This window comes from Streptomyces sp. NPDC031100 (genome assembly GCF_055570785.1).
The window spans coordinates 612,987-726,083 of the sequence record NZ_JBVIGN010000004.1 but is presented as its reverse complement, the minus strand read 5'-3'; the positions used below and the strand labels follow the sequence as shown (position 1 = coordinate 726,083).

The window sequence follows — 113,097 nt, the reverse complement described above, 5'->3', positions numbered from 1 at the left end:
CTGCTGCGCCTCAGGCGCATCGTACGCGGGACCCGCCGGGGCAGCCCCCTGGACAGGCCCACCCTCGGTGGGCCCCCAGTACCCGGCCTGCCCCGCCTGTGGCGGCGCCCCCCAGGAAGAGTCGCTCATCAGACTTCGAGCAGCTCCGCTTCCTTGTGCTTCAGGAGCTCGTCCACCTGGGCCACGTACTTGTGGGTGGTGTCGTCCAGCTCCTTCTCCGCACGGCGGCCCTCGTCCTCGCCGATGTCGCCGTCCTTGATCGCCTTGTCGAGGGCGTCCTTGGCCTTGCGGCGCACGGAGCGGATGGAAACCCGGGAGTCCTCGGCCTTGGCCTTGGCGACCTTGATGTAGTCGCGGCGACGCTCCTCGGTGAGCTCCGGGAACACCACACGGATGATGTTGCCGTCGTTGCTGGGGTTGACGCCCAGGTCGGAGTCGCGGATCGCCTGCTCGATGTTGCGCAGGGCGCTCTTGTCGAACGGGGTCACGACCGCCATGCGCGGCTCCGGCACGGAGAACGAGGCCAGCTGGTTGATCGGCGTCAGCGCGCCGTAGTAGTCGGCCACGATCTTGTTGAACATCGCCGGGTGCGCACGGCCGGTGCGGATCGCGGCGAAGTCCTCCTTGGCGACCACGACGGCCTTCTCCATCTTCTCCTCGGCCTCGAGGAGGGTCTCTTCGATCACCACTTGCTCCTGCGTGTCTTGAGTAAGGCCCGGCTGCGGTTCCTCGTCGGGGCGGCGGCCGGCTGCGTCGCGTCTTCTTCCTGCACGGTTCCCGACCGGCAGGACATTGTCCATCCCCCGGCCAGGGTGCGTCCCGTCCGTCCCCCGGACAGGTGTCGTACCCCGGGTGACGGGGGGTGTGCCGGTCAGTCCCGGCTGCCCTGGTCACCCACCAGCGTGCCGATCTTCTCACCCTTGACGGCCCGCGCGATATTGCCCTCGGCCAGCAGCTCGAACACGAGGATCGGCAGCTTGTTGTCGCGGCACAGCGTGATCGCGGTGGCGTCGGCGACCTTCAGGTCGCGGGTGATGACCTCGCCGTAGCCGAGGGCGTCGAACTTGACGGCGTCGGGGTTGGTCTTGGGGTCGGAGTCGTAGACCCCGTCCACGCCGTTCTTGCCCATGAGCAGCGCCTCGGCGTCGATCTCCAGGGCGCGCTGGGCGGCGGTGGTGTCGGTGGAGAAGTACGGCATGCCCATACCGGCGCCGAAGATGACCACGCGGCCCTTCTCCAGGTGGCGCACGGCGCGCAGCGGAATGTACGGCTCGGCGACCTGGCCCATGGTGATGGCGGTCTGGACCCGGCTGTCGATGCCCTCCTTCTCCAGGAAGTCCTGGAGGGCGAGGCAGTTCATCACGGTGCCGAGCATGCCCATGTAGTCGGAGCGGGCCCGGTCCATGCCGCGCTGCTGGAGCTCGGCGCCCCGGAAGAAGTTGCCGCCGCCGATGACGACCGCGATCTCGGCGCCGTCCCGGACGACGGCGGCGATCTCGCGGGCGATCTTGTGCACCACGTCCGGGTCGACGCCCAGGCCCCCGCCGCCGGAGAATGCCTCTCCGGACAGCTTCAGCAGAAACCGGCCGCGTACTTTGCCGTCGTCGCTCTTCTGGGCCTTGGTGGTCATGGAGATCCCGCCTCTTTCACGTGTTGCACATACGAAGAAGGCCACTGCCGATGGGGTCGCTTTTCGCTCCCATGCGCGGCAATGGCCTCCTCGTCAGATCTGCTGCCGTCCGCCACGTGCCTGGGTGTGGCGGTGTGCGCGGACGACTGCTGTCGACCCTATCGAGAATTCTCCTCGGGTCGTGCGTCGATCGCGGTACGGACTCAGATGCCGACCTTGATGCGCGCGAAGCGCTTCAGGGTGACACCGGCCTCGTCCAGCACCTTCTGGACCGACTTCTTGTTGTCGAGCGCGTACGGCTGGCCGAGCAGCGTGGCGTCCTTGAAGAAGCCGTTGAGACGACCCTCGACGATCTTGGCGATCGCGGCCTCGGGCTTGCCCTCGGCGCGGGTGGTCTCCTCGGCGATGCGGCGCTCGGACTCGACGACCTCGGCCGGGACGTCCTCCTGGGAGAGGTACTTCGGCGCGAACGCGGCGATGTGCTGCGCGATGCCCTTGGCGACCTCGGCGTTCGGCTTGTCGAGCTCGACGAGGACACCGATCTGCGGGGGCAGGTCGGGCATGGTGCGGTGCATGTAGGCGAGCACGAAGCCGTCGGCGAACTGCGCGAAGCGGTCCAGGACGATCTTCTCGCCGAGGTTGGCGTTGGCCTCGTCCACGAACGCCTGGACGGTCTTGCCGGCCTCGATCTCGGAGGCGAGCAGGGCCTCGAGGTCGGCCGGGGAGGTCTTGGCGACGTGCTCGGCGATCGCGGTGGCGACGGCCTGGAACTTCTCGCCCTTGGCGACGAAGTCCGTCTCGCACTTCAGCTCGACGAGGACGCCGGAGGAGTTGTCGTCGGCGATGATGGAGACCACGGCGCCGTTCTCGGCGGAGCGGCCCTCGCGCTTGGCGACGCCCTTCTGGCCCTTGATGCGGAGCGCCTCGACGGCCTTCTCGACGTTGCCCTCGGCCTCGTCCAGCGCCTTCTTGCAGTCCATCATGCCGGCGCCGGTGAGCTCACGGAGCTTCTTGACGTCGGCGGCGGTGTAGTTCGCCATGAGTCTGTGAGTCTTTCTCGAAGTCTTGGAAGATCGGAGATCTGCACGGTCTGTGATCCACATGTAGCCGCGGATCCCCAACACCGTGCCGACCTACGGGTGAACAGCGGGGGCGGACTTCACCGCGCCGGAGGCGCTGTGGGATGCAGTACCGCCCCCGCCGTCAACACTGACGTCAGGCCTGCTCGCCCTCGGCGGCCTTCTCGCCCTCGGCCGGAGCGGCCTCGGCGGCGGGCGCCTCGGCAGCGGGGGCCTCGGCAGCGGGGGCCTCGTCCTTCTTCTCACCCTCGAGCAGGTCGCGCTCCCACTCGGCGAGCGGCTCGCCCGCGGCCTTCTCACCCTTGCCCTCGGCGGCGACGCCGGAGCGGGCGATGAGGCCCTCGGCGACGGCGTCGGCGATCACACGGGTGAGCAGGGTGACGGAGCGGATCGCGTCGTCGTTGCCCGGGATCTTGTAGTCGACCTCGTCGGGGTCGCAGTTGGTGTCGAGGATCGCGACGACCGGAATGTTGAGCTTCCGGGCCTCACCAACGGCGATGTGCTCCTTCTTGGTGTCCACGATCCAGACGGCGCTGGGCACCTTCTGCATCTCGCGGATACCGCCGAGGGTCTTCTCCAGCTTGGCCTTCTCGCGGGAGAGGACCAGCAGCTCCTTCTTGGTCAGACCGGAGGACGCGACGTCCTCGAAGTCGATCTGCTCCAGCTCCTTCAGGCGCTGCAGACGCTTGTAGACGGTCGAGAAGTTGGTGAGCATGCCGCCCAGCCAGCGCTGGTTGACGTAGGGCATGCCGACGCGGGTGGCCTGCTCGGCGATGGCCTCCTGCGCCTGCTTCTTCGTGCCGACGAACATGACCGTGCCGCCGTGGGCAACGGTCTCCTTGACGAACTCGTAGGCGCGGTCGATGTACGACAGCGACTGGAGCAGGTCGATGATGTAGATGCCGTTGCGCTCGGTGAAGATGAAGCGCTTCATCTTCGGGTTCCAGCGACGGGTCTGGTGACCGAAGTGGACGCCGCTTTCCAGCAGCTCCCGCATCGTGACGACGGCCATGGCCGTTTCTCCTTGAAATTCTCGGTTGTGCCGCGCCCGCCGGATGGCGGCCGCGCCTGACGCCCGCGATGCGCCGTGCCGCGAAGGACCGAGGGGCGCTGGTACGAACCGTTTCCGGCTGCCGTACCGGGGCGTGCGAAGTCGACCCGGTGACCCGGATCGCCAGAAGAAGTGTACGGGACCGTCAGGGCACCGGGTGACGCCGCTGTCCACAACCGGTGAGTTGTCCACAGCTCCCGGCCATGATCGGCGGGGTCGGGGAGGGTTTTCGCATGCGACGTGCGATCCGATGTGTCTCGATGTGTCTGGGCCTGTTGACGGGCCTGGCTGCCGCCCTGCTCGCCCCGCTGGCCTGGGCGGACCCGCCGGCTTTGCCGCCCCCGCCCCCTGGGGCTCCGGTCCCGCCCCTGGCCCGCGCCTGGCCGGTGGGCGCTCGGCCGGTGGTGTTACGGGGCTGGGAGCCGCCGGCGACGGTGTACGGCCCAGGGCACCGCGGCGTGGACCTGGCCGCACCAGCCGGTGCTCCGGTACGAGCAGTGGCGCCCGGCCGGGTGACCTTCGCGGGCCGGGTGGCGGGGCGGGGCGTGGTGTCCGTGCAACTGACAGGGACGGACCTGCGGATCACGTACGAGCCGGTTAGGCCGTTGGTGACGAAGGGGGACGGGGTGGGGACAGGTGATGCGGTGGGGGTGGTGGAGGCAACGGGTTCACACTGCGGCGCCAGGACATGCGTGCACTGGGGCCTGCTCAGAGGCGAGACCTACCTGGACCCGTTGTCCTTGCTGCCACCGTGGCTACTGCACAGGGGGCCGTCGAGACTGCTACCGGTGCCAGGAGTGCCTGGGTAGCTGCGGGCAGTCGTGCCTCCCCCAGTGCCTAACCCACCCCGCCCAGCAGCAGCCGACCTCAGCCCTTCACACCCCGCAGGGCCATGGCCACAGCAGCATCCGTGATCGCCGCGGGATCCTCCGCCGCACCCAGCTCGATCCGCCGCACGGCCGCATCCACGACCCCCTGCAGCAGCATCGCCGCCAGCCGAGGCTCCCCGTGCCCCATCTCCCCCAACGCCTCGACGACCATCGCGACCAGCCCCCCGTGCGCGGCCCGGATCTTCTCCCGCGCCCCCGCATCCAGCTCACTCGCCGAGATCGCCACCACAGCCCGGTGCCGCCGGTCCCCGACCAGCGCCAGCTGCTGTCGCACATACGCCTCGACCTTGTCCTCGGCCGAGGACGCCCGCTCCATCGCCGCCGCGACCTCCGCCGCCCACACGGGGAAGTCGACCTCGCACAGCTCTTCGACCACGGCGGCCCGCGAGCGGAAGTACTCGTACACGGACGACCGCGCCAGCCCCGTGCGCTCGGCGAGAGCCGGGAAGGTCAGCGCCTCCGTCCCACCCTCGGACAGCAGAGAACGAGCCGCGTCCAGCAGGGCGGCTCGCTGCATCGACCGGTGCTCGGCCACGGAGGCCGCTCGAATCCTTGGCACGTCAACCACTTTACGGACACGCCGTCCCGGAAGGGAGGACTCAGCGTCCGAAGCTCGCCAGCTTGGCCCTCAGCTGCAGCACGGACTTGGTGTGGATCTGGCTGACCCGGCTCTCGGTGACCCCGAGCACATTGCCGATCTCGGCGAGGGTGAGCCCCTCGTAGTAGTAGAGCGTGACGACGGTCTTCTCCCGCTCGGGCAGCGTGTTGATCGCCCGCGCCAGGAACCGCCGCAGCTCCCGGTCCTCGGCCACCTCGACCGGATTGTCGGCGGCGGTGTCCTCCAGCGTGTCCATGAGGCTGAGCCGGTCGCCGCCCTCGCCGCCGACGTGCAGCAGCTCCTCCAGGGCGACCACGTTGGCCAGCGACAACTGGCTGAACACGGCATGGAGTTCGTCGACCTCCATGCCCAGCTCGGCGGCGACCTCCCCTTCCGTCGGGGTGCGCCGCAGCCGCGCCTCCAGGGTGGCGTAGGCCCGCTCGACGTTCCGCGCCTTCTGCCGGACCGACCGGGGGATCCAGTCCAGCGCCCGCAGCTCGTCGATCATCGCGCCCCGGATCCGGGTGATCGCGTACGTCTCGAACTTGATCTCCCGGTCGATGTCGAACTTCTCGATCGCGTCGATCAGCCCGAACACCCCCGAGGAGACGAAGTCGGCCTGCTCCACATTGGGCGGCAGGCCCACGCTCACCCGGCCCGCCACGTATTTGACGAGCGGCGAGTAGTGCAGGATCAGCTGCTCCCGCAGCCGGTCGTCCCCCGTCGCCTTGTACGACCGCCACAGCTCGTCGAGCGTCGAGGGAGCGGGCGGCCGCACGCTGCCACCGTCGCGGGCGGCTGGGGGGATGGCCGCCCGGTCGGACCCGGAGGTGTGCTGGGGCATTCGTCGCCTTGTGCCGTTCTGCCGTGAAGTGCCGAGAAGTGCCGTGTTGCGCTAGGAAGTGGGGGGAGTGAGCGGGGTGGGGCGGGCTGGGTGGTCGTGGGGTGAACTGGGCTACCTGGGTGAGCTGTCTGTCTGATGTCGAGTTGGCGCGGTCTGCGCCCGGACTTTCGTGAGCGTAGCGTGACTGAGGAGTCGCGGTGTGCGAACAGCGAGGCTCCACCCGTGCGCGGACCCCTTCCGCCGTCTGCACGACCGCGCGGCGCAGCTCGCTCTGTGTGATCGGGCCGAGGCGTCAACTCCGGGAAATCCCAAGGGCGTAGGGGATTCCCCCGGACGGCCGAACACGCTCGGTCAGGATGGCCCGAGGCCGCCCCGGGCCGCGATCATCGCCTGGCGTGTCAACTTCCAGCCATCGCCGTGTCGTTCGACGTAACCAAGTGCTCGGAGTTCGTACAGTCTCGCGATCGCGTCGTCCGGCGTGGTGCGCGCGCCGCACGCGATCTCCTCGGCGCGGGCCGTACGGTTTCCGGGCAGGGCGGCGAGGACGGCCCGGGCGGCCGGTTCCAGCAGGTCGCGCGGGAGCACGGGACCCCGGCGGGGCGGGGCGAGCTCGCCCATGTCGCCCACGAGTTCGACGACCTCCGCGGCGTCGGTGACCAGGACGGCGTCGCCGCGCAGCAGCTCGTGCACACCGGCCGAGAGACCGCTGGTGACGGGCCCGGGCACCCCCATGATGAACCTCCCGAGGCGCCCTGCGGCCCGCGCGGTGACCAGCGAGCCGCTGCGGCAGGCGGCCTCCACGACGACGGTGCCCCTGGTCAGCGCCGCGATCACTCTGTTCCGCAGGATGAACCGGCTCGGCGTCGGATGGTCACCGGGCGGCAGCTCCCCGACCACCAGGCCCTGTTCCGCGATCCTGTTGATCAGTGCGGTGTGGCCGCGGGGGTAGGGCCGGTCGACGCCGCAGGCCAGGACGGCGATCGTGGCTCCGCCGGCGGCGAGGGCGCCGCGGTGGGCGGCCCCGTCGATCCCGTAGGCCCCGCCCGACACGACGATCCAGCCCCGCTCGGCGAGTCCCGAGGCGAGGGTGGCCGCGACATGGGCGCCGTACTCGGTGCAGGCTCTCGCCCCCACGACGGCAACGGACCTGAGCGCCCACATCCGCAGGCTGGGCCGCCCCCGCACCCACAGCCCCGTGGGCCGGCCGTCCCCGAGATCATCGAGCTGGCCCGGCCACTCGGCATCGCCCGGACACACGAACCGCATCCCGGCGGCGCGCGCCACCTCGAGATCCCGCTCCGGGTCCGCCTGCCGGGCGCGCCCCACGAGGCCGCCCCACCTCGTCCCGCTCACCCCCGGCAACGGCTCCCCGCCGTCCCGCAACCGCCGCACCACCTCCCCCACCCCGAACTCCCGCACCCAGCGCCCACCGACCTCGTCCCCGGGCTCGATGACCCGGGCGAGGAACACACGGCCCAGGAGTTCCTCGTCCGGGCCACCTCGGGTGGTCATGTCAGACTCCCGATGGCCATGGGCACACCCCGCGGCACTCCGGTGCGCAGTTGCAGGGCGAGACAGACGTCGGTGGCGTCCGGGCGGTCGTGGCCGACGAGGTCCGCCACCGTCCAGGCGACGCGCAGGACGCGGTCGATCCCGCGGGCCGTGAGCACCCCCCGCTCCAGGTTGCGTTCGGCCTCGTCCATCGCACCGGCGACGGCGTGGAAGCGGCTGCGCAGCTCACGCCCGGGCACCTCGCTGTTGCTGCGCCAGGGCGTTCCGGCGAGACGGGCGGCCGCCCGCTCCCTGGCTGCGCGGACCCGGTCGGCGACGGTCGCGGTGGACTCGCCGCGGGCTCCGGGTGCGGTGAGCTGGGTGCGGGTCACCGGGTCGACCTCCACCCGCAGGTCGACCCGGTCCAGCAGCGGGCCCGACAGCCGGGCCTGGTAGCGGCGGATCGCCGAGGGCGGGCAGTCGCAGAGGGAGTCCCGCTGCGAGAAGCGTCCGCAGGGGCAGGGGTTGGCCGCCAGGACCATGAGGAACCGCGCGGGGAACCGGACCACGCCCGCGCTGCGCGCGATCACCACGTGTCCGGACTCCAGGGGCTGTCGCAGGGCGTCCAGGGTCTGGCTGTGGAATTCGGGCGCCTCGTCGAGGAACAGCACGCCCCGGTGGGCGAGGGACACGGCACCGGGCCGCGCGACGCCGGGGCCGCCGCCGACGAGGGACTGCATCGTGGCCGAGTGGTGCGGGGCGCAGTAGGGCGCGACATCGATGAGCGGCTTGCCCGGAGGCAGCAGGCCGGCCACCGAGTGGACCGCGGTGACCTCCAGCGACTCCTCCCGGGTGAGCCGGGGCAGCACGGCGGGCAGGCGCTCGGCGAGCATGGTCTTGCCCGCGCCCGGCGGGCCTTCGAGGAACAGATGGTGGCCGCCGGCCGCGGCCACCTCCACGGCTGTGCGCGCCGAGGTCTGGCCCACGACGTCGGCCAGGTCGTGGTCCTGATCGTGCTGTGCGGCACCGATGCTGTGCATGCCGGTGGCCGCGCCTGTGCCCGGCACCCGGAGACCGGCCAGGAGGGGATCCGGGCGTCCCTGATCGCCCGGATCCTCGTCGGGTACGGGTTCGTCGGTGAGCACGGCGATCAGCTGCCGCAGGCTGCGGATGCCGAGCACCGACACGCCGGGGACGAGCGAGGCCTCGGCGGCGGCGCACTCCGGGACGACCACCTGTTCGTAGCCGGCGTCGGCGGCCGCGAGGACTGCGGGCAGGATGCCCCGCACCGGCCGCACCCGGCCGTCCAGTCCCAGTTCCCCGATCATGACGATGTCGGCGAGGACCCGGGGGTCGATCCGCTCGGCGGCACCGAGCACCGCGCAGGCGACGGCCAGGTCGAAGCCTGAACCCGCCTTGGGCACCGAGGCCGGGCTGAGGCCCACCGTGAGCTTCTTCTGCGGCCACTCGGCACCCGAGTTCACGACGGCCGCCCGCACCCGGTCCCGGCTTTCCGTCAGGCTCTTGTCCGGCAGCCCGACCAGTGTGAAAGCCGCCACCCCGGGTTCCAGGTCCGCCTGGACCTCCACCAGCACACCCTCGACGCCCACCAGCGCCACCGAGCACGTACGGGCGAATCCCATCTCAGGCCACCCCCCGCGCGTGTTCGACGGACGGGGCGCCCCGGCGGGGCAGGAGGACGCCGACCAAGTCGATGCGGACGCCTCCGGGCGGCGCTCCTCCGTGGGTCTGGATCCAGCGTTCGGCCAGGGTCAGCAGCCGCCCGGCCTTCTCGGGTGTGACGGCGGCCATCGGGTGCTGGAAAGCGCCGCCCCTGCGCGTCTTCACCTCGCAGACGACCAGCGTGCTCCCGTCCCGGGCCACGATGTCGATCTCACCGGACCGCCCACAGCGCCAGTTGCGCTCCAGGATCGTCATACCGGCCTGGGCCAGCCGCCGCGCGGCCAGATCCTCGCCGTACCTGCCGAGTCCACTGCGTGCCTTGCTCATGTCGGCACCACCTCCGGCGCCAACCGTCACGCATCCCGCCCAGAGAAGTGGATCTTGGTGGATTACTCAGCGGTTGTGGAAAACTCCGTCACCCGCCCGGGAGCTCCAGGTCGGTCTTGTTCAGCTCTTCGATGTTCACATCCTTGAATGTGAGGACGCGGACCTGCTTCACGAAACGAGCCGGCCGATACATGTCCCAGACCCAGGCGTCCGCCATCGACACCTCGAAGAACACCTCACCCTGGACCGAGTGCACCTGCATCTCGTAGTCGTTGGTCAGGTAGAAGCGCCGCTCGGTCTCGATCACGTATTTGAACAGACCGACGACGTCTCGATACTCCCGGTAGAGCTTCAGCTCCATCTCGGTCTCGTACTTCTCGAGGTCCTCGGCGCTCATGGCATGTTCCCCTTCAGCCGTGCGATCCCACCATTGTGCGCCAGTCCGACGAGCCCTCAGACGATTTCCGTGTCCAGGGTCACGGGCCTGGCGGGGGGACCTTCGTCGAGCAGCGTGCGCAGCAGCTCGGCGAGTCTGGTCGGATACACCGTCTCATGCGCCCGGGTCAGTTCCTGGCACGTCCACCAGCGTGCTCCGGCGACACTGCGCCGCTCAAGATCCGTCAGGCCCTGAGCTTCGGTCGCCGTCTGGGTCGTACGGGCCAGGTAGTACCACTCGTCCTGGTCCCAGCGGCGGCCTGCGAACGGGAAGGAGCACCGCCGGCGCCACAGCACCGGACCGAGTTCGACCTCGGTGATGCCGGTCTCCTCGGCGAGTTCCCTGAGCGCGGCCTCCTCGCGCGTCTCGCTGGCCTCCAGACCGCCGCCCGGGGTGAACCACCAGTCGTCGGCCGGGTCGCCCGGCTCGTGTCCGTGCAGCAGCAGGATGCGGTCCTCGGGGTCGAGCAGGACCACCCGGGCCACCTTGCGCAGGCCGCCCTCGTAGGTGTCCTCGCCCGTCGGCGCGGTCTCAGCGGACACCGGCGGGCTCCGGGCCGGTACGGACGCGGGAGCGGCCGAGCCGCTTGGCGACGGGGCCGTACGCACCACCGCCGAGGACCAGGACGGCGCCGGCGACGATCATCAGCTCGATGGTCCTGAGCGGGCCGGGCTGGGAGAGGGCGCCGAGGGTCTCGAAGCCGGTGGGGCGCTTGAGCATGCCCTTCATGGGCCAGACGACGGCGTCGACGCGGGCGGAGACGGCATCGCTGGACACCGTGCCCCTGGCGGCGTCGGTGAGGTGGGCGGTGGAGTCCAGCGAGCCCAGGCGTTCGTCGCCGAGCAGGAAGAGCCGGCCCTTGGGGACGGTCACGGTCGGGAAGTCCTGGATCTCGGCCAGGCTGCCCGGGGGCAGGTACGGCTCGTCGATCTGTTTGCCGTTGACCGTGAGCTTGCCGTTGGTGCAGCAGGAGACGGTGTCGCCGCCGACCGCGACGACCCGCTTGACCACGTTGGCGTTGGTGACCCAGCTCTTGTCACGGAAGACGACCACGTCACCGCGCCGGACCTCGCTGCCGTCGACGCGCTGGGCCACCACCCGGTCGCCGACGCCGATCGTCGGGCTCATCGAGCTGGTGGGCACGGTGTACGGCCGGTAGATCAGCGCTGCCCACGCGAAACCGCCGAGGAACAGCACCAGGCCCAGCGCCATGGCCACCCCGGACAGCCGGTGTCCGATCCGGCTGCCGCCGGCCTGTGTCGTGCCTGTGCCCGCGCTGCGCGGGGCCGTACGCGTCGTGCTCTCGCCACCCATGGACCCGCACCCTACCCGGCGGTACCGAGCAGGGGCAGCCCCTCTTTCGCGGCCTGAGCCACTGCTTACCGCTTCTTGGACTCCGCGCGGTCCGCCCGCCTGCGCCGCCACAGCGCCACCGGCAGGACCATCGCCACCGCGACGCCCTCCGGCGCCACCGTCAGGGACGCCGCGGCGGAGGGCTTCTGGTCGAGGCCCTGGTCGAAGGTGTCCGGGACCGGCAGGGTGCCCCAGCGGTTGATCGGCCAGGCCTTGACGATGGCGCGCCCGACGACGTCGCGGACCGGCACCATGCCGTGGAACTTCTCGTCCTGGTTGTAGCGCGAGTCCCGCGAGTTCTGTCGGTGGTCGCCCATGACCCAGATGAAGCCCTGCGGAACCTTGACCTTGAACTGACCGCCCTGGTCGTCCTGGCTGCACGGCGTGTTGCCGGGGTACACGTACGGCTCGTTCAGCGCGTTGCCGTTGACCTTCAGCGGGCCGGTCCCGTGGCACTCGACCGTGTCTCCGCCGACCCCGATCACGCGCTTGATCAGGTCCTTCTCCTCCGCCGACGGCATCAGGCCGATGAAGCTGAGGACCTTCTGCACGGCGTTCGGTTCGGGCGTCGGCTCGCCCCTCAGCCAGTTGCCCGGGTCGTGGAAGACGACGACCTCACCGCGCTCGGGCTCGGAGCCGAACCACGGGGTGAGCTTGTCGACCAGGACGCGGTCACCCTGCTGGAGGGTGTTCTGCATCGAGTCGGACGGGATCGAGAACGCCTGCACCAGGAACGTCTTGATCAGCAGTGCCAGGACCAGCGCGATGACGACCAGGATCGGCAGCTCCTTCCAGAAGGAGCGCGGCTTCTTCGGCCGCGGTGCCGCCTCGTCCGTGCCCTCGCTCGCGTTCCGGGGCTGCTGACCCTCCGGCGTGCCGTCGCCGGCCGCCGGGAAGTCGGAGTTCCCAGGGGGCACGGCGCCGTCCGGATCCGGGACGTTCCCTTCCACGGGGTGCCCGCGGTGCTCCTCGCCGTCGTGTCCCGACCGTGCGCCAACCGCTACATCCCCCACGCCAACTCCTTACTCTGTGCCGCCGCCTGCCCCATCCACGGTGCAGGCCCACCACTCCCATAACGAGCGGGAGTTCCGCAGGGGTCGGGAGTCGGGTCATTGCGTTCGGATCGTCGGAGGCAACCCTATGCGACAGCGGAGGGGCCGCGGACGACCCCGACACGGAGTTCGCCACGCTTGCGAAGGTTTTAGGTTCGTCCAGGCTGGTCCAGTGGCCGATCGGCCAGCCGATGACCATGGCGCGGCCGACCACCGAGTCCTCGGAGACCGTGCCGCCGTAGGGCGTGTTCTGGTGGACGCGGGAGTCCGCGGAGTCGTCCCGGTGGTCGCCCATCACCCACAGACGGCCCTTGGGCACGGTGATGTCGAAGGGCATGGAGGAGGGCGAGTTGCCGGGGTAGAGGTAGTCGGCTTCGGTCAGCGGCACGCCGTTGACGGTGACCCGGCCCTGCGCGTCACAGCACTTGACATGGTCGCCGCCGACCCCGATCACCCGCTTGATCAGGTCCTTCTCGTTGTCGGACGGCAGCAGGCCGATGAAGGTGAGGCCTTCCTTGAACTGCTTGACGACGACGGGGTCGTGCTTCTTGGTCGTCTGCTCGTCCTTGAGCCAGCCGCCCGGGTCGTGGAAGACGACGACGTCCCCGCGCTGCGGCTTGGAGCCGAACCACGGGGTGAACTTGTCGACCAGGACGCGGTCGCCGATCCGGATCGTCTGCTCCATCGAGCCCGAGGGGATCACGAACGCCTGGACGAGGAATGTCTTCAGGACCAGCGCTATCAGGACGGCGACGCCCACCAGAAGGGGGATCTCCCGAACGGCCGAGCGCCTGCGCTTGCGCTTCACCTTGCGCTGGAGCTTGCGCCGCTCCGCGCGCGTGCGGCCACCGCCCGGCGCGGAGGTGCGGCGGGAGCCGGTGGGCAGCAGGTTGTCGGCGGGCGAGCTGGGCACGCCGCGCGGTTTGCCGCGGTTACCCATGTGCACCCTCCGGAGCAGGCACACGCGCGTACGCGGCCGGACGGTGCAGGTGCTCCACATGGGCGTACGGCCAGACGATCCAGTCGGCGCGGCCGATGACCTCGCCGACGGGGATCATGCCGCCGCCCGGCGAGCCGAGGTGGTCCCGGGAGTCGCTGGAGTCGCTGCGGTGGTCCCCGAGGACGAACAGGCGGCCCGCGGGCACGACGACGTCGAAGGGAACGCTGGACGGGGTGTCCCCCGGATAGAGGAACGCCGTCTCGTCGACCGGCCGGCCGTTCACCTCGAGCCTCCCCTCCTTGTCGCAGCAGACCACATGGTCTCCCCCCGCCCCTACAACGCGTTTGATGTAGTCGGCGTCCCCGAAATACCCGGTGCCGTCGAAGACAACCACGTCGCCGCGGCGCGGCTGGGCACCGAAACGGTACGCCAACTTATTTACGAGAACGCGGTCCCCGATCCTCAATCCCTGTTCCATGGATCCGCTCGGAATCTGGAACGGCTGCATCACGAAAGCGTTGAGGAGCAGCAAGAACACCAGGCAGGCGAAGAGGGTGAGGGTGATCCGGCCACCGGGCAGCCACCCGGTGATCCGCGACACCAACGCGAAACGCGACCGGCCCTCCGTCCCCGGAGTACCGGGGTGGGAGGAGCGGTCGCGTTCCGTCGGCTGTGCTTCGGTGTCCATCGGAGCCAGATGCTATCCGGCCCCGCCATGAACGCCCGCGCGAGATCAGCTCTCGCGCTTCTCCTTGATCTTGGCGGCCTTGCCGCGCAGGTCACGGAGGTAGTACAGCTTGGCGCGGCGCACGTCACCCTTGGTGACCAGCTCGATCTTCTCGACGATCGGGGTGTGCACCGGGAAGGTGCGCTCGACGCCGACGGAGAACGAGACCTTGCGGACCGTGAAGGTCTCGCGGACACCGGCGCCCTGGCGGCGGATCACAACGCCCTTGAACTGCTGCACACGGGAGCGGTTGCCCTCGATGACGCGCACGTGGACGTTGACGGTGTCACCCGGGCGGAAGGCCGGGATGTCGCTGCGCAGCGACGCGGCGTCGACAGAGTCGAGCAGGTGAGACATTTCGTCTGCTTTCTTCGCTGATGCCACAGGTCATCAACGGCAACTAGGTGAACAAGAGGTCTGCCGTGCGGGTCGGGGCGGGCGTCGTGTCCCCCTGTGGCAGGGGCGCACGCCGGACGGGCGCACAACAGCGGTCTATTCTTCCACGGCCTCGGTCCTGCGCCAAAATCGGCCGTACGACTCGCCCTGCGGGTCCGGGGCCCAGCCCAGGATGGAGAGCATCTCGCGGTCCTTCTTGTCGAACGCCTTGGGGTCGCAGCGCTCGATCAGGTCGGGGCGATTCACGGTCGTACGCTTCAGGGCCTCGTCGCGGCGCCAGCGGGCGATCTTGCCGTGGTGGCCGCTGAGCAGCACCTCCGGGATGTCCCGGTCGCGCCAGACGGGCGGCTTGGTGTAGACGGGGCCTTCCAGGAGGCTGGCCATCGCGCCGGGCGCGAAGGAGTCGTCCCGGTGGGACTCGGCGTTGCCGAGGACGCCGGGCAGCAGGCGCGCGACGGCCTCCGTGATCACCAGTACGGCCGCTTCGCCGCCCGCGAGGACGTAGTCGCCGATGGACACCTCGTACACCGGCATACGGGTGGCGTACTCGTCCATGACGCGCCGGTCGATGCCCTCGTAGCGGGCCGGCGTGAAGATCAGCCAGGGGCGCTCGGAGAGTTCGACGGCCAGTTCCTGGGTGAAGGGGCGGCCGCTCGGGGTGGGCACGATCAGCGCGGGGGCCTGGGCGCCGGTCTCGTAGCCGTCGGCGAGGATCGTGTCCAGGGCGTCGCCCCAGGGGTCGGTCTTCATGACCATGCCGGGGCCACCGCCGTACGGCGTGTCGTCGACCGTGTGGTGCCGGTCGTACGTCCAGGAGCGCAGATCGTGCACGTGGACGTTCAGCTGCCCACGCGCGCGTGCCTTGCCGACGAGGGAGACGTTCAGGGGCTCCAGGTACTCGGGGAAGATCGTGACGACGTCGAGGCGCATCAGGACTCTTCCTGGGACGAGTCGATCACCGCGCGGTCGTCGATCAGGCCCGGCGGCGGGGCGATGACCGCCTTCTGCTCAGCCAGGTCGATCTCGGTGACGATCTCCTCCACGAAGGGGATCAGCACCTCGCTGCCGTCCGGGCGCTCCACGATGAAGAGGTCCTGGGAGGGCAGGTGCGAGATCTCGGTGATCCGGCCGACCTCCGTGCCGTCCTCGGTCACCACGTCGAGGTCGATGAGCTGGTGGTCGTAGTACTCGTCCTCGCCCTCGGGGAGTTCCTCGGGGTCGATCTCGGCGATCAGCAGGGTGTTGCGCAGGGCCTCGGCGCCGTTGCGGTCGCTGACGCCCTCGAAGCGCAGGAGCAGGCGGCCGCTGTGGACGCGGCCGGTGGCGATGGTGAGCGGCCCGGCGGAGGCCGGGTCGGTGGCCAGGACGGCGCCCGGCGCGAGCCGCAGCTCGGGCTCGTCGGTACGTACCTCGACGGTGACCTCGCCCTTGATGCCATGGGCGCGGCCGATCCGTGCGACTACCAGCTGCACGTGTACAGATCTCCTGTCATACGACTGCGGGCCGGGGACGGCCCAGTGGCCCTCCCCGGCCCGAGCCGGTTGCGATGAAGCGTCAGCGGACGTGGTCCACGTCGACGAGGTCGACGCGGACACCGCGGCCGCCGATGGCGCCCACGACGGTACGCAGAGCGCGCGCGGTACGGCCGTTGCGGCCGATCACCTTGCCGAGGTCGTCGGGGTGGACCCGGACCTCCAGCACGCGCCCGCGGCGCAGGTTGCGCGAGGCGACCTGCACATCGTCAGGGTTGTCGACGATGCCCTTCACGAGGTGCTCAAGCGCCTCTTCGAGCATGCTGCTCAGGCCTCGGTCGACTCGGACTCAGCCGCGGCCTCGTCCTTCTTCTCAGCCTTCTTCTTCTGGGTGATCGCCTCACCCTTGCCCTCGTCGTCACCGCCGAGAGCCTCGAACGACGGACGCGCGGCCTTCGGCGCGGCGACGAGCAGCGGCGCGGGGGCCGGCTCGCCCTTGAACTTCTGCCAGTCGCCGGTCTTCTTCAGGATGGCGAGGACGGGCTCGGTCGGCTGCGCGCCGACACCCAGCCAGTACGCCACGCGGTCGGCGTCCACCTCGATGACCGACGGGTTGTAGGTCGGGTGGTACTTGCCGATCTCCTCGATGGCCCGGCCGTCACGGCGGGTACGGGAGTCGGCGACGACGATGCGGTAGTGAGGCGAACGGATCTTGCCCAGACGCTTCAGCTTGATCTTGACTGCCACGGGAGTGGATTCTCCTGGATTTGACGTGGTTGGGCACGGCGAGAAAGCCGCGTGGGGTTGCGGTACCCGAGTGCCCGATGGACGCGTCAGCCGGAGGAGAGAGGGGTCCTGTGCGGCTGTCGAGTACAGCTAGCCATTGTGCCACACCCTGCGGGTCGCTTCCGGCCGAGGGGGCCCGGGGCGCGTCCGGGCATGGGTCAGCGGCACCCGGCGTGGAGGTGAGATACGTCGGGTGCCCGCGGACTACGAGCGGACTGCGGCTGCCACGAGCAGTCGCAGTCTCAGCTCGCAGCCGCTCCCACGACCTCCGGGATGCGGAACGGCTTGCCGCAGCCACCGCACACGATGGGGGCCTGGGCCAGGACCGAGGGGACCACCCGGACGTTGCGTCCGCAGTCGCAGACCGCCTTCACACGGACGCCGCCGCCGGAGGAGCCGTGCCGGGCGGCCGGGCCGCGGAAGGTGCGGGAGGTGTCGGAGGAGGTGGCCGCCGTGTGCGCCTTCAGCGCGCGCTGGAGCCGCTCGATGGTCGGGCGGTAGCGCCGCTTGGCCTCGGGGTTGAGCGTGACCAGGGAGAAGCCGCTGCTGGGATGCGGTTCCTCGGGGTGGTCCAGACCCAACTCCTCGGCGATGGCGAGGAAACGGCGGTTGTGGTACCGGCCGGCGCGGGAGGTGTCGCGGACTCCGCGGGCGGCGGCGATGCCGTGGACTGCCTCATGGAGCAGTCGCTCGAAGGAGAGTTCGTGACCGCACGCGGACGACGACTCCCCGATCAGGGACTCTGGCGCGGCAAGGTCCGGCAGCTCGGGGTGGTACCGCTGAATGTCGGCCCACGCCTGCGCCAGCTCTGCGGCGAGAACAGGTGGTGTCTGTGTCGTGCTCACGTAATGACAACGAGCGGGGGTGCCGCTGTGTTCCTATTCCGGGCCATCCCAAATAATTTGCACGTACCCGTCAGTTGCCGCTGATGCGTCCGGACGAGGGCGGGTGCGCTGATCTGCGGAGAAGCCGCACAGCTCGTACCAAGCCGGTGCGTAGTCTGACGTACGGCCCGGCGGGTAGGTGCCGGGGCGGCTGAGGGCGGTGAATGCGCAAGAGGCGTTTCGGTCGCTCTCGCGTGAAGCCGTCACCTCTGTCAGCGCCGGCGATGCCGGTGACGTTACTGGGTGCGTCCGCGCCCATGGTCACCGCCCGTCCCCCGTGAGCGGCCACCGTACGGTCCCCCAGGTTGCCGGGATGTGAAATCTCGCCACAGTCGGTCCCAGGCCCCAAGCCGGGGCACACGACCCCTGGACGGCACCGCGAGCCGGGAGTTACCTGGCATACGTGGAGAGTGCGAGCGCACGGCACGGGGGCCACGCAATCGGGCACTGCGGCGAACTGTCGGCGGAATGGGGCACTCCTATGACACCTACGCTCGTGCGGGAACACCTGTCTCATCCGGGCTCCGTATCACCCCGGGTGAACCCGTGCGCACGCGCGCGTGACTGGTCCGAGATCCAGGAGCGGATGCTGGTGCCGCTCTACGAGACCGTTTACGAGCGACTTGAAGTGGGCCCTGCCAGCAGGCTGCTGGGCCTGCGCTGCGGCTCCGGGCTCGCCTTGCTGATGGCGGCCTCCAGAGGGGCGGCGGTCACCGGTGTCGACTCCTGTCCGCAGCGGCTCGCGCTCGCGCGCGAGCGCCTGCTGCCGGACCGTCCGCGCGGCACGCGCGCGCGTGGGGCCACGAAACTCGTGGAGGGCACGCCTGCGGACGCGGCCGACGCCGAGGCACCCGCGTACGCCCTGCTGACTGTCTTCGAGCCGATCGGCTGCCTGGCGGGCGACTCCGAGGGGCTCGGCGAGCTGCTGGCGGCCGCGCTCCCGCTGGCCGCGCACGGGGCGGCCGTGGTGCTGGCCGGCTGGGGTCCGCCGGAGCGCTGCGCGACCTCCTCGGTGCTGCGCGTGGCGACGAAGCTGGCCGATCCCCTGCGCACCGCGGGCAGTTGGCGTCCCGCCCGCCGCGACGACCTGGAGGAGGTCGCCCAGCGGGCCGGGCTGAAGCCGGACGGCTCGGGGCGGGTGGCCTGCCCGTTCGGGTACGCCGATCTCGACAGCGCGGTACGCGGCCTCAAGTCGACGGGCCTGTTCGACGCGGCGATCGCGGCGACCGACCGCAAGCAGGTGGACAAGGAGCTGACGGAGGCGCTGCATCCGTACCGCCGCCAGGACGGGACCGTGTGGATGCCGAACGTGTTCCGCTATCTGATCGCGCGCGTCCCCTGATCCGCAAGGGATGCTCCAGGCAGGTCAGTACACCTAGGCCTCGACGTCCTTGGTGAGGCGCGGGATCCCGGCGATCCGGTACGCGTCCGCCTCCTCCAGCGTCTCGTTCTCCAGGAGTGCCTCCGCCAGCGCGTCCAACTGGTCGCGGTGGTCGCGGAGTTTGAGGCGTGCCTCCTCGTAGCACTCGTCGACGATCCGGCGCATCTCGTGGTCGATCACGTCGAGGGTGTGCGGGGCTGCGGACAGTCCGTACGCCTGCTGGGCGTCGCTCGGGAGGGCGGACAGGCGGCCGACGCGCTCGCTCATGCCCCAGCGGGCGACCATCCCGCGGGCGATGTTGGTGACCTGTTCCAGGTCGTTCTCCGCGCCCGTGGTGACGACTCCGTAGACGACGTCTTCCGCCGCCATGCCGCCCAGGGCGCCGATGATGCGGCCGCGCAGGTACTCCTCCGAGTGGGCGTACCGCTCCACCTCGGGCGTGGACATCGTCACGCCGAGCGCCCGGCCGCGCGGCACGATGGTGATCTTGCGGACGGGGTCGGCGCCGGGCTGCAGCATGCCGAGGAGGGCGTGGCCGCTCTCGTGGAACGCGGTGCGGCGGCGGTCCTCCTCGGGCATCACGAGGGTGCGCTCGGCGCCCAGCTGGACCTTCTCCAGGGCTTCGGACAGGTCGGCCTGCGTCACCTGCTCCTGCTTGCGCTTGACCGCGAGCAGGGCGGCCTCGTTGGCGAGGTTGGCCAGATCCGCACCCGTCATGCCGGGGGTGACGCGCGCCAGCTGGGTCAGGTCCACGTCGGAGCCGAGCGGGATGTCCCGGGTGTGGATCCGCAGGATCGCCTCGCGGCCGCCCCGGTCCGGCGGGGCCACGCTGACCACCCGGTCGAAGCGGCCGGGCCGGGTCAGCGCCGGGTCCAGGATGTCGGCGCGGTTCGTCGCGGCGATGACGATCACGCCCTCCGAGCCCGAGAAGCCGTCCATCTCCGTCAGGATCTGGTTCAGCGTCTGCTCGCGCTCGTCGTGACCGCTCATCGAGGCACCGGCGCCGCGCACCCGTCCGATGGTGTCGATCTCGTCGATGAAGATGATCGACGGCGCCACCTTGCGGGCCTCGGCGAACAGCTCGCGGACGCGGGACGCGCCGACACCGACGATCATCTCGATGAACTCGGACGCCGAGGCGGAGAAGAACGGCACCCCGGCCTCCCCCGCGACCGCGCGTGCCAGCAGGGTCTTGCCGGTACCGGGCGAGCCCGCGAGCAGCACACCGCGCGGCAGCTTCGCGCCCATCCTCCGGTAGGTGTCGGGGCGCTTCAGGAAGTCGACGACGTCGTCCAGCTCGCCCTTGACCTCGTCGATGCCGGCCACGTCCGCGAACGTCGTGCGCCCGGTGCCGGGACGCAGCTCGACCGGCTTGGGGGGCGCCTTGCGGCCGAACATGCCGCCCGCACCGCCCAGTCCGGCGCCGAACCGCCGGGCGAAGAAGATCCACACCGCGACCAGCAGCACGATCGGGATCAGGGAGATCAGCAGGTTGGACAGGAATCCGCGCTCCTGCACGACCGGTCGCGCCGTCACCGTGACGCCGTGGCTGCTCAGGTTCTGCCACAGCTTGTCGTCCGCGAAGGCCGGCCGCTCCGTCTTGAACTTGGTGTACTTGCCACCGCCCTCGGGATTGGTGCCGGCGCTCTTGAGCTCTCCCTGGATCGCATCGCCCTTGGAGTAGATCTTGGCGACGTTGCCGTCGGCGACCTGCCTGCTGAACTCCGTGTACGAGATCGTCGGCTGGTTGGCCTGGCCGAAGTAGTTCAGCCCGATGTAGGCCAGCAGGAAGACGATCACCGCGGTGACGAGCAGGCCCCACCATTTGCCGCCCCTGAATCCCCCGCCGGTCCGCCGGGGCGACTCCTCGGGTGTGCCCTCGGCGCGCCACGGCTGGTCAGGAGCCTTGCGTGGAGGCGCCGGATTGCTCATATCTGGACGTTACGGCACACAACGGTCCTCGGCACGCGCTGGGGCGCCCCCCACAGAACACGCGCGAGGGCGCCCCCTCACCGAGAGAGCGCCCCCAGGGACGTACGCGCGGGACTCAGCCCATGAACTTCTTGAACTCGTCCGGCAGCTCGAACTCCTTGCCGCCCTGCTGCGGCAGCCCGAAGGCACCGCCCTGCGCGGCCGCCTCGCGGCGCTGTGCCTCCTCCAGCTCCTGCTGCCTGCGCTTCATCGGGTTGCCGGAGCGCTGCTTGCCCTTGGCCTTCTTCGGCTGCTTCTTGGTCCGGCCGGGGCCGCCACCCATGCCCGGGATCCCCGGCATGCCGGGCATGCCGCCGCCCTGGGCCATCCGGGACATCATCTTGCGGGCCTCGAAGAACCGCTCGACCAGGTTCTTGACCGCGCTGACCTCGACGCCGGAACCCTTGGCGATACGGGCGCGGCGGGAGCCGTTGATGATCGTCGGGTCCTGACGCTCGCCCGGGGTCATCGACTTGATGATCGCACCGACGCGGTCGACTTCCCGCTCGTCCAGGTTGTTGATCTGGTCCTTGATCTGGCCCATGCCCGGGAGCATGCCGAGCAGCTTGGAGATGGAGCCCATCTTCCGGACCTGCTCCATCTGGGCCAGGAAGTCGTCCAGGGTGAAGTCCTGGCCCTTCTTGGACGCCAGCTTCGAGGCCATCTTGGCGGCCTCTTCCTGGCTGAACGTCTTCTCCGCCTGCTCGATCAGGGTGAGCAGGTCACCCAGGTCGAGGATGCGGGAGGCCATCCGGTCCGGGTGGAACGCGTCGAAGTCGTCGAGCTTCTCGCCGTTCGACGCGAACATGATCGGCTTGCCGGTGATCTGGCGGATCGACAGGGCCGCACCACCGCGGGCGTCACCGTCGAGCTTGGAGAGCACCACACCGTCGAAGCCGACGCCGTCGCGGAAGGCCTCGGCGGTGTTGACGGCGTCCTGACCGATCATCGCGTCGACGACGAACAGGATCTCGTCCGGGGAGATGGCGTCGCGGATGTCCGCGGCCTGCTGCATCATCTCCTGGTCGATGCCGAGGCGGCCGGCGGTGTCCACGATCACGATGTCGTGGACCTTGGACTTCGCGAAGTCGATGGAGTCCTTGGCGACCTTGACCGGGTCGCCGACGCCGTTGCCCGGCTCCGGGGCGAAGACGGCGACACCGGCGCGGTCGGCGACGACGCTCAGCTGATTGACGGCGTTCGGACGCTGGAGGTCGGCGGCGACCAGCAGCGGCGAGTGGCCCTGCTCCTTCAGCCACACGGCGAGCTTGCCCGCGAGCGTGGTCTTACCGGCACCCTGCAGACCCGCCAGCATGATCACGGTGGGGGGCTGCTTGGCGAAGCGCAGGCGCCGGGTCTCACCGCCGAGGATGGTGACGAGTTCGTCGTTGACGATCTTCAGGACCTGCTGGGCCGGGTTCAGCGCCTTGGAGACCTCGGCACCGAGCGCGCGCTCCTTGACGTTCTTGATGAACGTGCGCACGACGGGCAGGGCCACGTCCGCCTCGAGGAGCGCGATGCGGATCTCGCGTGCGGTGGCGTCGATGTCCGCCTCGGAGAGCCGTCCCTTGCCGCGCAGGTTCTTGAAAGTCGCTGACAGGCGATCGGAGAGAGTGTCGAACACGGCGCTCGCGGTCCTCGGGGTCGGTGATGGCTGCGGGAATCGCCCTCCAGGGTATCCCGGCGGTGAACGGACCGGGGCAGGGTCACCCTCGCAGGGTCTCCTCGAGCACCCCGGCCAGCGACGTCGCGTCCTCGGCAGGCAGGGGGGCACCCGCGCCGGTCGTGACATAGAACGCATCCACCGCGTTCGACCCCAGCGTGCTGACGTGCATGCTGCGCACCCGCACTCCGGCCTTCTCCAGGGCCATCCCGATCCGGTGCAGCAGCCCGGGGGCGTCCTGGGTCCGCACCTCGATCACCGTGGCGTGGCGGGAGGCCGCCGGGGCCACCGTCACCCGCGGTGGCGGGGCGACCCAGCCACGGCGGCGCGGGTAGGCCGCGTCCCGCTCGGCGAGACGGCCCGCGATGTCGAGGGAGCCGTCGAGGGCGCGGACCAGGTCGGCGCGCAGCCGGGCGGCCTGCGGCAGGGAGCCGTACTCGGCCGCGACCCGCCAGTTCAGCAGGAGGACCGAGCCGTCGTCGACGTCCTCGGGCAGGTGCAGGGCCCGTAGCTCGGCCGTGCGGACGGTCAGGCGGTGCACGGCGAGGACACCGGCGACCGCGGGCAGCACGGCGGGCTGGTCCGGTACGGCGATGAGCAGCTCGACGCCGAGCGGCTCCGGCGTGTCCGAGCCGGAGGCCTCCTCCTCCGCCACCGGTTCCGTCTGCGCGCGCAGGGCGAGGACCGGGCTGCCGGTGCGGAAGGCCTCGATGGCCAGGCGTTCCTGCTCGGCCGTGGGTGCGCCGGGCTCGGGTTCGTCGGGGGCGTCCCCGGCGAGGACGGCGCAGACGCGCCGCACCAGGTCGGCGACGAGGGAACCGCGCCAGGACGACCAGGCGGCCGGGCCGGTCGCGAGGGCGTCCGCCTCGGTGAGGGCGTGCAGCAGATCCAGGGTGCTCTGGGTGCCGACGGCCTCGGCGACGGAGCGGACGGTCGCGGGGTCCTCCAGGTCGCGGCGCGTGGCCGTTTCGATGAGCAGGAGGTGGTGGCGTACGAGCGTGGACAGTACGGCCACGTCGGCGCGGTCGAAGCCGATCCGGGCGGCCACGTCCTTGGCGATGATCTCGCCGGCCACGGAGTGGTCGCCGGGCCAGCCCTTGCCGATGTCGTGCAGCAGGGCGGAGACGAGGAGCAGGTCGGGTCGGCTGACGCGGCGGGTCAGCTCGGAGGCGCGGACCGCCGTCTCGATCAGGTGCCGGTCCACGGTCCACAGGTGGACGGCGTTGCGCTGGGGGCGGCAGCGGACCCGCTCCCAGTCGGGCAGGAGCCGGCTGATCAGGCCCTCCGCCTCCAGGGCCTCCCAGACGTCGACGGTCGGGCGGCCGGAGCCGAGCAGGGTCACCAGCTGCTCCCGGGCCTCGGCGGGCCAGGGCGTGGGCAGGGGGCGCGCGGCGGCGGCCATGCGCCGTACGGCGTGCAGGGAGAGCGGGAGTCCGGCCTGCGCGGCGGCGGCCGCGGCGCGCAGGGGGAGCACGGGGTCGCGTTCGGGGCGGGCTGCGCGGGCGAGCACCACCTCGCCGTCCTGTTCCACCACGCCTTCGGCCAGCGGGGAGCGCTCGGCGACCGGCTTGCCGCCCCCCAGCATGGCGCGCAGGCGAGGACGGACGGCGCGCGAACGCAGCACGCGCCCCACCTCGCGCCAGGTGACGTCACTGGCGTACGAGATCACACGCGCCGCCTCGTACACCTGCCGCAGGAGGGTGTCGGCGTCCAGCAGGCCCAGCTCGGTCGCGACCTGGTCCTGTTCCTGGAGGGCGAGCCGGTCGGTGGCGCGGCCGGTGGCCAGGTGCAGGGCGTCCCGGACGTCGAGCAGGCGCCGGCGCGCGTCCGCGAGGCCCTCGCGCGGGGCGTCGGCCAGCCAGGAGGCGGCCACGGCGCGCAGGGCGGTGGCGTCCCTGAGGCCGCCGCGGGCCTCCTTGAGGTCGGGTTCCAGCAGGTACTGCAGCTCGCCCTGGCGCTCGGCGCGCTCGGTGCACAGCTCCTGGAGTTCGGGGAGGCGCCGCGGCGCCTGGTTGCGCCAGTCGGCGAGGACGGCGGTGCGCAGTCCGGCGGTGAGGCCCAGGTCGCCGACGAGATGGCGGGCGTCCAGGAGGCCGAGTTGGACTTTCAAATCCTCTCCGGCCGTCTTGCGGGCCTCCACCGGGGTGCGCACGGAGTGGTCGAGAGCGAGCCCGAGGTCCCAGACGGGGTACCAGAGGCGGTCGGCCAGGGCGGCGATGGCGCCGGGGTCGCTTCCGTCGTGCAGCAGCAGGAGGTCGAGGTCGCTGCGCGGGGACAGCTCGCCACGGCCGTAGCCCCCGACGGCGACGAGCGAGACGCCCTTGAGTCCGTCGAGGCCGTCGGCGGCCGCCGTGAACAGCCCGGCGAGCCAGTCGTCGGTCAGTTCGGCGAGGGCCGTACGGCGCGGCGGCCCGGACCGCGCCCCTTCGGTGAGGAGGCGCAGCCGGGCCGCCGCATAGCCGCTGGGTCCCGAGTCATCCGCTTCGTTCCGCACATCCGTACCCGTCACCCAGCGACTCCTGTCCTTCTGTCGTGATCAGAGCGCGTCCGGGCCGCGCTCGCCGGTACGGACGCGTACGGCCGTCTCGACCGGCAGGGACCAGACCTTGCCGTCACCGATCTTGCCGGTGCGGGCCGCCTTGACGATCACCTCGATCAGCTGCTCGGCGTCGTCGTCCTCGGCCAGCACCTCGATGCGGATCTTGGGGACCAGGTCGACGGTGTACTCGGCACCGCGGTAGACCTCGGTGTGGCCCCGCTGACGACCGTAACCGCTCGCCTCGGTGACCGTCAGTCCGTGGACGCCGAAGGCCTGGAGGGCCTCCTTGATCTCGTCGAGCCGGTGGGGCTTGACGACGGCGGTGATGAGCTTCATGCGTCCACCTTCTTGCTCTGCGCGGCGGCCAGGGCCGCGGCGGGGGCGACGGATCCGACGACACCGCCGCCGGCACCGCTGAAGTCGTATGCGGTCTCGGCGTGCTCCGCCTGGTCGATGCCGGAGATCTCCTCGTCCTCGGTGACCCGCATCCCGATCGTCTTGTCGAGCAGGAAGGCGAGGACCGCGGAGACGATCAGGGAGTAGGCGAGGACCGCGCCGACACCGGCGCACTGCTTCCACAGCTGGTCGAAGGAGTGGTCGCCGTAGAAGACGCCCGTGGCGGTGGACTGGCCCTTGCCGGTGGCGAAGAAGCCGATGAGCAGGGAGCCGATGATGCCGCCGACCATGTGGACGCCGACGACGTCGAGCGAGTCGTCGTAGCCGAACTTGAACTTCAGGCCGACGGCCGCGGCGCAGGCGACACCGGCGATGGCGCCGACGGCGATCGCGCCGAGCGGGGAGACCGCGCCGCCGGACGGGGTGATCGCGACGAGACCGGCGACCGCGCCGGAGGCGGCGCCCAGCGTGGTGAACGCGCCGTGCCGGATCTTCTCGTAGGCGAGCCAGGCCAGCATGGCGGCGGCGGTCGCGACCTGCGTGTTGACGAACATCAGCGCGCCGACGCCGTCGTCGTTGCCGAGCCACGAGCCGGCGTTGAAGCCGAACCAGCCGAACCACAGCAGACCGGCACCGAGCATGACCAGCGGGAGGCTGTGCGGGCGCATCGGGTCCTTCTTGAAGCCGACGCGCTTGCCGATGACCAGGATCACGCCGAGCGCCGCGGCACCCGCGTTGATGTGGACCGCCGTACCACCGGCAAAGTCGATCACGCCGAGCTTGTAGGCCCAGCCGTCGGCGCCCCAGACCCAGTGGGCGACCGGGACGTAGACGACCGTGACCCACAGGGCGATGAACAGCGACCAGGCCGAGAACTTGACGCGGTCCGCGAGGGCACCGCTTATCAGGGCCGGCGTGATGATCGCGAACATCAGCTGGAAGACCATGAAGACGAAGATCGGGATGGTGTAGCCGTCCCACAGCTCCGTCAGCCCGATGTTGCTGAGGCCGAACCAGTCGGAGTTCCAGCCGATGAGGCTGTTGTTCGTGCCGAAGGCGAGGGAGAAGCCGTAGAGCACCCACAGAATGGTGACGATGCCCATGCTGATGAAGCTCATCATCAGCATGTTGAGGGTGCTCTTGACGCGGACCATGCCTCCGTAGAAGAAGGCCAGGCCCGGGGTCATGAGCAGCACCAGGGCGGAACAGATGAGCATGAAGCCTGTGTTCGCGGATGACAGCTTGGGTGCCTCCGCGGCAAGCGTGATGGCTGGTGCCATCGGCGTCTCCTCGTCGGTTGGTACGGCCCCGTGCGGGCGGTGCCTGAGCGGTCCGGTCAAGTGAGGGGTGGGCGGTTATGCGCCAGAGACTGGCGCAGCGCCGTTTCGGTGGAAGCCCCTCGTTGTTTCACCGGGGTGACGAAGGCGCCCTGCGTGTTACGCGTAGATGAAGTGCGAGATGTTCGGCCGCCGGATCGTTATCGTGGCGCAACCTTCCTCGCGCGCAGGAAACCGGCCGCGGCGGGCCTTCCGATGACCTGGCATGGGGGAGCCGTGTCGGGCAGTTCGGGAGGACCGGCCGCGGCCGGGGCATGGGTGTCCTGCTGTGCTCAGACCGCCTCGGCGGTCTCCGGCAGGTCGACGGCGAGCTGGTCGGTGAGGTCGACGACGGCGGTGAGGTCGCCGAAGTCGCGCACGGCCGTGTCGACCGTCTTTCGAATACGAGTGTTCACACGCTCGGAGCGGACCTTCTTGGCGATCTCCATGGCCCGCGAGGCGTACTCCGTGCTGCGCTCGGGCTCGCGCTGGAGCAGGTGCACGGTCGCCATACCGATCAGGTTCAGCGCATACGACCGCTGGTGCTCGCCGTCCTTGGCGAACAGCTCCACCGCCCGCTGCATCAGCGGCTCGGCCAGCGAGGCGTAGGCCGGGCTGCGTCCGGCGACGTAGGCGAGGTCGCGGAAGGAGTGGGAATTCTCCCCGTACAGCTCGGCCTCGGAGAAGAAGCGGATCCAGTCGGGGTCCGGCTCGTCCCACTCGTCGGCCTCGGCGAAGGTGTTCTCGGCCATCCGGACCGCCCGCTTGCACTTGCCGGGCTGCCCCATGTTGGCGTACGCGCGGGCCTCCATCGCATACAGCATGGACTGGGTGCGCGGGCTGGCACAGTCGCGGCTGCCGTACTGGGCGAGGTGGATCAGCTCCAGGGCGTCGTCGGGCCGGCCGAGATGGATCATCTGGCGGCTCATGCTGGAGAGGATGTACGAGCCGAGCGGCTTGTCGCCGGCCTCCTTGGCGGCGTGCAGCGCGAGGACGAAGTACTTCTGCGCGGTGGGCTGGAGCCCGACGTCGTACGACATCCAGCCGGCCAGCTCGGCCAGCTCGGCGGCGACCTTGAACAGCTTGCGGGTGGTGGCCTCGGGCTGGGGCTCCTGGAGGAGGTCGGTGACCTCGTGGAGCTGGCCGACGACCGCCTTGCGGCGCAGGCCGCCGCCGCACTGGGCGTCCCACTGGCGGAACATCCGGGTGGTGGACTCCAGCAGGTCCAGCTCGGGCTTGGACAGCCGGCCGGGCCTGCGGGAGTCGAGGAAGGGCTCGGACTCCGTCGGGAGGGGCGAGGACGGGGTCGGCACGAGCCAGCGCTGCATGGGCTCGATGAGGGACGGGCCCGCGGACAGGGCCAGCGAGGTCCCGAGGAAGCCGCGCCGCGCCAGCATCAGGTCGCTGCGCGAGAACTCGCTGAGCAGGGCCACCGTCTGCGGGCCCGTCCAGGGCAGGTCGACGCCGGACGCGGAGGGTGACTGGCGGGCGGCGCGCAGACCGAGGTCCTCGATGGAGACGACGCAGCCGAAGCGCTCGGAGAACAGCTCCGAGAGGATCCGCGGGATCGGCTCGCGCGGATTCTCCCCGTCCAGCCAGCGGCGCACCCGCGAGGTGTCCGTGGAGATGTGGTTGGCACCCAACTGGCGCGCCCTGCGGTTCACCTGGCGGGCCAGCTCGCCCTTGGACCAGCCGCTGCGCACGAACCACGAACCGAGCAGCTCGTTGGGGCGCTTGTCAGCGTTCGTACTGCTACCGCCGTTGCCGCCCACTGGAACGCCCCCATCCCTGAGACCACTTGTCGCCGTTGCGATCTTCGGTCGCCCCGGAAGGAGACCGTCACGCGCCAAGCCCTATCAGAATGCCGGTCAATACGGCCTCTCGTCCGCTGGTTCTCACCCTTCGAACGAGCTGACGACTTGCCTCCGGCATACCCACGGGTGCATGTGCCCCCAGGCCTCGCACACTCACAGTAATCCTACGATCACCGGTCCAGCCATGGCGATCCCTGAAACGCCACCATTCGCCACCCCTTCGAATGAACTCATGGTCGCTCCCACGCGATTCACTTGACATAGGACGGCGAGAAGTGGGCGGAGTGATGCACCCAGGGGCGCGCAGACTCCGATGCACCACCTGTGGCGCTGCAAGGCGCTGCCTTCATCTGACGAGCGTCGGGGAAGGCGGAGCCGTGGACGTCACGTTCCGCTTTCGTCTCGCTCCGTGTCGTAACCACCGGCGCGCTGGACCCGTTGGAGGGGGCATGGGCTTCACGATCGGCGGCATCCGCGAGATCCGCTCCGGCACGCGTCGACGCGGCCGCTCGTCGGAGTGCACCGCCGTCGCCGAGTTCACCGGGCTCTGGGGCTGGGACGTGGTGCCGGGCGCACGGGCCGCGGCGGGCGCCTGCTCCTGCGGGCACGCCGACTGCCGCGCGCCGGGCGCACACCCGCTCGACTTCGCGCCGCAGATGTCTGCCGGGGCCACGCTCGACGAGGTGACCAAGGCCTGGGCCGAGTTCCCGGGCGCGTCCGTGATGCTGCCCGTCGGGCACGCGTTCGACGTCATCGAGGTCGCCGAGCCCGCCGGGCGCCACGCCCTGGTCCGCCTGGAGCGCATGGGCCTCCCGCTCGGCCCGGTCACCGCGACCCCGGACGGCCGCGCCCACTTCTTCGTCGCGCCCGGTGCCGCCGCCGACCTCCCCCAGCTGCTGTACCGCATGGGCTGGGACGACCCGTCCGCCCTGGACCTGCGCGGCCTCGGCCCGGGCACGTACGTCACCGCCCCGCCCTCCGACCGGGGCGGCCTCGGCCCGGTGCGCTGGCTGCGCCCGCCGGCCCTGGACTCGGCGACCCGTCCACCGGCGGCCCGGCTGCTGCTGGGCACGCTGGCGTACGTGGCACACCGGTCGCGCGCCCGCGCCTAGCCGAACGCTGCAAGGCGAAGCGCCCGTCCCCAACTGCACCTTGGGAACGGGCGCCTCTTCGAAGTGGGCAGTAAATCCACGCCCCGGCGGTCAGTCACCGATAAGGGCATCCACGAACGCCTCCGGCTCGAACGGCGCCAGGTCGTCCGCGCCCTCGCCGAGGCCCACCAGCTTGACCGGCACCCCCAGCTCGCGCTGGACCGCGACCACGATGCCGCCCTTCGCCGTGCCGTCCAGCTTGGTCAGCACGATGCCGGTGATGTCCACGACCTCGGCGAACACCCGGGCCTGCACCAGACCGTTCTGGCCGGTGGTGGCGTCGAGGACGAGCAGCACCTCGTCCAGCGGCGCGTGCTTCTCGACCACGCGCTTGACCTTGCCCAGCTCGTCCATGAGGCCGGCCTTGGTGTGCAGACGCCCTGCGGTGTCGATGAGGACGACGTCGACCCCCATCTCCTTGCCTTCCTTGACCGCGTCGAAGGCGACGGAGGCGGGGTCGCCGGCCTCCGGCCCGCGCACGGTGTAGGCGCCGACGCGCTCGCCCCAGGTCTGCAGCTGGTCGGCGGCGGCGGCACGGAAGGTGTCCGCGGCACCGAGGACGACGGTACGGCCGTCGGCCACCAGGACGCGGGCGAGCTTGCCGGTCGTGGTGGTCTTGCCGGTGCCGTTGACGCCGACGACCATCACGATGCCGGGCTTGCGGTCCTCGGGCTCGGTCTTCACCGAGCGGTCGACATCGGTGCCGACCAGCTTGAGCAGCTCCTCGCGCAGCAGGCCGCGCAGTTCGTCGGGGGTGCGGGTGCCGAGCACCTTGACGCGCTCGCGCAGCCCCTCGACCAGCTCCTGGGTGGGCTGCACGCCGACGTCGGCGGTGAGCAGGATGTCCTCGACCTCCTCCCAGGTCTCCTCGTCGAGGTGCTCGCGGGAGAGCAGCGTGAGCAGGCCCTTGCCGAGGGCGTTCTGCGAGCGGGACAGGCGGGCGCGCAGGCGGACCAGCCGTCCTGCGGTGGGCTCCGGGATCTCGATCTCGGGAGCTTCGAGAGCTGGGCCGGCGGGGGGCTCCTCCACGGCGACCGGTGCCGAGCCGCCGGGGAGATCCACCTCCTCGATCGTCCGGCGCGGTTCGTCGCGCGGTGTCTCGGCCTCGTCGCCGACATGCGGCTCGGCCGGGGGCGCGGTGATGTCGGGCGCGGCGGGCGGCGGCGGGGGCAGCGGCTTACGGCGCCGACTGCCGACGATGAGCCCGCCGAGCGCGCCGAGCACGACCACGGCGATGACTACAGCAAGGATGACGGTTTCCATAACGGCTCCAGTATGCGTGACCCCCCGCCTGGTCACCCGTTCCCTGATCAGGGCCGCGTCGCCGGGAGACGATCGACGCGGTGACCGGCGCCAACGCGATGCTCACCATCCTGGGCCTCGCGCTGGGCATCAAGGCGAACAGCGTGCTGGACCTGGTGATCCTGCCGGCCTCCGCCGTCGCGACCTTCGCGATCTCCGGGCTGGGCATCAACGCCGTCCAGAAGTGCGACCAGCTGGTTCACCGGCCCGTCGGCGAAGCAAGCCGAGGAGGCGCAGCTCTGGCTGTCTGATGCATCGTCAGCTACCGTCCCCTCCACCGAGCCGCACCGGAGGGGGACTTCCCATGCCCGTCACGGTCGTACGTTTCAACCTCGTCGCTCCCGGAGCCGCCCCCGCCGCGCTTGCCGCCCGTTACCGGGCCGCCCTGGAGATGGCCGCGTACGCGGACGAGCACGGGATCAGCACCGTGCAGACCGAGGAGCACCACGGCGCCGACAACAACTGGCTGCCGTCGCCGTTCGCCTTCGCGGGGGCGGTGTTCGGGGCGACCCGGAGCATCGCGGTCACCGTCTCGGCGGTGATCGGCCCGCTGCACGACCCGCTGCGGTTGGCCGAGGAGATCGCGGTCCTGGACCTGCTCAGCAGCGGGCGGCTGGTGACGGTGGCCGGGATCGGCTACCGGCCCGAGGAGTACACCCTGTTCGACGTGGACTGGAAGCGGCGCGGCCGGCTCCAGGACGAGCTGCTGGAGACCCTGCTGAAGGCCTGGACCGGCGAGGAGTTCACCTACCGGGGCCGTACGGTACGACTCACCCCGCGCCCGTTCACCGATCCGCACCCCCTGCTGCTGGTCGGCGGTTCCTCGAAGGCCGCCGCCCGCCGGGCCGCCCGCCTCGGCCTGCCGTTCTTCCCGAGCGCGCATCTGCCGGAGCTGGAGGCGTACTACAAGGAGAAGCTCACGGAGTACGGCACCGAGGGCTGGGTCATGATGCCCGCGGCCGAGACTCCCCTGCTGCACATCGCCGAGGACCCGGACCGGGCGTGGTCCACCTACGGCGAGCACTTCCTGCACGAGGCGCGGACGTATGCCTCCTGGCAGTCCGGGGACATCACGTCGGCGGTGAGGTCGGCGGCGACGACGGTGGAGGAGCTGCGCGCGGAGGGCGTGTACCGGATCCTCACGCCGGAGCAGTGCGTGGCCCAGGGCCTGGACAGTCTCGTCCTGCATCCGCTGGCGGGCGGGATGCCGGTGGAGGAGGGGTGGCGGAGCCTGCGGCTGTTCGCGGAGCGGGTGCTTCCGGCGGTGGGGGGCTGAGCTGCGGCGACAACCGGTGGTTCGGTCGACTACGACGGCGTGGGGATCGGAGTGCGTGCGCGCGCTGGGCGCCTGCTTGGAGCACGACGGCATCGGGGACCGGTTGCGGATCATCGAGGAGAGCTGCCGCAAGGCCCTGGAGATCGGCGGTGGCGTGGTCATCCGGTGGGACGGCAGACCGCCGCCCCCGGACCGGGCAGTGGCCGGGCCGGGGGCGGCGGACGGTGCGAGGAGCCGGGCAGCGGGGACTTGGCCCGTCTCCTCGGGACTGCGGGGCCTCAGCCCATCTCCTCCAGCGCCTTGCCCTTCGTCTCCTTGACGAACTTCAGGACGAACGGGATGGAGAGCGCGGCGAAGACCGTGTAGATCACGTAGGTGCCGGACAGGTTCCAGTCGGCCAGCGACGGGAAGCTCGCCGTGATGGCCCAGTTGGCGATCCACTGCGCTGCGGCGGCCACGCCCAGGGCGGCGGCGCGGATCTTGTTGGGGAACATCTCGCCGAGCATGACCCAGACGACCACACCCCAGGACAGGGCGAAGAAGAGGACGAACAGGTGGGCGGCGATCAGGGCGATCCAGCCCTGGGTGGCGGGCAGCTTGCCGTCCACCAGGTGGGAGGAGAACGCCCAGGCCTCCAGCGCCAGGCCGACGGCCATGCCGACCGAGCCGATGAGCGCGAGCGGCTTGCGGCCGATGCGGTCCACGAAGATCATCGCGATCACGGTGCCGACGATGTTGATGATCGACGTCGTGAAGGAGTAGAAGAACGAGTCCGTCGGGTCGACACCGACCGACTGCCACAGCGTCGAGGAGTAGTAGAACGCGACGTTGATGCCGACGAACTGCTGGAAGACCGACAGGCCGATACCGATCCAGACGATCGGCTTGAAGAAGAAGCCGCCGCCGAGCAGGTCCTTGAAGGAGGACTGGTGCTCGCTCTTCATCGCGTGCTCGATCTCGGCGACGCGGGCGTCCAGGTCGGTGCCCTTGCCCTCGACCTCGGCGAGGATCTCCTTGGCACGGTCGCGCTTGCCGACCGAGAGCAGGAAGCGCGGGGACTCGGGGATCGCGAAGGAGAGCAGGCCGTACAGGACGGCCGGCACGACCATCACGCCGAGCATGAGCTGCCAGGCCTCCAGGCCCATCAGCTTGCCGCGCTGGTCGCCGGCGACGGCGTTGAGCAGGCCCCAGTTGACCAGCTGGGAGATGGCGATGCCGACGACGATCGCGGCCTGCTGGAAGGAGCCGAGGCGTCCGCGGTAGGCGGGCGGGGCGACCTCGGCGATGTAGGCGGGGCCGATGACGGAGGCCATGCCGATGGCGAAGCCGCCGACGATGCGCCAGAAGGCGAAGTCCCACAGCGAGAAGGGCAGCGCCGAGCCGACGGCACTGACCGTGAACAGCAGGGCGGCGATCTGCATGACCCGGATGCGGCCGATCCGGTCGGCTATGCGGCCGGCGGTCGCGGCGCCGACGGCACAGCCGATCAGGGCGATGGCGATGACCTGGGCGAGGGCCGCGGAGCCGATGTCGTAGCGGTCCCGGATGGCCTCGACGGCGCCATTGATGACGGAGCTGTCGTAGCCGAAGAGGAAGCCGCCCATGGCGGCCGCCGCCGCGATGAAGATGACATGCCCCAGATGTTCGGGTGGGGCCGTCCTGGCTTCCGACTGAGGTGCCTGCTGTGTGCTGGTCACGAAAAACTCCTCGGGCCACGGCAACGCTGCCGGGGTGGGGGTGAGCCCTCTCAGGTAGTGAGACCTGAAGGTAAAAGCAACGTTGCAGAGACTATGCCTTCAAGTTTCGAAGTCAATAGCTCAGCTGCTGTGAGTTTTTAGATACGCCCGGGGGGTCTGTGTTCAATAAGTGAACGTGGATTGATCTTGGGTGAATGTCAGCGAAGGCGCTGTGAGATGACCTTCGACACACCATCGCCCTGCATGGAGACGCCGTAGAGCGCGTCGGCGACCTCCATCGTGCGCTTCTGATGCGTGATCACGATCAGCTGCGAGGTCTCCTGCAGCTCCTGCATGATCCGGATCAGCCGCTGGAGGTTGGTGTCGTCCAGGGCGGCCTCGACCTCGTCCATGACGTAGAAGGGGCTCGGCCGGGCCTTGAAGATCGACACCAGCATCGCCACCGCGGTCAGCGACCGCTCGCCGCCCGACAGCAGGGAGAGCCGCTTGACCTTCTTGCCCGGCGGGCGGGCCTCGACGTCGACGCCGGTGGTGAGCATGTTGTCGGGATCGGTCAGGATCAGCCGTCCCTCACCGCCGGGGAACAGCCGGCTGAAGACGCCCTCGAACTCCCGGGCCGTGTCCCGGTAGGCCTCGGTGAAGACCTGCTCGACGCGCTCGTCCACCTCCTTCACCACCTGAAGGAGGTCGGCGCGGGTCTTCTTCAGGTCCTCCAGCTGCTCGCTGAGGAACTTGTGCCGTTCCTCCAGCGCCGCGAACTCCTCCAGCGCCAGCGGGTTGACCTTGCCCAGCTGCTGGTACGCCCGCTCGGCGGCCTTGAGCCGCTTCTCCTGCTCGGCCCGCACGAAGGGCCTGGGCCGGTTGCGCGGGTGCTCGCCCGCGGCGGAGCCGCTGTCGGATGCAGTCTCCGGCGGCTCCTCGCCCGCGGCGGGCGGCGAGGGCGGCACGAGCTGGTGCGGGCCGTACTCGGACACGAGCCCGGCCGGTTCGACGCCCAGTTCCTCCAGCGCCTTGGTCTCCAGCTGTTCGATCCGCAGCCGCTTCTCGGCACCGAGCACCTCGCCCCGGTGCACGGAGTCCTTCAACTTGTCCAGTTCCGCCTTGAGATCGCGCCCGGCGGTGCGCGCGGCGGTCAGCTCCTGCTCCCGCTTGGCCTTGGCGGCCTCGGCCGCGACCCGCTCCTGTTCGGCTCGGGTCAGGGACACCTCGACGTGCGCGAGGAGCTGCCGGGCGCCGGAGGCGACGGCCTCGGCGACCGCGGCCTCGTGCCGCAGCCGGGCCCGCCGCTGTTCGGCACGCGCGCGTGCCTCGCGTTCCGCGCGGGCGGCCCGGTCCAGCGAGTCGGCACGCCCGGCCAGCCCCTTGACCCGCTCCTCGTGCGTACGGACCTGGAGGCGGGCCTCCATCTCGGTCTGCCGTGCGTTGGCTCCGTCGGCGGCGAGCCGGTCCCGCACCGAGGTGTCCGGCTCCTCCTCGACCGGCATCTCCTCGGCGACGGCCAGCCGTTCGGCCAGTTCCTCGGCTTCCTGTACGGCCTTCTCCAGCGCCTCCTGCGCGCGTGCGGCGGCCGCGGCCGACCGCTCGGCCTCCCCGGCCGCGCCGCGCGCCTGTCCGGCGAGCCGGCCGAGCTGCTGGGCGACGCCCGACTTCTCCCGATCGGCGGCCCGGCGCCGCTCCCCCAGCTCCTCGACGAGCGCGGCGGCCAGCCCGCGGCGCTCGGCCGCCGTGTGCTGTGCCTCGGCCAGCTCCTCGCAGCGGACCGCCAGCTCGGCCAGCTCGGCGGCGGCCTCGTCGACGGAGGCCTGCACCTCCAGCAGGCTCGGTGCGCCGGCCGACCCGCCGTGCGCGAAGTGGGCGCCGAGGAGGTCGCCCTCGGCGGTTACGGCGGTGAGTTCCGGGTGCGCGTAGACGAGGTCTTCGGCGTCCTCGAGGGTGTCCACGACGGCGATGCCGTGCAGGAGCCTGCGGACGGCCGGCATGAGCTCGCGGGGGCCGCGGACCAGGTCTGCGGCGAAGAGGGGGGCGCCGGGTTGCCGGTCGTCCACGGACTCGTCGTGGCTGGTCGCGCCCCGCGGCGGAGCCGCACATGGATGCTGCCCCGCGCCACTGGCGCGCGCGTCCCCAGGCGTCGGCTCCTCAGGGGCCCCGGCCAGGAGCAGCGCCGCTCGGCCGCCGTCCTGCTTGCGCAGCATGCGGATCGCTTCCGCCGCCGATGCCGGGGTCGTCACGGCGATCGCGTCCGCCGCCGCCCCGAAAGCGGCGGCCAGCGGAACCTCGTAGCCCGGCGTGACCGTCAGCAGTTCCGCCGCCGGGCCGAGGATTCCGGTGAGCCGGTCCCGTGCCCCCAGCAGTATTCCGGTGCCGTCCTTCCGCCTGAGGCCCAGCGCCAGCGCCTCGTGGCGGGCCTGGGTCGCGGCGCGCCGGCGTTCGGCGGCGGTGGCCGCCTCGCGGGCCGCGCTCAGTGCGGACTCGGCCTCGGCGAGCCGGCGTTTGGCCGCGTCGTGCTGCTCGGCGACTTCGGCGTCGTCGGCGTCGAGCCCGTCGACCTCGGCCTTCAGGGCCTCGTACTCCTCCTGGGCCGAGGCGGCGCGCTCCCGGGCCTCGTCGCGGGCGACGGCCAGCCGGTCGATCTCGGCCTGGGCGGAGGCGGCACGCGAGCGGGCCGCGTTGACCTGCCCGGAGAGGCGGGCCAGTCCTTCGCGGCGGTCGGCGATGGCGCGGGCGACGTCCTTGAGACGGCGCTCCTCGATGGCCAGTTCCCGCTCCAACTCGGCGCGGTGGGCCACCGTGTCGTCGAGGGCGCGCTGAGCCGCCTCCAGGGCAGCCTCCAGCTCGGCCTCCTGCTCGCGGATGCGGGCGGCCTCACGCTCCATGTCCTCGGGGTCACGGCCGCGCCGCTCCTCGGGGGGTGCGGAGGTGGCGCTCTTCACGCGCGCGTCGGCCAGCGAGATCGTGCCGCGCACCCGCTCGGCCAGCTGGGACAGCTCGTACCAGGTCTGCTGGGCGCGCTGGAGGCGCGGCGTGAGCTGCCGTACCTCGTCCTCCAGCAGGGCCTCCCGCTGGAGCGCCTTCTTCAGTTCCTGCTCGGCGGCTTCCTTGCGCTCCTTGAGCGCGGCCTCGTCGGCGATCTCGGTCTTCAGGGCCTCGCGCAGTCGTACAAGGTCGTCGGCGAGCAGCCTGAGGCGCACGTCGCGCAGATCCGCCTGGATGACGGCGGCCCGGCGCGCGACCGCCGCCTGGCGCCCGAGCGGCTTGAGCTGACGGCGCAGTTCGTCGGTGAGGTCCTGCACGCGCGCGAGGTTGGCCTGCATGGCGTCCAGCTTCCGCAGCGCCTTCTCCTTGCGCTTGCGGTGCTTCAGGACGCCGGCGGCCTCCTCGATGAAGGCGCGGCGGCCCATCGGATCCGCGTGCAGGACGGAGTCGAGCTGGCCCTGGCCGACGATGACGTGCATCTCGCGGCCGATGCCGGAGTCGGACAGCAGCTCCTGGATGTCCAGCAGACGGCAGGTGTCGCCGTTGATCTGGTACTCGCTGCCGCCGTTGCGGAACATGATCCGCGTGATGGTGACCTCGGCGTACTCGATGGGCAGCGCCCCGTCGGAGTTGTCGATGGTCAGTGACACCTCGGCGCGGCCCAGCGGCGGGCGGCCGGTGGTGCCGGCGAAGATGACGTCCTCCATCTTGCCGCCGCGCAGCGACTTGGCGCCCTGCTCGCCCATGACCCAGCTGAGCGCGTCCACGACGTTGGACTTGCCCGAGCCGTTCGGGCCGACGACACACGTGATCCCCGGTTCGAACCGGAGCGTGGTCGCCGAGGCGAACGACTTGAACCCGCGGAGGGTCAGGGCCTTGAGGTGCACGCCGCTGGACTCTACCTGCCGCCGCTATCTCACTCCACGGACACTCGCAACCCCACGGTTTCGCCGTTGAACATGCAGGGCACACCAGACGTTAAAGAGGGTGAAAGGATGCGCGGGGAAAGAAAGAAGGGACGCCGAAGCGTCCCTTGCAAATCTGACGGCTGAGGTCCAGTCGTCTGACACCTGTGCGGTTGATTGCGGTTGATTACGGGCAGCCCAACCGCTGCGACTGCTGTCGTGGAGCTGATGCAGCGATCAGGTGAGCGCAGGCTCCGCCTGGTGTGCGTCGATGCTCTCCATGATCCTGTCCTGAGAGGCGGCAGCCGTCAGCGCGTCGTTCTCCGCCTGGATCCGTACGAGCTCGGACTCCAGGTCCTGGACACGCTGCTGCAGCCGTCGCATCTCGGCGAGGAGTCGAGGGTCGGAGCCGCCGACGTAACCGAGAAGCGCCTTTGCCATGATGGATGGTCCTCCACACTGAGTGACCGACCGATGCGGTGTGGGTCGTGAGGGATTTGCACCCGCGGTGCTTGACACACTCAAGTGTTGCTCTGCCGTTCTTACATGCCAAACAGCTAAGGTGCGCGGGGCTTTCAGCGTCTCACCAAAAAGTTTGACGGTCAACACGATCACGCCCTGTATTGGCGGGCAAACCCGGGGCGCGCGGCCGTTTCGACGGCGACGCTGCGTCTCCTGCGGGGCCCTCAGGGCGTGACGATCAGCTGTACCGCTGGAGCCTGCCATGCCGCGCCCTTCTTGGCAACCACCAGCCCATTTCTGCTGTGGGCAGGTGCCCGTGGCAGGTTGCCGCGGGCCGGCCTGCGGGGCTTTACAGAATCGACTCAGCGGATGGCGAACCCGTCGTAACCGCCGCGAGGTGTGTCCCAGATCTCCGTGACACCGTCAACGCGCCCGGGCGTGTCGCCGCCCTGGAGCCAGTCCAGCAGCCCCTCGCACCCCGCGCGTGCCCCCTCCGCCACCACCTGGACGCGGCCGTCGCCCAAATTGAGAGCAAAACCACTCAGGCCGCCGATCTCCAGCGCCTTGGCCCGCGTGAACCAGCGGAAACCCACACCTTGGACGCGTCCGCGGACCCAGGCAACCAGTCGAACATCCTCACTCATGGCTGCAACCTAACGGGCCGATGTCACTCGGGACACTTCCTCTCCCAGCGGCATGCGGTACCGTCCGAACCCAATGAATCTCATATGAAACTCACTCGATCGAGTGAGTCGGTTTGACCCCAGAGGAGTCACTCACCGCCGAGGCGCCCAGAGCGCCGGGTCCGCCGGGTCGGCCGCGAGACGAGGGAGAAGGCAAGGACATGGGACGCCACCGACGCTCCGCCGCCGGCCGCGCCGCCACGGGCCGCGCCACGGGGGTCACACACACGCACCGTTCCGTCACGGACGGCGAAGACCCGCAGAACTCGTCCCCCGGCGACCGCTCCCCGATGGGCATCGCGCCCTTTCTGAACCCGGAGGCGTACGCCGAGGCCAACGCGAAGAGCACGGCCTACCTGTACGCGATGGACGGCGAGCCGCGTACGGGCGGTTCCGACGGCAGCGGCTTCACCCCGGACGGCGGCTCCTCCCCCGGCCACCGGCGCGGCAAGAAGGTCGCGAAGCCGGTGCGCACGGGTCTGCTCGGGGTCTCCGTCGCCGTCGCCCTCGGCACGGTCGCGGTGGCCACGGGTGTGGTGCCCGGACTGGAGAACTACCAGCTCGGCGGCAGCACGAGCACCACGGGCGGCGACCGGGTACAGGCAGCGGGCTCGCCCAGCAACACGACCACCGAGCAGGGCGGCACCTCGGGCAGCGTGGACATCCCGGGCGGTGGCGCGTCCACGAGCGGCAGCGCCGGGCACTCGACCTCGCCGAGCACCCCGCCCCCCTCCCCTTCCGCTTCTGCGTCCACGTCCGCCTCGGCCTCCGCCACGCCGACGAAGAAGCCGACGACGACGCCGACGAAGGCACCGACGAGGGCGCGGCCGGCGAAGCCGAGGCCGGCCGCCACGGCGGCCAAGCCGGAGCACACCCCGACGCGCAGGGCGACCAAGGCGCCGACGGCGAGCTCCGCGCCGGTGACGGTGTCGGCGGCGGCCGCGGCCGAGGCGGAGGTGCTGAAGCTGGTCAACGAGGAGCGGGCGAAGGTCGGGTGCAGCGCGCTGGCGGCGAACTCCTCGCTGACCAAGCTGGCCGAGGCCTTCAGCGACGACATGGCCGCACGGGGCTTCTTCGACCACACCGACCCGGACGGGGCCACCCCGTGGGCCCGGGCCGCGAAGGCCGGCATAACCGACCTCGGCGGCGAGAACATAGCCCGCGGCCAGGCCGACGCGGCGGCGGTGATGGAGGCCTGGATGAACAGCCCCGGTCACCGCGCCAACATCCTGAACTGCGACTTCAAGACCCTCGGAGTCGGCGTCCACTTCGGGCCGGGCGGCCCTTGGTGGACGCAGGACTTCGGTTACTGAGAAATCCGGTCAGCCGACGCAGCCGGGAACCGGGTCCGGGCTGGTGGCGCAGTTGTTCGGGGTATTGGCCGCGACCCGGGTGCCGCGCAGGGTCACGGTGCCACCGTTCTTGTAGATGCCACCGGGGTGCGCGTCGTCGGCCGAGTTGTTGCTGATGTTGCTGGCGTTCAGCGTGGAGGTTCCGCCGCTGGCGGCGGGTACGCCGTTGGCGAGGCCGCCGCCGCCGTTCGACGCATGGTTGTTGACCATGTTGCTGAGGTTGACCGTCAGCGTGCCGATGTTGGCGATGGCACCGCCCACGCCGCCGGCCGAGTTCAGGTTGAACGAGCCGAAGCTGACGGTCACGGTGCCGTCGTTGGCGATGCCACCGCCGTTCTGGGCGGCCCGGTTGCCCGTGAAGGCAGTCCCGATCACCTGCGCCGTGGAGCCGCTGAACACACTGATGCCACCGCCGAAGTTGGCGCGGTTGTTCTGGATCGCGACGCCGGTGAGGCTCAGCGAGCCATTGCCCCTGACGACGACGGCTCCGCCGGCGCCGTTCTCGACCGAGCTGCCCGTGGCGTCGCCGTTGGTGAGGGCGACCCCTCGCGCGGTCAGGTTGCCGCCGTCGACCGTGAGGATGCGGAATGTTCCTGACACACGGGTGATGGTGGCGCCGTTGCCGTTGATGACGATCGGCGACGTGATGGCCGGCAGCTCCTGGGTCAGCCCGTAGGGGCAGCCGGGTGTCAGGACGAGGGTGTCGCTGGTCGTGGGGCTGTTGTTGGCGGTGGTGATGGCGCTCCGCAGGGCGGCCTCGGTGCACGCCACGGGCAGCGTCGCGGCCGAGGCGGCGGGCGCCAGCGCGACGGAGGCGAGCGTGGCTGCGGTGCCCATGCACAGCACCTGGGCGGTCCGGACAAGGGACTCTCGCGTGAGCATGTCACTCCTTTTGACGTTGCGCCCGCTGCGAGCGTCCGGCCGTCAGGCAGGGTGATACGACGCCGCAGGCAGGCGATTCGAGCGAGAAGTGCCCGACCTGCCGTGCGGCATCACCGAATACATCCTGATTTACGCCCTATGGCTCACGGTGCTGCGCGCCTCACGCGGCGGCGCGGCCCCGGGCGAACAGGCGCGCCGTCTCCGTCACCCGGCGGCCCAGGTGCTCGGCCGTGGCGACGTCGGCCTTGTGCACGGCGTCGGGGCCCTCGTCCACATTGGTCTGGGCGGCCGCGCCGGCGAAGACGCCGAGGCGGTTGAGGTCGTGCTCGGAACCCTCGCTGTTGTTCCAGCCGGGGTGCAGGCCGAGGTTGACCCAGTGCATGCCGTGCTGGGCGGCGAGGATCTGGAAGAACTGCAGGGTGTGCAGCTTGTCACCGCTCTTGGAGCCGGAGTTGGTGAAGCCGGCCGCCAGCTTGTCCTTCCAGTCCTGCCCGAACCAGCGCTTGGAGGACGCCTCGGCGAAGACGTGGAAGGCGCCGGACGCGGTGCCCATGTAGGTGGGCGAGCCGAAGACGATCGCGTCGGAGCGGTCGAGCGTCTCCCACTGCTGGTCGGTGATCTCGTCGACCTTGATCAGGTGCACCTCGGCACCGGCCTCGACGGCACCGGCACGGACGGCCTCGGCGAGCACGGCGGTGTGGCCGTAGCCGGAGTGGTAGGCGATGGACACAACAGGGGTGGTCATAAGAACTCCTCGGAGGGGCAGCTCAATGGCGATGAAGAAAGGAAAGCACTAACCTTAAGTTAGTGCAACCTACCGGTTAGCGCTGCACGGGAGTAGGGTTCTGCTATGGACAGCACTCAGCAGCTCAGCCCCGAGGACGACCTCGCGTACGACGTGTTCGCCAAGGCCTGCCCCTCCCGCGGCACGCTGGAGCACGTCACGGGCCGCTGGGGCGGACTGACGCTCGGCGCGCTGTACGAGGGTTCGCTGCGCTTCAACGAGCTGCGCCGCCGTGTCGACGGGGTGAGCGAGAAGATGCTGTCCCAGACCCTGCACGCGCTGGAGCGCGACGGCCTGGTGCACCGCGAGGCCCAGCCGACCAACCCGCCCCGCGTGGACTACGACCTGACTCCCCTGGGCCGCCAGGTCGCCGAGCGGCTGCTCGCCCTCATCCACTGCGTGGAGGGCTCGATGGACGACGTCCTCGCGGCCCGAGCGCGTTACGACGAGACGCGCGGCGCCCTCTGACACTTCGGGCAGAAGTAGCTGGACCGGTTCATCCAGGAGCGGCGGCGCATGGGGGTGCCGCACCGTTTGCAGGGCAGGCCCTCACGGCCGTACGCGTCCAGGGACCGGTCGAAGTACCCCGACTCGCCGTTGACGTTGACGTACAGGCTGTCGAAGCTGGTGCCGCCGACGGCGAGGGCCGCGTTCATCACGTCGCGGACGTGGCGGAGCAGTTCAGCCGTGAGCGGGCGGGTGAAGTTCGCCGTCGGGCGCTCGTAGTGGATGCGGGAGCGCCACAGGGCCTCGTCCGCGTAGATGTTGCCGACGCCGCTGATCAGCGACTGGTCCAGCAGGGCGCGCTTGATGGTGGTGCGCTTGCGCCGCAGGGCCTGGTGGAAGCCCTCGTCGTCGAACAGCGGATCCAGGGGGTCGCGGGCGATGTGGGCGATGACGTCGGGCAGGCCCTCGGCGGTGTTGTCGTGCAGCGACAGACCGCCGAAGGTGCGCTGGTCCACGAAGCGCAGCTCGGTGCCCAGGGAGTCGGCGAAGCGGACGCGGATGCGCAGGTGCTTCTCGTCCGGCGCCTCGTGCGGCTGCACCAGCAGCTGGCCGCTCATGCCGAGGTGGGCGAGGACGGACTGGTTCGTCTCCTCCAGCGGCAGCCACAGGTACTTGCCGCGTCGGCTGGGGGTGCCGATGTGGTGGCCCTTGAGGCGGTGCGCGAAGTCGTCGGCGCCCGCGATGTGCCGGCGCACGGCGCGCGGGTGCAGCACCTCGACGTCGGCGACGGTGCGATGGGCGACCCACCGCGCAAGGCCCCGCCGGACGACCTCGACCTCGGGCAACTCGGGCATCTGGACCCCCGTACGGACCGTGGGATGAAGGCGAGCGCCCGCCCCGGCGTGAACGGCGGGGCGGGCGCTCGGTACTGCTGTCGTCAGGCGGAGGCGGACGACGGGTCGCCGCCCTTGACGGCCTCGTCGGCCGTCTCCTTGACGGGTTCCTTGGCCGCCTTGACGCGCTCGTCCGCCGCGGCCCGGATGGACCGCCAGGCGGACTCGGCGGCCTGCTGCTCCGCCTCCTTCTTGCTGCGGCCGGTGCCGGTGCCGTACGAGACGCCTCCGACGCGGGCAGCAGCAGTGAAGGTCTTCTCGTGGTCGGGACCGGTCTCCGTGACCAGGTACTCGGGCACGCCGAGCCCCTCGGTCGCGGTGAGCTCCTGGAGACTGGTCTTCCAGTCCAGGCCGGCTCCGAGGTTCGAGGACTTCTCGATCAGCGGGTCGAAGAGCCGGTGCACCAGCTCCGACGCCGAGTCGAGGCCCTGGTCGAGATAGACCGCGCCGATCACCGCTTCCAGGGTGTCGGCCAGAATGGACGCCTTGTCCCGGCCGCCCGTGCCCTCTTCACCGCGGCCGAGCCGGATGAAGGCGCCCAGGTCGAGCCCACGGCCGACCTCCGCCAGCGCACGCGAGTTGACCACCGCGGCCCGCAGCTTGGCCAGTTGGCCCTCGGGCAGGTCGGGGTGGGTGCGGTACAGCGTGTCCGTGACGACGAGGCCCAGCACGGAGTCCCCGAGGAACTCCAGCCGCTCGTTCGTCGGCAGACCGCCGTTCTCGTATGCGTAGGAACGGTGGGTCAGCGCGCGCACCAGAAGGGCGGACTCGACCTGATAGCCGAGCCGCCCTTCCAGAAGCGTGTGGGACGAGGCCGTGTTGTCCGCCTTCTTCTTGGCGGGTGCGTCCGCCTTGGCGTCTTCCGCCTTCTTGGGACTGGACACAGTGCCTCTCACCAGCCCGCTCAGACTTCGAGGACCTGGCGCTTGTTGTAGGTGCCGCAAGACGGGCACGCGATGTGCTGCTGCTTGGGCTCGTGGCAGCGCTCGCACGCAACCAGGGTGGGGACCGCAGCCTTCCACTGCGACCGGCGGTGGCGCGTGTTGCTGCGCGACATCTTCCGCTTCGGAACAGCCACGGCTACTTCTCCTGCTTCTCGTCGGCGCGTGCTGACTGAGGCGCGCCGCCGCTCATCTCGTCCTTCTCGCCGTCTTCGAGTGAACCGGCGAGTCCCTGCAAAGCCGCCCAACGGATGTCGACGGCGTCGTGGTGGTGGTCCGGGTCGTCCGCGAGCCGTGCTCCGCACTCGGAGCACAGACCAGGGCAGTCGTCCTGGCACACCGGCTGCATCGGCAGTGCGAGCACCACCGCATCGCGCAGCAGAGGTTCGAGGTCGAAAAGTCCGTCCTCGAGGAAGAACCTGTCCTCGTCGTCCTCGGCGTCGTCGCCCGGTTCCGCGATCACACGGCCCCGGTCGTCGGCGTCAGGGTACGAGAACAGCTCCTGGAAGTCCGCTTCGAGCTCCAGCTCGACCGGCTCCAGACACCTTACGCACTCCCCCTCGGCCTGCGCACGGGCGGTGCCTGTGACGAGCACCCCTTCCATGACCGACTCGAGCCGGAGTTCGAGCTCCACCGGGGCGCCTTCCGGCACTCCGATGACTCCCTGGATCCCGAGATCCACGGGGGCGTCGATCTCGCGGGTCAGGCGCTGCAGCGCGCCAGGACGCCGACCCAGCTCGTGCGTGTCGAACGCGAGGGGGTTGCGGTGGTCGAGGCGGGCGTTGGGAGCCATTCCTGCTTTCGATCTTCGAACTCGGAGGGACACCGCCCGTCGGTGTTCCCGGGCAGCGTAGATCGCGGACGTACGCGCGACCGAAGAGCCAGGATACTGGACCTTGCGCCCAGGACCCAATCCGGAGCCCGGCTACAGGCCCCGGCCCTGCTCGTACGCCCGCAGCTGCTCCGCGCTGATCATGCTCGTGTCGAAGAGGCTGGTCTCGTCGAGAGCGTAACCCTGCTGGTGCTGAGGCTGCTGCTGGGGCTGCTGAGGCTCGTAGGCCGCCTGCTGGGGGTCGTAGCCCTGGAAGGGGGCACCTTCCGCCGGCGCGTAGCCGGAGGCGGGAGAGTACGGGTCGGCCTGCTGGTAGCCGTACGGGTCCTGCTGGGCGTAGTCCGGCTGCTGCGGGAAGCCCCCGTACGGGTCGGGCTGCTGCTGGTAGCCGTAGGCCGGCTGGGGATCGTACGACGGCTGCGGCGGCTGGGGCTGCTGCGGCTGGGCCGGGCGCTCGGCCGGGGTGTCGGCGAGGGCCGCGAGGTCGGCGAGGTAGTCGGCGTCGCTGGTGTGCTGGAAGGTCGTGGTGTCGTCGGCGAGCGCGCCGAGGTCGTCCGTGGCGATCCGGCCGTGCAGCTTCTGCCGGCCGCGGCCGACGGCCTCCAGGGTCTTGGCGAGGACCGCCTCGAAGGCGCCCAGCTTGGCGTCGACGTAGGCGTCGGCGTTGTGCCGCAGGGTCTCGGGGTCCTGGCTGCGCTCGGGGGCGTCCTCGTCCTCGTAGCCGTTCTCGTCCAGGCCGGGGCCGGTGCCGAGCAGCTTCTCGCGGCCGCGGCCGACCGAGCCGAGGGTCTTGGTGAGGACGACCTCGAAGTTGGCGAGCTTGGAGTCGACGTAGTCGTCGGCCTCGGCGCGGACCTCCTCGGCCTCCTTGCGGGCCTCGGCGACGATCCGGTCGGCCTCGGCCTGGGAGCGGCGGGCGATCTCGGTGTCGGAGATCAGCGAGCCCCGCTCGGCGTGCGCGTTGCCGATGATCCGCTCGGCCTCCAGGCGGGCCTGCTCGACCATCTGCTCACGGTCGCCGATCAGCTCCTGCGCCTGCGCGATGGAGCCGGGCAGGGCCTGGCGCACCTCTTCGAGCATCGCGAGCAGCTCGGCGCGGTTGACCACGCACGAGGCCGACATGGGCATGGACCGGGCGCCGGAGACCGTGGAGACGATCTCGTCGAGCTTGTTCTGGACGTCCACCTGTGCTCGCCACTCTCTACAGCTGTGTTGGAGACGGACGGGACGACTCTAGTCCCATCAGGCCTTGCGGAGACGTTCGTTCAGGGCCTCGAGGACCTGCGGCGGCACCAGGTGGGAGACGTCGCCGCCCCAGGCCGCGACCTCCTTGACCAGGGAGGAGGAGAGGAAGCTGTACGTGGGGTTGGTGGGCACGAACAGCGTTTCGACTCCGGTGAGCCCGATGTTCATCTGGGCCATCTGGAGTTCGTAGTCGAAGTCGCTGACCGCGCGCAGGCCCTTGACGATGGCAGGGATGTCGCGCTGCTTGCAGAAGTCGACGAGGAGGCCGTGGAAGGCCTCGACCCGGACGTTGGCGTACTCGGCGGTGACCTCGCGGATCAGCTCGATCCGCTCCTCGATCTCGAACAGGCCCTTCTTGGACTTGTTGATCATGACCGCGACGTACACCTCGTCGTAGAGACGGGAGGCGCGGGCAATGATGTCGAGATGTCCGTTGGTGATCGGGTCGAACGACCCGGGACAGACGGCGCGGCGCACTTGTGATCCCTCGCTCTCCGGTCCGGTCATCGTGCGTCTTCGCACGTAGAGGCGGCGCGACCGTACCAAAACGTTCCCTCGCCGTAGCGACGGGACCTCAGGGCCTCGAAGCCGTCCGGCCAGCGGAATTCGCCGCCTCTGGTGCTGCGCTCCACGGTGACGAGGGCTTCGTCGGCGAGCCAGCCCTCCGTGCGGAGTGTGAGCAGAATCTCCCGAAGATCGTCGTCCGTGACGGCGTACGGAGGGTCGAGGAACACGAGGTCGTACGGTTCTGCGGGGGGTGCCGTTCTGATGATCTGTTCTGCTTTGCCTGCTCTTACCTCGGCGCCGGGTAGGTCCAGGTTTTTCACGTTCTCGCGGACGGTCTTCGCTGCGCGGGCGTCCGCCTCGACCAGGAGGGTGTGGCTCGCGCCTCGGGAAAGGGCCTCCAGGCCCACGGCGCCGGAGCCGGCGTAGAGGTCGAGGACCCGTTCGCCTTCCAGGGGGCCGCCCAACAGTGACTGCCAGGTGGAGAAGAGACCTTCGCGGGCGCGGTCGGAGGTCGGTCGGGTGCCTGTCCCAGGCGGGACGGCGAGGCGACGTCCGCCGGCTGCGCCGGCGATCACGCGGGTCATCTTCGGTCCTTGGTTGTGGGTGTGTTCAGGTTCAGTGTGGCTGGTCGGGCCCACGCGGCGGAGCCGCATATCGACATTGTCCCGCGCCCCTCAGGGAGTCTTCCTCTCCCTCACCCCTTTTCCAGGTACTGCTCCCTTTCCTCGTCCAAGAGGGCGTCCAGGGCTGTGCGCAGGCCCGGGAGGCGCTCCAGCTCGGGGTCGGCTGCTACCACCGCAGCCGCCTCCTCCCTCGCCTCCGCGATGATCTCCTCGTCCTCGATGACCGCCAGGACCCGGAGGCTGGTGCGGGCGCCGGACTGGGCCTGGCCGAGGACGTCGCCCTCGCGGCGCTGCTCCAGGTCGATGCGGGAGAGTTCGAAGCCGTCGAGGGTGGAGGCGACGGCGTTCAGGCGCTGGCGGGCCGCGCTGGCCTCGGGCATCTCGGTGACCAGGAGGCAGAGGCCGGGGGCCGAGCCTCGGCCGACGCGGCCGCGGAGCTGGTGGAGCTGGGAGACGCCGAAGCGGTCGGCGTCCATGATCACCATGGCGGTGGCGTTGGGGACGTTGACGCCGACCTCGATGACCGTGGTGGCGACCAGGACGTCGGTCTCGCCGGCGGCGAAGCGGCGCATGACCGCGTCCTTGTCGTCGGGGTGCATACGGCCGTGGAGGACCTCGACCTCGAGGCCTTGGAGGGGGCCCTTGGCGAGCTGGTCGGCCACGTCGAGGACGGCGAGGGGCGGGCGCTTCTCGGCCTCGTCCTCGGGAGACTTCTTCGCCTTCTTCGGATCGTCCTCCTCGTCACCGATCCTGGGGCACACGACGTACGCCTGGTGGCCGTTTCCCACCTCCTCGCGCACCCGCTCCCAGGCGCGGGCCAGGAAGTGCGGTTTGTCGGCGGCGGGGACCACGTGGGTGGCGATCGGGGAACGGCCGGCCGGGAGCTGGTCCAGGACCGACGTCTCCAGGTCGCCGAAGACGGTCATCGCGACCGTGCGCGGGATGGGGGTCGCCGTCATGACCAGCAGATGCGGCGGCTGCTTGCCCTTGCCGCGCAGGGCGTCGCGCTGCTCCACGCCGAAGCGGTGCTGTTCGTCGACCACGACCAGGCCGAGGTCGTGGAACTGCACCTTGTCCTCGATCAACGCGTGCGTGCCGATCACGATCCCGGCCTCTGCGGTGACGAGATCGAGCAGCGCCTGGCGCCGGGCGGCCGCCCCCATGGACCCGGTGAGCAGCACCACCTTGGTGGCGTGCTCGGCACCGCCCAGCATGCCTCCCTCGGCCAGCTCGCCCATCATCTCGACGACCGACCGGTGGTGCTGCTGGGCGAGGACCTCGGTGGGCGCGAGCATCGCCGCCTGGCCGCCCGCGTCGACCACGGCGAGCATGGCGCGGAGGGCCACCATGGTGTTGTGAGTGACCGTGAAGTTGTCGGTCACGTAGGCATGGCTTGGGTGCGCGACGCTGATGCACTGGACGGGCTTCGGCCCCACGTATTCGACCGCGCGGATTCCGCGTCGGAAGGTGTTGTGTGTCGGCCTGGGCCGCAGCCGTTCGGCCTTGTGGGCCAGCCGGAACGGGGCGTACTCGTCAGGCAGCGCCACGGAGACGTCGAAGGCGGCTGGCTTCGGCTGGACTCGTGCCCTGCCGCCCAGCGACCGTACGAGCCAGGCGACGTCCTCCGCCAGTCGGCGCGAGGCCGAACAGAGCGAGACACTCGTGCCGTCCGCTGGGACGGTGCCGTCGGTGTCCAGGAGCCCTTGCAGCAGAGCGAGACGGTTCTTGATCGACGTGTTCTTGAACTCGTCGGGGATGAATTCACCGTGTGGAGCGCCGTCCCCCAGACGGAGGCCGAACAGATACGGATCGCCAGGCAGAGCGGAGTCTCCCCCGAGGTCGACGGGGGTGGCTGCCGGGATGTACCACTTCGCAGATCCGTTCGCCTCCAAGGTGTCCAGGCGGATCTCCCGGGTCGTCATGACCTTGTGCGCCTGGCCTCGGTGCCCCTCACGGCTCGTGCCGACGATCCAGAGGTGCTCGTCGTCGCATTCGACGGAGCTTCCGTCGGAAAGGACCAAGCGCCAGACGTCGCGCTCGCCCTGAGGGAAGACCCCCTCGATCAGCGCGACCTCTCCGTCCGGCACCACCACTTCGTCCCCGGTCTTCAAGTCCCCCATCCGGCGGAACCCGCTGGGGGTGAGCACGAGGGAGTCGAGCGGCTGGGCCTTGCCCGATCCGACCTCTCCCTGGAGCAGCCGGTGCATCGGGTGTTCCGTCGCCAGGTCGTCGAAGATCTCCTTGGAGACCTTCTGCTGGCCCTCGGTGAGGGTGAAGGGCAGGCGGTCGTCGAAGGCCGTGAGGATGCCGTCCGGCCTCGGTCTGCGCGGCACGGCCGGGAGTTGGCTGTCGGCGTACCGGCGGCGGGCCAGGGCGACCTGGAGGACGAAGGCCTCGTCCCACTTCAGCCGGGCGCGGGCGTCGGCGATGTCGGCCTTGGTGTGCGGGCGGTGGATCTTGAGCAGGGCCTCGGGGAGCGTGACCAGGCCCCGGCCCTCACGGAGGGAGGGCGGCAGCGGGTCGAGGGCCTCCTGGGCGCTGGGCAGCACCGTCTGGACGGCCTTGCCGATCTTCCAGGACTCCAGCTTGGCGGTGGCCGGGTAGATCGGGATCAGGGCGCCGGCCCAGGTCTCGACGGTCTCCTCGCTGTCGCCGCGCAGCAATTCATAGGCGGGATGCGCGAGTTGGAGGCGGCGGTTGAAGACGGAGACCTTGCCCGCGAACATCGCGCGTGTGCCCGGCAGCAGCTCCTTGTGGGGCTTGTGAACGCCGTTGCCGAAGAAGACCAGTTGGAGCCGGCCGCTGCCGTCCGTGATGGTGACCTCCAGCCGCTGCCCCTTGCCGCGCGGGGCCTTGGCGGAGGCGAAGGTGTGCAGCCGGGCGTCGGCGACCTGGGCGACCACCGTGACGTGCTCGTCCATGGGGAGGTCGGCGAGGTGGGTGAGCTGGCCACGCTCCTCGTATCTGCGCGGGTAGTGGTGCAGGAGGTCGCCGACGGTCTGCAGGCCGAGGTGCTCGGCCATCACCTTCGCGGTGGCGGGGCCGAGCACTGACTTCAGTGGTTGCTTCAGTGGTTCTTCCAGTGCGGGCACGAGATCCATTGCACACCACAGCACTGACAATGCCGTAACACGCTGCCCTGCGGGTTCCTCCCGCGAGCCGGAAACATCTGCGAAACTGCTGGTCAGGAGGTCCGTTCCGGCCCTAGGATGGCGCGCTCCGGCCATCCCCCGCGGTCACCGCCCCATCCGGGACCGCCCGACCCCGCGCCGAACGCATGCTCCCCCCACCGGCGCTGCGACGATGGACTCCCAGACCTCACAGTCATCCCAGGCATCACAGTCACCTCATACGTTCCAGGTCGACCTGCGTGGTCTGGTGGACCTGCTCTCCCATCACCTCTACTCCAGCCCCAAGGTCTACCTCCGCGAGCTGCTGCAGAACGCGGTCGACGCCATCACCGCCCGGCGGGCCGAGGAGCCCGGTGCCCCGGCACAGGTCCGGCTGCATGCCGCGGACGGTGCCCTGCGGGTGGAGGACAGCGGCGTCGGGCTCACCGAGTCGGACGTGCACAGCCTGCTGGCGACCATCGGCCGCAGTTCCAAGCGGGCGGAGGGCCTGCAGGAAGCCCGGTCCGACTTCCTCGGCCAGTTCGGCATCGGCCTGCTGGCCTGTTTCGTGGTCGCCGAGCGGATCCGGGTGGTCAGCCGCAGCGCCCGTACGCCCGAGGCCCCGCCGGTGGAGTGGACGGCCCGCGACGACGGCTCGTACACCGTGCGCACGCTGCCGGACGCCGAGCGGCCCGAGCCGGGCACCACCGTGCACCTGGTGGCGCGGGCCGGCGCGGCCGAGTGGCTCTCGCCCGAGCGGGTCCTCACCCTCGCCCGGGACTTCGGCTCCCTGCTGCCGTACGACGTCCGGGTGGGCGAGGAGGAGGTCACGGACCTCCCCGCGGCCTGGGAGCGGTCCTATCCGAGTCCCGCCGCGCGAAGGGTGGCGCTGGCCCGGCACTGTCACGAGCTGTTCGGCTTCCGGCCGCTGGACTCGATCGACCTGGACGTGCCGCTGGCCGGGATCCGTGGGGTCGCCTATGTGCTGCCGTCGGCGGTCAGCCCGGCGCAGCGGGCCACGCACCGCGTGCACCTGAAGGGCATGCTGCTGACCGAGCGGGCCGAACAGCTGCTGCCCGACTGGGCGTTCTTCGTGCGCTGCGTCCTGGACACCGACAGCCTGCGGCCCACGGCCTCGCGCGAGTCGCTGTACGAGGACGAGACCCTCGCGGCCGTACGGGAGGCGCTCGGCGAGCGGATCCGGGCCTGGCTGACCGGGCTCGCGGCCGGCGATCCGGAGCGGCTGGCCGCCTTCCTCGCCGTGCACCACCTGGGCGTGAAGTCCCTGGCCCGGCACGACGACGACATGCTGCGCACCATGCTGCCGTGGCTGCCGTTCGAGACGACCGACGGTCAGCTGTCCCTGGAGGAGTTCGCGCAGCGCCACCCGGTGGTGCACTTCACGCGGACGGTCGAGGAGTACCGGCAGGTGGCGCCGATCGCCTCGGCGCAGGGCGTCGGCGTGGTCAACGGCGGTTACACGTACGACAGCGAACTGGTCGAGGCGCTGCCGTCGGTACGGCCGGGGACCGTGGTCGCCGAGCTGGACGCGGACACCGTGACCGCCCACCTGGACACGGTCGAAACGGCCGAGGAGCTGGCGCTGTCCGGATTCCTGGCGGCCGCGCGCGCGAAGCTCGACCCGCTGGGCTGTGACGTGGTCCTGCGCGCCTTCCACCCGCTGTCCGTGCCCGCGCTGCACCTGGACGACCGGGCCGCCCGGCACGAGCAGGCGCGGGCCGAGGCCGAGGAGCAGGCGGACGACCTGTGGGCGGGCATCCTGGGCTCGCTGCGCGGCAGCGCCCCGCGCGCGCGTCTGGTGCTCAACCACCTCAACCCGCTGATCCGCAGGATCAGTTCGCTGCAGGACCCGGAACTCATCGGCACCGCCACCGAGTCGCTGTACGGGCAGGCGCTGCTGATGGCGCAGCGGCCGCTGAGGCCGGCCGACTCGGCGCTGCTCAACCGGGCGTTCATCGGCCTCCTGGAATGGGCCACACACGGGGAGAACGGTCACTGATGGCTGAGATCACGGACTTCGACGCGCTGCGCCGGGCGATGGCGGAGAACTCCGAGCAGCCGGAGGGTCCCGCACGCAACGCGCGCGCGGAGCACCTGCTCGCCGAGGCCGAGAAGCTGAACATCCCGCTCGCCGTGATCGAGGCGCTCGGACACCAGCTGAAGGTCTACAACTACAGCTCCGAGAAGGACAAGATGTTCGTCCCGTTCGCGCGGCTGCTGCGCCTGTGGGACGAACGGCCGGAGGACTTCGACGAGTACGAGGCGCACTCGCTGCACTGGGTCTTCAAGTGGGTGTCGGCGGGCATGCTGGACCAGCCGCACATCCCGCTCGCCTCGATCGAGAAGTGGCTCGGCGAGATGGAGCACCGCTACCGGCTCGCCGGGCACTCCGAACGGGCCGTGCGCAGTGCCGAGTTCAGTGTCGCCGCGCACATCGGGGACCTGGAGCGCGCGGAACGGGCGTACGGCGCCTGGCTGGCCGCCGACCGGGACCAGATGGCCGACTGCCACGCCTGCGAGCTGCACGGCCAGGGCATGTGGCAGGTCAAGCGCGGCCGGGACGCGGAGGCGCTCGAGCTGTGGCGGCCCGTGCTGGAGGGCGAGTACAGCTGCGCCCACGAGCCGCACACCGTCCTCGCCTCCTCGCTGGCTCCGCTGCTGCGGCTGGGTCGCCCGGACGAGGCCCGCGCCCACCATCTGCGGGGCTTCCGCCTGGTGCGCCCCATGGAGAGCATGCGGGGCGCCTACGCGGACCACCTGGAGTTCTGCGCGCTGACCGGCAACGAGGCGCGCGGTCTGGAGCTGCTCGCCCAGCGGCCGGCGTACTTCACGGACACCGGGCAGCCGCGCAGCCGACTGGACTTCATGGCCGTGGTGACGCTGTTGATGGACCGGCTGACCGAGCTGGGGCTGGGCGAACGGCAGGTGCCGGGCCCTGCCGGGCGGTCGTGGACGGCGCGGGAACTGGCCGCCCACGCGCGCGCGGAGGCCCAGGAACTGGCCGAGCGCTTCGACGGGCGCAACGGCACCTCGTACGTCGGCGACCGCATCCGCGCGCGCATGTCCCAAGGCCCGCTCGTGGACCGGCTGCCGCTGGGCATCCGCACGGTGCGCTCCGCACCCGCGCCCGTGACCGCGCCCGCGGCACCCTCCGCTCCCGGGCAACCGGATCTGGCCGCTCTGCTCACGGAGGCGCGTCGGCTGTCCGACACCCTGCAGCCGCACGCCCTGGAGGCGTGGGCGGCGGTCGCCCGGGCCGCCGAGGGGACCGAACTGGACGCGCGCGACCGCGCGGAGATCGCCGACCACGAGGCGATGGCCGAGGGCCCCGAGGGCATCGCCCTCTTCGACCGGGCGGCCGCGCTGTACGCGGAGGCGGGCGACCCCGGGGAGGCGCTGGCGGCACGCGCGCGTGGGGCGTACGTACGCGCACTGACGGGCGAGGTGGACGAGGCCCTGACAACCGTCGCCGGACTGTACGACGAGGCGCTCGCGCTGTACGCCGAGGAGGCCACCGGAGTACGGCAGACGGCGTCGGTGGTGATGAGCCGGGCGCGGATCCTGATGCAGCGGGTGCACGAGGGCGCGGAGAGCCAGGACGTGCGGGCGCAGGCCGAGCAGGCCGTGCTCGAGGTGCTGGCGCTCGTCGACGGGCGTGCGGGTGACGACGTGCGGCTGGCGGCGCGGACCGCCGAGGCGCGGGCGATGCTCGCCGCACTGGCCGAGCAGTCCGGGCAGGCCGAACGGGCGGCCCGGCTGTTCCGGCAGGCCGCGGCGGAGTACGTGGACGCCGGGCTGCCGTGGTTCGCGGTGGAGTACGAGGTGCAGGTCGCGGCGCTGGCCCATCAGCTCGGTGAGCCGGCCGAGGCCGAGCGGGCGCTGCGCTCCGCCCTGGAGCACGGCGGACCGTATGTGGAGCCGGCCGGGCGGGCCCAGCTGCATCTCCAGCTCGCCGAGGTGGTCGGCGGCCGGGGCGCGGCCGGGGAGGCGGCGGAGCACGCCCTTCAGGCCGCTCACTGGGCCGACGAGGCGGGCGAGAGCGCCACCCTCGGCGCCTGGGCGCGGCACCAGCTGGGCGGCTTCCTGCTGCGCGAGGGGCGGTGCGCGGAGGCCGCCGAGGTGCTGGAGTCGGCGCTGCCCGACCTGTCCGCCGAGACGCACGGCGACGGGGCCGTCGTCCAGGCGCAGTGGTGGCTCGGGGACTGCCTGGGCGAGCTGGGCGAGCACCGGGCGGCCGCCGAACGCCGGCTGCAGGCGGCCGAGATCGCCCGGCACTGGCCCGAGCAGCAGGACCACGCCACGCTCGCCCACCTCGCCGCCGAGTCCCTGAGCAACGCCGGGCTGCTGGCGGAGGCCGACCAGGCCTACGTGCGCGCGGGCGAGCTGTGGCGCGCGCTCGGCAACCCGCACTTCCTCGTCCGCTCGCTGCGCGCCCGCGCCTGGCTGGCGCTGCGCGCAGAGGACGGAACGGAGGGCGCGCGGGAGCAGATGGCGCAGGCGGTGCGGGAGTGCGAGCGCGCGCTGGAGGCCGCCGCGGACCCGGTGGCCCGCGACCAGCTCACCGCGGAACTCGGCAACACCCACCGCCAGTTCGGCGACCTGCTGGCCCGCTCGGCGGCCGAGGAGGGCGAAGAGGACGAAGAGGACGAAGATCAGCTGATCCAGGACGCGTTCGAGGCCGCGCTGACTCAGATGGACCGCGCGGCCGCGCTGTTCGGCACACTCGGCCCGGACGGGCTGCACAGCCGTACCGGCGCCGAACTCGCCGCGGGCTGGCTGGAGGCCGACCTCGGCCGCTCCGCCGAGGCGGTGGCACGCGCGCGTGGCGTGCTCGCGGCCTACGAGGGCGCCGACGAGACGGACGAGACCGTCCGGGCGCGGCGGGCGGAGGCGGGCCAGATGCTCCAGCTGGAGCGGTGAGGTCGCGCCCGCTCACTCCACGCCGATGAGCAGCAGCGCTCCCTGCCGGCCGCCCCGGTACACGACGGTGTCCACCGCGAGGTAGGACTCGCGCACGCGTGCCTCCAGGCGGTCGGCGACGCTGTCGGGCGCCTCGTCGCCGACGACGAGGGTGACCAGTTCGCCGCCGGCCTGGAGCATGCGGTCCAGGACGGTCTCGGCGGTGGCGGCGACGTCGGCGCCGATGACCGCCACGTCCCCGTCGATCAGGCCCAGGACGTCCCCGGCCTGGCAGATGCCGGCCGTCGTCCAGGACTGGCGCTCCGCGACGACGACCTCGGCGTACCGGGTGGCGCCGGCCGCCGAGGTCATCTGGACGACGTCCTCGTCGAACCGGCGCTCCGGCTCGTGCACGGCGAGCGCGGCGATGCCCTGGACCGCCGAGCGGGTCGGGATCAGGGCCACCCGGATGCCCTCGGTACGGGCCTGTTCGGCCGCGGCGGCGGCCGTGTGGCGCAGTTCGGCGTCGTTGGGCAGCAGGACGACCTCGCGCGCGTGGGCGCGCCGTACGGCCTGCACCAGTTCCCCGCTGGCGGGCGGCTCGCCGGGGCGCGCGAGGACGGCGGTCGCGCCGGCCTCGGTGTACAGCCCCGCCAGGCCCTCGCCGGGCACGACGGCGACGACGGCCCGCTGGGCGCGCTCGCGCGGCGGCCGCTCGCCGCCGGTGTGCACGTCGCCCAGCCCGAAGTGCGTGATCCGTATCCGGTACGGCCGCCCGGCCTCGACGCCCGCCTCCACCGCGGCGCCCGCGTCGTCGACGTGCACGTGCACGTTCCACAGGCCGTCGCCGCCGACCACGACGAGGGAGTCCCCGAGGGTGTCGAGCCGCTCCCGCAGCCGGGCCACGGCCTCGTCGCCGGCCTCCAGGAGATAGATCACCTCATAGGCGGGACCGCCGTCCTCGGCACCGTCGGCACACAGGTCGACCTCGGAAACGGCCCTCCCGCGCGCGTGCGCGTCGGAAACGGCAACGGAAGCGGCGACGGCTTCCGGGGCCTCGCGCACCGCCTCCCCCGTGAACGCCTCCACCAGTGCCCCCAGCACCGCCACCAGCCCTCTGCCGCCGGCGTCGACCACCCCGGCCCGCGCCAGCACCACCAGCTGGCCCGGAGTCGCCGCCAGGGCCGCCCTGGCGCCCTCGTAGGCGGCCCGTGCGACCGTCCCGCAGTCGCCCTCGGCCGCCTCGGCGGCGTCCGCCGCGGCCGAGGCGACCGTCAGCACCGTGCCCTCGACGGGGTGCGCGACGGCCTCCCGGGCGGAGTCGGCGGCCTGCCGCAGGGCCAGCCGCAGCCGGGCGCCGTCGACAGGGGACGCCTCACCCGCCTCGCCCCCGGCGAGCACCTGGGCCATGCCCCGCAGCAGCTGGGCGAGGATCGTCCCGGAGTTGCCCCGGGCGCCGATCAGCGCCCCGTGGGCCATCGCGCGCACGGCGTCCGCGAGAGAGGGGTCCTGGGCACCGGTTCCGTACCCCGCGAACACGGCCTCCACGGCGGTCGCCGCCGACTCCAGGGTCAGGTACAGATTCGTCCCGGTGTCCCCGTCGGCCACGGGGTAGACGTTGATCGCGTCGATCTCCTCGCGCGCCCGCCCCAGCGCACCCAGTGCCAGACCGCACCAGGTGCGCACCGCAGGAGCATCGAGGAATGTCTGCGGCACCTGCGCCACCTGCGCCTCCCTGGCTGGCTGGACGTGGACGCAGCGTAGACCCCGGAGGGGTGTGTTCCGGAAGAGGGCCGGGAGCGGGCCCCTGAGCTGCCATGGTAGTTTCGTTGTACGGGCGCAGCCGTTGTATGCTGCTCCGGTTGCCCGATCTCGATCGGGCTGTTCCCCTGGCAACGCCACTCAAGATCTCAGGTCTTAAGATCTCGATCCCGGCATGCCGGGATTAACCGTAAGTGCATCTGAAGTCTTTGGAGTGACCCGTGGCTGCCAACTGCGACGTCTGCGGCAAGGGGCCGGGCTTCGGCAACAACATCTCGTTTTCGCACCGCCGTACGTCCCGTCGCTGGAACCCGAACATCCAGCGTGTGCGTACCGTGGTCGGCGGGACGCCGAAGCGCGTGAACGCCTGCACCTCGTGCATCAAGGCCGGCAAGGTCTCGCGCTGACGCACCGCTAAGCGCGCGGCCACTGCTGGTTCGCTGCACTGAGCCGGTCCACCTCCGGGTGGGCCGGCTTTTTGCCGTACCCGCACTCACCCGCGCAAGCGCCACCCGTGATCCACCGGCCCGATCCCCGCGCCCAGCGCGAACCCGGCCGCGATCGCCCCGGTGACGTACTCCTTGGCCTCCGCGGCGGCCTGCGGCACGGCCAGCCCCTTCGCCAGCCCCGACGCGACCGCCGAGGCGAGCGTGCAGCCCGTGCCGTGCGTGTGCCGGTTGTCGAGCCGGGGCGCCCGCAGCCAGTGCTCCTCGGAGCCGTCCGTGAGCAGATCCACTGCCGGGTTCCCGCCCGCCCGCCGTGCGTCCCCTGCCAGGTGCCCGCCCTTGATCAGCACCCAGCGCGGCCCGTACTCCAGCACGGCCGCCGCGGCCCGTCGCAGATCGTCCTCCGACTCGACCCGCACGCCCGTGAGTTGGGCCACTTCGTCGAGGTTGGGCGTGGCCACGGTCGCCACCGGCAGCAGCTTCGTGCGGACCGAGTCCAGCGCGGAGGCGGCCAGCAGCGGGTCGCCGTGCTTGGAGACGCCCGCCGGGTCCACCACGGCGGGCGCGTCCGTGCCGGAGATCAACTCGGCGACCGCCTCGACCAGTTCGGCCGAGGCCAGCATCCCGGTCTTCACGGCCTGGACGCCGATGTCGTCCACGACGCTGCGGTACTGCGCCCGCACCGCCTCCACCGGCAGCTCCCAGGCGCCCTGCACGCCCAGGGAGTTCTGCGCGGTCACGGCCGTGATCACGCTCATCCCGTGCACGCCGAGCGCCAGCATCGTCTTCAGGTCGGCCTGGATGCCCGCCCCGCCGCCGGAGTCCGAGCCCGCCACCGTGAGCACCCGGGGAATCATGACTCGATGTCCCCGAAGTGGTCCCAGCCGCCCTTGCTGGTCCAGGGCGCCCCGTCGACCGTCACCTGGGGCAGCGCCGAGGGGTTGAGGACCTCGCCGATGACCTTCCAGCGGGCCGGCAGCTTGGCGTCCGGCGGGAAGGTCGCCACGATCGCGTGGTCCTCTCCCCCGGTCAGCACCCACTGCAGCGGATCCACGCCGACGGCCTGCCCGATGTCGTGCATCTGCGTCGGGATGTCGATCGCGCCGGAGCGGATGTCGATGCGCACCTTGCTGGCCTCGGCGATGTGCCCGAGGTCGGCGATCAGCCCGTCGCTCACGTCGCACATCGCGGTCGCGCCGAGCGCGGCGGCGGCCGGGCCCGCGTGGTACGGCGGCTCGGGGCGGCGGTGGGCCTCCACGAAGGCGCGCGGGGAGCGGAAGCCGCGGGAGAGCACCGCGTAGCCGGCCGCGGACCAGCCCAGCCAGCCCGTGACGGCCACGAGGTCGCCGGGCTGGGCGCCGGCGCGGGTCACCGGCTCCTGGTTGCGCAGATCGCCGAGGGCGGTGATCGACACCATGATCGTGTCCCCGCGTACGACGTCCCCGCCGACCACCGAGGCGCCCGCGACCTGGCACTCGTCGCGCAGCCCGTCCATCAGCTCGCTCGGCCAGGTGACCGGGAGTTCGGCCGGGACGACCAGGCCGAGCAGTAGCGCGGTGGGTACGGCGCCCATCGCGGCGATGTCCGCGAGGTTCTGCGCCGCCGCCTTGCGTCCGACGTCGTAGGCCGTGGACCAGTCGCGGCGGAAGTGCCGTCCCTCCAGCAGGATGTCGGTGCTCGCCACGACCCGGCGGTCGGGCGCGGCGACCACCGCGGCGTCGTCGCCGGGGCCGATCCGGACCGCCGGGGTGGTGGTGAGGCGGGAGGTGAGCTCCCTGATGAGCCCGAACTCCCCCAGCTCACCAACAGTGCCCTTCATTGCCCTTGCTCCCCTTCTCTCCCGTGCCGTGCCCGGTCGCGCGCTATCAGTGTCCCCGATACGGTCGAGGTGACCGTCAACTTCTGTCGTGCCTGCACCCTGGCGCGCAAGCCCGGTTCCCGCAGGTCTCCCCGCGGGGAGCGGCGACGCGATACCGTGGCGTTCCTTTTCCCCACATGATCCTCGTGGCCGCCCTGGAGGTTCCGTGGTACAGGCGTACATCCTGATCCAGACGGAGGTCGGCAAGGCGTCGACCGTCGCCGAGACGATCAGCAAGATCCCTGGAGTGATCCAGGCCGAGGACGTGACCGGACCGTACGACGTCATCGTGCGCGCCCAGGCCGACACGGTCGACGACCTCGGTCGCATGGTGGTCGCGAAGGTCCAGCAAGTGGACGGCATCACCCGCACCCTGACCTGTCCGGTCGTGCATCTGTAGCCCCCGTCTACGCTTGGCCGGTGAACATCTTCCGTCACCGGCCCCTCGGCCTGCTCGCGCCCGCGCTGCTGATCGCGGTCGCGGGCTGTTCCCACGCAGACGACAACGCCACCGTGGCGGTTCCCAGCCCCGACGCGAAGACGGCGACGGCGTGCCGGGATCTGCACCGGGTGCTGCCCGAGAAGCTCGACGGTCGGGGCCGTGACGACCCCGAGCCCCGGTCCGCCTACACGGCGGGCTGGGGAAGCCCGGCGATCATACTGCGCTGCGGTGTCGTACGGCCGCCGAAGATGGTCGACCCCAAGGTCGCCGAGGGCGGGGACCGGGACGCCGTGGCGGGCGGGGTCAACGGCGTCGACTGGCTGATGGAGAAGCAGGGCGACGGCACCTGGCGGTTCACCACGGCCAACCGCGTCGCCTACGTGCAGGTGAGCCTGCCCGAGGGGATGTCCGGGCCGGACGGCACCCCGGTGCTCACCGGTCTCGCGACCTCAGTCAAGAAGGCGATCCCCAAGGGGATCGCCTCCATGAGGTGACGGTGCCGGTGCGGGTCAGCGCAGCCCGGTCGAGCGGCGCAGCGCGGCCTGCACCAGGCGGTCCACCAGCTCCGGGTAGCCGATGCCGGTGGCCTGCCACATCTGCGGGTACATCGAGATGGGCGTGAAGCCGGGCATGGTGTTGATCTCGTTGATCACGAACTCGCCGTCCTCGGTGAGGAAGAAGTCCGCGCGGACCAGGCCCTCGCAGGAGGCCGCCTCGAACGCCTCGACCGCGAGGCGCCGCACCTCGGCGGTCTCCTCGTCGGTGAGCGGGGCCGGCACGATGCCGGGCGTGGAGTCGATGTACTTGGCCTCGAAGTCGTAGTACGCGTGCGCGTCCGGCGGCGGGATCTCGGCCGGCACGGAGGCGCGCGGGCCGTCCTCGAACTCCAGGACGCCGCACTCGATCTCGCGGCCCCGCAGGGCGGCCTCGACCAGGATCTTCGGGTCGTGCCGCTGGGCCTCGGCGATCGCCTCGTCCAGGCCGGAGAGGTCGTCGACCTTGGTGATGCCGATCGACGATCCCGCGCGCGCGGGCTTCACGAACAGCGGCCAGCCGTGCTCGCCGGCGAAGTCGACGATCTTCTTGCGGGCGGCGGACTCGTCCTGCGCCCACTCGCGCGGGCGGATCACCACGTACGGGCCGACCTTGAGCCCGAAGGAGGTGAACACCCGCTTCATGTACTCCTTGTCCTGGCCGACGGCCGAGGCGAGCACGCCCGAGCCCACGTACGGCACTCCGGACAGCTCCAGGAGGCCCTGGAGGGTGCCGTCCTCGCCGTACGGGCCGTGCAGCACCGGGAAGACCACGTCGACCTCGCCGAGGGCCTTGGGCACGGAGCCGGGCTCGCTGTAGACGACCTCGCGGTTGGCCGGGTCGACGGGGAGCACCACGCCGCCCTCGCTCGACTCGGCCAGGTCCTCCACGCTGGGGGTGCGACGCTCGGTGATGGCCATGCGCTCCGGCTCGTCGGCCGTCAGGGCCCAGCGGCCGTCCGCGGTGATGCCGATCGGCAGGACGTCGTACTTCGTCCGGTCGATGGCCTTGAGGACGGCGCCGGCGGTGACCACGGAGATCCCGTGTTCGGAGCTGCGCCCGCCGAACACGACGGCCACGCGCGGCTTGCGGGACGGCTGCTCGGGGCTCTGGGGGAGGTTCTCGGTGCTCATATCGCGTTGAGAGTACCCGTTGGTAGAGCCCGGATACAGCGTCGAGTCCGGAGGTGAACGGACGAAAAAGGGCAGGTTCGCTCAGCGTCGTTCGGACTTCGCGCTGCGCGACATCAGCTCCTTGAGGGCGACCACCGGCGGCTTGCCCTCGTGCACGATGTCCACGACCGTCTCCGTGATCGGCATCTCGACACCGTGCCGGCGGGCCAGATCCGCCACCGACTCGCAGGACTTGACGCCCTCGGCGGTCTGCTTGGTGACCGCGATGGTCTCCTCCAGGGTCATGCCCTTGCCGAGGTTGGTGCCGAAGGTGTGGTTGCGGGACAGCGGTGAGGAGCAGGTGGCCACCAGGTCGCCGAGACCGGCGAGTCCGGAGAAGGTCAGCGGGTCGGCGCCGAGCACCACCCCGAGGCGGGCGGTCTCCGCCAGGCCGCGCGTGATGAGCGAGCCCTTGGCGTTGTCGCCGAGTCCCATGCCGTCCGCGATGCCGACGGCGAGGCCGATGACGTTCTTCACGGCACCGCCCAGCTCGCAACCGACCACGTCCGTCTCCGTGTACGGCCGGAAGTACGGCGTGTGGCAGGCGGCCTGGAGCCGCTGGGCGACCTGCTCGTCGGTGCAGGCGACCACGGCGGCGGCGGGCATGCGGGCGGCGATCTCGCGGGCCAGGTTGGGCCCGGTGACCACGGCGATGCGCTCGGGGCCGACCTTGGCGACGTCCTCGATGACCTCGCTCATCCGCATGGCGGAGCCGAGTTCGACGCCCTTCATCAGGGAGACGAGCACGGTGCCGGGCGCGAGCAGCGGGACCCACTCGGCGAGGTTGGCGCGCAGTGTCTGGGACGGGACGGCGAGGACGGTGAAGTCCGCGTCGCGCAGGGCCTCGGCGGGGTCGGCGGTGGCGCGCAGGTTCTCCGGGAGTTCCACGCCGGGCAGGTAGTCGGGGTTGGTCCGGGTGGAGTTGACCGCGTCGGCCAGCTCGGGGCGGCGGGCCCACAGGGTGACCTCGCAGCCCGCGTCGGCGAGGACCATGCCGAAGGCGGTGCCCCACGAGCCGGTGCCCATGACGGCTGCCCGGACAGGCTTGCTCACTTGCCGTTCTCCTCTTCCGTGCCGCTCGCCGGGACTTCCGTGCCGGTCCGTGAGACTTCCCTGCCGCTCCGCGAGACGTCCGTGCCGGTCTGGGCGCGGGTCTTGCGCCGCTGCTCGATCCGCTCGCGGCGCGGGTCGTAGGGCGTCTCGGGCGCCTTCTCGCCGCGGATCTCCTCCAGCTGGCGGGTGATGGCCGCCATGATGACCTCGGTGGCCTCCTTCAGGAGGTCGGCGGTCATCTCCTTGTCGTAGAAGCGGGAGAGGTCCACGGGCGGGCCCGCGAGGACGTGGTGGGTCTTGCGCGGGAAGAGGTGGGGCTTCTTGGCGTAGGGCGGCAGCAGTTCGTTGCAGCCCCACTGGGCGACGGGGATCACCGGGCACTTGGTCTGGAGTGCCACGCGGGCGGCGCCGGTCTTGGCGGTCATCGGCCAGCCGTCCGGGTCGCGGGTGAGCGTGCCCTCGGGGTAGAACGCGACGCACTCGCCGCGCTCCACGGCGTCGATCGCGGCCCGGAAGGCGCTGAGCGCGTCCGTGCTCTCGCGGTAGACGGGGATCTGCCCGGTGCCGCGCATCGCGGCCCCGACGAATCCCTTCTTGAAAAGTCCGCTCTTCGCCAGGAAACGCGGAACCCGTCCGGTGTTGTACTGATAGTGCGCGTACGCGAAGGGGTCCACATGGGAATTGTGGTTCACCGCGGTGATAAATCCGCCGTCGGCCGGAATGTGTTCCATTCCATGCCAGTCCCGCTTGATCAGAACCACCAGCGGCGGTTTGCAGAGGACCGCTGCGAAGCGGTACCAGAACCCGATTCTGCGGCGGGACACGCGGACACCTTCCTCTAGGACTTGGCTCAGGGCCCGGGGGCCGCACAAGTGTCGCCCCAGGCCGCCGGTCTGTCGAGAACACCGTACGCCCCACGTGCCTGCCTGCCGGATGCGACGGGTGACAATGAGCGCGACAAGGGAGGGCGGTACGCCGGTGCAGTGGACCTTGGTCATCCCGCTGAAGCCTCTGGCGCGGGCCAAGAGCAGGCTGTCGGACACGGCGGGCGAGGGGGTACGGCCGGGGCTGGCCCTCGCGTTCGCGCAGGACACGGTGGCCGCGGCGCTGGCGTGTCCGGCGGTCGCGGATGTGGCGGTCGTCACGGACGACCCGCTGGCCGGCCGCGAGCTGGCGGCGCTGGGCGCCCGGATCGTCCCGGACGCCCCGGGAAGCGGCCTCAACGCCGCTCTCACGCATGGCACGGCCGCCGTACGGGAACTGCGCCCCCGCGCCGCGATCGCGGCCCTGAACGCCGATCTCCCGGCGCTGCGTCCGCCGGAATTGTCGCGGGTGCTGGACGCGGCGGCCGAATTCCCGCGCGCCTTTCTCGCGGACGCGGCGGCACTGGGTACGACGCTGTTGGCCGCGGCCCCCGGCCGGGAATTGCACCCGGCTTTCGGCACGGATTCCCGGAACCGGCACCGCGCCTCCGGCGCCACGGAACTCGGGCTCACCGACGTCGATTCGGTACGGCAGGACGTGGACACCGGCGAGGACCTGCGGGCGGCCCTGACCCTCGGGGTGGGGCCCCATACGGCGACGGCGACGGCGGGGTTGCTGATCCCGGGGTCCTGAGGCGCCCCCCAGGGGTGCGGGGAACTGCGCGACCAGCCCCCACCCACCCGCAGACGAAAGGCGGCCGAACCGCCGGAGGTACTACGCTGGCCGTCATGCAGGCGACCGCATACACGTACGACCCCGCAAGCCGCAGCGGCCAGGTGCTGCTCGACGACGGCACTCCGGTGCCCTTCGGCCCGGAGGCGTTCGACGCGGGCGGGCTGCTGCTGCTGCGGCCCGGACAGCGGGTGCGGATCGAGACGGAGGGTGCCGGGGACGGCCTGCGGATCACGCTGGTGACCCTGCAGACGCTCTGAGGCGCCCCGGAAAACGCCGCGGGCCGGGCTCCCCAGAGGAGTCCGGCCCGGCGCGTGAGTGCCCCGGCGGCCTTACGACGCCTTGCGGGCGGTGGCCTTCTTGGCGGTGGTCTTGCGGGCCGTCGACTTCTTGGCCGGGGCCTTCTTGGCGGTGACCTTCTTCGCCGGAGCCTTCTTGGCCGTCGCCTTCTTGGCGGTGGCCTTCTTCGCAGCGGCCGTCGTCTTCTTCGCCGCGGCCGTCGTCTTCTTGACGGGGGCCTTCTTCGCGACGGCCTTCTTGACGGCGGCCTTCTTCGCCGGCGCCGCCTTCTTCGCCGTGACCTTCTTCGCCGCCGCCTTGGTGACCTTCTTCGCCGCGGCCTTCTTGACCGTCGCGGCGGCGCCACCGGTCAGGCTGCCCTTGGGCGCCTTCTTGACGGCGACCTCGCCGCCCCGCGGCAGCTTCTTCGAGCCGCTGACCAGGTCCTTGAAGCCCTGACCCGCGCGGAAGCGCGGAACGGAGGTCTTCTTGACCCGAACCCGCTCGCCCGTCTGCGGGTTGCGGGCGTAACGGGCGGGGCGGTCCACCTTTTCGAAGGACCCGAAGCCGGTGACCGAGACCCGCTCACCTGCGACGACCGCGCGGACGATGGCGTCCAGGACATGGTCGACAGCATCGGCGGCCTGCTGGCGGCCGCCCATCTTGTCGGCAATCGCTTCTACGAGCTGCGCCTTGTTCACGTCTTCCCCTTCGGAGACATCGCCAGAACGAAAGTGTTCAAGCTTTTTCGCACGTTAGGCAGATATATACCGCAAATCAAACACGAAACGGGCTTATCACCCTTGTGCCGCAACCGACTCGGTTGTCTCGGGCTGTTCAGCGGTCCTCTTCGGGGATCCGACCCTCGTCGAGGTCCTGGTTGAACCGCTCGAGCCGCCTTGCCGCTCCGGCGAGATCGTGCTTGGCCGCGGCCGTAATGACCAGCAGCTTCCGGGTCAGCGCCATCCGTACGCCCTCCGGGACTTGCAGTTCACGCACTCTTGTGTGCGCTTCCTTCAGTTGGTCCGCGACCGCCGCATAGAGCTCGAGTTGGCCGTCGTGTTCCATGCACAGATTGTGCCATCTGGGGCGAGTTGTCGCCTGCGCAGGGTGCAACTGCCGCCTCAAATGGCCTTCCGGGCACTTGCCAAGGCTGCGGGCATGGCACTCGCGTACCCAGGCAACAGCCTTCGTAACGTGGGGAGTTGGGCGGACGTGCGGGAACGCGCGGGGCCGTTCGGGTGCAGACATGGCTGTACCCCCAATCGTGGCGATCGGGGGTACAGAGGGGGTACTGCGGTGGCCGAAACCTGACGTGGATCAGACCTGGTTCAGACCTGGCCCGGACTTGGTTCAGACCGGAAGCGTCCGCGGCTTGTACGAGGGCCGCTTGGCCTCGTAGGCGGCGATGTCAGCCTCGTTCTGGAGGGTGATGGAGATGTCGTCCAGGCCGTTCAGCAGCCGCCAGCGGGAGTTCTCGTCCAGCTCGAAGGAGGCGGTGACGCCCTGCGCACGAACCTCACGCGCCTCAAGGTCCACAGTGACCTCAGCAGTGGGGTCGTTCTCGGTGAGCTCCCACAGCGCGTCCACGACCTTCTGGTCGAGAACCACGGTGAGCAGGCCGTTCTTCAGCGAGTTGCCGCGGAAGATGTCCGCGAAACGGGAGGAGATCACGGCCTTGAAGCCGTAGTTCTGCAGCGCCCAGACGGCGTGCTCACGGGAGGAACCGGTGCCGAAGTCGGGGCCGGCGACCAGCACGGTGGCGCCCTGTCGCTCGGGCCGGTTGAGGACGAAGTCCTCGTCCTTGCGCCAGGCCTCGAACAGACCGTCCTCGAAGCCGTCCCGGGTCACCTTCTTGAGCCAGTGAGCAGGGATGATCTGGTCGGTGTCGACGTTGCTGCGGCGCAGCGGGACGGCCCGGCCGGTGTGGGTGGTGAAGGCTTCCATGATTCTCAGACTCCAGCGGGCACGGGGGCGTCGGACAGGTCGGCGGGCGAGGCCAGGTGGCCGAGGACGGCGGTCGCGGCCGCGACCTGCGGCGACACCAGGTGCGTACGGCCGCCCTTGCCCTGCCGTCCCTCGAAGTTGCGGTTGGAGGTGGACGCGGAGCGCTCACCGGGGGCCAGCTGGTCGGGGTTCATGCCGAGGCACATCGAGCAGCCCGCGTGCCGCCATTCGGCGCCGGCCTCCTTGAAGACCACGTCCAGGCCCTCGGAGACGGCCTGGAGACCGACCCGCGCGGAGCCCGGGACGACCAGCATCCGTACGCCGTCGGCGACTTTGCGGCCCCGCAGCAGGTCCGCGGCGGCACGCAGGTCCTCGATACGGCCGTTGGTGCAGGAGCCTACGAAGACGGTGTCCACCTTGATGGACCGCAGCGGCTGGCCGGCCTCCAACCCCATGTATTCCAGGGCCTTTTCGGCGGCCAGGCGCTCCGAAGCGTCTTCGTACGAAGCCGGGTCGGGGACGGACGCCGAAAGCGGCGCACCCTGGCCGGGGTTGGTGCCCCAGGTGACGAACGGCGACAGCTCGTCGGCCTTGATGACGACCTCGGCGTCGAAGACGGCGTCCTCGTCGGTACGCAGGGTCCTCCAGTACTCGACGGCGGCGTCCCAGTCGGCGCCCTCGGGGGCGTGCGGGCGGCCCTTGAGGTACGCGAAGGTGGTCTCGTCGGGGGCGATCATGCCCGCGCGGGCACCGGCCTCGATCGACATGTTGCAGATGGTCATCCGGGCCTCCATCGAGAGCTTCTCGATGGCGGAGCCGCGGTACTCCAGGATGTAGCCCTGGCCGCCGCCCGTACCGATCCTGGCGATGATCGCCAGGATCAGGTCCTTGGCGGTGACGCCCTCGGGCAGCTCGCCCTCGACGGTGATGGCCATGGTCTTGGGGCGGGCCAGCGGCAGCGTCTGGGTGGCCAGCACGTGCTCCACCTGGGAGGTGCCGATACCGAACGCCAGCGCGCCGAAGGCACCGTGCGTGGAGGTGTGCGAGTCACCGCAGACGACGGTGGTGCCCGGCTGGGTCAGGCCCAGCTGCGGGCCGACGACGTGCACGACGCCCTGCTCGACGTCACCGAGCGGGTGCAGCCGCACCCCGAACTCGGCGCAGTTCTTGCGCAGCGTCTCCAGCTGGGCGCGCGAGACGGGGTCGGCGATGGGCTTGTCGATGTCGAGGGTCGGGGTGTTGTGATCCTCGGTCGCGATGGTGAGGTCCAGCCGGCGCACCGGGCGACCGTTCTGCCGCAGCCCGTCGAAGGCCTGGGGGCTGGTCACCTCGTGCAGCAGGTGCAGATCGATGAAGAGGAGGTCGGGCTCGCCCTCGGCGCGCCGGACGACGTGGTCGTCCCAGACCTTCTCCGCGAGTGTCCTACCCATCGCTTTCCCTCCGACCGGCAAACGTCCACCGGCCCAACTAGAGATCTTGAGGAAGCGGCGGCTGCCTTTTTAGGGGCCCCTGAAGTCGTGATTCCGGGCGTCCACCGCCAGGCCCGTTGGTCTGCGGGCCGCTGTGTGGTTCCAGGGTGGCGCGTTCCACGGAAAATTGAACTTGCGTTTCACAGAGTGAGACGTGAGTATCGTTGCATGGACAACAGTAGCGGCGTCGGCGTTCTGGACAAGGCGGCCCTCGTCCTGAGCGCTCTGGAGTCCGGTCCGGCCACCCTTGCGGGTCTGGTCGGTGCGACTGGACTGGCAAGACCCACGGCCCACCGCCTGGCCGTGGCCCTGGAACACCACCGCATGGTGGCACGCGACATGCAGGGCAGGTTCATCCTCGGCCCGCGCCTCGCGGAACTCGCGGCGGCGGCCGGCGAGGACCGCCTGCTCGCCACGGCGGGCCCCGTGCTCACCCACCTCCGCGATGTCACCGGCGAGAGTGCACAGCTCTACCGTCGCCAGGGTGACATGCGGATCTGTGTGGCCGCGGCGGAACGCCTGTCCGGCCTGCGGGACACGGTCCCGGTCGGCTCCACGCTGACCATGAAGGCCGGCTCCTCGGCGCAGATCCTGATGGCCTGGGAGGAGCCCGAGCGCCTGCACCGCGGCCTCCAGGGCGCCCGCTTCACGGCGACGGCCCTGTCGGGCGTACGGCGCCGCGGCTGGGCCCAGTCGATCGGTGAGCGCGAGCCGGGCGTCGCGTCCGTCTCCGCGCCCGTACGCGGCCCCTCCAACCGCGTCGTGGCCGCGGTCTCCGTCTCCGGCCCCATCGAGCGCCTGACCCGCCACCCGGGCCGTATGCACGCCCAGGCGGTCATCGACGCAGCAGGCCGCCTCTCCGAGGCCCTGCGCCGCTCGGGCTGACATCCGAAGGAAGGGCCTGCCTCAACGCCGCGGCAGGCCCTCCTCGCTTCCCCGTCTCCCCGGTCGGCCGCTCTCCCCGGTCGGCCTGCCTCCCCTGTCAGCCGGTCTTCTCGGCCACCGGCGCCTTCCCGGACCGGTAGGCGAACCGATCCTTCGCATACCGGCCCCGCTTCTCCAGCGGTACCTGCCCATGTGCCGCCGCCAGCCCGAACGCCGGCATGTCCCCGTAGATCGCCTCGTACGACCCCTCCGGCACGACATACGTCTCGTGCCAGATCCCGACACGCCCCCGCAGCTTCCCGGCCCGCTCCTTGCGGTTGAGCACCGCCCAGGCCTTGTGGTGGAAGGCGTCCGGCGCCGTCGCGTAGGCGTACAGCTTCTCCTTGGACTCCCAGTACTGCACGACGTAGTAGGTCCGCGGCGACGCGGTCAGCAGGACCTTGCCGCGCAGACCCCGCCCAGGGTCCCGCCCCAGTTCCCGCAGCATGCGGAGCATCGCCAGCGCCACCGGCAGCCACAGGTGCACCGCCCAGAAGCGGTTGATCCGCATGCCGATCAGCAGGACCACCACCTCCCCCTGGGCATCCGCGGTGGTACGACCCGGGGCGACCCGGTTTCGGAACATGACGTCCCCCTCATCGGTGAGCGGCACTATCCGAGTGCGCATGCTTGGATAGTGCCGTTATCCAAGAAGGGATGCAAGGGATGCGTCTCGCCGAGCTGAGCAAGCGCAGCGGTGTGTCCACCGCGACGATCAAGTACTACCTGCGCGAGGGGCTGTTGCCCCCGGGCCGTCAGGTCAACGCGACGACCGCGGAGTACGACGAGGAGCACCTGCGCCGGCTGCGGCTGGTGCGGGCGATGATCCAGGTCGGCCGGCTGCCGGTGGCGACGGTCCGGGAGGTCCTGGGGCATGTCGACGACGAGTCGCTGGGCCGCACGATCCGGCTGGGCGCGGCCCTGTGGGCGCTGCCGCAGGTACCGGAGCCGGACGAGGACGACGAGTGCGTCCGGGCCGCGCACGGGGAGGCGGAGGGGCTGCTGGACACGCTGGGCTGGTCGAACGCCAAGCTGCTGACGACCATCTCCCCGTCGTACCGCGGTCTGGTGGTGGCGATCGCCGCGTTCCGTCGGCTCGGCTACGACTGGGATGCCGAACGGCTCGTGTTCTACGCGAAGTTGATGCAGGAGGCGGCCAAGTACGACCTGGACTTCGTGGAGGCGCAGCCGTCGGAGGCGGAGAAGGCGGAGAGCGTGGTGGTCTCGGCGGTGCTCGTCGAGCCGATGCTGCGCGCGCTGCACCGGCTGGCGCAGGAGGAGGAGTCGGCGCGACGGTACGGCTTCGAGTAACGCCGAAGGCCCTCCACCGAGGTGGAGGGCCTTCGAACTGCGTACCCCCGACCGGATTCGAACCGGCGCTACCGCCTTGAGAGGGCGGCGTGCTAGGCCGCTACACAACGGGGGCGTGGACACTGCGTTTCCGCAGGTCCGAGCTGGTCTACCTGGACTCGAACCAAGACTAACTGAACCAGAATCAGTCGTGCTGCCAATTACACCATAGACCAATGATGGTTTAGACCAGTCGTACCCCCGACCGGATTCGAACCGGCGCTACCGCCTTGAGAGGGCGGCGTGCTAGGCCGCTACACAACGGGGGCCCTAGCGATCCCGACAGGATCAGGATCAGTACCCCCGACCGGATTCGAACCGGCGCTACTGCCTTGAGAGGGCAGCGTGCTAGGCCGCTACACAACGGGGGCTTTGCAGATGAGCTCTGCGAGCTGGCCTACCTGGACTCGAACCAAGACTAACTGAACCAGAATCAGTCGTGCTGCCAATTACACCATAGGCCACTGGAACTCAAGCCCCTGCGGGGATCTCGTTCTAGTTCGCTCCTCCGGGTCCCGGCCTTTCGGCCCGCTCCCCGGCGGCGCAGGAAGAACATTACCCGAAGGTGGACGGGGCTCCAAAACGGGTATCCGAGCGGACGAGCGCGGGGAGTTCGGCGAGGGTCGAGATCCGGTGCGCCGCCACGGTGTCCGCGCCCTGCGCGTACACCCCGCCGCGGTCGATCCAGACGGACAGCAGCCCCGCCTCGGCCGCGCCCCGCCCGTCGATCTCGGGGTGGTCACCGACGTACGCCACCTCGTGCGGGGCCAGGCCCAGCGCCGCCACGGCCGCGAGGAACGCCGCGGCCTCGGGCTTGGAGACGCCCAGCTCGGCGGCGCACAGCACGCTCTCGAAGCGGTCGCGGAGGCCGAGGGTGCGCAGCTTGTGTTCCTGGACCGTGAGGCTGGAGTTGGACAGCACCGAGTGCCGGTGGCTGGCGGCGAGGGCGTCCAGGGCCGGCAGCACGTCCGGGAACAGGCTCCAGGCGGCCTCGTAGTGACCGATGTAACGCCGGAACCAGGCGTCGGCCTCGGCGTCGGAGAGCTCCTGCTCCAGGAAGAGCCGTACGCGATCGCGCCGCTGGCCCTCGAAGGAGACCTCCCCGGCGGAGAAGCGCGCCCACTGCCGGTCGGTGATCTCCCGCCACCGGCCGAGGGCCTGCTCAGGGGTGTCGTACCCGGCGAGCAGGCCCTCCGCAGCCAGATGGGCACGCATGCCCTCGCGATCGGCGGTCGTGTAGTCGAAGAGGGTGTCGTCCACGTCCCACACGACGGCTCTGATCGTCATGACACCGACGGTACCCTTCGCGCGCCGTCAGCCGAGGGTCATCGTGCCGGTCAGGCTCAGGTTGCGTCCCTGGCCGTCGCGGGGGCGGGCGGTGAGCTTCCAGGTGTAGGTGCCGGAGCCGGCCCGGGAGCCACTGTCGGTCGTGCCGTCCCAGGCCGGGCGTACGGCCGCGCCCGTGGAGGCACCGGTCAGGGTGCGGACGACCTTGCCCGTGGCCGTGGCGAGCGTCAGGGACCAGGTGGACGGCTTGTTCAGCTGCCAGACCGGCGACCACGGCATCGACCGTCCGATGACGGACGGCGAGTAGACCTGCGCCTCCGTCTGCGCGAGCGGCGAGGCGGGGACGCCGCTGGGGACGATCACCACCTGCCCGATGTTCCCGGTGAGGTAGGCGATCTGGCCGCCGAACCGGTCCACGGCCCAGCGGCCGTTGCTGCCGCCGGTGTTCCGGTCCGGCGTCGGCAGGACGGCCACGGTGCGGGTCTGCGCGGTACCGGTGTGGACGTCGGTGAGCAGCAGCTCGTGCGTGGTCCGGTTCTCGCGCACCAGGAAGCCGTCGGCGAGGCGGGCCGGGGCGGAGTCGGCACGGACCGGGATGTTCCGCCTGGCCGCCCGGTCGTAGACCCCGGCCGGACCGGCGGAGCCGCAGCTCCAGTAGAGCCAGGTGTTGACGGCCTGGATGTCGCTGGGCGTGCACCGGGCGCCGGTGGAGACGGTGGTCGTGGTCCTGCCGGTCTTCAGGTCGTGGCCGGTGATCGATCCCTTGGTGCTGCCGGGCGTCCACAGGACCTGGCCCCACAGGGCCGCGGCGGTGCGGCTCCGGCTGAGCACGGGCGTGCCGGACGTGGCACCCCGCGGGAAGTCGAGGATCGTCTGTACGCCGGGCGTGCCGCCGTTGTAGAGCACGTAGCGGCCGGTGCCGTCGGCGATGCGGCCGCGCGCGGAGCCTGTGGGCACGCTGAGCAGGGAGCCGGTGTCGAGGCCGGTCTCGATCACGTACTCGCGGCCGGAGGAGTCGGTGAACAGGTGGGCGACGTGTCCGTCGCCGAGGGCCTCCATCTGGGGGCAGGCCGTGTCGCCCGTGAGGCAGGTCGGGGCGGCCAGGCCGGGGCTGCGCGGGGTCTGCGGTCCGACCGGCCGGCCGTGGGCGTCCAGCGTGAAGCTGTACATCCGGTGGCCGGTCCCCTGCCTGCCGTCGAGGAACAGCTCGCCGCCGGCGAGGGCCAGTCCCTCGACCCGGAGCCGGTCGGCCGGGATCTGGGCCACCTTCTCGGTGGCGGTCCCGCCGTCCTGGGTCGGGGTGATGCGGTGGACGTTCCAGTCGAGGCTGGAGGGCCCCGCGGTGGCGAGCGCGCCGCCGTCCGGGGTCGCCACGAGCCCCCCGGAGGAGTTCGCGAGGACGGTGCGGCTCTCGCCGGTGAACAGCGAGTGGGCGGTCAGCGCGGGCTTGGTACCGGCCAGGACGAAGCGCGGGTTGCCGGTGAGGAGCTGGTCACCGACGACGGCCACCAGCTCGCCGTCCCAGCGGGTGAGGCCGGCGGGCTTGGTGTCGGGGGCGGCGTCGACGCGGAGGTACTTCCAGTCGGCGACCAGCCAGCGGTCGTTGAAGCGGACCGGCGGGGTGGCGGCCACCCCCGTGACGTAGGTGCGGAAGGTGCCGTCCAGGAGGTCCACGAGGCCCACGGAGGTCGTGCCGTCGAGGGTGTAGACGATCGCGGCGCGGCGGACCGAGCCGCCCGGGACGTAGCCGGTGGGCTGGGCGCCCGCGGGGAGCCCGGTCACCGGGAGGTCGGTGGTGGAGCCGTCGGCCGCGGCGCGCAGGACGTGCGGGGTGCCGGAGGTGTCCTGGGTCAGGACGCTCCAGCCGGACGTGGTCTTGTAGATCTGGCCCGCCGGGACGGTGACGGTGGCGGTCGCGCCGGTGGAGCGGTGCTGCTGCGTGACCTTGGCACCGTCCTGGGTGCTGACCACGTCGGTGCCGGTGGCCAGGTCGTCCGGGCCCGCGTGCGCGGGCGGGACGGACCCCGGGTAGCCCACCCAGGTGCCGAAGCCGGCTTCGTTCCGTGCACGCCACTGGAACCCGGACGCCCCCGTCCACAGGTAGTCGACGTAGGTCGGCTGCTCCGACCTGAGCGTGACGCTGCCGGCCTGCGGCGGCAAGGCGGGCCCGGCCTGCGCGGGCGAGGTCGCCGCGGCACAGGTCAGAGCCACCGCTCCGGCGACGACGACCGTGGCCAGTCTTCGTGAACGGATCACTTCGTTGCGTGAACGGGTCACGTCCCCCACCCCCTGCACAGGATGCGCATGCACATCATGCGCCCAGGTGGACATCCAACGTCCGTTCAGGAAGCGGGACTTGGCCGCAGAGGTGAACTCTGGGCGACGGCTCGGTGGACACACGGAGGGCGGCGCCCGAACCGGACGCCGCCCTGTCACGACCGTGCTGTACGCACCGCCCTGCGAAGAGTCGCTACGCGGAGAGCTTGGCCAGCGCCGCGTCGATGCGGGCCAGCGTCTTCTCCTTGCCCAGGACCTCCAGGGACTCGAACAGCGGCAGACCGACCGTGCGGCCGGTGACGGCCACGCGGACCGGGGCCTGGGCCTTGCCGAGCTTGAGGCCGTAGGCCTCGCCGGCGGCCATGACGGCCTCCTTGAGGGACTCGGCCGAGGTCCAGTCGGCCGCCTCCAGCTTCTCGCGGGCCGTGCGGAGGAGGGCGTCGGAGCCCTCCTTCATCGCCTTGGTCCACGAAGCCTCGTCCTCGACCGGCTCCGCCAGGAACAGGAAGTCGACGTTGTCGGTGATCTCGGAGAGCACCTTGAGGCGGGTCTGGGCGTGCGGGGCGATCGCCTCCCACTTGGCCTCGTCGAAGTCCTCCGGCGCCCAGGGGGCGAACGGGGCCTTCAGCCAGGGGCGGCAGCGCTCGGTGAACTCCTTCACGTCCAGCATCCGGATGTGGTCGCCGTTGATCGCCTCGCACTTCTTCAGGTCGAAGCGCGCCGGGTTGGGGTTCACGTCGGAGATGTCGAAGGCTGCGACCATCTCCGCGATCGTGAAGATGTCCTGGTCGGCCGAGAGCGACCAGCCGAGCAGGGACAGGTAGTTGAGCAGGCCCTCGGGCAGGAAGCCCTGCTCGCGGTAGAGGTTGAGGGACGACTGCGGGTCGCGCTTGGAGAGCTTCTTGTTGCCCTCGCCCATCACGTACGGCAGGTGGCCGAAGGCCGGGATCTGCTGCGCGATGCCCAGCTCGATCAGCGCCTTGTACAGGGCGATCTGCCGCGGGGTGGAGGAGAGCAGGTCCTCGCCGCGCAGAACGTGGGTGATCTCCATCAGGGCGTCGTCGACCGGGTTGACCAGCGTGTACAGCGGGGCGCCGTTGGCGCGGACGATGCCGTAGTCCGGAACGTTCTCCGGGGTGAAGGTCAGCTCGCCGCGGACCAGGTCCGTGAAGGTGATCGTCTCGTCGGGCATCCGGAAGCGGACGATCGGGGTGCGGCCCTGGGCCTTGTACTGCTCGACCTGCTCGGCGCTCAGCTCACGGCAGTGGCCGTCGTAGCCGGACGGCTTGCCGGCGGCGCGGGCGGCCTCGCGGCGGGTGTCCAGCTCCTCCTGGGAGCAGTAGCAGTGGTAGGCGTGGCCGCCGTCAAGGAGCTTCTGCGCAACATCCTGGTAGATGTCCATGCGCTGCGACTGGCGGTACGGCGCGTGCGGGCCGCCGACCTCGGGGCCCTCGTCCCAGTCGAAGCCCAGCCAGCGCATCGCGTCGAGCAGCTGGTCGTACGACTCCTCGGAGTCGCGGGCCGCGTCGGTGTCCTCGATGCGGAAGACCAGGGTGCCCTGGTGGTGCCGGGCGAACGCCCAGTTGAACAGGGCGGTGCGGACCAGGCCCACGTGGGGGTTACCGGTGGGCGAGGGGCAGAAACGGACGCGTACGGGGGAGCCGGGTGCGCTAGCCACGCTTGACAACCTTGTTGGTGAGAGTGCCGATGCCTTCGATGGTGACGGCGACCTCGTCGCCGACGTGCAGGGGGCCGACCCCTGCGGGGGTGCCGGTGAGGATGACGTCGCCGGGGAGGAGGGTCATGGCCTCGGAGATGTTGACGACCAGGTCCTCGATGGAGTGGATCATCTCGCTCGTACGGCCCAGCTGGCGCTGTTCGCCGTTGACGGTGAGCTGGACGGTCAGGTCGTTCGCGCGGTCGAGGTCCAGGTCCGTCTCCACCCAGGGGCCGAGCGGGCAGGAGGTGTCGAAGCCCTTGGCCCGGGCCCACTGCTTCTCGCGCTTCTGCACGTCGCGGGCGGTGACGTCATTGGCGCAGGTGTAGCCGAAGATCACGTCCTTGACGCGCTCGCGCGGGACCTCGCGGCACATGCGGCCGATGACGACGGCCAGCTCGGCCTCGTGGTGCAGCTCCTGCGAGAACGGCGGGTACTGGATCTCGTCGCCGGGGCCGATCACCGAGGTGGACGGCTTGAAGAAGGCGAAGGGGGCCTCCGGCACCTCGTTGCCCAGCTCACGCGCGTGCCCGGCGTAGTTGCGGCCGAACGCCACGACCTTGTTCGGGAGGACCGGCGGGAGCAGTCTGACCTTGCTCAGCGGCACCTTCGTCCCGGACAGCTCGTAGTCCGCGAACGGGATGCCCTTGATGATGTCGAGGACGAGTTCGTCCTGCTTGTCGCCCTCGACCGCGCCGAAGGCGACGTTCCCGTCGATGGAGAACCTGGCGATGCGCACGGGATCCTTGCGCCCCTCACTGAGTACCGGCGTACTGACGCCCCAGGTTAACCGGTCGGGCCTCACCTTCCGGTGAGGGCGGGCGGCGGGCGTCGCCCACCGGGTCCGAGTCCGGTTCAGGGTTCAGGTAAAACGTGAGCGCGGCCCGGAAGACCTCGCTGGTGCGTGATCTCCGGGCCGCGCTCGATGCGTGCGGTGCCCGCTCGGTTACTCGCCGGCCGTGGCCGCCGCGCCCACCGGGACCTCCATCAGGACGGTGCGCCTCGGGTTGGCCGTCTGGGCGGGGAGGTCGACGGAGTGCTCCGGCAGCTCGGGCGTCTGCAGTTCCTCGGCGTCCTCCAGGTGGGCCAGAGTCGTGCGCCGCGGGTTGGCTATCGTGCGGAACATCATCGTCGTCTTCACCGTTGTAATCCTGTGGCCTCGTGTCGAGTGGGGTTGGCAGAGTTGCCCATCCTGTAAAGCGTCAGGCTAAACATCCGATTCCCCGCCGCAGACATGAACTCCCCATGATCTCCGTGTGAGTTTGCTCACGAATCCATGGGCAAACCGGTCAATTCCGGCCTACAACTGTCCCCAACGAATCGGACATTGGCCCCCTGAACCCATCATTCCGCTCCTGATCATGGCGACTGGGACACGTGACACCAGGGGGCGACTCGCAGGTGTACGTCCGTTTTGATCCGAATCATCTTCCACAGTAGGTAACTCACGCCTCACAGCCCGTCACAGAGGTCACAGCTCGGGACACGGGCCTTGTTGGAGATCCGGCACTGTGCTGGAATTCCACGGACCGCCGCGGGATCGAGCCGGCGCGCAGGGGCGCAACGCAGCGCCGAGTGGCGGCGAGATGGGGGGAACCTGCGCCGGTCACTCAAGACCACCGGAGGGCGCATTCAGGGCGCTCTCCGAACGCCGACACCGTGTCCCTCCGTTCGCGCGGAGGGGTGCCTGGTCCAGAGGTTGCGACGCTAGTGCAGGGACGTTTCAAGAGGGATGGCAGCGCTTCGGCGGAGCCGGAGCCGCACGGCGGGACTGGCCCCATGCATGGCAGCTCCGCGCCCCAGCACGCCCAGAACCCGGGCCCGGCCGGAGACGGCGGTGAGCGCTCCGGGCGCCCCGGCACGTCCTCCCCGGCCGGCGCCGTGAAGACCGGAACCCCCACGTCGGACGTGAAGTCCGTCAAGGGCCCCACCGGACCGGGTTCGCGGGTGGCCCTGCGCAACTGGCGCATCTCCACCCGTCTGGTGTCGCTGCTGGCGCTCCCCGTCGTCGCGGCGACCTCGCTGGGTGCCCTGCGTATCAACCAGTCCCTGGACGACATCCAGCAGCTCGACAACATGAAGCTGCTGACGGAGATGACCAAGCAGGCCACCGAGCTGGCCCAGCAGCTCCAGGACGAGCGCGACCAGTCCGCCGGCCCCCTGGCGCACGGCGGCGCGAACGACTTCACGATCAAGGGTCTGCAGGAGAAGACCGACCGGGCCCGCGAGAACTTCCTCAACGCCTCCGAGCAGATCGACGAGGCCAGCAAGAACGGCAACCTCCAGGGTGTCCGCGACACCCTGGTGAGCCTCGCCGAACAGCTGGGCGACCTGGCCAAGATCCGCCGGTCCGCCTACCAGTCGAAGGACAACTCGACGCAGACGGTCGAGTCGTACCACCGGCTGATCACCCAGCTGATCGACCTCTCCCAGTCCATGGCGGAGGCGTCCAGCAACCCGGAGATCATCCAGCGCACCCGTGCCTTGGCGGCCTTCTCCACCGCCAAGGAGTACGCCTCCGTGCAGCGTGCCGTCATCGCCGCGGCCCTGACCTCCAACGGCACGGCCAAGGGGCACCTCTCCAAGAACGACCAGCTCTACGGTCAGGCGGCGTACGACGGCGAGAACTCCGAGATCGCGATCTTCCGGAAGATCTACGGCAGTCAGAACCCGGACGAACTCCTCAAGCCGATCGAGGAGAACAACCCGACCATCCAGGCCGCCGACCTGTACGCCAAGCGGACCTTCGAGTCCCGCGACGGCCTCGACGGCCTGCCGCCGCGCTCGTACCGCGACTGGGTGGACGACAGCTCCACCAAGATCGACCAGATGAAGAAGATCGAGCACACGCTGCTCGAGGACATGGAGCAGAAGGCCCGTGAGCTGCGCAGCGCCTCCGAGCGCGACGCGATCATCTCCGGTGCGCTGATCCTGCTCGTGCTCGGCATCTCGCTCGTCGGCGCCTTCGTCGTGGCCCGGTCCATGATCCGCTCGCTGCGCCGCCTGCAGGAGACCGCGACGAAGGTCGCCCAGGACCGTCTGCCCGAGCTGGTCAAGCAGCTCTCCGAGTCCGACCCGCAGGACGTCGACACGTCCGTGGAGTCGGTCGGTGTGCACTCCCGGGACGAGATCGGCCAGGTGGCCGCGGCCTTCGACGACGTGCACCGCGAGGCGGTCCGCCTCGCCGCCGAGCAGGCCCTTCTCCGGGGCAACGTCAACGCGATGTTCACCAACCTCTCGCGTCGCTCCCAGGGTCTTATCCAGCGCCAGCTGTCGCTGATCTCCGAGCTGGAGTCCCGCGAGGCCGACCCGGACCAGCTGTCCTCGCTGTTCAAGCTCGACCACCTCGCGACGCGTATGCGCCGTAACGGTGAAAACCTCCTGGTTCTCGCGGGTGAAGAGCCCGGCCGACGGTGGACCCGCCCGGTCCCGCTGGTCGACGTGCTCCGCGCCGCCGCGTCCGAGGTGGAGCAGTACGAGCGCATCGAGCTGGCCGCCGTACCGACCACCGAAGTGGCCGGCCGTGTGGTCAACGACCTCGTGCACCTCCTCGCCGAGCTGCTCGAGAACGCCACCTCCTTCTCCTCCCCGCAGACCAAGGTCAAGGTCACCGGTCACGCGCTGCCCGACGGCCGTGTGCTGATCGAGATCCACGACACCGGTATCGGCCTCTCCCCCGAGGACCTCGCGGCGATCAACGAGCGGCTCGCCTCGCCGCCCACCGTGGACGTCTCGGTCTCCCGCCGCATGGGTCTGTTCGTGGTCGGTCGTCTGTCCCAGCGCCACGGCATCCGCATCCAGCTGCGCCCGTCCGACTCCGGTGGTACGACCGCGCTGGTCATGCTCCCCGTCGACGTCGCCCAGGGCGGCAAGAAGCCCGCTCCGGGCAAGCCCGGCGCGCCTGCGCCGACCGGCGGTCCGGCCGCCGCGCAGGCCGCGGCCGGTGCTGCCGCCGCCCGCCGCAACACCGGCGGCAGCGGCGGTGCCCTCGGCGGTGCGCCGACCGGCGGCGGACTCCTCGGTGCCGGTCCGGCCCCGCGCGGCCAGGTCGGTGCCGCCCACGGTCCCCGGGCCGCGCTGCCCGGTGCCGGCCAGGGCGGCCGCCCGGGTGCGCCCGGTGGCGCGCGTGGTCCGCAGGGTCCGGGCACCCCGCAGCAGGGCCGGCCGGCCCCGGCCGGTGCGGGTGCGGGTGCGGGCAGCTTCGGCGGCCAGGCCCCGGGGGCCCCGCAGGGCCTGCAGGCCGGGGGTCCCGGCGGCGCCCAGCAGGACGCCTTCGGCGGTCGCGGCCCGGCTTCGCGCGGTGGCGCGGGCGCCTCCGACCAGAGCCGTCAGCCCCAGCTGCCGCCGCGTGGCGGTGCGCGGGCGGAGCTGCCCGGCGGCAACCAGCCCTCGCGCACCCCGGACTGGAGCGACAACGCCCAGGCCCCGCTGTCGCGCGCCTCGCTGGACGCGCCGCGCGGCCATGACGAGCAGCAGGGCCCGGGCTCCACCACCGAGATACCGGCGGTTGCCCGGACCGACGCGCAGGGCCCGGCCGCCACGGGCGAGTTCCCGCGCCCGGATTTCGGCATGAACGGCGCCACGGGCCAGTTCCCGCGCCAGGACCTGAACGGCGCGGGCGGCTCCCAGAGCACGGGCCAGTTCGCCCGCCCCGGCGCCGACAACCCGCAGCAGACCGGCCAGTTCCCGCGTCCCGCCGCCCCGCAGGACAACGGGCAGTACGGCCAGCAGGACAACGGCCAGTACGGCCAGCAGGGTGCAGGCGGCGGGTACGTCCGCTCCGACGTCTTCGGCACACCGCCCGCGCAGGACCCACAGAGCACGGGCCAGTTCGCGGCTCCGCAGGCGTACGACGCCGGCTCCACCGGACAGCACGCGCTGCCCGGCCGCCCGGGCCAGGGCCCGGCGCACACCGGCCAGTTCGAGCGCCCGCAGCAGGGCGGCCGCGGTGACTTCGGTGCCCAGCGCCCGTCGGCCCCGCAGCGTCCGGCCCGCCAGGAGCCCGAGGCACTGCCGCCGGCCACCGGTCCGGGTGACGGCCGTACCCCGCTGTACGACACGCTCGAGACCAACTGGTTCCACGGCAACCAGCAGGAGCGGCAGCCGGACACCACCCCGGCACCGCAGCAGCAGGCGCCCGCGCCCGCTCCCCAGCGCTCCCCCGCCACCGGCTCCTGGCGCACCTCGCCCAACGACGAACTCGTCCGGCAGGCGGAGCGCGTACGGCAGCCCGCGGCGGGCGGCATCACCACCTCCGGCCTGCCGCGCCGGGTGCCCCGGGCGAACCTCGTCCCGGGCACGGCACAGCAGCAACAGCACCAAAGCGGTCCGCAGGTCTCCCGTGCGCCCGATGACGTACGCGGCCGGCTGACCAATCTCCGTCGGGGCATCGCTCAGGGTCGTCAGGCCGGCAACGGCCAGACCGGCAGCTACCCGAGCCCCACTCACCAGCAGGAGCGTTAGTTGAGTCCGATGAGCCAGGCGGCACAGAACCTGAACTGGTTGATCACCAACTTCGTGGACAACACCCCCGGGGTGTCGCACACGGTGGTGGTCTCCGCCGACGGCCTTCTGCTGGCGATGTCCGAAGGCTTCCCGCGGGACCGCGCCGACCAGCTGGCGGCCGTCGCGTCCGGGTTGACCTCTCTCACGGCCGGGGCGTCCCGGATCTTCGAGGGCGGCACCGTGGCACAGACGGTCGTCGAGATGGAGCGCGGTTTCCTCTTCCTGATGTCCATCTCGGACGGGTCGTCCCTCGCGGTCCTGGCCCACCCCGAGTGCGACATCGGTCTCGTCGGCTACGAGATGGCACTGCTCGTCGACCGCGCGGGTGCGGTACTCACCCCGGACCTGCGCGCCGAACTCCAGGGCAGTCTGCTTCACTGACCCGCCCCGGCACCACCCACCTCACCAAAACACCGTCCGGCCGCCACAATCCCCCCACGGCCCCGTCAGACGGCTTGACTGACCGACTTGCTGTCCCGCCCCGGAGGATTCATGACCCCGCCCACCGCCTCTCATGATCCGTACGCCGAGCCGTACGGGGACGAGGGCGACCAGCCGCTGGTACGGCCGTACGCGATGACCGGTGGCCGGACCCGGCCGCGCTATCAGCTCGCCATCGAGGCGCTGATCAGCACCACGGCCGACCCGGCAGCGCTCATGGGACTGCTCCCGGAGCACCAGCGCATCTGCCACCTGTGCCGTGAGGTCAAGTCGGTCGCGGAGGTCTCCGCGCTGCTGGCCATGCCGCTCGGTGTGGCCCGGATCCTGGTGGCCGACCTCGCCGAGGCCGGCCTGGTCGCCGTCCACCAGCCGGGTGGCGACGAGAACAACGGTGGCGCTCCGGACGTGACGCTGCTCGAAAGGGTGCTCAGTGGACTTCGCAAGCTCTGACGCGGGCCGGGCCACCACCTCCGCGAAGATCGTGGTGGCGGGCGGCTTCGGCGTGGGCAAGACCACGTTCGTCGGCGCCGTCTCGGAGATCAACCCGCTGCGCACAGAGGCCGTCATGACGTCCGCGTCGGCCGGCATCGACGACCTCACCCACACCGGGGACAAGACCACCACCACGGTGGCGATGGACTTCGGCCGTATCACCCTGGACCAGGACCTGATCCTGTACCTCTTCGGTACGCCCGGTCAGGACCGCTTCTGGTTCATGTGGGACGACCTGGTGCGTGGCGCGATCGGCGCGGTGGTGCTCGTGGACACCCGGCGCCTCGCCGACTGCTTCCCGGCCGTGGACTACTTCGAGAACAGCGGTCTGCCGTTCGTCATCGCCCTCAACGGCTTCGACGGCCACCAGCCGTATACCCCCGATGAAGTGCGCGAAGCCCTGCAGATCGGTCCGGACGCGCCGATCATCACGACGGACGCCCGGCATCGCGCGGACGCCAAGAGTGCGCTGATCACGCTCGTGGAGCACGCCCTGATGGCGCGCCTGCGGTAGCACTCAAGTGCGACGTGCCGTACGGCAGTTGTCGTAAACCCGGCGGAGCCGACTGTGGCCTTTGACACGGTCGGCTCCGGTGTTCATAACAGTTCGGCAGAGGAATCGCCCGGCGTCACCACGCGACGCGGTCGAGCGGTACCGCTGTGCTCACAAACGCCCCGCCTTTTGACGGGGCTCGCTCTTTATGACCGTTTTATCTAGGGCTTACAACGGTGCCGCTCACGGGTTTCCGGTGTTTGGAAGTGCGCTGGTCCACGTGCTGGAATGCCTGAACTGCCCAATAGTCAAAGACGTACCTACCGAGGGGTCGATGACGAACCGGGCTCTGAGAGACTGCGGCACGACGAAGGTGCCGACCGCCGAGAGGTTGTTGGTCGAGTGAGGCGAAGCAAGAACGGTCCCGAGCCGTCGGCGCGGGGCAACTTCACCCCGCCGCCGCGCGCTGCGGCGCCCTCCCCTGTGCCCGGTTCGGAGCCGGCGGCCGCACCCGCGAAGAGCGGCGGCCGCTTCTCCCCGCGCAACTGGCGCGTGCCGACCAGGCTGAACGCGATTCTGCTCATACCCGTGGCGGTCGGCCTCGTCATGGGCGGCTTCCAGGTGAAGAACTCGATCGACACCTGGCAGGACGCCCAGGACGCGGAGAACACCGCGCGCCTGGTGCGGGCCTCCCTGTCCTACGCCGACGCCCTCTACAAGGAACGGGACATCACGGCCGCGCCCCTGCTGAAGGGCAAGAGCCAGTCCCCCGAGGACAAGCAGACCGTCAGCCAGGCCCGCGCCGCCACCGACCAGGCCGCCGACGCCTTCGACCAGGCCGCGCAGAACATGCCGGACAAGTCCGGCCTGGAGCGCCGGCTGAAGCTGTTCCGCGAGACCGAGCCCTTCCTGCGCACGCTGCGTGCGGGCGCGTACACCTCCAAGTTCACCGGTGTGCAGACCGAGGAGGGCTACGTCAAGGTCGCCCACCCGCTGATGGAGTTCGCCAACGAGCTGGGCCTGGGCACCGGAAACATCACCTCCTACGGCCGTACCGTCTACGCCATCTCGCTCACCAAGGCGGCGCTGTCGCTGGAGCGCTCCATCGGCACGCACCTGCTGGTGAAGCCGGGTCCGGACGCCCCCAACCTGGCGAGCCAGCGGGTGTCCCTGTCCTCGTACGCCTATCTCGAGGGCATCGCCGTCGAGGAGTACCTGGGCGGTGGTACCCAGGCCGACGCGGACAAGCTCGACCAGCAGAAGAAGGACATCCAGACCAAGGCCGCGGCCATGGTCCAGGAAGCCAAGGCCAAGACCCCGAACTACGTGGCGCCGCCGGACCCGAAGAAGATGGTGGCCGCGCTCGCCACGCTGGAGTCCACGGACCCCGCCGCACGCCAGCAGCTGGCGCTGCACGGCATCACCGCGGAGAACTGGTACGCGGTCAACACCCTCAAGTTCAACGCCTACCGCACGATCGAGTCGGACATGGCCGACAAGGCCGTGAACGAGGCGTCGAGCATCGCCGACGACGCCAAGACCTCCGCGATCATCACCGGTGCCGTGGTCGTCGTGGCCCTGCTCCTCGCGTTCATCCTGGCCGGTGCCGTGGCCCGGCAGATGAGCCGCTCGATGCGCCAGCTGCGCAACGCCGCCTTCGGCATCGCCGAGCAGCGCCTGCCGATGCTGGTCGACCAGCTCTCCCGCACCGACCCGGGCCGGGTCGACACCCGGGTGGCGCCGATCCCGATCAACTCGACCGACGAGATCGGCGAGGTCGCCCGCGCCTTCGACCAGGTCCACCGCGAGGCCGTCCGGCTCGCCGCCGAGCAGGCCCTGCTGCGGGGCAACATCAACGCGATCTTCACCAACCTCTCGCGCCGCAACCAGTCGCTGATCGAGGGCCAGCTGACCCTGATCACCGACCTGGAGAACAACGAGGCCGACCCGGACCAGCTGGAGAACCTCTTCCGCCTGGACCACCTCGCGACCCGTATGCGCCGCAACGGCGAGAACCTCCTGGTCCTCGCGGGCGAGGAGCCCGGCCGCCGCTGGGACCAGCCGGTCCCGCTGGTCGACGTGCTGCGTGCCGCCTCCTCCGAGGTGGAGCAGTACGAGCGCATCGAGCTGTCCGGCGTGCCGGAGGCCGACATCCACGGCCGCGCCGTGACCGACCTCGTGCACCTGCTCGCCGAGCTGCTGGAGAACGCCACCACGTTCTCCTCCCCGCAGACCAAGGTCCGCGTCACCGCGACCCGTCTGCCCGACGGCCGCGTGATGATCGAGATCCACGACAAGGGCATCGGCCTGACCGCCGAGGACTTCGCGGACATCAACCACAAGCTGGCCAACCCGCCGACGGTGGACGCCGCCATCTCCCAGCGCATGGGCCTCTTCGTGGTCGGCCGCCTCTCCGACCGCCACGGCATCCGCGTCCAGCTGCGCCCCTCGGGCGAGCAGGCCGGCACGACCTCCCTGGTCATGCTGCCGGACGCGATCACCCACGGCGGTGGCGGCGAGGCGCCGCTGGACCGCGAGGAGTTCACCGTCTCGCAGATCATCCCGGAGCAGCAGTTCCAGGGTGAGAACTTCGGCCAGGTGCAGCCGATGCGCACCGCCGCCGAACTCGGCTTCGACGACAGCCGGTACACGGAGGTCCCCGACGACCTGCGCGACCTGGACCCCGTCGGCCGCTCGCTGATGCGCGAGGGACGCCGCGCGGCCCTGGAGGCGCAGTCCCACGGCCAGCAGCCGGGCCAGCCGCAGCAGGAGTCCGCCGAGCAGCCCGCGTTCCGGGACGAGTTCGACGGGCAGCGGGGCTACGACGGCAGCAGCACGGGCTACCCCGAGCAGCCGGCGTACCAGGAGCCGCCGCAGCAGGCGTACGCGGGACAGCCGTACGAGGAGCAGCAGCCCACGTCGTACGAGGAGTCGTACGAGAAGTCGTACGACGACCAGTACTACGCGCCGAACGGCGGTCTGCCGCAGAGCGACGGCCTCGCCCCCGACGGCGGCTACCCCGAGCCGGCGTTTGCGGAGCCGGCGCAGGAGGAGCACGCGCCCACGCACGCCTCCGCGTCCGACGGATTCGGCTCCTACGAGGGCCGGACCTACCAGGACGACTGGCCGCAGCAGCCGCAGCAGGACGGCTACCAGAACGGCTATCCGGCCCAGTACGCTCCGGAAGCGGAATCGTCGCAGGCCGGTGACGCAGGTGAGCGGAACCGCGTAGGCTTCGACCGTCCGGGACCGGCCTCTCCCGCCGCCCACGGGCTGACCGACGCCGGGCTGCCCCGCCGCGGATCCGCCCCGAGCGGCTCCAACGGCCCGAGTGCCCCGAACGGCACGGCGCGCGTGCAGCAGGGAGCGCCGGCCCCCGCACCGGGGAACTCCTCGGGGCAGAACGGCGACAGCAGCTGGCGCTCGGCGAACGACGAGCGGTGGCAGCAGGCCGCGCAGCTCCGGAAGCCCAAGGCGGGCGGGGTCACCTCCTCCGGCCTGCCGCGGCGGGTACCCAAGGCCAATCTGGTCGAGGGCACCGCCGAGAGCACCCCTCAGGGAGGCCCACAGGTCTCCCGCGCCCCGGAGGACGTCCGGGGCAGGCTGAGCAACCTGCGTCGAGGCGTCCAGCGCGGACGCAACGCAGGCAGTGAAACGAACGGCCAGGGCTTCGGTCCTGACAGCACCTACAACCAGGAGCGTTAGTGTGAGCCCGATGAGCCAGGCGGCACAGAACCTGAACTGGTTGATCACCAACTTCGTGGACAACACCCCGGGGGTGTCCCACACGGTGGTGGTCTCCGCCGACGGACTCCTTCTGGCGATGTCCGAAGGCTTCCCCCGCGACCGCGCCGACCAGCTCGCGGCCGTCGCCTCCGGTCTGACGTCTCTGACGGCAGGCGCCTCCCGCATCTTCGAGGGCGGCAGTGTGAACCAGACGGTTGTGGAGATGGAGCGGGGATTCCTCTTCATCATGTCCGTATCCGACGGTTCGTCACTCGCGGTTCTGGCCCACCCGGAGGCGGACATCGGCCTCATCGGGTACGAGATGGCACTTCTGGTGGACCGCGCGGGCACGGTCCTCACCCCGGATCTCCGCGCGGAGCTCCAGGGAAGCCTTCTCAACTAACAGACGAACGGTGCGTATACGCGTCCCGGGGCCGTAAGGTTTCGGGACGCGGCTCCACACGTATGGGTGCCCGGCACAGTCGGAGGAGGAGAAAGTGGCAACACCCCCAGGCGGTTCGTCTTCGGGCAACTGGTCGTACGGCCCTGCCCAGGGCCAGGGCGACGGTTCGGCGAACCGGTACAACTTCCCCTCCGCTCCGAGCCACCGGCAGCCGTACGCGCCGCAGGGTCCCGGCCCGTCGCCGTACGACCAGCCGCCGGCCCCGCGGATCCAGCCGGTTCAGCCCCAGCGCCGCCCCGAGCCGGCGCCGGCTACGGCATCCAACAACCCCCTGGTGCGTCCGTACGCCATGACCGGCGGCCGGACCCGCCCGCGCTACCAGCTCGCCATCGAGGCACTGGTGCACACCACCGCTGCTCCGCACCAGATGCAGGGCCAGTTGCCCGAGCATCAGCGGATCTGCAACCTGTGCCGGGAGATCAAGTCGGTGGCCGAAGTCTCGGCCCTGCTCACGATCCCCCTCGGCGTGGCCAGGATTCTCGTCGCCGACTTGGCGGAGGCGGGCCTGGTCGCCATCCATCAGCCCGGCGGCGACGAGAACGCCGGTGGCCAGCCAGACGTGACACTGCTCGAAAGGGTGCTCAGTGGACTTCGCAAGCTCTAGCGGCGGTCCTTCCCGCTCCACCACCTCCGCGAAGATCGTGGTGGCGGGCGGCTTCGGCGTGGGCAAGACCACGTTCGTCGGCGCCGTCTCGGAGATCAACCCGCTGCGCACAGAGGCCGTCATGACGTCCGCGTCGGCCGGCATCGACGACCTCACCCACACCGGGGACAAGACCACCACCACGGTGGCGATGGACTTCGGCCGTATCACCCTGGACCAGGACCTGATCCTGTACCTCTTCGGTACGCCCGGTCAGGACCGCTTCTGGTTCATGTGGGACGACCTGGTGCGTGGCGCGATCGGCGCGATCGTCCTGGTCGACACCCGGCGCCTGGCCGACTGCTTCCCCGCGGTCGACTACTTCGAGAACTCGGGCCTGCCCTTCGTCATCGCCCTCAACGGCTTCGACGGCAACCAGCCCTACAACCCGGACGAGGTCCGCGAAGCCCTGCAGATCGGCCCCGACACCCCGATCATCACGACGGACGCCCGCCACCGCGCGGACGCCAAGTCGGCGCTGATCACGCTCGTGGAGCACGCTCTGATGGCGCGCCTTCGCTAGCCAACTGCCTTGCCCAAGGGGCCTTCTCCGCACGGAGAGGGCCCCTTCGCCGTACCCGGCGGCCCGGCACACCAGGGCCCGGACACACCTGGGCCCCGCCCTCCCGAAGGAGAGGCGGGGCCCAGGTCACGCGCAAAAACTCAGTGCCAGCTGTGCGGCGCCCGGAAGCCGGGCTCGCGCTCCAGCCGGCGCCAGCCGGCCTTGGCCTTGGGACGGCCACGGTGGGCCGGTGCCGCAGGCTGGGCGGCCGCGCGGGCCAGAAGGACGGCCGTGATGGCGGCGACTTCCTCGGGGTCGGCGTGGCCCTTCTCGACCCGGATGTCAGGCGTGTTCATGGATGTCAGTCTCCGTGGATGAGAGGTCCGCGGGGTTGCCGCGGCGGGTCCGCTCGGTTACTGCGGGGGGTTGCCGTGCTTGCGGGAGGGCAGGTCGGCGTGCTTGGACTGCAGCATCGCCAGGGACTTGACCAGGACTTCGCGGGTTTCGGCAGGGTCGATGACGTCGTCCACCAGGCCGCGCTCGGCCGCGTAGTACGGGTGCATCAGCTCGGCCTTGTACTCCTTCACCATCTTCTGCCGCATCGCCTCGGGGTCCTCGGCCTCGGCGATCTGACGGCGGAAGATGACGTTGGCCGCGCCCTCGGCGCCCATCACGGCGATCTCGTTGGTGGGCCAGGCGTAGGTGAGGTCGGCGCCGATCGACTGGGAGTCCATGACGATGTAGGCACCTCCGTACGCCTTGCGCAGGATGAGCGAAATCCTCGGCACGGTCGCGTTGCAGTAGGCGTACAGCAGCTTCGCGCCGTGGCGGATGATTCCGCCGTGCTCCTGGTCCACACCGGGGAGGAACCCCGGTACGTCCAGGAAGGTCACGATCGGGACATTGAAAGCGTCACACATCTGGACAAAGCGCGCAGCTTTTTCGCTCGCCTCGATGTCCAGGACACCGGCCAGTACCTGGGGCTGGTTGGCGATGATGCCGACCACCTGGCCGTCCAGCCGGGCCAGCGCGCAGATGATGTTCCGCGCCCAGCGCTCGTGGACCTCCAGGTACTCGCCGTCGTCGACGATCTCCTCGATGACCTTGGCCATGTCGTACGGCCGGTTGCCGTCCGCCGGGACCAGGTCGAGGAGGATGTCGCTGCGGCGGTCCACCGGGTCGCCGGAGTCCACCCGGGGCGGGTTCTCGCGGTTGTTCTGCGGCAGCAGCGACAGGAGGTAGCGCACCTCGGCGATGCAGGTCTCCTCGTCGTCGTACGCGAAGTGGCAGACGCCGGAGGTCTCCGCGTGGACGTCGGCGCCGCCGAGCCCGTTCTGGGTGATCTCCTCGCCCGTCACCGCCTTGACCACGTCCGGGCCGGTGATGAACATCTGGGAGGTCTCGCGGACCATGAACACGAAGTCCGTCAGCGCCGGGGAGTACGCGGCACCGCCGGCGCACGGGCCCAGCATCACGGAGATCTGCGGGATGACACCCGAGGCCTTCGTGTTGCGCTGGAAGATGCCGCCGTAACCCGCGAGGGCGGAGACGCCCTCCTGGATACGGGCGCCCGCACCGTCGTTCAGGGAGACCAGCGGAGCACCGGCCGCGATGGCCATGTCCATGATCTTGTGGATCTTCGTGGCGTGGGCCTCGCCCAGCGCACCGCCGAAGATCCGGAAGTCGTGGGCGTAGACGAAGACCGTGCGGCCCTCCACCGTGCCCCAGCCGGTGATCACACCGTCGGTGTACGGCTTCTTCGCCTCCAGGCCGAACCCGGTCGCCCGGTGCCGGCGCAGCTGCTCGACCTCTTGGAAAGACCCCGGGTCCAGGAGCAGCTCGATGCGCTCCCGCGCGGTCAGCTTGCCCTTGGCGTGCTGCGCCTCGGTCGCCTTCTCGCTGGGGCCTGCCACGGCCTGCGCACGGATCCCGTGCAGCTCGGCGACCCTTCCGCGCGCGTCCGTCGGCTCGCCGGCCGGCTCACCCGTCGTCTCTTCCAAAACGGTCATGTAGCGACCATACGAAGGACACCAAGGAAAGCGAGCCGTCGACTCCGTACAGTCTCCAGCCCGTTTTCCTGGTACCACTGAACAGAACCTCAGAGCCTTGCAGCCCTTCCGACTGCTCAGGGGGCGTCGGCGTTGTGAGGAGCCCACAAAGGCGTCATGCGAGGGTCACCGCGCATTCATGGGTTCCACATGCCATCCCTGGAGTGACACGGAGCCTCAGACGGCCCTCCGTCGAGAGGACGTCGACGGTGTCGTCGGCGCGCAGGACCGAGCGCACGGGACGGTCCCAGACGATCTCCAGCGGCGCGCCCGTGCGGGGCGGCTCGCTGACACAGAGCGTAGCGGTCCGGCCCCGCCGCCGGACGAGCACGCTCGCTCCGGCGGAGACGGTCAGCTCACCCACCGTACCCGCCTCCCACAGATTGGCGGCGGTCAGGCCGAGCGAGGGCACGGCGACGGCCTGACGGCGGGCGTCGTTGGCGAGGACGCACAGCCAGTGACGGTCGGCGGCCCGGGCGGCGACCTCGTGGCAGGCGGCGCCGGGCAGCAGGACGTAGACGTAGGCGGCGTCGGCCGGGTCGGTGCCGTGGTCGAGCCAGAGGGTCTGCCAGCGGCGGGTGCGCCGCTCGGTCGTGCTGGTGGTGTTGATGTCGGACCAGGCGCCGGTGCGGTCCTCGCGGAGCGTGCGCAGGGCGCCGCCGCAGGGCAGGATCCAGCCACCGTGCCCCTCCAGATGGGCCCAGCCGGGGCCGCGGGCGAAGGCCTGGGTGCCGCCCTCGCCGAGGTTGCGGTTGTCCACGACCGTCTCGACCGGGACGCCGTCGGCGCAGCTGATCCCGGCGCCGAGGCAGACGATCGCGTCGGCGAGGAAGAACCAGGACTTCCGGGCCTGGAGCGTCGAGTCGAGCCCCTTCAGATGCTGGCCGACCGCCGCGAACTCGCCGTCGCTCGTGCCGCCGACCCAGCGGACGTCGGGCTTCGGGGCGCCCCACTCGCCGCCGGCCCGGTCGGCCAGGCGCTTGGTCGACACCGTGGTGCCGGGGAGGCGGTACCAGTCCACGGTCGGCCAGAACCAGTCTGTGTACTGATCGGACCGATCGGACCGATCCGACCGATCCGACCGGCCGCTCATGCCGGCCGGCCACCAGCTGAGCATCCCGGAGCCGGTGTGCCAGCCGCGCGGGTTCTCGCCGTTGCCGCATTCGTAGTGCGCGATGCGGTCGCTGGCCAGGGAGAGCGCGGCGGTGAAGCGGGGGCGCCGGTGGACGGCCCGGTCCATGGCCGGAAAGAGCCGGTGCCCGACGGGTTCCGGGCGCGCGGGTACGGCCGACTCGGCGACGGCGTGCAGCCGGGCGAGGTCGGCCACACCGAACTGATCTGCCGTCAGGATCGGTGTCACGGTGTCCCGTTGGATCCAGTCCTTGATCCGCCCGTACCACCGCTCCCGCTCCGCCGTGCTCGCACCGCCCGCGAGGAGGGCGATGGCCGCGATCAGGCCCTGGCCGTGGTAGTGGTCGCTGCGCATGATGTGCAGGTCGTCGCTGCGCAGGTAACCCCGGCTGATGGCACGGCCGTTGACGCAGTCCATGACCAACCCGTCGTGGATCAGCGGGACGTAGGCGTGCTCGACGCTGTCCAGGACGTTCTGCCGGGCCGGGTCGGCCACCTCCCACGGCGACCCGGCGAGCAGGGCGAACAGCCGCCCGAGGCCGTCGAGCAGGACCTGTCCGTACGTCCCGGAGTAGGCGACCCAGGTGTGCTGCACGAAGGAGCCGTCGGCGTAGAGGCCGTCGCCCCGGGTGACGTACGGGAAGACGGGCGAGAGGGCGTCCCGGGCGAGCGCGATGCGGTCGGCGGCCCGGCCGAGGATGCCGCGCAGGGTGACGGAGCGGCACAGGTCGACGCGGTTGGCGCCGGTGGAGGTGCCGGAGTAGTCGGTGAGCAGCGCGTCGGGGACGAAGTGGTCGACGGCGGCACAGGCGGCCGCGATCCGGCTCTCGCCGAGGTGGTCGTACAGGGTGGCCGTGAGGTCCACGAGGAGCCGGGGGCTGCCGATCTGCCATTCCCACCAGTTGCCGTAGCGGGTGGTGGCCGGGCTGTAGACCGTGGCGGAGAGGTGGTCGAGGCCGCGCAGCACGTCGGCGAGGAGGGTGTCGTCGCCGGTGGAGCCGGTGCCGGGCTGGACGTAGGCCTGGGCCATGGTCCACAGACGGCCGTAGCTGAAGGTGATGCCGGAGGGCGGGTCGAAGGGATGGCCGGGCCACAGGGAGGCGGGCGCGGGGGCCATGGTGGCCCGGAAATCCCGGCCCAGCATCCCGAGTTGGGCGAGCCGGGAGGCGTACGGCTCGGCGGCCGGGTCGTATCCGCTGCCGAGGGCGATGTCGAGCCAGCGGCGGCGGAGGGTGTCGTAGGGGTCGTCGGCCGCGCGGGCCGGGGGCGCCGGGGCGGCGGTGAGGGCGGCGGCCAGCAGGAACACGCGCCGCGTCGGTCCGGTCGTGCCCATGTCGCCGGTCACCGCCCCGGGTTCATGACCTTGGTGGCCTTCATGCGGACCCTTCCCTGCTGATGGCTGTGTTTCCTGCAGGCCGGCTGAGCAGGTGGTGCACGCAGATGGTGCCCGAGCGCTCGGCGCGTCCGCCAGAGGGCGCGCATGGTGACTCCCGGTTACCGTGAAAACACGTTCCGGATGATGTTGAAAACCGTACGGAATAGGTCTACGGTCGGAGTCGTTGGGTTCGTTGAACGTTAAACAGAAAGCCTCGCGGCTTCGGCATCGCCGGCCGCGGCCCGTCCCCAAGGAGCACATCATGGGTATCTTCAGCCGTAAGGAAAGCACCCCCGCCCCCGCCTCGGCCCCCGCCGCCGTCACCCCCGGCCTGGCCGCGCTGACCGGCGACTACACGCTCGACCCGGCGCACACGACGATCGGTTTCGTGGCGCGCCACGCGATGGTCACCAACGTCAAGGGCAGCTTCCTGGACTTCGACGGCACCCTGCACCTGGACGGTGAGGACCCCACCAGGTCCACCGCCTCCATCGACGTCAAGATGGAGAGCGTAGAGACCGGCAACGCCGACCGGGACGGTCACCTGAAGTCCTCGGACTTCTTCAAGACCGACGAGTTCCCGACGATGACCTTCCGCTCCACCAAGGCGGAGGCCCTGGGCGGCGACGACTACCGCATCACCGGTGACCTCTCCATCCTCGGCGTGACCAAGCCGATCAGCATCGACCTGGAGTTCAACGGCGCCGCCAAGGACCCGTTCGGCAACGAGCGCGTCGGTTTCGAGGGCAAGGCCGAGATCCTGCGCTCCGAGTGGGGCCTGACCTGGAACGCGGCACTGGAGACCGGCGGCTTCCTCGTCTCCGACAAGATCAAGCTGAACTTCGACATCTCGGCGATCAAGAAGGCGTGACCCTCCGGGGGTTCAGCCCCTTGCCAGGCGTCCGCACGCTGAGCGCGCCCGCCCTTCACTCCCCCCGTGCGGAGGGCGGGCGCTCACGTGTTCGGCTGTCTTCAGCGGGCCGGGGCCTCAGTCGCCTCCGACTTGCGGACGTGAGCACGACGTCTCCGCCCTGCTACGCGTTCTCGATCCCCGTGCTGACGAGGGAGGCGGCTTGGGGCGACGAGGGAATCCTCGCCCAGCTCACCTACGACCTCACCGGCCTGGCCCGCGTGAAAGAGGGCCAGGCCGGATGCTGCTTGTCAGCTCCGAAGGCGCCCGGCACCGAGCTAGGACCCCGGGTAGATCCCGGGGTCGATGTTGCCGTCCGTGTGGATCCCCGGGTCGACGTTGCCGTTCGCATGTATGCCGGGGTCGTAGGCGCCGTCCGTGTGGATCCCGGGCTCGGGCCAGCCGGCCGCGTGGATCCCGGGGTCCTGCCAACCGTCCGTGTGGATCCCGGGATCCCATGTACCGTCCTCGTGTATGCCGGGGTCCACCCAACCGTCCGCGTGGATCCCGGGATCGTAGTTTCCGGCCACATGGATCCCGGGGTCGGACAAGCCGTCCGTGTGGATCCCGGGGTCGGGCCAGTTGTCCGCATGGATCCCGGGGTCGTGCCAGCCGTCCACGTGGATCCCGGGGTCGTGCCAGCCGTCCACGTGGATCCCGGGGTCATATTGACCGTCCTCGTGCATGCCGGGGTCGATTTGGCCGGCGACGACCGACGTCCTGGTCGCCGCATCGGGCGTTCCACTGTCGAGCGTGTCGGCGAACGCGGGATTGACGACGCCGAGGGAGAAGGCTCCCACGGCGAGCGCGGCGGCCAGTCCGGCCATACGGCCGTTGAGGCGCCTTGGTGATGCGAACATGACGTTCTCCTTCCGGCCGCGCCCCTTGGCCGGCCTTCCCCTGATGGTCCGGTGACCCGAACCTGCCGACCACGCCTTTCGATGGTGTTCGAAGTGGGCTGGTCGGCGGTACGGGTTCTGCGAGGCGGGAAGGCGGTTCATGGCTGTGCCGCGTGGATGGGTGCGGTACCGGCGGCGGGAGGCACGGGACGGCTGCCCAGGAGGCCGGCGCCCAGCGGGGTGAGGGTGTGGTGTACGGATCCGCCCATGCGGTGGGTGACGATCAGGCCCGCTTCTCTCAGCACATACGTGTGGTGGCTGACCGTCGCGGCCGTGATACCGGCGTGCCGGGCCAGTTCCGAGGTGGTGCGACCGGTCGCGATCGCCTCCAGCAGCACGGCGCGGGTGCGGCCCAGCAACGCCACCAGGTTCTGCCGGGTGACAGAGGGGGCGCGGTCGCCGGCCAGGGTGTCGGGGCTGTGATCGATCGGGTAGACCACGACTGGCGGCAGGAGGGGGTCCTTGAGCACGGTGGGGACGCGCCAGCAGAAGAAGGAGGGGAGCAGGAGCAGGCCGCGCCCCTTGAGGTGCACATCCCAGTCACCGGGCGGACCGTGGACGGTCAGGACCGGGTCGGTCCAGCGCAGCCCCGGGTGCAGGGCGGTCATGAGCCGGTCGAGGGTGCTGGCGGAAAGCGGGTGCGCGGCCCGCACATGAGCGGCCACATGCGCGGTGGTCTCGGCCTGCAGGCGCTGCCAGTACGGGGCGAGCGCCAGGCGGTGGTAGGACCAGATCGCCTGCCCGAGGTGGCGCAGGATGTCGGCGTCCCCTTCGGCCAGCCGGCGGGCCCAGGAGGGCAGGGACTGTGCCGTGGCCAGTTCGGTCAGGTCCTGGCGCAGTCGGTGTCGGGAGGTGGACAGCAGCGCGTCGATCCCCAGTTCCAGGCCTCCGGCCGCGGCCGCCGGGGTGAGGAAGTCCGGCGAGTAGCCACGCGGCGGGGCCAGGGTGAGCAGGTGGCGCATCGGGGCCGTGAGCCGGCCGGAGACCCTGCGCCGCCACGCATCGAAGATGAGCGGCCCGTCACGGGTCTGCAGGAGGTGCAGGCTGAGCAGTACCTCCCACATAGGATCGGGCTCGGTCGCCACCCGGACCTGGGCCAGATCGTCGGAGCTGAAGTGGATGCGAACCGCCATGAGTCTCCCCCGACCCGACGGCGGTCCCCGTTCCGCCGTCGTCCCGCGAAGGTCGACGCTAGCTGTCCTTACGCCGGTTCCCCTGAACATCCCATGACATGTTCGGCCAATCTCGGGACCGACGGGCGGACGCTGCACGCCACCGTATTGCTGCGTGCCGGGCAACTGTGGCAACGAGGCCACGCGGCGGAGCCAGACTGCTAAGAGACCCCACACAGTTTGAGTTGGCCTCTGGGGCGACCGGTGCTGGCTGGGCGAGGGTGAACAGGCCGGGCTCGGGTTCGGCGAGGATGCCACGGTTCATAAGGCGTTTCAGCTTGGCACGGGTGTTTTCGGTGTGCTGCGGCTCGGTGCCCGGGCCGGGCGCCCGGCAGATGTCCTTGGCGCGGAGCGCCCGCCTGGAGGTGGCTCAGGCCCCACGCCTCGCCGAACCGTAGGTCACGTATGCACCGCGAACTCGCACCACACCGTCTTCCCTGGGTGTCGTTCGCCAACACCCCACTTGTCCGCGAGTGACATCACGAGCAAGAGGCCTCGGCCGTGCTCCGACTCCGGCGGTGTGTCCGGAACGCGAACCTCGCCGGGGCCACTGTCGTGGACTTCAAGACGCAGGACTCCGTCCGTGTGCAGGATCAGACGCAGGGCGAAGCCGCGTCCGGGTGGTACGCCGTGGAGCAACGCGTTCGTTGCCAGTTCGCTTACACAGAGGAGTACGTCGTCCATGCGTGACGTGAGATCCCAGTCCGTCAGCGCCGCGCGTGTGAAGTCCCGGGCTCTGCCGATCGATCTGCGGTCTCGGCGGTAGAACGCCTCGCGGGTGTGGGGGTGTTGGGGATCCGCGTTCATGGGGCCAGTGTCACTGTGCGTCACTACAGTGGACCAATGTGTGAAGTCGTAGTTCTGATTGCTACGACTCCACTACGAGGACTCGGGGTGCGCGCAGGGGAAAGGGACAGCCATGTACGTGGCGAAGAAGCCCAAGAAGGTCGGATCGTGGCAGGCCGTCGGAGCGGTGCTGGCGCACTGCCGGAAACAGGCCCGGTTCACGCAGGAGCAGTTCGCCGAGTTGGCGGCCATCCACGTGGACACGGTGGGGTCGATCGAGCAGGGGAGGTTGGCGCTTCAGCCGGATCGGGCCGAGCAGTTCGATGAACTACTGGGGACCGGTGGGGTGTTGGCGGTGCTGGTGGCGAAGCTGCCAGTGCGGGAGCGGATCGTTCAGTTCGCGCAGGGGCTGGTCGATCACGAGCAGGAGGCGGTGAGCATCCTGTCGTACCAGAGCCTGGTGGTTCCGGGTCTCCTTCAGACCAGGGACTACTGTCGTGCGGTTTTCGACTACCGCTATCCGGCTCTCGGGAGCGAGACTGCCGAGCAGTGGGTGAATGCCCGCATGGAACGGCAGTTGATCTGGCAACGGGATCGGCCGCCCGTGGGCCACTTCGTTCTGGAGGAGAGCATCCTGCGGCGGGAGGTCGGCGGTACGGAGGTCATGCGAGAGCAGATTCGTCAGATTCTTGAGTACACCGAACCCGCCCACATGAGCTTCCAGATCATGCCCGAGAACCGGACGCCGCACGCTTGTCTCGACGGCCCCATGGTGCTGCTCGAGACACCCGAGTACGAGCGTCTGATCTACCTTGAGGTGCAGCGCGCCAGCTTTCTCGTCGATGATCCCGATGAGATCAGCGACTATCACCTCCAGTATGGAATGCTGCGGTCACAGGCCCTCTCACCCGACGAGAGCGTGCGCCTCTTGAACGGACTGCTAGGAGAGTCATGAACACCGCAGCATTGGCGTGGTTCAAGTCCAGCTACAGCGGCAGCCAGGGCGGCGACTGCGTCGAGGTCGCACCCACCCCGAGTACGGTCCACATCCGCGACTCCAAGAACCCCACCGGCCCCATCATCACCCTCTCCCCCACCACTTGGAGCAAGTTCCTTGACGGCATCGCCTGCTGAAGTTGAATGGGTCTACATAGCCTCGTACGAGAACGTGCCGGGGCGTCCCAACCCTGGTCGTTTCCTCCTCGGTTGACTGCGTGAGCGCGGTATCGACTGGTGGCCGTTCGCAGAGGAAGAGCTGCGGATCGACCTCATGTGCCGGCGGGGCGACGACGGGCACTGGCACGGCACGCTCGGTGTGAACGTCGACGCTGGTGCGCTGCGGCGGCTCGGTCTGCATCCCGATCAGCCGACGTCGGTCGTGGACGGCCCCTCCCCGCCCGCCTGGTGGCATGCCGCCGGTGAGCGTTACGCCGCCCGGTGGCAGCCGGTCGTCAAGCGTCATGCGTCGTGAGCTGCGGGCCATGTCGACCGGGTCACACTCCGGCCCCGCCAGCCCGTAAGTTACCTCTGGGTCACTTGTGCGTCACCTGCCCCGCCTAAGAAGCGGAGCATGTCATTCCCCCCGTCCCCCTCCCACCGACGCCGCCCGCTGAACCGCCGCCGCTTCCTCGCCGCGACCGGTGTCACCGCTGCCGGGGTCGCCGCGACCCAGGTCGTGCCGTCCGCTCTCGGCACCACCGCCGCCCCCACCGGCTCCCCCTTCCGGCACGGCGTCGCCTCCGGTGACCCCCTCCCCGACGCCGTCGTCCTGTGGACGCGGGTCACCCCGACCGAGGACGCCCAGCCGGGCTCCGGGGTCGGCCCCACGGTGAACGTGCAGTGGGAGATCTCCACGGACTCGGCCTTCAAGCGGATCGTGAAGAAGGGGGCCGTCACCGCGTCTCCGGACCGCGACCACACCGTCAAGGTCGACGTCCCCGGTCTCGCCGCCCGCACCGACCACTGGTACCGGTTCCGGTACGGCGGCCAGACCTCCCCGGTCGGCCGTACCCGCACCGCGCCCGCCGCCACGGACCCCGTCGCCTCCCTCCGCTTCGGGATCGTCTCCTGCGCCAACTACATGGGGGGATTTTTCTCCGCCTACCGGCACCTCGCCGACCGCAGCGGTCTGGACGCGGTCCTGCACCTCGGCGACTACGTCTACGAGTACGGCAACGGCGAGTACGGGCCGGGTCCGGACATCGGGCGCGGGCACTTGCCGCCGCACGAGATGATCTCGCTGGCCGACTACCGGCAGCGGCACGCCCAGTACAAGACCGACCCCGACCTGCAAAAGCTGCACGCCGCCGTCCCGTTCATCGTCACGTGGGACGACCACGAGATGGCCAACGACGCCTACGACGGCGGCGCCGAGAACCACACCGAGGGCATGGAGGGCAGCTGGGCGGACCGCAAGGCGCACGCCCGGCAGGCCTGGGGCGAGTGGATGCCCGTGCGCGAGCCCGATCCGCGCCGCATCTACCGGCGGCTCTGCTTCGGCTCCCTCGCCGAGCTGTCCATGCTCGATCTGCGCAGCTACCGCAGCAAGCAGGTGTCGTACGACCATCTCGGCGACGTCGACGACCCGAACCGCACCATCACCGGGGACGCCCAGATGGAGTGGCTGAAGGACGGGCTCGCCACCAGCAAGGCCAAGTGGAAGCTGATCGGCAACCCGGTGATGATCACACCGGTCGTGTTCCCGCCGCTGCCCACCGCGATCAGCCGGCCGCTCGCCGACGTGACCGGGCTGCTGCCGCCCGACGGTGTGCCGTACAACGTGGACCAGTGGGACGGCTACACCGCCGATCGGCGGGAGCTCCTCACCCACATCGACCGCAACGGCATCGACAACGCCGTCTTCCTCACCGGCGACATCCACTCCTCCTGGGCCTGCGACCTGCCCCTCGACGCGGGGACCTACCCCCTCGCCTCCCCCTCCGTCGCCGTCGAACTCGTCGGCACGTCCGTCACCTCCGACAACCTCGACGAGATCACCCACAGTGCGCCCCGCACCACCTCCATCCTCGTCGAGGACGCCTTCAAGGCCTCCAACCGGCATGTGAAATACCTGGAGTTCGACTCCCACGGCTACGCGCTGCTCGAAGTCACCCCGCAGCACGTCCAGATGGACTGGGTCTACGTCAGCGACCGCACCGACCCGAACGCCACCGCGCACCGCGCCACCGGCTACCAGGTCCTGGCCGGCAGCAACCGCGTCTCCCCCGCCGACACCCCCCTCGCCGACTGACCTGGAGTTCTCCTTGTCCCGTCATGCCCAACCCCTCATGTCCCGCCGCAAGCTGCTCGCCACCATCGCGGGCGGCACGGGCGGCGCCATCGTCGCCGCCGCCGGATACGGCGCCCTGACCGCCGGTGCCGCCGAGCCGAAGCGGCACACGTACGTCCTCGTCGTCGACGGCTGCCGCCCCGACGAGATCACGCCGGTGCTCATGCCGCGCATCTCCGCGCTGCGCGACGCCGGTACGCAGTACCCGGGCGCCCAGTCGCTGCCGGTGATGGAGACCATCCCCAACCACGTGATGATGATGACCGGTGTGCGGCCGGACCGGTCCGGCGTGCCCGCCAACAGCTTCTACGACGTGGCGAACGACGTCGTCCGCGACATGGACCGGCCCACCGACCTGAAGGCCACCACACTCTTCGAGCTGCTGCGCAAGCAGAACCTCACCAGCGGCACGGTCCTCTCGAAGAGGTACCTGTACGGGATCTTCGGCACCCGCGCCGACTACCAGTGGAAGCCGGAGCCGCTGGTCCCGGTGACCAACCACGCGCCGGACAAGTACACCGCCGACGCCGCCATCACGATGATCGACCACGCCGACCCAGACGTGATGTTCGTGAACTTCGGCGACGTCGACCGCGTCGGCCACTCCGACATCACCGGTACGACGCTGGAGCTGGCCCGCAAGACCGCGCTCGCCGACACGGACGTCCAGATCGGGCGGGTGATCGACCACCTCAAGGACACCGGGCGCTGGGCGAACAGTGTCGTCATCGTCCTCGCCGACCACTCCATGGACTGGTCGGTGCCCACCAACGTGGTCTCGCTCCAGTCCCCTTTCGACGCCGAGCCGCTGCTCAAGGGCAAGGTGACCATCGCGCAGAACGGCGGCGCCGACCTGCTCTACTGGCGGGGCGCTGCGGCCGACCGCGCCCAGGCCGTCGACCTGATGCGGCGGATCACCCTGGCGCAGGAGGGCGTGCTGTCCGTGCACACCCCGGCCGAGTTGCGGCTCGGTAAGGAGGCCGGTGACCTGGTGGCGTATGTGCGGGCCGGGTACCGCTTCTCCGACCCGGCGGTGACCTCCAACCCGATCCCGGGCAACCACGGCCACCCGGCCACGCTGCCGATCCCGTTCTTCGTCACCGGCGGCGCGAGCGTCGTCCGTACCCGGGCCGTGAGCGACGCCCCCGCCCGCACAGTGGACGTGGCGCCGACGGTGGCCGCGCTCTACAGACTGCCGGCCCCGGCGGGCGGCTGGGACGGGACCGCGCGCACGGACGCGTTCCAGGGGCTGTAGCCGCTCTCTCGGTCAGGTGCGTCGGCGTGGTACGGGCAGCAGCCACCACGCCGACGCCACCGCGAGCACCGCGCCGACGGCGATCGCGGCCAGGCGGGTGGGCAGCAGGCTCTGCGCGTCCTGGCCGAAGTAGCCGAAGAGGAGCGAGAGGGCCGTGGTCATGCCGGCCGCCCAGTAGGCGTAGTTGAGCGGTCGGAGCCACAGGGCCACGGCCAGCACGGCGAACAGCACGACCATCGCCGTGTGCCCCGCGATGCCCGCCGTCGCCACACCCGTGGCGAGCACGGTGCCGGCGCAGGCGCCCAGGAGGCGCTCGACTCCCTTGCGCAGTACGTCGGTTCGGCCGCGGTTGCCGCTCGCCACGACGTACGCCGTCAGGACCAGCCAGGGCCAGTGGTCGTCGTAGAGAATCCGGCCGAGCGCGAAGGCGGCGGCCACCGCGGCCGCCATCTGGACGGCCATGCGGGTGCTGGGGCGCGGGCGCAGCCGGGAGGGCCGGCGCGGGGTGCCCGGGTCGACTTCGGCCGGCCAGGGGCCGTACCGGTCGGCCACCGCCTGCACCAGCCACACGCTCGCCCACGCCAGTACGCCGATGAGCGCCGACCATGCCCAACTCACCAACTGCCCCTGCACCTTGGGCGGCAAAGCAGGGCCCGGGACCACCAGGAGCGTCACCAGCGGGAGGGTGGCCACCGTGCCGGCCTTGGTGGCGGCGGGGCCATAGCGGCGGATCCAGATCGCCAGAGAGATTCCCGCGGTGAAGACGGCCGCGCCCAGCCAGTAGTCGGTGGCGATCAGCCGGCCCAGCAGGGTGCAGGCCGCCGACACCGCCGGGAGCAGCGCCAGTGCCGTCAGGCGGCCCCGGGTGTCCGCCGTCCGCCGGCTCCGGGCGAGCATGAGGGTCAGGGCCACAGCGAGGACGACCGAGTCCGTGTGCAGCCCGGCCGCGCCCTCCAGCCACAGGGCGATCGACCAGGAGAGCAGGGTGGCGATCATCGCCGTAGCGGCTTCATACGCGTTGCGTATCAGTTTGTTGGCCACACGGCCAGATTATCGGGAGACTTGCAGCAGAGTAGTAAGAAGATGCGTACCATGTCTTGGTATGGATCACCTTTCTGAAGCCGCCCGGCTCCGGCGGGCCGTCGTCCGGCTGAACCGGCGGCTGCGGCAGGAGCGCGGGGACGGGAGTCTCAGTCCCAATCAGCTCGCGGTGCTCGGGTATCTGCACCGGCACGGTGCGGCCACGCCCGGTGAGATCGCGGCTGAGGAGCGGCAGCGGCCGCAGTCGCTCACCCGGGTCTTCGCGGAACTGGAGGCCGAGGGGCTGATCGTGCGGGAGGCGGGCACGGTGGACCGGCGGCAGGCCGTGCTCACGCTCACCGAGCCGGGGCGGCGGGCGCTGGAGCGGGACATGGCCGAGCGGGACGCCTGGCTGGCCGAGGCGCTCGGGGCGCTCGGCGAGACGGAGCGGGGGGTGCTGGCGCTGGCGGCGGAGGTGATGGAGCGGCTGGGCACCATGAACGTGCCCATGCAGCACAACTGACGGGCTCAGAACCCCCCGCCGAAGTCCCCTCCCCCGTCCCCGCCGCCGTCGAAGCCCCCACCGTCGCCGAATCCGCCCCCGAAGTCCCCGGGGTCGAAGTCTGCGCCGGACACGTCGCCGCCCTCGTAGCCTCCGCCGAAGTCGCCGTAACCGCTGCCGTAGTCGGCCGCGTACGACGGTGTGGCCATCACGCTGCCGAGCAGGGTGCCGACGAGCAGGCCGGGCAGGATGCCGCCGCCGAAGTAGCCGCCCGCCCAGGGGCCGTAGGCGGGGCCCGCGTCCCAGTAGGGGCGGCGGCCGTAGTCGGTGTCGACCTCGCGGATCACCGGGTCCCGGCCGTCGGCCAGACGGGTGGCGTCGGCCGCGCAGACCGGGACCTCGCGGGGGGCGCCGCCGGGCGGGGTCCAGGCGGCGTCGGTGACGGAAGGGCCGTGGCGCGGGTCGAAGAAGCAGGGCGGGCGACGCTCCGGGAGGGGCCGTCCCGCGCGGCGGGCGGCCAGTTGGGCGAGGGAGAAGCGGCCGTCCTCCAGCGCCTCGGTGACCGGGCGGACGTCCTCGGGTTTCCGGGCCTCGGCCATGTACTGCTTGGCCTTCTCGTAGGCGTCCAGGGCCCGCTCGTAGTCGGCGCGCATGGCGTCGTCGGCGCCCGGCTCGGCCGGGTGGAAGTCCAGCCGGTCGAGTTCCTCGCCGAAGGCGGTGATGTCCTCGTCCACGACCACCCGCAGCCGGTCCAGGGCGGCCCGCTGCTCCTCGGCGTGGCGGCGGCGGTTGCGGCGGACCAGGGCGTAGGCGCCCGCGCCGCCGGCCACCAGCACCGCGGCCGTGGTGATCAGTGCCGTACTGGACACTCCGCCGCCCGTGCCGGAGGAGCCCCAGGACGCGGGAGCGTGGCCGCCCATGGTGACCAGGGCGCGGTCGGTGAAGTCGGTGAGCTGGGTCTTGGCGCTCTCGCCCTGGACGCTGGTGACGAGGTTCTGCACGGCGCTGTGGGAGAGCACCGTGGAGTCGGCGCGGGCGTCGAAGCGGTCGCCCAGGCGGATGGCGTACAGGCCGGTGACGCCGGTGGCCGTGCGCAGGTCGGTGAAGAGGTTCCGGGTGGGGTAGCCGGCCGGCAGGACGGCGATGAACAGGGGCTTGTTCGCGCCCTTGATCTGTTTGGCCAGCGTGCCGGCGTCGGCGGCGGACAGCTGGGCGGAGGCCGCCGGGTCGACGTAGACCGGGCTCTTGCGCAGGGCCTCGGCGATCGTGGAGATGCTGCCGGCCGCCGTCGCGCCAGGGGTCAGCGCGGTCACGATCACGAGCGTGAGGGCGGCCAGCAGCAGGGCTGGGAGGCTTCGGGTCCGCGGGACGGCCTTCATTCTTCGAAGCTACCCGAAACCTCCCATATGGGGGCAGGTGCGCAGGTGCGCAGAGCAGGCGGAGGGCTCAGGCCGCGGCCCGGTACGCCTCCGTCAGCTTCTGCACCGCCTTGCCGTACCTGCCGGTCAGCAGCAGATGGTCCGCGTCCGCGAACGGCTTCGCCACCGCCTCCGTGATGCGCTGCCCCACCTTCTGCTGGACGATCAGCCGCGCCTCGGCGACCAGCGCGTGTCCGGTCCGGTCGGCGCCCGCCTTCTCGGCCACGGCCGCCGCCAGGGCCAGGGCGCGCAGGCTCGCCGTGCCGCCCTGCGGGATGTGGGTGAGGGTGGTCAGGCCCCAGTCGTAGGGGAACTGGGGGTCGGCGGGGTCTCGGCAGGGGCCTTGGCGCCGGTCACCGTGAGCTTGAGCGGGATGGTCTCGGCGACTCGGCGGCCTTGTCTCGAGGGTGGGCACCTCGATGGTCTGCGGCGAAGTGACCCTTGAGCCGGGAGCGTGACGGCGTACCGTTCCTAGAGACTGAGCGGGAGTGAGTCCTGTTGCCAGGACGCGTGCTCAGCCGTGTGCCCCGAACGGTGTTGGGCACACTGGTCACCCGCTTTCGCTCCGTATTCGGCGCGCACGGATCGTGTCCGTGGTCCGGGGATACGGGGGCGGGTTCCCTCACGCCCCGGGACGCCCGGTTCGGCCTGGACGGTCCGATGCCCGCACCCATCGCTCTGGTGGGTGCGGGGCGGTGCCGTCCGTCGCCGGATCGGATGCCCCAGGGCGCGCCTTCCGATCGCCACGGCGGCCGCGTCGTGGCGAGTGGTCTTCCTGTTCTTCGTGGTGAGGGGCTTTTGCCAGTGCTGGGCGCCCCACTTGGAGGTGTTGGCCGGGTCGACGGCGACGATGGTGATGCCGAGTTCGGCGGCCATGCTCACCAGCCGTGCCCGCAGCCTGGCGATGGGCATGCCGGAGATGAGCTTGCGGAACCGCTTGCGGCGCCCGTGCTTCTCCCGCGTCTTCTCCGCGGCGAAGTCCAGATCCTCAACGGCGACGGCGAGGCCGTGGCGTTTGGCCCAGTGCAGGAGCCCGATCAGGGCGTGGCGGATCTGGGCGTCGCGGTGCTGGGCGGTGCCGGACAGGTCGTAGTCGAAGCGGTGCGGCTTGCCGACCGGGTTGCCGTGGACGTCGAGCCGCCATGCGGCCAGATGGTCGGCGTTCATGTCGACGCCGACCAGCCCGCCCGCGCGCACCTGGGTCAGGGGCACGGTCTTGACCGGCGGGATCTGCCAGGAGGCGGTCAGGTACCAGCGGCCGCGCTGGGTGTCTTCGTGGATGCGGTACGCCACGGCCCGGTTGGCGGCGGTGCGGTCGGCCCACTCCTGCCCCCTGTGGTGGAGGACGACGCGGCAGGCCAGCACGTACCGTCCATGCGGGGCGTTCGCCAGATATGCGAGCGGGGCGGGGAGCTTGATGCTGACCTCGCCGTCCAGGGTGACGCGGATGGTCTCGTTCCCGAACCGCTTGCCCGACTCCCCGTCCGCCTGCAGGAACCGGCGCTCGGCTTCCCAGCGGCGGCGCCAGGCGTCCTCGCTCAGCCCGGCGGCTTCGAGGTGGTGCCGGGTGTTCAGCAGCCGCTTGCCGCCCCGCACCACACGCACCCGCCCCACCTCCCGGTCGGCCCGCTCGCACTCCAGCCGGTCGGCAAGCACATGCAAACGCCAGGACTTCGCATGCCACTCCTGACGGGAGCGGTACCCGCCCGGGGCCCGCTTGGTCCCCGGCTCGCCCACCAGCAGCGACAGCCGGTGCCCGATCGTGCGCACGCCCGCCTCAAGATCCTGGAGGTGCGCAGCCTGGGCACGCCGGGCCAGCGCCCACTGGTCGTGCGTCGCCTTCGTGATCGACCCGGCCCAGCGCGAGGACGACTCCTCGGTCAGCGCCCGCTTGCGCCCCGCCCACGAGTCCGTGTCGTGCTCCAGACCGGCAGCACAGCGGGCCCGCAGATCCCGCCTGGCCAGCGTGCCGAGATGGTCGCCGACCAGCCGCAGCACCTTCTCGCCCTCGGGTGTCAGGTACTTGAGCCGGGTACGGATGGCCACGCCGGACGGGCCGAGGGCAACGAATGACGGCCCAGGTTCGCGCAGCCCGCCCATCCCCCAACCCCCTGCCCAATGCCGAAGAACCCGTCAGCACACCCAACGAGCCCGTCCCGCAAAGGTCACGCATTCGATGCGAGAACCCCCGTTCCCCTCAACGCCGTGAGCGCGGCAGACGCAGCACTCACTCATGCTCGTCACATGCGCCCAAGCGTTCTCAACTGGCAGCAGTTCCAAACCCCCACATCCCCGTCAGCCCCAGGACGTGGTCGATACCGCCGACGGGCTGGTAGTCCGTGCGGTAGGCGAAGTCGGTGAAGGGGATCTCGATCTGCTTCCAGCCGGTGAAGTCGTCGGTGAAGGAGGTCGTCCAGAGCTCCGAGGCCTCGCCGTTGGTGCCGCCGTCCTTGATCTCGAAGGCGATCTTCCTGCCGTTGTTCCGGCCGTCCCACCAGAAGCGGATGCCGCGGTGGGCGGACCAGTCGTGGGCGGGTTCGCCGGCGGCGAAGTCGTGGGTGAAGCCGCCGTAGCCGCTGATGTCGTAGCTGCCGGTGAGGACCTTGGCGCCCTCGGGGGCGTCGGAGCGGTCGGTCAGTTGGAGGGTCGGCGGGTCGTCGGTGTCGCTCCCCCAGGTGAAGATGCCCTCGGCGGGCTGGGAGGCGAAGGGGACCTCGCCTTCGAAGCGGTCGACCGGGGTGGGTGCGGGTTCGTCCGCGGCCCGCGAGACGGCCGGTGACAGCAGTGCGGCGAACAGGGCGGTGGAGACGAGCAGGGCGGTTCTTGGCATGGACCTTCCCTCGACTCTCTGGTTCACTCAGGCTCCCACGGTTCACTCATGACTTAGATCACGCCGTGAGTTAACTAACCGCTCGCAGACCCGTCAAGACGTCCCGTCAGGAAGGGCTACGCATCCATGACGAGAACCCCCCGCGCGCTCCGGCTGCTGCCGGCCGGACTGCTCTGCGCGGTCGGCATCACCGCGGCCACCGTCCCCGCACACGCCGCGGGCGAACAGGTCACCGCCTGGCTGACCACCACCGACGACACCGGCGGCCGCCATGTGGTCCGGGGCCTCCAGGCCCAGACGCCGTTCGCCTTCCAGTCCGGCACCGGCGGCAGCGGCGAGAACATCACCGTCGACGAGAACACCCGCTACCAGACCTTCACTGGCGGCGGCGCGTCCTTCACGGACACCGCGGCCTGGCTGATGAACAGCAGCGGGGCGCTGTCGCAGACCACGCGGGACGCGACCATGCGCAAGCTGTTCTCGCCGACGGACGGCATCGGGCTGTCGTTCCTGCGCAATCCGATGGGCGCCTCGGACCTGGCGCGGTACGGGTACACGTACGACGACGTGCCGGCCGGTCAGACGGATCCCTCGCTCGCGAACTTCTCGATCGCGCACGACCTCGCCGACGTCGTTCCGCTGACGAGGCAGGCGCTCCGGCTCAACCCGTCCCTGACCGTGATGGCCTCGCCGTGGACCGCCCCGGCCTGGATGAAGGACAGCGGCTCGCTGAACGGCGGCTGGCTGAAGGCGGAGGACTACGGGGCGTACGCCTCGTACTTCGTGAAGTACCTGCAGGCGTACCGCGACCAGGGGATCAACGTCTCGTACGTGACCGCGCAGAACGAGCCGACGTGCTGTTCGGGGTACCCGTCCATGAGCTGGAACGCGAGCGGGCTGGCGTACTTCACCAGGAGCGAGCTGCTGCCGAAGCTGCAGGCTGCGGGGCTTTCGACGAAGGTGCTGGCGCACGACTGGAACTGGGACGTCTACGACTCCTACGCGGCCCAGACCGTGGACGACGCGGCGGTCCGCGCCCACCCCAACTTCGGCGGGATCGCCTGGCACGGCTACGGCGGTGACATCGCCAAGCAGACGTCCGTGCACAACCAGTACCCGGCGCTGGACGCCTTCGGCACCGAGCACTCCGGCGGCACCTGGATCGCCGACCAGCAGCGCGAGGACATGTCCAACATCATCGACTACACGCGCAACTGGGCGAAGTCGGTGACCAAGTGGTCGCTCGGGGTGGACCAGAACATGGGCCCGCACAACGGGGGTTGCGGCACCTGCACCGGGCTGATCACCGTGCACAACGGGGACGGGGCGAGCGGGACGGTCGACTACACGGTCGAGTACTACGACATGGGCCATCTGACGAAGTTCGTCCGACCGGGCGCCCAGCGGATCGCGTCCACGGCATCGACCGCCGTGCCGAACGTGGCGTGGCGCAATCCGGACGGCAGCAAGGCGCTGATCGCGTACAACGACTCCTCCTCGGCCAGGACGCTGACCGTCAACTGGGGTTCGCAGCACGCCACTTACTCGCTGCCCGGCAAGACCTCGGCGACCTTCACCTGGTCCGGCACGCAATCGGGCGGGTCCGCGCAGAGCGGGTCCTTCGTGGGCCTCGCGGGCAAGTGCCTCGATGTGGCGGGCGGTTCGAGCGCGAACGGTACGGCGGTGCAGCTCTACGACTGCAACGGGAGCGCGGCACAGAAGTGGACCGTGCAGGCCGACGGGTCCGTCCAGGCGCTCGGCAAGTGCCTGGACGTGACGTCCGGGTCGACGGCGGACGGGGCGAAGGTGCAGCTGTACGACTGCAACGGAACCGGTGCGCAGCGGTGGTCGTACAACGCCTCCACGGGTGATGTGGTGAACACGGCGGCGAACAAGTGCCTGGACGTCACGGACAACTCGTCGGCGAACGGGGCTCGGGCGCAGATCTGGTCGTGCACCGGGGCTGCCAACCAGAAGTGGAAGCTGCAGTAGGACTCTGCCGGAAGGCCCGGCCCCTCGTCCCCACCACCAGGGGGCTCCGCCCTATGCCCACCCACCACCCGACTCGGTCGGCTGGAGGGTGGGCGGACGAACGCTCGGTGGACCGAGGGGCGGGCCGGGGCGACTCGGTGGGCTAGGGGCGGGGCGGGACGGACGCTCGGTGATCCGGGGCGGGCGAGGCTGCTCGGCGGGCTGAGAGGCCGGGCGGACCGGACGCTCCGCGAGCGGGGGCGGGCCGGGGGCCGCCCGTGAGCTGAGGGCGGGCGGGACGACTCGGTGAGCCGGGAGCCGGCCGGGGCAGACGCTCGGCGAACCGGGGGCGGGCGCGGCGAGTCGGTGAGCCGAGAGGCGGGCCGGGACAGACGCCAGGCGAACCGGGGGCGGGCGCGACGACTCGGTGAGCCGAAAGGCAGGCCGGGACAGACGCCAGGCGAACCGGGGGCGGGCGCGACGACTCGGTGAGCCGAAAGGCAGGCCTGGACAGACACTCCCTGAACTGAGGGGAGGGGGGAGTTCGGGAGGCTCGCCCGGGACGTGTGCTGGGGGGCGGTGGTGGAGTGGGTGCGGGACGATGAGGGGGACCGGTGTGCCGCCGGGCGCCTCACGGCTGACGTCTGTGACCTGGAGTGCGGACATGACCACAGCGCGGGACTTGTTGATCGTCGCCCTGGACGTGCCGTCCACCCGGACCGTGGGGCAGGGGGACCTCTCGCTCGCCCTCGCGGGAGCGGAGGTGCTCGACCTCCTCGAAGCCCGGGCCCTCACCCTCCAGGGCGATCGCATGGTCCCCTCAGCCGAGCAGGTCACCGGTGACCGGCTGCTGGACGAGGCGCAGGCCGAGCTCGTCCGGCAGGAACCGTACGAGTCCGTCGAGGACTGGCTGTGGCGCCGGGGGCGCGGGCTGGCCTCGGCCTATGCCGACGCCCTGGAGGCGGAGGGGCAGGGCGGCGGGAAGCACCGCCACTGGCTGCCCTGGCGCACCGAGCGCACCGCCCCCACCGACTCGCCCGCCTGGCGCCACGCGACCGACCGCTGGAACGCGCACGAACCCGTCCTCGTGAGCCTCGCGGCGGCCCTGGGCATCCAGGAGGCGCCGCCGGCCGAACGGACGGACCCCGACACCGCCCCCGACCCGGACACGCTGGAGACCGTCCTGGCCGCCGTCGGCGACGCCCTCGCGGAACTGGAGGCCGTACGGCAGCGGCGGCGCATCGAGGAGGACGCCTTCGACAACGTCTGGCGTGCCCCCTGACAGGCCTGCGAGGGTCTACTCCGCCGGCTCGACCCCGGCTCGCAGCAGACCGTACGTGTAGGCGTCCTCCAGGGCCTGCCAGGACGCGGCGATGACGTTGTCCGCCACACCGACCGTGGACCATTCGCCCGTGCCGTCGGAGGTGGAGATCAGGACGCGGGTGGTGGAGGACGTGCCGTGCTTGCCCTCCAGGATGCGGACCTTGTAGTCCACCAGTTCCAGCTTGGCGAGCTGCGGGTAGATCTTCTCCAGGGCGACGCGCAGCGCCCGGTCCAGGGCGTTGACCGGGCCGTTGCCCTCCGCCGTCGCCACGATGCGCTCGCTCTTGGCCCAGAGCTTCACCGTGGCCTCGTTGGCGTGGGTGCCGTCGGGGCGGTCCTCGACGATGGCCCGCCAGGACTCGACGTCGAAGTACTTCAGGGGCCTGCCCTCGACCTCGGCTCGGAGCAGGAGTTCGAACGAAGCGTCTGCTGCCTCGTACGTGTAGCCCTTGAGCTCGCGCTCCTTCACCCGCTCGACCACCCGGCCGACCAGCTCCCGGTCGCCACCGAGGTCGACGCCCAGCTCCTTGCCCTTGAGCTCCACCGACGCCCGGCCCGCCATGTCGGAGACCAGCATGCGCATGGTGTTGCCGACCTGCTCGGGGTCGATGTGCTGGTACAGGTCCGGGTCGACCTTGATCGCGGAGGCGTGCAGGCCGGCCTTGTGCGCGAACGCCGAGACGCCCACGTACGGCTGGTGCGTGGAGGGGGTCAGATTGACGACCTCGGCGATGGCGTGGGAGACCCGCGTCATCTCGCGCAACGAGCCCTCCGGCAGCACCTTCTTGCCGTACTTCAGCTCCAGGGCCGCCACGACCGGGAAGAGATTGGCGTTGCCCACCCGCTCGCCGTAGCCGTTCGCCGTGCACTGGACGTGCGTCGCCCCCGCGTCCACCGCGGCCAGCGTGTTCGCGACCGCGCAGCCGGTGTCGTCCTGGGCGTGGATGCCGAGCCGGGCGCCGGTGTCGGCGAGGACCGTGGAAACGACCGCCTGGACCTGGGCGGGGAGCATGCCGCCATTGGTGTCGCAGAGGATGACGACGTCGGCGCCGGCCTCCGAGGCCGTACGGACGACCGCCTTGGCGTACTCCGGGTTGGCGCGGTAACCGTCGAAGAAGTGCTCGCAGTCCACGAACACCCGGCGGCCCTGCTCGCGCAGGTAGGAGACGGTGTCCCGGACCATCTCCAGGTTCTCGTCGAGCGTGGTGCGCAGCGCCAGCTCCACATGCCGGTCGTGCGACTTGGCGACCAGCGTGATCACCGGGGCGCCGGAGTCGAGGAGCGCGTTGACCTGCGGGTCGTCGGCGGCCTTGGCACCGGCGCGGCGCGTGGCGCCGAAGGCGACCAGCTGGGCGTGCCGGAAGTCGATCTCCTGCTGGGCGCGGGCGAAGAACTCGGTGTCCCGCGGGTTCGCGCCGGGCCAGCCGCCTTCGATGAAGCCCACGCCGAAGTCGTCCAGGTGCCGTGCGATGGCGAGCTTGTCCGCGACGGTGAGGTTGATGCCCTCGCGCTGCGCGCCGTCGCGCAGCGTGGTGTCGAAGACGTGGAACGAGTCGTCGAGCTCGCTGGTTGCCGTCTCGGTCATGGTCTCAAGGCTCCTGATTGTGGATCTTCGGTCTTACCGGAATGACCGGCTCCACCATCCCCCCAATACTCCCTCGCGCTCCGCTCCCCGGCTGTTGGTGGGCCGGAAAACGAAAAAACCCCTCGCGGGTGCGAGAGGTCTGCGCGCGGGTCGAGGACGACGGTGGCCACCCGTACCTGGTCGTACGTGGTGGTCACTGCGGACCGGCGCGCCTGCTGCCAATAATCATGGCGAACGAGAGCACGGGGGCAGTCTCGCACAGCGCTGCCCCTGGCTCACCGTCTGTCTCAGGATGCGGTCGTCAGGCGTCCGGTGTGAGGAGCGTCTCCCCGAGGAACTCCCGGACGTGGATGATCACTTGCTCCCGGTCCGTGCCGCGCAGACCGATGGCGACATGGATGGAGAACCCGTCCAGCAGGGCGCGCAGCCGGGCCGCGTAGCGGTCGGCGTCGACCGGGCGGAACTCCCCGCGCGAGACGCCCTCGGCGAGCAGCGCGACCAGGTCGCGGTGCCAGGCGCCCTCGATGGCGGCCTGCCGCTCGCGGGCATTGTCGTCGGCGTTCTGCGAGCGGTTCCAGACCTCCAGCCACAGCGTCCAGTGCGGGTCGCGGTGGCCGTCCGGGACGTACAGGTCGACGTACGCCTCCAGGCGCTCCCGGGCGGTTCCCGGGCGGGTGAGCAGGCGGCTGCGCTCGGCGCCGAGCCTGCCCTCGCTCCACTCCAGGGTCTGCAGCAGCAGCTCGTCCTTGGAGCGGAAGTAGTACAGCAGATGACCGCTGCTCATCCCGACCTCGCGGCCGAGCCCCGCCATGGTGAGCTTCTCCAGACCGCGCTCGGCGATCATGTCCATGGCGGCGACGAGAACCTCCTCGCGCGGCGGCGCGTTCCTGCGCGCACGGGCCGCACCGGCCATCTGCTGCTCCTGTGTGTGTCAGACCTTCGGCTGCTGCTGGGTGATGCAGTGGATGCCACCGCCACCCGAGAAGATCGTACGGGCGTCCACCAGGGTCACCGTCCGCTCCGGGAAGAGACGGCGGAAGATCCCGGCGGCGATCTCGTCGCGCGGGTCGTCGAAGCCGCACAGGACGACTCCGCCGTTGCAGATGTAGTGGTTGATGTAGGAGTAGTCGGCCCAGTGGCCGTCGGCCTCCAGGACGGTCGGGGCGGGCACCTCGACCACCTCCAGGGCGCGGCCGCGTGCGTCGGTCGCCGCCTTGAGGATGCCGATGACCTCCTTGGTGACCTCGTGGTCGGGGTGGGCCGGGTTCGGCTGGTGGTGGGCGACGACTACGCCCGGGCGGGCGAAGGCGGCGACGATGTCGACGTGGCCGAGGGTGCCGAAGCCGTGGGGAGGGTAGTCGCCGGTGAGGCCGCGCGGCAGCCAGATCGCCTTGCTCGTGCCGAGGTGGGCGTGGATCTCCGCCTCGACCTGCTCCTTCGTC

At 70.7% G+C, this 113,097-nt stretch carries 102 protein-coding genes, 5 tRNA genes and 4 pseudogenes (2 of these 111 running past the window's edge); 33 read left to right on the top strand and 78 right to left on the bottom strand.

Going from position 1 to position 113,097, the window contains the following annotated elements; translation table 11 throughout:
- From ACZ5DS_RS15240 to rpsB, 5 genes are all read right to left on the bottom strand, one after another.
- A protein-coding gene (locus ACZ5DS_RS15240; RefSeq protein WP_468237893.1) for a phosphatidate cytidylyltransferase crosses the window boundary here: on the bottom strand, positions 1-129 show its start. Its footprint begins 1,044 nt before the window's first position; the window shows 129 of its 1,173 coding nt (coding positions 1-129); it begins with the start codon at positions 127-129; its stop codon lies beyond the left edge, outside the window.
- On the bottom strand, positions 129-686 hold the full coding sequence (frr, locus tag ACZ5DS_RS15235; RefSeq protein ID WP_403961437.1) for a ribosome recycling factor: 558 nt from the start codon (positions 684-686) through the stop codon (positions 129-131). Before frr ends, ACZ5DS_RS15240 begins: the two co-directional genes overlap by 1 nt.
- A gap of 185 nt (positions 687-871) precedes the next feature.
- The gene (gene pyrH, locus ACZ5DS_RS15230) at positions 872-1,630 is read right to left on the bottom strand and encodes a UMP kinase (RefSeq protein ID WP_031167360.1); all 759 of its coding nucleotides are present in this window, start codon (positions 1,628-1,630) and stop codon (positions 872-874) included.
- A gap of 203 nt (positions 1,631-1,833) precedes the next feature.
- Positions 1,834-2,670, bottom strand: a complete 837-nt coding sequence (tsf, locus tag ACZ5DS_RS15225) for a translation elongation factor Ts (protein ID WP_468237890.1) — start codon at positions 2,668-2,670, stop codon at positions 1,834-1,836.
- Positions 2,671-2,845: 175 nt separating this feature from the next.
- Positions 2,846-3,721, bottom strand: a complete 876-nt coding sequence (rpsB, locus tag ACZ5DS_RS15220; protein WP_468237888.1) for a 30S ribosomal protein S2 — start codon at positions 3,719-3,721, stop codon at positions 2,846-2,848.
- Between the two features lie 299 nt (positions 3,722-4,020).
- Here rpsB and ACZ5DS_RS15215 point away from each other — a divergent pair, with 299 nt between their 5' ends.
- A complete protein-coding gene (locus ACZ5DS_RS15215; protein WP_468238245.1) occupies positions 4,021-4,569 on the top strand; it encodes a peptidoglycan DD-metalloendopeptidase family protein in 549 nt (182 codons plus the stop codon).
- A 58-nt stretch (positions 4,570-4,627) separates the two neighbouring features.
- On the opposite strand, the gene ACZ5DS_RS15210 is transcribed toward ACZ5DS_RS15215, so the two are convergent.
- From ACZ5DS_RS15210 to ACZ5DS_RS15130, 17 genes and pseudogenes are all read right to left on the bottom strand, one after another.
- Positions 4,628-5,185, bottom strand: a complete 558-nt coding sequence (locus ACZ5DS_RS15210; protein ID WP_468238243.1) for a TetR/AcrR family transcriptional regulator — start codon at positions 5,183-5,185, stop codon at positions 4,628-4,630.
- 64 nt (positions 5,186-5,249) lie between these two features.
- On the bottom strand, positions 5,250-6,092 hold the full coding sequence (whiG, locus tag ACZ5DS_RS15205) for an RNA polymerase sigma factor WhiG (protein WP_030649029.1): 843 nt from the start codon (positions 6,090-6,092) through the stop codon (positions 5,250-5,252).
- Between the two features lie 351 nt (positions 6,093-6,443).
- The gene (gene dprA, locus ACZ5DS_RS15200) at positions 6,444-7,604 is read right to left on the bottom strand and encodes a DNA-processing protein DprA (RefSeq protein WP_468237886.1); all 1,161 of its coding nucleotides are present in this window, start codon (positions 7,602-7,604) and stop codon (positions 6,444-6,446) included.
- Positions 7,601-9,226 (bottom strand): YifB family Mg chelatase-like AAA ATPase, encoded by a 1,626-nt coding sequence (locus tag ACZ5DS_RS15195; RefSeq protein ID WP_468237884.1) that lies wholly within the window; start codon positions 9,224-9,226, stop codon positions 7,601-7,603. Before ACZ5DS_RS15195 ends, dprA begins: the two co-directional genes overlap by 4 nt.
- A 1-nt stretch (position 9,227) precedes the next feature.
- Positions 9,228-9,623, bottom strand: a complete 396-nt coding sequence (locus ACZ5DS_RS15190) for a YraN family protein (protein WP_468237881.1) — start codon at positions 9,621-9,623, stop codon at positions 9,228-9,230.
- Positions 9,624-9,681: 58 nt separating this feature from the next.
- Positions 9,682-9,990: a DUF2469 domain-containing protein gene (locus ACZ5DS_RS15185; protein ID WP_008745401.1), complete on the bottom strand. Its 309-nt coding sequence runs from the start codon at positions 9,988-9,990 to the stop codon at positions 9,682-9,684.
- Positions 9,991-10,046: 56 nt separating this feature from the next.
- The gene (locus ACZ5DS_RS15180; protein ID WP_468237878.1) at positions 10,047-10,571 is read right to left on the bottom strand and encodes an NUDIX hydrolase; all 525 of its coding nucleotides are present in this window, start codon (positions 10,569-10,571) and stop codon (positions 10,047-10,049) included.
- Positions 10,561-11,343, bottom strand: a complete 783-nt coding sequence (lepB, locus tag ACZ5DS_RS15175; RefSeq protein WP_468237874.1) for a signal peptidase I — start codon at positions 11,341-11,343, stop codon at positions 10,561-10,563. The genes ACZ5DS_RS15180 and lepB (ACZ5DS_RS15175) overlap by 11 nt, the downstream gene beginning before the upstream one ends.
- A gap of 65 nt (positions 11,344-11,408) precedes the next feature.
- The gene (gene lepB / locus ACZ5DS_RS15170; protein WP_468237872.1) at positions 11,409-12,395 is read right to left on the bottom strand and encodes a signal peptidase I; all 987 of its coding nucleotides are present in this window, start codon (positions 12,393-12,395) and stop codon (positions 11,409-11,411) included.
- Between the two features lie 277 nt (positions 12,396-12,672).
- A pseudogene (gene lepB, locus ACZ5DS_RS15165) lies at positions 12,673-13,374 on the bottom strand (signal peptidase I); the annotation flags it as partial.
- A complete protein-coding gene (lepB, locus tag ACZ5DS_RS15160) occupies positions 13,367-14,062 on the bottom strand; it encodes a signal peptidase I (RefSeq protein WP_468237870.1) in 696 nt (231 codons plus the stop codon). The gene lepB (ACZ5DS_RS15160) and the pseudogene lepB (ACZ5DS_RS15165), both read right to left, overlap by 8 nt.
- Positions 14,063-14,107: 45 nt before the next feature.
- A complete protein-coding gene (rplS, locus tag ACZ5DS_RS15155) occupies positions 14,108-14,458 on the bottom strand; it encodes a 50S ribosomal protein L19 (RefSeq protein ID WP_190138184.1) in 351 nt (116 codons plus the stop codon).
- A gap of 135 nt (positions 14,459-14,593) precedes the next feature.
- Positions 14,594-15,427 carry a tRNA (guanosine(37)-N1)-methyltransferase TrmD gene (gene trmD, locus ACZ5DS_RS15150; protein WP_468237867.1) on the bottom strand — a complete coding sequence of 278 codons (834 nt, stop codon included), beginning with the start codon at positions 15,425-15,427 and terminating at the stop codon, positions 14,594-14,596.
- Positions 15,427-15,969: a ribosome maturation factor RimM gene (rimM, locus tag ACZ5DS_RS15145; protein ID WP_468237864.1), complete on the bottom strand. Its 543-nt coding sequence runs from the start codon at positions 15,967-15,969 to the stop codon at positions 15,427-15,429. Before rimM ends, trmD begins: the two co-directional genes overlap by 1 nt.
- 82 nt (positions 15,970-16,051) lie before the next feature.
- Complete coding sequence (locus ACZ5DS_RS15140; RefSeq protein ID WP_003973401.1) at positions 16,052-16,291, bottom strand: RNA-binding protein; 240 nt, start codon at positions 16,289-16,291, stop codon at positions 16,052-16,054.
- Between the two features lie 5 nt (positions 16,292-16,296).
- The gene (rpsP, locus tag ACZ5DS_RS15135; protein ID WP_071370664.1) at positions 16,297-16,716 is read right to left on the bottom strand and encodes a 30S ribosomal protein S16; all 420 of its coding nucleotides are present in this window, start codon (positions 16,714-16,716) and stop codon (positions 16,297-16,299) included.
- A 281-nt stretch (positions 16,717-16,997) separates the two neighbouring features.
- Positions 16,998-17,600, bottom strand: a complete 603-nt coding sequence (locus tag ACZ5DS_RS15130; RefSeq protein ID WP_404058649.1) for a hypothetical protein — start codon at positions 17,598-17,600, stop codon at positions 16,998-17,000.
- Between the two features lie 520 nt (positions 17,601-18,120).
- Between ACZ5DS_RS15130 and ACZ5DS_RS15125 the strand changes: the two genes are divergently transcribed.
- Positions 18,121-18,981, top strand: a complete 861-nt coding sequence (locus tag ACZ5DS_RS15125) for a class I SAM-dependent methyltransferase (protein WP_468237862.1) — start codon at positions 18,121-18,123, stop codon at positions 18,979-18,981.
- Positions 18,982-19,014: 33 nt separating this feature from the next.
- On the opposite strand, the gene ftsH is transcribed toward ACZ5DS_RS15125, so the two are convergent.
- The 6 genes from ftsH to nsdA all read right to left on the bottom strand — a co-directional run bounded on the left by ftsH (position 19,015) and on the right by nsdA (position 28,677).
- On the bottom strand, positions 19,015-20,952 hold the full coding sequence (ftsH, locus tag ACZ5DS_RS15120; protein WP_468237860.1) for an ATP-dependent zinc metalloprotease FtsH: 1,938 nt from the start codon (positions 20,950-20,952) through the stop codon (positions 19,015-19,017).
- A gap of 115 nt (positions 20,953-21,067) precedes the next feature.
- Entirely contained in the window at positions 21,068-22,615 is a 1,548-nt protein-coding gene (ffh, locus tag ACZ5DS_RS15115; protein WP_468237858.1) for a signal recognition particle protein, read from the bottom strand.
- Positions 22,616-22,697: 82 nt separating this feature from the next.
- Entirely contained in the window at positions 22,698-25,163 is a 2,466-nt protein-coding gene (locus ACZ5DS_RS15110; RefSeq protein ID WP_468237856.1) for a [protein-PII] uridylyltransferase, read from the bottom strand.
- Positions 25,164-25,190: 27 nt separating this feature from the next.
- Complete coding sequence (locus tag ACZ5DS_RS15105) at positions 25,191-25,529, bottom strand: P-II family nitrogen regulator (protein ID WP_030990174.1); 339 nt, start codon at positions 25,527-25,529, stop codon at positions 25,191-25,193.
- On the bottom strand, positions 25,526-26,869 hold the full coding sequence (locus ACZ5DS_RS15100; protein WP_468237853.1) for an ammonium transporter: 1,344 nt from the start codon (positions 26,867-26,869) through the stop codon (positions 25,526-25,528). The genes ACZ5DS_RS15105 and ACZ5DS_RS15100 overlap by 4 nt, the downstream gene beginning before the upstream one ends.
- A 329-nt stretch (positions 26,870-27,198) precedes the next feature.
- Entirely contained in the window at positions 27,199-28,677 is a 1,479-nt protein-coding gene (gene nsdA / locus ACZ5DS_RS15095) for a transcriptional repressor NsdA (RefSeq protein WP_468237850.1), read from the bottom strand.
- 491 nt (positions 28,678-29,168) lie between these two features.
- On the opposite strand from nsdA, the gene ACZ5DS_RS15090 reads away from it, so the two are divergent.
- Positions 29,169-29,831 (top strand): bifunctional DNA primase/polymerase, encoded by a 663-nt coding sequence (locus ACZ5DS_RS15090; protein WP_468237847.1) that lies wholly within the window; start codon positions 29,169-29,171, stop codon positions 29,829-29,831.
- Positions 29,832-29,921: 90 nt separating this feature from the next.
- Here the strand turns inward: ACZ5DS_RS15090 and ftsY are convergent, their stop codons facing one another.
- A complete protein-coding gene (gene ftsY / locus ACZ5DS_RS15085) occupies positions 29,922-31,133 on the bottom strand; it encodes a signal recognition particle-docking protein FtsY (protein WP_468237845.1) in 1,212 nt (403 codons plus the stop codon).
- A gap of 65 nt (positions 31,134-31,198) precedes the next feature.
- Here ftsY and ACZ5DS_RS15080 point away from each other — a divergent pair.
- Both ACZ5DS_RS15080 and ACZ5DS_RS15075 read left to right on the top strand, forming a co-directional pair.
- Positions 31,199-31,366, top strand: a pseudogene (locus ACZ5DS_RS15080) (cytosine permease); the annotation flags it as partial.
- A gap of 110 nt (positions 31,367-31,476) precedes the next feature.
- Positions 31,477-32,448, top strand: coding sequence for an LLM class flavin-dependent oxidoreductase (locus ACZ5DS_RS15075; RefSeq protein WP_468237842.1), 972 nt, complete (start codon positions 31,477-31,479; stop codon positions 32,446-32,448).
- A 278-nt stretch (positions 32,449-32,726) separates the two neighbouring features.
- On the opposite strand, the gene ACZ5DS_RS15070 is transcribed toward ACZ5DS_RS15075, so the two are convergent.
- From ACZ5DS_RS15070 to ACZ5DS_RS15055, 4 genes are all read right to left on the bottom strand, one after another.
- Complete coding sequence (locus ACZ5DS_RS15070; protein WP_468237840.1) at positions 32,727-34,145, bottom strand: sugar porter family MFS transporter; 1,419 nt, start codon at positions 34,143-34,145, stop codon at positions 32,727-32,729.
- A gap of 197 nt (positions 34,146-34,342) precedes the next feature.
- Complete coding sequence (gene smc / locus ACZ5DS_RS15065; RefSeq protein WP_468237838.1) at positions 34,343-38,005, bottom strand: chromosome segregation protein SMC; 3,663 nt, start codon at positions 38,003-38,005, stop codon at positions 34,343-34,345.
- Positions 38,006-38,260: 255 nt separating this feature from the next.
- Entirely contained in the window at positions 38,261-38,464 is a 204-nt protein-coding gene (locus ACZ5DS_RS15060) for a hypothetical protein (protein ID WP_023546484.1), read from the bottom strand.
- A gap of 383 nt (positions 38,465-38,847) precedes the next feature.
- Positions 38,848-39,129 (bottom strand): acylphosphatase, encoded by a 282-nt coding sequence (locus tag ACZ5DS_RS15055; protein ID WP_468237835.1) that lies wholly within the window; start codon positions 39,127-39,129, stop codon positions 38,848-38,850.
- Positions 39,130-39,329: 200 nt separating this feature from the next.
- Here ACZ5DS_RS15055 and ACZ5DS_RS15050 point away from each other — a divergent pair, with 200 nt between their 5' ends.
- Entirely contained in the window at positions 39,330-40,481 is a 1,152-nt protein-coding gene (locus ACZ5DS_RS15050; protein ID WP_468237833.1) for a CAP domain-containing protein, read from the top strand.
- Between the two features lie 9 nt (positions 40,482-40,490).
- On the opposite strand, the gene ACZ5DS_RS15045 is transcribed toward ACZ5DS_RS15050, so the two are convergent.
- A complete protein-coding gene (locus ACZ5DS_RS15045) occupies positions 40,491-41,402 on the bottom strand; it encodes a hypothetical protein (protein ID WP_468237830.1) in 912 nt (303 codons plus the stop codon).
- A gap of 160 nt (positions 41,403-41,562) precedes the next feature.
- Positions 41,563-42,147, bottom strand: a complete 585-nt coding sequence (locus ACZ5DS_RS15040) for a flavodoxin family protein (protein ID WP_468237828.1) — start codon at positions 42,145-42,147, stop codon at positions 41,563-41,565.
- Positions 42,148-42,252: 105 nt separating this feature from the next.
- Here ACZ5DS_RS15040 and ACZ5DS_RS15035 point away from each other — a divergent pair, with 105 nt between their 5' ends.
- Positions 42,253-42,654, top strand: a complete 402-nt coding sequence (locus ACZ5DS_RS15035; protein ID WP_468237825.1) for a winged helix-turn-helix transcriptional regulator — start codon at positions 42,253-42,255, stop codon at positions 42,652-42,654.
- On the opposite strand, the gene mutM is transcribed toward ACZ5DS_RS15035, so the two are convergent.
- The 8 genes from mutM to ACZ5DS_RS14995 form a co-directional block, all read right to left on the bottom strand.
- Complete coding sequence (gene mutM / locus ACZ5DS_RS15030) at positions 42,627-43,487, bottom strand: bifunctional DNA-formamidopyrimidine glycosylase/DNA-(apurinic or apyrimidinic site) lyase (protein WP_468237823.1); 861 nt, start codon at positions 43,485-43,487, stop codon at positions 42,627-42,629. The two genes, ACZ5DS_RS15035 and mutM, sit on opposite strands and share 28 nt — an antisense overlap.
- 83 nt (positions 43,488-43,570) lie before the next feature.
- The gene (rnc, locus tag ACZ5DS_RS15025) at positions 43,571-44,422 is read right to left on the bottom strand and encodes a ribonuclease III (RefSeq protein WP_468237820.1); all 852 of its coding nucleotides are present in this window, start codon (positions 44,420-44,422) and stop codon (positions 43,571-43,573) included.
- A gap of 8 nt (positions 44,423-44,430) precedes the next feature.
- Positions 44,431-44,604: a 50S ribosomal protein L32 gene (rpmF, locus tag ACZ5DS_RS15020; protein WP_003951102.1), complete on the bottom strand. Its 174-nt coding sequence runs from the start codon at positions 44,602-44,604 to the stop codon at positions 44,431-44,433.
- A gap of 2 nt (positions 44,605-44,606) precedes the next feature.
- Complete coding sequence (locus ACZ5DS_RS15015) at positions 44,607-45,260, bottom strand: YceD family protein (RefSeq protein ID WP_468237817.1); 654 nt, start codon at positions 45,258-45,260, stop codon at positions 44,607-44,609.
- 132 nt (positions 45,261-45,392) lie between these two features.
- Positions 45,393-46,484, bottom strand: a complete 1,092-nt coding sequence (locus ACZ5DS_RS15010) for a cell division initiation protein (RefSeq protein ID WP_468237814.1) — start codon at positions 46,482-46,484, stop codon at positions 45,393-45,395.
- 57 nt (positions 46,485-46,541) lie between these two features.
- Positions 46,542-47,021: a pantetheine-phosphate adenylyltransferase gene (coaD, locus tag ACZ5DS_RS15005; RefSeq protein ID WP_468238240.1), complete on the bottom strand. Its 480-nt coding sequence runs from the start codon at positions 47,019-47,021 to the stop codon at positions 46,542-46,544.
- A gap of 26 nt (positions 47,022-47,047) precedes the next feature.
- Entirely contained in the window at positions 47,048-47,635 is a 588-nt protein-coding gene (gene rsmD, locus ACZ5DS_RS15000) for a 16S rRNA (guanine(966)-N(2))-methyltransferase RsmD (RefSeq protein WP_468237812.1), read from the bottom strand.
- Between the two features lie 110 nt (positions 47,636-47,745).
- Positions 47,746-50,775 carry a helicase-related protein gene (locus tag ACZ5DS_RS14995; RefSeq protein WP_468237809.1) on the bottom strand — a complete coding sequence of 1,010 codons (3,030 nt, stop codon included), beginning with the start codon at positions 50,773-50,775 and terminating at the stop codon, positions 47,746-47,748.
- Positions 50,776-50,977: 202 nt separating this feature from the next.
- Between ACZ5DS_RS14995 and ACZ5DS_RS14990 the strand changes: the two genes are divergently transcribed.
- Positions 50,978-52,804, top strand: a complete 1,827-nt coding sequence (locus ACZ5DS_RS14990) for an HSP90 family protein (protein ID WP_468237807.1) — start codon at positions 50,978-50,980, stop codon at positions 52,802-52,804.
- Complete coding sequence (locus tag ACZ5DS_RS14985) at positions 52,804-55,725, top strand: tetratricopeptide repeat protein (protein ID WP_468237804.1); 2,922 nt, start codon at positions 52,804-52,806, stop codon at positions 55,723-55,725. The genes ACZ5DS_RS14990 and ACZ5DS_RS14985 overlap by 1 nt, the downstream gene beginning before the upstream one ends.
- Positions 55,726-55,737: 12 nt before the next feature.
- On the opposite strand, the gene ACZ5DS_RS14980 is transcribed toward ACZ5DS_RS14985, so the two are convergent.
- Positions 55,738-57,429 carry a DAK2 domain-containing protein gene (locus ACZ5DS_RS14980; protein ID WP_468237802.1) on the bottom strand — a complete coding sequence of 564 codons (1,692 nt, stop codon included), beginning with the start codon at positions 57,427-57,429 and terminating at the stop codon, positions 55,738-55,740.
- 257 nt (positions 57,430-57,686) lie between these two features.
- Here ACZ5DS_RS14980 and rpmB point away from each other — a divergent pair, with 257 nt between their 5' ends.
- The gene (gene rpmB / locus ACZ5DS_RS14975) at positions 57,687-57,872 is read left to right on the top strand and encodes a 50S ribosomal protein L28 (protein WP_009190838.1); all 186 of its coding nucleotides are present in this window, start codon (positions 57,687-57,689) and stop codon (positions 57,870-57,872) included.
- 86 nt (positions 57,873-57,958) lie between these two features.
- On the opposite strand, the gene thiD is transcribed toward rpmB, so the two are convergent.
- Positions 57,959-58,768 carry a bifunctional hydroxymethylpyrimidine kinase/phosphomethylpyrimidine kinase gene (gene thiD / locus ACZ5DS_RS14970; protein ID WP_468237799.1) on the bottom strand — a complete coding sequence of 270 codons (810 nt, stop codon included), beginning with the start codon at positions 58,766-58,768 and terminating at the stop codon, positions 57,959-57,961.
- Positions 58,765-59,730, bottom strand: a complete 966-nt coding sequence (locus ACZ5DS_RS14965; RefSeq protein WP_468237797.1) for a thiamine-phosphate kinase — start codon at positions 59,728-59,730, stop codon at positions 58,765-58,767. The genes thiD and ACZ5DS_RS14965 overlap by 4 nt, the downstream gene beginning before the upstream one ends.
- A 205-nt stretch (positions 59,731-59,935) precedes the next feature.
- Here ACZ5DS_RS14965 and ACZ5DS_RS14960 point away from each other — a divergent pair, with 205 nt between their 5' ends.
- Positions 59,936-60,169, top strand: coding sequence for an Lrp/AsnC family transcriptional regulator (locus ACZ5DS_RS14960; protein WP_003997603.1), 234 nt, complete (start codon positions 59,936-59,938; stop codon positions 60,167-60,169).
- A 20-nt stretch (positions 60,170-60,189) separates the two neighbouring features.
- Positions 60,190-60,705: a DUF3515 domain-containing protein gene (locus tag ACZ5DS_RS14955; protein WP_468237795.1), complete on the top strand. Its 516-nt coding sequence runs from the start codon at positions 60,190-60,192 to the stop codon at positions 60,703-60,705.
- Between the two features lie 15 nt (positions 60,706-60,720).
- Here the strand turns inward: ACZ5DS_RS14955 and ACZ5DS_RS14950 are convergent, their stop codons facing one another.
- From ACZ5DS_RS14950 to ACZ5DS_RS14940, 3 genes are all read right to left on the bottom strand, one after another.
- Entirely contained in the window at positions 60,721-61,878 is a 1,158-nt protein-coding gene (locus tag ACZ5DS_RS14950) for a D-alanine--D-alanine ligase family protein (RefSeq protein ID WP_468237792.1), read from the bottom strand.
- 81 nt (positions 61,879-61,959) lie between these two features.
- Complete coding sequence (locus ACZ5DS_RS14945; protein WP_468237789.1) at positions 61,960-62,970, bottom strand: NAD(P)H-dependent glycerol-3-phosphate dehydrogenase; 1,011 nt, start codon at positions 62,968-62,970, stop codon at positions 61,960-61,962.
- Positions 62,967-63,794: a lysophospholipid acyltransferase family protein gene (locus ACZ5DS_RS14940; RefSeq protein ID WP_468237787.1), complete on the bottom strand. Its 828-nt coding sequence runs from the start codon at positions 63,792-63,794 to the stop codon at positions 62,967-62,969. The genes ACZ5DS_RS14945 and ACZ5DS_RS14940 overlap by 4 nt, the downstream gene beginning before the upstream one ends.
- Positions 63,795-63,948: 154 nt before the next feature.
- On the opposite strand from ACZ5DS_RS14940, the gene cofC reads away from it, so the two are divergent.
- Both cofC and ACZ5DS_RS14930 read left to right on the top strand, forming a co-directional pair.
- Entirely contained in the window at positions 63,949-64,587 is a 639-nt protein-coding gene (cofC, locus tag ACZ5DS_RS14935) for a 2-phospho-L-lactate guanylyltransferase (protein ID WP_468238237.1), read from the top strand.
- 95 nt (positions 64,588-64,682) lie between these two features.
- A complete protein-coding gene (locus ACZ5DS_RS14930) occupies positions 64,683-64,886 on the top strand; it encodes a hypothetical protein (protein WP_468237784.1) in 204 nt (67 codons plus the stop codon).
- 72 nt (positions 64,887-64,958) lie between these two features.
- Here the strand turns inward: ACZ5DS_RS14930 and ACZ5DS_RS14925 are convergent, their stop codons facing one another.
- The 4 genes from ACZ5DS_RS14925 to leuC form a co-directional block, all read right to left on the bottom strand.
- Positions 64,959-65,606, bottom strand: coding sequence for an HU family DNA-binding protein (locus ACZ5DS_RS14925; protein ID WP_468237781.1), 648 nt, complete (start codon positions 65,604-65,606; stop codon positions 64,959-64,961).
- A 136-nt stretch (positions 65,607-65,742) separates the two neighbouring features.
- Positions 65,743-65,973, bottom strand: a complete 231-nt coding sequence (locus ACZ5DS_RS14920; RefSeq protein ID WP_468237779.1) for an SCO5555 family protein — start codon at positions 65,971-65,973, stop codon at positions 65,743-65,745.
- Positions 65,974-66,258: 285 nt separating this feature from the next.
- The gene (gene leuD / locus ACZ5DS_RS14915) at positions 66,259-66,852 is read right to left on the bottom strand and encodes a 3-isopropylmalate dehydratase small subunit (protein WP_468237777.1); all 594 of its coding nucleotides are present in this window, start codon (positions 66,850-66,852) and stop codon (positions 66,259-66,261) included.
- 5 nt (positions 66,853-66,857) lie between these two features.
- On the bottom strand, positions 66,858-68,282 hold the full coding sequence (leuC, locus tag ACZ5DS_RS14910; protein ID WP_468237774.1) for a 3-isopropylmalate dehydratase large subunit: 1,425 nt from the start codon (positions 68,280-68,282) through the stop codon (positions 66,858-66,860).
- Positions 68,283-68,489: 207 nt separating this feature from the next.
- Here leuC and ndgR point away from each other — a divergent pair, with 207 nt between their 5' ends.
- Positions 68,490-69,206 carry an IclR family transcriptional regulator NdgR gene (gene ndgR, locus ACZ5DS_RS14905; protein WP_145883474.1) on the top strand — a complete coding sequence of 239 codons (717 nt, stop codon included), beginning with the start codon at positions 68,490-68,492 and terminating at the stop codon, positions 69,204-69,206.
- Positions 69,207-69,303: 97 nt separating this feature from the next.
- Here the strand turns inward: ndgR and ACZ5DS_RS14900 are convergent, their stop codons facing one another.
- Positions 69,304-69,831, bottom strand: a complete 528-nt coding sequence (locus ACZ5DS_RS14900; protein WP_468238234.1) for a DUF4188 domain-containing protein — start codon at positions 69,829-69,831, stop codon at positions 69,304-69,306.
- 80 nt (positions 69,832-69,911) lie between these two features.
- On the opposite strand from ACZ5DS_RS14900, the gene ACZ5DS_RS14895 reads away from it, so the two are divergent.
- Positions 69,912-70,556: a MerR family transcriptional regulator gene (locus ACZ5DS_RS14895; protein WP_468237770.1), complete on the top strand. Its 645-nt coding sequence runs from the start codon at positions 69,912-69,914 to the stop codon at positions 70,554-70,556.
- 42 nt (positions 70,557-70,598) lie between these two features.
- On the opposite strand, the gene ACZ5DS_RS14890 is transcribed toward ACZ5DS_RS14895, so the two are convergent.
- The 10 genes from ACZ5DS_RS14890 to ACZ5DS_RS14845 all read right to left on the bottom strand — a co-directional run bounded on the left by ACZ5DS_RS14890 (position 70,599) and on the right by ACZ5DS_RS14845 (position 77,017).
- Positions 70,599-70,671: transfer RNA gene (locus ACZ5DS_RS14890), tRNA-Glu, on the bottom strand.
- A gap of 28 nt (positions 70,672-70,699) precedes the next feature.
- Positions 70,700-70,771 (bottom strand) — tRNA-Gln (locus ACZ5DS_RS14885).
- Between the two features lie 20 nt (positions 70,772-70,791).
- A tRNA-Glu gene (locus ACZ5DS_RS14880) sits at positions 70,792-70,864 on the bottom strand.
- A gap of 29 nt (positions 70,865-70,893) precedes the next feature.
- Positions 70,894-70,966 (bottom strand) — tRNA-Glu (locus tag ACZ5DS_RS14875).
- Positions 70,967-70,987: 21 nt separating this feature from the next.
- Positions 70,988-71,059, bottom strand: a tRNA-Gln gene (locus ACZ5DS_RS14870).
- 91 nt (positions 71,060-71,150) lie between these two features.
- Positions 71,151-71,882: an HAD family hydrolase gene (locus tag ACZ5DS_RS14865; RefSeq protein ID WP_468237768.1), complete on the bottom strand. Its 732-nt coding sequence runs from the start codon at positions 71,880-71,882 to the stop codon at positions 71,151-71,153.
- Between the two features lie 27 nt (positions 71,883-71,909).
- Positions 71,910-74,159 (bottom strand): FlgD immunoglobulin-like domain containing protein, encoded by a 2,250-nt coding sequence (locus ACZ5DS_RS14860; protein ID WP_468237765.1) that lies wholly within the window; start codon positions 74,157-74,159, stop codon positions 71,910-71,912.
- 193 nt (positions 74,160-74,352) lie between these two features.
- A complete protein-coding gene (gene gltX / locus ACZ5DS_RS14855) occupies positions 74,353-75,837 on the bottom strand; it encodes a glutamate--tRNA ligase (RefSeq protein WP_468237762.1) in 1,485 nt (494 codons plus the stop codon).
- Positions 75,830-76,615 (bottom strand): fumarylacetoacetate hydrolase family protein, encoded by a 786-nt coding sequence (locus ACZ5DS_RS14850; protein ID WP_468237759.1) that lies wholly within the window; start codon positions 76,613-76,615, stop codon positions 75,830-75,832. Before ACZ5DS_RS14850 ends, gltX begins: the two co-directional genes overlap by 8 nt.
- Positions 76,616-76,822: 207 nt before the next feature.
- Entirely contained in the window at positions 76,823-77,017 is a 195-nt protein-coding gene (locus ACZ5DS_RS14845; protein WP_468237757.1) for a hypothetical protein, read from the bottom strand.
- Between the two features lie 569 nt (positions 77,018-77,586).
- Between ACZ5DS_RS14845 and ACZ5DS_RS14840 the strand changes: the two genes are divergently transcribed.
- The 8 genes from ACZ5DS_RS14840 to ACZ5DS_RS14805 all read left to right on the top strand — a co-directional run bounded on the left by ACZ5DS_RS14840 (position 77,587) and on the right by ACZ5DS_RS14805 (position 88,162).
- A complete protein-coding gene (locus ACZ5DS_RS14840) occupies positions 77,587-81,339 on the top strand; it encodes a sensor histidine kinase (protein WP_468237755.1) in 3,753 nt (1,250 codons plus the stop codon).
- A gap of 9 nt (positions 81,340-81,348) precedes the next feature.
- Positions 81,349-81,762, top strand: coding sequence for a roadblock/LC7 domain-containing protein (locus tag ACZ5DS_RS14835; RefSeq protein WP_037654657.1), 414 nt, complete (start codon positions 81,349-81,351; stop codon positions 81,760-81,762).
- Between the two features lie 111 nt (positions 81,763-81,873).
- Positions 81,874-82,272 carry a DUF742 domain-containing protein gene (locus ACZ5DS_RS14830; protein WP_067301228.1) on the top strand — a complete coding sequence of 133 codons (399 nt, stop codon included), beginning with the start codon at positions 81,874-81,876 and terminating at the stop codon, positions 82,270-82,272.
- Positions 82,253-82,828 carry a GTP-binding protein gene (locus ACZ5DS_RS14825; protein WP_067046109.1) on the top strand — a complete coding sequence of 192 codons (576 nt, stop codon included), beginning with the start codon at positions 82,253-82,255 and terminating at the stop codon, positions 82,826-82,828. The genes ACZ5DS_RS14830 and ACZ5DS_RS14825 overlap by 20 nt, the downstream gene beginning before the upstream one ends.
- Positions 82,829-83,209: 381 nt before the next feature.
- A complete protein-coding gene (locus tag ACZ5DS_RS14820) occupies positions 83,210-86,512 on the top strand; it encodes a nitrate- and nitrite sensing domain-containing protein (RefSeq protein ID WP_468237751.1) in 3,303 nt (1,100 codons plus the stop codon).
- Positions 86,513-86,522: 10 nt separating this feature from the next.
- Entirely contained in the window at positions 86,523-86,936 is a 414-nt protein-coding gene (locus ACZ5DS_RS14815; protein ID WP_005479603.1) for a roadblock/LC7 domain-containing protein, read from the top strand.
- A 94-nt stretch (positions 86,937-87,030) separates the two neighbouring features.
- A complete protein-coding gene (locus ACZ5DS_RS14810; protein ID WP_393749278.1) occupies positions 87,031-87,600 on the top strand; it encodes a DUF742 domain-containing protein in 570 nt (189 codons plus the stop codon).
- A complete protein-coding gene (locus tag ACZ5DS_RS14805) occupies positions 87,581-88,162 on the top strand; it encodes a GTP-binding protein (protein ID WP_026248371.1) in 582 nt (193 codons plus the stop codon). The genes ACZ5DS_RS14810 and ACZ5DS_RS14805 overlap by 20 nt, the downstream gene beginning before the upstream one ends.
- A 140-nt stretch (positions 88,163-88,302) precedes the next feature.
- On the opposite strand, the gene ACZ5DS_RS14800 is transcribed toward ACZ5DS_RS14805, so the two are convergent.
- The 3 genes from ACZ5DS_RS14800 to ACZ5DS_RS14790 form a co-directional block, all read right to left on the bottom strand.
- Positions 88,303-88,497, bottom strand: coding sequence for an acyl-CoA carboxylase subunit epsilon (locus ACZ5DS_RS14800; protein ID WP_468237746.1), 195 nt, complete (start codon positions 88,495-88,497; stop codon positions 88,303-88,305).
- Between the two features lie 57 nt (positions 88,498-88,554).
- Positions 88,555-90,150: an acyl-CoA carboxylase subunit beta gene (locus tag ACZ5DS_RS14795; protein WP_468237743.1), complete on the bottom strand. Its 1,596-nt coding sequence runs from the start codon at positions 90,148-90,150 to the stop codon at positions 88,555-88,557.
- A 154-nt stretch (positions 90,151-90,304) separates the two neighbouring features.
- Positions 90,305-92,653, bottom strand: a complete 2,349-nt coding sequence (locus tag ACZ5DS_RS14790) for a polysaccharide lyase 8 family protein (RefSeq protein ID WP_468237741.1) — start codon at positions 92,651-92,653, stop codon at positions 90,305-90,307.
- Between the two features lie 304 nt (positions 92,654-92,957).
- Between ACZ5DS_RS14790 and ACZ5DS_RS14785 the strand changes: the two genes are divergently transcribed.
- Positions 92,958-93,566, top strand: a complete 609-nt coding sequence (locus ACZ5DS_RS14785; RefSeq protein WP_468237738.1) for a YceI family protein — start codon at positions 92,958-92,960, stop codon at positions 93,564-93,566.
- Positions 93,567-93,883: 317 nt separating this feature from the next.
- Here ACZ5DS_RS14785 and ACZ5DS_RS14780 read toward each other — a convergent pair whose 3' ends face one another.
- The 3 genes from ACZ5DS_RS14780 to ACZ5DS_RS14770 form a co-directional block, all read right to left on the bottom strand.
- On the bottom strand, positions 93,884-94,465 hold the full coding sequence (locus tag ACZ5DS_RS14780) for a hypothetical protein (protein ID WP_468238251.1): 582 nt from the start codon (positions 94,463-94,465) through the stop codon (positions 93,884-93,886).
- A 137-nt stretch (positions 94,466-94,602) separates the two neighbouring features.
- Positions 94,603-95,637, bottom strand: a complete 1,035-nt coding sequence (locus ACZ5DS_RS14775) for an ArsR/SmtB family transcription factor (protein ID WP_468237736.1) — start codon at positions 95,635-95,637, stop codon at positions 94,603-94,605.
- Between the two features lie 438 nt (positions 95,638-96,075).
- On the bottom strand, positions 96,076-96,483 hold the full coding sequence (locus tag ACZ5DS_RS14770; RefSeq protein ID WP_468237733.1) for an ATP-binding protein: 408 nt from the start codon (positions 96,481-96,483) through the stop codon (positions 96,076-96,078).
- Positions 96,484-96,595: 112 nt separating this feature from the next.
- Between ACZ5DS_RS14770 and ACZ5DS_RS14765 the strand changes: the two genes are divergently transcribed.
- The 5 genes from ACZ5DS_RS14765 to ACZ5DS_RS14745 all read left to right on the top strand — a co-directional run bounded on the left by ACZ5DS_RS14765 (position 96,596) and on the right by ACZ5DS_RS14745 (position 101,006).
- A complete protein-coding gene (locus tag ACZ5DS_RS14765; RefSeq protein WP_468237731.1) occupies positions 96,596-97,417 on the top strand; it encodes a helix-turn-helix domain-containing protein in 822 nt (273 codons plus the stop codon).
- Positions 97,414-97,596 carry a DUF397 domain-containing protein gene (locus ACZ5DS_RS14760; protein ID WP_468237728.1) on the top strand — a complete coding sequence of 61 codons (183 nt, stop codon included), beginning with the start codon at positions 97,414-97,416 and terminating at the stop codon, positions 97,594-97,596. Before ACZ5DS_RS14765 ends, ACZ5DS_RS14760 begins: the two co-directional genes overlap by 4 nt.
- Positions 97,597-97,732: 136 nt before the next feature.
- Positions 97,733-97,933 (top strand): hypothetical protein, encoded by a 201-nt coding sequence (locus tag ACZ5DS_RS14755; RefSeq protein ID WP_468237725.1) that lies wholly within the window; start codon positions 97,733-97,735, stop codon positions 97,931-97,933.
- Positions 97,934-98,032: 99 nt separating this feature from the next.
- Complete coding sequence (locus ACZ5DS_RS14750) at positions 98,033-99,712, top strand: alkaline phosphatase D family protein (RefSeq protein ID WP_468237723.1); 1,680 nt, start codon at positions 98,033-98,035, stop codon at positions 99,710-99,712.
- A gap of 37 nt (positions 99,713-99,749) precedes the next feature.
- Complete coding sequence (locus tag ACZ5DS_RS14745) at positions 99,750-101,006, top strand: alkaline phosphatase family protein (protein WP_468237720.1); 1,257 nt, start codon at positions 99,750-99,752, stop codon at positions 101,004-101,006.
- Between the two features lie 12 nt (positions 101,007-101,018).
- Here the strand turns inward: ACZ5DS_RS14745 and ACZ5DS_RS14740 are convergent, their stop codons facing one another.
- Positions 101,019-102,047 (bottom strand): FUSC family protein, encoded by a 1,029-nt coding sequence (locus ACZ5DS_RS14740; protein ID WP_468237717.1) that lies wholly within the window; start codon positions 102,045-102,047, stop codon positions 101,019-101,021.
- A gap of 61 nt (positions 102,048-102,108) precedes the next feature.
- Here ACZ5DS_RS14740 and ACZ5DS_RS14735 point away from each other — a divergent pair, with 61 nt between their 5' ends.
- The gene (locus ACZ5DS_RS14735) at positions 102,109-102,549 is read left to right on the top strand and encodes a MarR family winged helix-turn-helix transcriptional regulator (protein WP_468237715.1); all 441 of its coding nucleotides are present in this window, start codon (positions 102,109-102,111) and stop codon (positions 102,547-102,549) included.
- A gap of 5 nt (positions 102,550-102,554) precedes the next feature.
- Here ACZ5DS_RS14735 and ACZ5DS_RS14730 read toward each other — a convergent pair whose 3' ends face one another.
- The 4 genes and pseudogenes from ACZ5DS_RS14730 to ACZ5DS_RS14715 all read right to left on the bottom strand — a co-directional run.
- Positions 102,555-103,907: a hypothetical protein gene (locus ACZ5DS_RS14730; protein WP_468237712.1), complete on the bottom strand. Its 1,353-nt coding sequence runs from the start codon at positions 103,905-103,907 to the stop codon at positions 102,555-102,557.
- Between the two features lie 67 nt (positions 103,908-103,974).
- Positions 103,975-104,268, bottom strand: a pseudogene (locus ACZ5DS_RS14725) (hypothetical protein); the annotation flags it as partial.
- A gap of 149 nt (positions 104,269-104,417) precedes the next feature.
- On the bottom strand, positions 104,418-106,046 hold the full coding sequence (locus ACZ5DS_RS14720; protein WP_468237710.1) for a nuclease/transposase family protein: 1,629 nt from the start codon (positions 106,044-106,046) through the stop codon (positions 104,418-104,420).
- 178 nt (positions 106,047-106,224) lie between these two features.
- Positions 106,225-106,776 (bottom strand): annotated as a pseudogene (locus ACZ5DS_RS14715) (carbohydrate binding domain-containing protein); the annotation flags it as partial.
- Between the two features lie 126 nt (positions 106,777-106,902).
- Here ACZ5DS_RS14715 and ACZ5DS_RS14710 point away from each other — a divergent pair.
- Together ACZ5DS_RS14710 and ACZ5DS_RS14705 are read left to right on the top strand one after the other, a co-directional pair.
- Positions 106,903-108,768 carry a ricin-type beta-trefoil lectin domain protein gene (locus tag ACZ5DS_RS14710; RefSeq protein WP_468237707.1) on the top strand — a complete coding sequence of 622 codons (1,866 nt, stop codon included), beginning with the start codon at positions 106,903-106,905 and terminating at the stop codon, positions 108,766-108,768.
- A 643-nt stretch (positions 108,769-109,411) separates the two neighbouring features.
- Positions 109,412-110,029 (top strand): GOLPH3/VPS74 family protein, encoded by a 618-nt coding sequence (locus tag ACZ5DS_RS14705; RefSeq protein WP_468237705.1) that lies wholly within the window; start codon positions 109,412-109,414, stop codon positions 110,027-110,029.
- A 15-nt stretch (positions 110,030-110,044) separates the two neighbouring features.
- On the opposite strand, the gene cimA is transcribed toward ACZ5DS_RS14705, so the two are convergent.
- The 3 genes from cimA to ACZ5DS_RS14690 form a co-directional block, all read right to left on the bottom strand.
- Complete coding sequence (gene cimA / locus ACZ5DS_RS14700) at positions 110,045-111,655, bottom strand: citramalate synthase (protein ID WP_468237702.1); 1,611 nt, start codon at positions 111,653-111,655, stop codon at positions 110,045-110,047.
- Between the two features lie 301 nt (positions 111,656-111,956).
- Positions 111,957-112,568 (bottom strand): TetR/AcrR family transcriptional regulator, encoded by a 612-nt coding sequence (locus ACZ5DS_RS14695; RefSeq protein WP_468237700.1) that lies wholly within the window; start codon positions 112,566-112,568, stop codon positions 111,957-111,959.
- An 18-nt stretch (positions 112,569-112,586) separates the two neighbouring features.
- Positions 112,587-113,097 carry the 3' portion of an agmatine deiminase family protein gene (locus ACZ5DS_RS14690; protein ID WP_468237697.1) on the bottom strand. It continues 530 nt past the right edge of the window, so 511 of the gene's 1,041 nt are visible here — the last part of the coding sequence; its start codon lies beyond the right edge, outside the window; it ends in the stop codon at positions 112,587-112,589.

Excerpts from the sequence above, each read along its gene's own strand:
- ACZ5DS_RS14710 (WP_468237707.1), top strand. The coding sequence starts at position 106,903 with ATGACGAGAACCCCCCGCGCGCTCCGGCTGCTGCCGGCCGGACTGCTC.
- ACZ5DS_RS14800 (WP_468237746.1), bottom strand. The coding sequence starts at position 88,497 with ATGAACACGCCTGACATCCGGGTCGAGAAGGGCCACGCCGACCCCGAG.
- ACZ5DS_RS14900 (WP_468238234.1), bottom strand. The coding sequence starts at position 69,831 with ATGTTCCGAAACCGGGTCGCCCCGGGTCGTACCACCGCGGATGCCCAG.
- lepB (WP_468237874.1), bottom strand. The coding sequence starts at position 11,343 with ATGGGTGGCGAGAGCACGACGCGTACGGCCCCGCGCAGCGCGGGCACA.
- ACZ5DS_RS14985 (WP_468237804.1), top strand. The coding sequence starts at position 52,804 with ATGGCTGAGATCACGGACTTCGACGCGCTGCGCCGGGCGATGGCGGAG.
- ACZ5DS_RS15075 (WP_468237842.1), top strand. The coding sequence starts at position 31,477 with ATGCCCGTCACGGTCGTACGTTTCAACCTCGTCGCTCCCGGAGCCGCC.
- ACZ5DS_RS14695 (WP_468237700.1), bottom strand. The coding sequence starts at position 112,568 with ATGGCCGGTGCGGCCCGTGCGCGCAGGAACGCGCCGCCGCGCGAGGAG.
- ACZ5DS_RS14730 (WP_468237712.1), bottom strand. The coding sequence starts at position 103,907 with ATGAAGGCCGTCCCGCGGACCCGAAGCCTCCCAGCCCTGCTGCTGGCC.
- ACZ5DS_RS14735 (WP_468237715.1), top strand. The coding sequence starts at position 102,109 with ATGGATCACCTTTCTGAAGCCGCCCGGCTCCGGCGGGCCGTCGTCCGG.
- ACZ5DS_RS14965 (WP_468237797.1), bottom strand. The coding sequence starts at position 59,730 with ATGAAGGGCACTGTTGGTGAGCTGGGGGAGTTCGGGCTCATCAGGGAG.
- ACZ5DS_RS14950 (WP_468237792.1), bottom strand. The coding sequence starts at position 61,878 with ATGAGCACCGAGAACCTCCCCCAGAGCCCCGAGCAGCCGTCCCGCAAG.
- ACZ5DS_RS15050 (WP_468237833.1), top strand. The coding sequence starts at position 39,330 with ATGGGACGCCACCGACGCTCCGCCGCCGGCCGCGCCGCCACGGGCCGC.
- ACZ5DS_RS14895 (WP_468237770.1), top strand. The coding sequence starts at position 69,912 with ATGCGTCTCGCCGAGCTGAGCAAGCGCAGCGGTGTGTCCACCGCGACG.
- ACZ5DS_RS14705 (WP_468237705.1), top strand. The coding sequence starts at position 109,412 with ATGACCACAGCGCGGGACTTGTTGATCGTCGCCCTGGACGTGCCGTCC.
- ACZ5DS_RS14775 (WP_468237736.1), bottom strand. The coding sequence starts at position 95,637 with ATGGCGGTTCGCATCCACTTCAGCTCCGACGATCTGGCCCAGGTCCGG.
- ACZ5DS_RS15215 (WP_468238245.1), top strand. The coding sequence starts at position 4,021 with ATGTGTCTGGGCCTGTTGACGGGCCTGGCTGCCGCCCTGCTCGCCCCG.
- ACZ5DS_RS15090 (WP_468237847.1), top strand. The coding sequence starts at position 29,169 with ATGGGCTTCACGATCGGCGGCATCCGCGAGATCCGCTCCGGCACGCGT.
- rpsB (WP_468237888.1), bottom strand. The coding sequence starts at position 3,721 with ATGGCCGTCGTCACGATGCGGGAGCTGCTGGAAAGCGGCGTCCACTTC.
- tsf (WP_468237890.1), bottom strand. The coding sequence starts at position 2,670 with ATGGCGAACTACACCGCCGCCGACGTCAAGAAGCTCCGTGAGCTCACC.
- ACZ5DS_RS14830 (WP_067301228.1), top strand. The coding sequence starts at position 81,874 with ATGACCCCGCCCACCGCCTCTCATGATCCGTACGCCGAGCCGTACGGG.
- ACZ5DS_RS14760 (WP_468237728.1), top strand. The coding sequence starts at position 97,414 with ATGAACACCGCAGCATTGGCGTGGTTCAAGTCCAGCTACAGCGGCAGC.
- ACZ5DS_RS14795 (WP_468237743.1), bottom strand. The coding sequence starts at position 90,150 with ATGACCGTTTTGGAAGAGACGACGGGTGAGCCGGCCGGCGAGCCGACG.
- rsmD (WP_468237812.1), bottom strand. The coding sequence starts at position 47,635 with ATGACCCGCGTGATCGCCGGCGCAGCCGGCGGACGTCGCCTCGCCGTC.
- ACZ5DS_RS15060 (WP_023546484.1), bottom strand. The coding sequence starts at position 38,464 with ATGGCAAAGGCGCTTCTCGGTTACGTCGGCGGCTCCGACCCTCGACTC.
- ACZ5DS_RS15105 (WP_030990174.1), bottom strand. The coding sequence starts at position 25,529 with ATGAAGCTCATCACCGCCGTCGTCAAGCCCCACCGGCTCGACGAGATC.
- ACZ5DS_RS14770 (WP_468237733.1), bottom strand. The coding sequence starts at position 96,483 with ATGAACGCGGATCCCCAACACCCCCACACCCGCGAGGCGTTCTACCGC.
- ACZ5DS_RS14790 (WP_468237741.1), bottom strand. The coding sequence starts at position 92,653 with ATGGGCACGACCGGACCGACGCGGCGCGTGTTCCTGCTGGCCGCCGCC.
- ACZ5DS_RS15040 (WP_468237828.1), bottom strand. The coding sequence starts at position 42,147 with ATGACCACCCCTGTTGTGTCCATCGCCTACCACTCCGGCTACGGCCAC.
- ACZ5DS_RS14755 (WP_468237725.1), top strand. The coding sequence starts at position 97,733 with ATGTGCCGGCGGGGCGACGACGGGCACTGGCACGGCACGCTCGGTGTG.
- ACZ5DS_RS15045 (WP_468237830.1), bottom strand. The coding sequence starts at position 41,402 with ATGCTCACGCGAGAGTCCCTTGTCCGGACCGCCCAGGTGCTGTGCATG.
- ACZ5DS_RS15100 (WP_468237853.1), bottom strand. The coding sequence starts at position 26,869 with ATGGCACCAGCCATCACGCTTGCCGCGGAGGCACCCAAGCTGTCATCC.
- ACZ5DS_RS14995 (WP_468237809.1), bottom strand. The coding sequence starts at position 50,775 with ATGGATCTCGTGCCCGCACTGGAAGAACCACTGAAGCAACCACTGAAG.
- ACZ5DS_RS15035 (WP_468237825.1), top strand. The coding sequence starts at position 42,253 with ATGGACAGCACTCAGCAGCTCAGCCCCGAGGACGACCTCGCGTACGAC.
- ACZ5DS_RS14920 (WP_468237779.1), bottom strand. The coding sequence starts at position 65,973 with ATGGAACACGACGGCCAACTCGAGCTCTATGCGGCGGTCGCGGACCAA.
- rplS (WP_190138184.1), bottom strand. The coding sequence starts at position 14,458 with ATGTCTCACCTGCTCGACTCTGTCGACGCCGCGTCGCTGCGCAGCGAC.
- cimA (WP_468237702.1), bottom strand. The coding sequence starts at position 111,655 with ATGACCGAGACGGCAACCAGCGAGCTCGACGACTCGTTCCACGTCTTC.
- ACZ5DS_RS14865 (WP_468237768.1), bottom strand. The coding sequence starts at position 71,882 with ATGACGATCAGAGCCGTCGTGTGGGACGTGGACGACACCCTCTTCGAC.
- ACZ5DS_RS15125 (WP_468237862.1), top strand. The coding sequence starts at position 18,121 with ATGACACCTACGCTCGTGCGGGAACACCTGTCTCATCCGGGCTCCGTA.
- pyrH (WP_031167360.1), bottom strand. The coding sequence starts at position 1,630 with ATGACCACCAAGGCCCAGAAGAGCGACGACGGCAAAGTACGCGGCCGG.
- lepB (WP_468237870.1), bottom strand. The coding sequence starts at position 14,062 with ATGGACACCGAAGCACAGCCGACGGAACGCGACCGCTCCTCCCACCCC.
- ftsY (WP_468237845.1), bottom strand. The coding sequence starts at position 31,133 with ATGGAAACCGTCATCCTTGCTGTAGTCATCGCCGTGGTCGTGCTCGGC.
- thiD (WP_468237799.1), bottom strand. The coding sequence starts at position 58,768 with ATGATTCCCCGGGTGCTCACGGTGGCGGGCTCGGACTCCGGCGGCGGG.
- ACZ5DS_RS15185 (WP_008745401.1), bottom strand. The coding sequence starts at position 9,990 with ATGAGCGCCGAGGACCTCGAGAAGTACGAGACCGAGATGGAGCTGAAG.
- dprA (WP_468237886.1), bottom strand. The coding sequence starts at position 7,604 with ATGACCACCCGAGGTGGCCCGGACGAGGAACTCCTGGGCCGTGTGTTC.
- whiG (WP_030649029.1), bottom strand. The coding sequence starts at position 6,092 with ATGCCCCAGCACACCTCCGGGTCCGACCGGGCGGCCATCCCCCCAGCC.
- ACZ5DS_RS15140 (WP_003973401.1), bottom strand. The coding sequence starts at position 16,291 with ATGCTCGAAGAGGCGCTTGAGCACCTCGTGAAGGGCATCGTCGACAAC.
- ACZ5DS_RS15055 (WP_468237835.1), bottom strand. The coding sequence starts at position 39,129 with ATGAGTGAGGATGTTCGACTGGTTGCCTGGGTCCGCGGACGCGTCCAA.
- ACZ5DS_RS14720 (WP_468237710.1), bottom strand. The coding sequence starts at position 106,046 with ATGGGCGGGCTGCGCGAACCTGGGCCGTCATTCGTTGCCCTCGGCCCG.
- leuD (WP_468237777.1), bottom strand. The coding sequence starts at position 66,852 with ATGGAAGCCTTCACCACCCACACCGGCCGGGCCGTCCCGCTGCGCCGC.
- ACZ5DS_RS15015 (WP_468237817.1), bottom strand. The coding sequence starts at position 45,260 with ATGGCTCCCAACGCCCGCCTCGACCACCGCAACCCCCTCGCGTTCGAC.
- ACZ5DS_RS15195 (WP_468237884.1), bottom strand. The coding sequence starts at position 9,226 with ATGGGATTCGCCCGTACGTGCTCGGTGGCGCTGGTGGGCGTCGAGGGT.
- ACZ5DS_RS14930 (WP_468237784.1), top strand. The coding sequence starts at position 64,683 with ATGCAGGCGACCGCATACACGTACGACCCCGCAAGCCGCAGCGGCCAG.
- leuC (WP_468237774.1), bottom strand. The coding sequence starts at position 68,282 with ATGGGTAGGACACTCGCGGAGAAGGTCTGGGACGACCACGTCGTCCGG.
- ndgR (WP_145883474.1), top strand. The coding sequence starts at position 68,490 with ATGGACAACAGTAGCGGCGTCGGCGTTCTGGACAAGGCGGCCCTCGTC.
- ACZ5DS_RS14835 (WP_037654657.1), top strand. The coding sequence starts at position 81,349 with ATGAGCCAGGCGGCACAGAACCTGAACTGGTTGATCACCAACTTCGTG.
- ACZ5DS_RS14750 (WP_468237723.1), top strand. The coding sequence starts at position 98,033 with ATGTCATTCCCCCCGTCCCCCTCCCACCGACGCCGCCCGCTGAACCGC.
- ACZ5DS_RS14765 (WP_468237731.1), top strand. The coding sequence starts at position 96,596 with ATGTACGTGGCGAAGAAGCCCAAGAAGGTCGGATCGTGGCAGGCCGTC.
- ACZ5DS_RS14780 (WP_468238251.1), bottom strand. The coding sequence starts at position 94,465 with ATGTTCGCATCACCAAGGCGCCTCAACGGCCGTATGGCCGGACTGGCC.
- ftsH (WP_468237860.1), bottom strand. The coding sequence starts at position 20,952 with ATGAGCAATCCGGCGCCTCCACGCAAGGCTCCTGACCAGCCGTGGCGC.
- mutM (WP_468237823.1), bottom strand. The coding sequence starts at position 43,487 with ATGCCCGAGTTGCCCGAGGTCGAGGTCGTCCGGCGGGGCCTTGCGCGG.
- ACZ5DS_RS14990 (WP_468237807.1), top strand. The coding sequence starts at position 50,978 with ATGGACTCCCAGACCTCACAGTCATCCCAGGCATCACAGTCACCTCAT.
- ACZ5DS_RS14745 (WP_468237720.1), top strand. The coding sequence starts at position 99,750 with ATGTCCCGCCGCAAGCTGCTCGCCACCATCGCGGGCGGCACGGGCGGC.
- trmD (WP_468237867.1), bottom strand. The coding sequence starts at position 15,427 with ATGCGCCTCGACGTCGTCACGATCTTCCCCGAGTACCTGGAGCCCCTG.
- ACZ5DS_RS14815 (WP_005479603.1), top strand. The coding sequence starts at position 86,523 with ATGAGCCAGGCGGCACAGAACCTGAACTGGTTGATCACCAACTTCGTG.
- ACZ5DS_RS14785 (WP_468237738.1), top strand. The coding sequence starts at position 92,958 with ATGGGTATCTTCAGCCGTAAGGAAAGCACCCCCGCCCCCGCCTCGGCC.